Origin of the sequence: Klebsiella sp. GN_Kp190 (assembly GCF_040061795.1) — a bacterium.
Classification (GTDB): Bacteria; Pseudomonadota; Gammaproteobacteria; order Enterobacterales; family Enterobacteriaceae; genus Klebsiella; species Klebsiella michiganensis.
This window is the reverse complement of sequence record NZ_JBEAFN010000005.1, coordinates 227898-341329: the sequence shown is the minus strand read 5'-3', so window position 1 is coordinate 341329 and position 113432 is coordinate 227898. Positions and strand designations below refer to the sequence as shown.

The following is a 113432-nucleotide window of genomic DNA, read 5'->3' as shown; positions in this document are numbered from 1 at the left end:
TTTTTTCATTTCTCACTTCTCCAGTTAAATCCGTGCGCAAAAACGGGCATGCGCCATCGGCTGATGAGGTGAGTGTATGCTTTTAACTTATTGAGTAGATGAGATAATTCTGCAATCCTTGCCGGAAAGACGCGCGAATAATCCTGGATTTACCACCAGCCCAATTGCGTACCCGCCACGGCAACGATGGCGACAATAAGCATAATTATGGTGCTTTTTTTCATTACGCTCCGCCTGGTGCCGCATAGCCGCCGACAAAAAACCAGCCCAGAAAAACCACGGCGACGATAAAAATAGCCACCGGAAATAGAATACCCAGTCTCATTATTGAGCCCCTGTAAGTGCGAGTCGTGTCGACTATGATACGGGATTTCACCGTAGATTAGTCAATATGAAAAAAACGCCCCTGACGGCGAGACTGCTTATCCTGATACATCGCCTCATCTGCGGCGCGCAGCGCCAGTTCAACGTCGATCTGCCAGGGGTCGGCTTCAATCACCCCAAAACTGGCGCCGGGGTAGTTAATCCGGTGTTCGCCAAGGAAATAGATCCCCGCCAGCGCTTGACGTAACGCGGCGATATACTCCTGCTGGTCGGCTGAATCGGGACCCGTACCGACAATTAAAAACTCATCGCCGCCGAGACGACCTACAATATCGCCGCTGCGCACGCGGGCGGCCAGGCGTTCTCCGATCTGAATCAAAAAGCTGTCGCCGCACGGGTGGCCGAATCGATCGTTGATTGCTTTGAAATCATCGAGATCGATAAAAATCAGCAGCACGCTGCGCTGCTGTTCCCGGGCCTGCGAAAACTGTGCGGCAAGATGCTTAAACAGCGAGCGGCGATTCGGCAAACCCGTAAGCTCGTCGGTATACGAATGCATCTCCAGCGCGACGTTAGCCGCCCGAAGCTGCTGTACCAGCGTCTCTTTCTCAACGTAATGGGAGATGAGGTTGGCAAACAGATTCATCACCTGCTCACCCTCAATGTTATAGGGCTGTCTTGCCCGGCTGGTGGCGCACAGCGTGCCGAATAATGAGCCGTCGGTCAGGCGCACGGGAATGCTGAAAAAGGTGGCGATCCCCAAATCCTGGGCGGCGAGACACGAACGCCAGCGCTCGGCAACATCGTTGCTAAAAATGCAGCGGTCGTCCAGCGCGCGTTTGCACAGCGAGTCGTTCCACGGGACGGAGAACCCTTCGGGGATCTGCATTTCGCTGCTGTTGTGCGCGTACATAATATGCTGGCGCTGCGCGTCGAAGTCGATACGAGTCAGGTAGGTAGATTCCATTCGGGTAACCAGCTCCAGCATCTCAAGCAGCTGTCGCACCAGGGTTTCGAGGGAGTGTTCATTAGCGAGCGTTTGCGACACGCGAGCGAGAATAAAATCGGACATGAGAAATACGGCTCCCGAATGCTAATCGTCACTACCAGCAAATGATGCTAAAAAACAATCAGCGCAGAATTAACAGAGATACACAAAATTTAACACATCTGGGGGGAGAATACCTGCATCCGCGGCGGGAAAAAAAGCCCCGTCGGGGGCGACGGGGAAAACTCATTGATTATGGAATGATCTGTTCTCTGGTCAATTCGAGAACAGGGCTACTCTACGATGCAAAAGTGCAGCTAAAATGGAGAAACCGTGGAGATTCAGGGTGAAAGACCGTTTTAATCGATTAAGGAGGGGAAATGAAGGGGATGATAGTCATGCTGCCTCTGGCGCTTGCCGGATGCGCGCAGACTCAGCCGGCGCCGCAAGCACACCCGATCGGGATGGCTAACCCGGCTTCGGTATACTGCCAGCAGCTGGGAGGGAAACAGGTTCCTGTCCAAAGCCCGCAGGGCGTGCGCACCGAGTGCAAGCTACCCAGTGGTGAAACGTTAGATGAATGGGCGCTCTGGCGGCGCGATCATCCGGCTAAGTCATAGCGCTTTCAGCCAGTCAGCCAGCACCTGGGCATGGTTTTGCCGGGTGTTTTTCGCCGCGTAGAGCAGCGTCAGCGGCTGCTGCCTGGCAAGCGCGGCCAGGCGCTCGCCTTCATCGCGGTGGGCTTCCAGCTCCTGACGATAGCGCTGGCTAAAGTGGGCAAAATCAAGCGTCTCGCCGTGAAAAGCCTTACGCAAATCAGTCGATGGCGCCAGGATTTTGCACCACTCATCGTAATTCAGCGCCTCTTTTTTTATTCCGCGCGGCCACAGGCGGTCTACCAGTATCCGGTAGCCGTCGCTCGCTTCCTGCGGGTCATAAACCCGTTTACATTGAATCATCGTCACTCTCCCTCCGTTCCATCCAGGCAAGCAGCTGCGGCAACTGCTGCTCGGAAAATACCGTTATCCCGTATTCGCGAAGCAGGGCGGCGGCAACGCCGGCACCGGGTTTGCGCTGTCCGTTAAAGGTACCATCATAGATAAACTGACTGCCGCAGGTTGGGCTGCCGTCGGTGAGCAATGCTGCGGTACAGCCTTCCTCCTGCGCTGCTTTTAGCGCCAGCCAGGCGGCCAGCTGATAGCGCGCAGTGACGTCCTGGCCGTCACTTTCAATAATTTTCGCACGGTTTTTCATGACATCCGCTCCCTGCGCGCCAAGGATTTCCGCCGGTAGCCTGGGGATGGGCAATCCGGCAGCCAGCTCCGGGCAGTGGGTGACCAGCCGCCCCTCGCTCTGCCAGCGAGACAGCGCGTTAGCCAGCCGGGCTTTGTGGCTGCCGTTATAGCGAACCTGAAAGCCCATCAGGCAGGCGCTAACCAAAATTTTGTCCTTCATCATTCATCCATAGCGATTTGTCTGCCCTATACCATAGCGCCAGTCAGACTAAATTACCCGCGTTCAGAAGCAGACAAAATAAGGATTGTGTTCTGCCGTTGAGATCGCTAACCTGAGGCTCCTTGTGTTGCCTGATATTCGCTCTGACATAAGGATCCTGCTATGAACTCCCCCCTGCGTATTGCCCTGGTTGGTGATTACAACCCTGATGTAGTTGCCCATAAAGCGATTCCCCTGGCAATTGATGATGCCGCCGCCGTACTGGAGCTGCCGCTGCGTTATGACTGGCTGGCCACCAGCGAAATAAAGTCCGCTGACGATCTCGCTGATTACGATGCTATCTGGGTGGTTCCCGCCAGCCCCTATAAAAACGCCGAAGGCGCGTTTATCGCTATACGCCACGCGCGGGAAAACAGCATTCCGTTCCTTGGCACCTGCGGAGGATTCCAGCACGCGATTATCGAATACGCGCGCAACGTTATGGGCTGGCGGGATGCCGCACATGCGGAAACCGATACCGAAGGCCGGATGGTTATCGCGCCGCTTAGCTGCTCGCTGGTAGAAAAGTCGGACAACATTGAACTGCGGGCCAATACGCTGATCTCTCGCGCCTATGGCCGCGACAGTATTGAAGAGGGTTACCACTGCAGCTACGGGATTGCCGACGATTTTGCCCGCGAGCTGGAGCAGGGCGACCTGCGGGTTACGGGCTGGGATGATGACGGTGAGATTCGGGCAGTAGAACTGGTGACGCATCCGTTCTTTGTCGCCACGCTATTTCAGCACGAGCGCAATGCGCTGGAAGGCAGACCTGCGCCGCTGGTTCACGCGTTTTTACGCGCGGCAAGTCAGTGAGCGAACGCCCGGCGGCGGTTGCCGGGCGTCGATATCGCTAGCCGTTGATCTCCCGATCGCGACCGGCCAGCGCGCCAAATACCGCCATCGCAACGGAAATCAGCGCCACGGCGATCAGCGGGATATGCCAGTCGCCGTTGGCATCATGAATTTTTCCCATCACCGGAGGCCCACAGGCGGCCAGCAGATAGCCCACCGCCTGCGCCATTCCCGACAGCGCGGCGGCCTGGTGCGCCGAGCTGGCGCGCAGCCCGATAAAGGTCAATCCCAGAATCATGGTCGCGCCGGAACCGAAGCCAAAGATAAGCGTCCACAGCACCGCCTGAGCGGGTAAAAACCATAAACCGAGCGCGCTGACTGCGCACATCAGGGCGACCAGAACCGCAATGCCGCGCTGATCTTTCAACCGATGCAGTATTAACGGGATCGCCAGCCCCGGCGCCGCGGTGGCGAGCTGGAGCAGCCCGTGCAGGGAGCCCGCCTGCGCTTCGCTGTAGCCTATGCTTTGCAAAATGGCGGGCAGCCAGCCGATGATGACGTAGTAGACCAGCGAGTTAATCCCGAGAAACAGCGTCACCTGCCAGGCCAGCGCCGAGCGCCAGATCCCGCGGTTGTGGATGGCGCCCGACCCCGTCAGCGGCGCGGTGACTTGCCTGCGCGCCTGCGGTAGCCAGATAAACAGCGCCAGCAGCGGAAATGCCATCAGCATCAACAGCGCGCCGCGCCAGCCCAGTCCGGCGAGCGCCAGCGGAACGACCATTGCCGAACCCAGCGCCGCCGCGCCCCCCATGGTGAGAGAGTAAGCGCCGGTCATTTTGGCGACGTGCTGCGAGAAGTCACGTTTGATCAGTCCGGGCAGCAGAACGTTTCCCAGGGCGATGCCGCAGCCGATAATCGCGGTTCCGATAAACAGCAGCGAGACGAAGGGCAGGGAGCGCAGACCCACGCCGAGGCAAATCAGGATCATCGCCAGCAGCAGGCTACGTTCAATGCCGAATCGGCGGGCGACACCCGCCGCCAGCGGCGAGACCAGGCCAAAGGCCAGCAGCGGCAGGGTGGTTAACAGACCGGTTTGCGCGGTGGTGAGGCCATATTCGCTGCGAATGGCATCAAGCAGCGGCGCGGCGCCGGTAAAGGTGACCCGCAAGGTGGTGGCGATAAGCAGAATACCGGTAATCAATAGCAGATTACGGCGGCTGGCAGAAGGTGAAACAGAATTCATGGCTATCTCAAACAAGAATACGTGGCGCTTACCATAGCCTGTTTGCCGCCTGTTTAAATCAAGCTAAAATGACAGATTATCGCTAAAATCGGACAATATCATGATCGGACTCGGCCTGGACGGCTACGACCCGGACAGCGGCCATGAAGCGGCGGCGGCTTTTCGTATTCAGGTGGTCGCGGACGAGCAGTACATTCCGCGCCATCATCACCGTAAAGGTCAACTCATCCTGGCGCTACACGGGGCGCTGACCTGCGAAGTGGAGAACGCGATGTGGATGGTGCCCCCGCAGTACGCGGTGTGGGTACCGGGACAGGTGCCGCACAGCAATCGCGCGACGCCGGAGGCGCAGGTCTGCTTTTTATTTATTGAACCCCACGCGGCGCCGATGCCGGATTTCTGCTGCACGCTAAAGATTTCGCCGCTGGTGCGCGAGCTTATCCTCGTTATGGCCGAGCGCGGCAGGGCCGAACTCGCTAAACCGGCAATGAACCGCCTGGTGCAGGTGCTGTTCGATGAACTCCCGCAGCAGCCGCAGGAGCACCTGCAGCTCCCGGTCTCCGGGCATCCAAAAATTCGTCAGATGGTGGACATGATGGCCGTCGACCCGGCCCGCTGGCAAACGCTGGCGCAGTGGGCGGCGGAGTTTGCCATGAGCGAACGCAATCTGGCGCGGCTGGTGGTGCGTGAGACGGGCTTAAGCTTTCGCCGCTGGCGACATCAGCTGCAGCTGATCCTCTCCCTGCAGATGCTGATCCGCGGGCAGACGGTACAGCAGACGGCGCAGAGCCTGGGCTATGACTCGACCACCGCCTTTATTACCATGTTTAAAAAGGGCCTCGGGCAAACCCCGGGGCGCTATCTTGCCAGCCTGGCTACGACTTCCCAATAAACAGCGAAATGATCCCGGCGGCGATCAGCGGGCCGACCGGGACGCCGCGGAAGAGGGCGACGCCGAGCACGGTGCCGACCAGCAGTCCGGCTACCAGCTGCGGCTGCGAGCCCATCAGCGCCACGCCGCGCCCGCCGAGCCAGGAAACAAAAACCCCCACGGCAATCGCCAGCAACGATTTCCAGTTCACGAAGGAGTGCAGCAGCGTAGAGGGCGGTAGCGTGCCGCTGGCAATGGGCGCCATCACGCCGATGGTGAGAATAATAATACCGATGGTCAGCCCTTGCTTTTCAATCCACGGAAAGAAGGCGTTGAGCGGGGTGACGCGGACGATAATTAATACCAGGATTGAAATAGCTACGGTGGTGTTATGGCTAATAAAGCCGAGCGCCGCCAGGCCCAGCAGTATTAACAGGGTGGTGTCGAGCATGTGCAGAGGTCCTTGCCAGAATATAAAAAAGAACAGCCCGTTTACTCTACGCATAATCGCGTAAGTAAACAGGTTTTTTATCGCAGACTCGCGATTTGAGGCATCTGCACGATCGATTTTCCCCCGCGGTACAATGCGCGCCCTGGCGCAGGAGAGGGAACAATCAGGCTTCGCGATGAAACGCGATCAGTTCCGGACGGGCAATACGCAGATAGTCGGCGGTATCAAGGATGATGGACTTATCAAGCTGCCCGGCGTTGAAGGCGATTTCCGGGAAGCGCTCAAACAGCAGCGGGTCGGCGACCAGGCGTAAAGAGGGGTGGAAGCTGAAAGGGGGAATGGCGCCAAAGACGCAGGCGGTCAGGGCGTCAACTTCCGCCGGACTGGCCAGAGAGGCTTTGCTGCCGCCGACGTATTCGGCCAGCCGGGCTAAATCCGCCTGTAGATCGGCGGCAAGGATAGCCAGAACGTGCTGATTAACCCCATGTCCTTTAATTTTACATACCAGCGCTTTTGCTCCCTGACCCAGCGCGGTGCCGCGGATCTTCGACACGGCTTCACACTTTCCGACGGCTTCATGTTCCACGACCCGGTAACGGGCGTGGTCGCGGTTAAGCAGCGCCAACAGCTGCTGATAAATACTCACTTTTACTGGCGCGTTCATGTCGTTTTTTTCCTTAAAAATAAAACCTCAAGATTAATCCTCTCGCCCCGGGTAAGCGTGTTTTTTTTGCTTTTTATTTTCGTACAGCCGGGCATCCGCGATTTTCATGACGTCGGCCAGGCTATCCCCCGGCGCCATGCTGCAGGCCCCCCATGAGAAATTAACGCGCTGGTTAATGTCAATTTCCTTCAGGTGCTGGCGAATACGCTCGGGTATATTTTTCGCCTCCTGTTCCTCATAATCGATCAGTATCAGGAAGAACTCATCGCCGCCCAGCCGGATGCCGTAATCGCTTTTACGTATGGCGGCGGAAATGGACTGGGCTAGCAGCACGATGGCGCGGTCGCCTTCATCGTGCCCCCAGGTGTCATTAAGGTATTTTAGCCGGTCGCAGTCCAGCGCCATAAACACGATATTCACACCTTGCTCGGTGAGCTTTTGCATACGCGATTCCAGCAGCGCGGAGAGAATTTTTCGGTTGTACAGACCGGTTAAAGAATCACTAATGTTTTCTTTAAAAACGTCGGTATACAGGCGAAAGTGCATGCGTACCAGGTGCAGCAGAACGCCGGTAGATATCAGGTAAAACAAAAATAGCTTCCAGGAGCTAAGCAGAAAATAGGACATATCCAGCGACAGCGAAATGTGCAGGTTTTCCGCCACCTGCTGGCTATGGTGGGCGTAGCTGAAAAAATGCGTGTTGCTGCGGTGAACGCGGATTTCAGACGTTGAGTCCGAGTCCGTTAAGGTGATGTCGAGATAGCGCCAGACCAGGGGGCGGTCGGTGGTATAGAGCAGCTTCTCAATATCGTGACGAGTGACGTCCACCATCACAATGCCCTTCAGCCGATCCCGATGATAGACCGGGGTTAAGAACGACAAAATATTCTGTCCGGTTAGCGCGTCAGCATAGATACTGGAAATTAGCGTACGCCCGCGAAGTAAACCGTTAAGACTGAACTGAGTGATGCCCAGTTTACTGTCGTGAAGAAAGTTCCAGTTATCAACGGGGCTGCTATCTATCTCAATCGGCGAATAGAAATACGCGTATCTATTGTCTAAATCGAGGTAATAGCGGAAGCGTTTATCGGATTTGAAGGTTGCCGAATTCAGCGCGGCGATAATATCGCTTTGGGCTATCGCGGCATCAAAAGCCTGCAGCGCCGGGAGATCGTTAATCCACGGCTCGCACGAAGGCTGGGTGGTGCTGAGCGTACCGTGAAGCCCGGGGAAGGTATGCCCGGCGATATTGAGCCCGTATACGTTGCCATTGGTCTGCACGCCAGCGCAGGCCTGTTGGGCCTTTTCGGCAGTGGGATGCGTATCCAGCTTTCGCGAGACCTGGGAGATAACCAGCTGATTTTGATATTTATCGTACAGAAAGGCGGATTCGCCCTTCTCGACGATGTAGCGCATGTATTCCGACATATCCCGATGGCTGGCGACTAATTCATACACCAGAAATGAAGATGTCAGGACAACCACCCCCGCAGAAATGAAATGACGGAGTAATTTATTCTGTAATTTCATGATGATAATTTCGCCAGCACAATTAAGACAATTCTACCATGTGCGGCGCAGGGACGCCACGTTCGGTGGCAGGCAGACTGTTTATCTATCCAGTGCCGGAATCGGGCACCACCGCGCGGCAATGAAAATAAATAGTTTATTAAATATGAGGGCGCTAATGAATATTGCTGTCGTAAATATCCTGCAAAATCCATTTTTCACTCATTTTATCCTCAATGAAATATGCTGCAATGATGCTGCTATGGCTATCCTGGTGCAGCTAAAAATGAAATAATGTTAATTATCAAGCGAACTTTTCTTATTTTTACCAGTCCTTAGCAGGGTTACAGGCAGTACTATTGAAAGCGGCAATGAGGTTATCATGATGGAAAACGCAGCGGTGCAGGGAACCCCTCGAAAGTTTAAAAAAATAAGGGCGCTAAACAGGCGGCGAAATTATTTTTTTAAGAAAATACGCAATGACCTGCGAGTCTATATCGCTAAAGCGTTCTGGGATAGTCCCGCGCGCCGCGAAGCTGATTTAACCTCCGCGAAAACGGTGCTGTTAATGCGTAATGAAGGTGCGATCGGCGATGTAGTTGTTGATTCAGCGCTGGTTAAATGCCTTCACGAGGCGGGAATGACCGTTGACTTTCTGTTGACCAAATCCAATAGTCAGGTCATGCGGTATAATCCTCGCATTCGCCATATCTATGAGGCCGAGAATGTCGACTCGGCGGATTATTTGCACAAATTTACCCATAACGTTCCTCAGTCAGTTATTACTGAGCTTGCGAATAATAAGTACGATATTGTAATCGACCCGTCGTTGTTTGATATTCCGGTACACAGGATGCTGCTGTTACGACAGATAAAGCCCAGAGCGGTACTGGGTTTCAATAAGTGGCCTTCTATTAAACACTACAGCAAGTCTTTTGATTTTGACTGTGAAAACTGGCACGTCAGTAAGACATTTTCTTTTATCGCTGATTATCTGCAGCTGGATAAAAAATCTCTGCAATCTTATGATCTGCATATACCACAGGATATCTGCCAGCAGGTTCGTGATTATCTGGCGGCGCTCAACGGGCGTAACGTGGTGATTAATATTTTTGCCGGGCATCAGGACCGCAGTATGTCGCAGGCGCAGCTGGCAACGCTTCTGGTCAGACTGTGTGAGGATTATCCGGACGTCAATATCATATTGCTCGATCATCGCAATGAAATCCGGATCCCCCTGCCGGAGAAGGTCTGCGTGAATCCGTTTAAAACGCTGCACCACTGCATGGCGCTTATCGCCGAGGCCGACTTAGTTATCTCGCCGGATACCTCGGTGGTCCATATGGCGGCGGCGTGGAAAAAACCGCTTATCGCGGTCTACAAAGATGTGCGGATGAATAATCGACTCTGGGCTCCGGGGTACGACAACGCGCGGCAGATTATCGTTAAATGCGGCAAGGTATACCAGCTGGAGAGCTTGCCCGACCTGATAATGTCGGAGATTGATCCCGTCACCCTGCAACAGGCGCGAGCCGGGTAAGGTGGGGTAAAAAAACAGCCAGCGTCTGTGCTGGCTGTCCGGAAAGGCTTAACCGTCCGCTTTTGAGGTTTGCTTATGAAACAGTTCACGGAACACCGGATAAATATCTTCCGGGTCGCGAATATGCTGCATAGCAAAGTTTTCGAAGGTTGACTGCAGGTGTTCATATTCCCGCCACAGCGTCTGATGCGCGCGCCGGGTTATCTCGATATAGCTATAGTAGCGCACCACGGGCAGGATTTTCTTCGCCAGCAGTTCGTGACACAGCGGTGAATCGTCCGCCCAGTTATCGCCATCCGAAGCCTGCGCGGCGTAGATATTCCACTGCGCCGGGTCATAGCGCTCTTTGACCACTTCATCCATCAGCTTCAGGGCGCTGGAGACAATGGTGCCGCCGGTTTCCTGCGAATAAAAGAATTCGTGTTCGTCGACCTCTTTCGCCTGCGTATGGTGGCGGATATAAACCACATCAACGTTTTTATAGGTCCGGCTGAGGAACAGATACAGCAGGATGTAAAAGCGTTTTGCCATGTCCTTTGTCGCCTGGTCCATGGAGCCGGAAACGTCCATCAGGCAGAACATCACCGCCTGACTTGACGGTTCTGGCCGTTTTTCGTAGTTCTTGTAACGCAGATCGAAAGTGTCAATGAACGGCACGCGGTCAATTTTCGCCCGCAGTTCGGCTATCTCTTTACGCAGCCGCTCTTCTTCCAGCAGCTGCGCCGGTTCGCTTTTGCTAATGGTGTCCAGGTCTTCTTCCAGCGCGTGCAGTTCCCGGCGTTTACCGGCGGTCATCGCCGTGCGGCGCGCCAGCGAGTTTTGCAGCGAGCGAACGACGCTGATGTTAGCGGGCACACCGTTAGCGGTATAGCCCGCGCGATGGGTTTTATATTCCGTCAGCTGACGCTGCTGGTTTTTTTTCAGGTTCGGCAGGGCGAGATCTTCAAAGAGCAGATCGAGATATTCGTCTTTCGAAATCTGAAAAACAAACTCATCCTGGCCTTCGCCGTCGGCGCTGGCCTGGCCCTGACCGCTGCCTCCACCGCCTCCGCCGCCCTGAGGGCGCTCAATGCGGTCATTCTGTACGAAGTGATCGTTACCCGGGTGTACGCGATTGCGCAGGCCGCCGCGCCCCTGATGAAACATCGGTTCGTTAATATCGTCCGTTGGGATGGAGACGGACTCTCCGCTCTGAATATCGGTCACCGAGCGCTTGTTTATGGCCTCGGAGATCGACTGTTTTATCTGCGCTTTATAGCGGCGCAGAAAGCGCTGCCGGTTGACGGCGCTTTTATTTTTCCCGTTCAGGCGTCGGTCTATGAACCAGGTCATATGCCCTCCTGTACTGCATTTGCCAACTTATGCCCCGGCCATTCAGGCGCCGAAATATGCCTGGCGCTGAATGTCATTGGGTCTTCGCAGTTATTATTAGCCCGGCAGCCGCTGCCTGCCGGGCTGGTCTATCAGGATGATTTACGTACCCGCAGATACCATTCGCACAGCAGGCGAACCTGCTTGCGGGTATAGCCTTTCTCCATCATGCGGTCGACAAAGTCATCGTGTTTTTTCTGCTCATCGGTTGACGTTTTGGTGTTGAAGGAAATCACCGGCAACAGCTCTTCGGTATTGGAGAACATTTTCTTCTCGATAACCGTGCGCAGTTTCTCGTAGCTGGTCCAGTTTGGATTACGCCCGCTGTTGTGCGCTCTGGCGCGCAGCACGAAGTTGACTATTTCATTACGGAAGTCTTTCGGGTTGCTGATCCCGGCGGGCTTCTCGATTTTCTCCAGTTCCGCATTCAGCGACTCGCGGTCAAACAGCTGGCCGGTATCCGGGTCGCGATACTCCTGATCCTGAATCCAGAAGTCAGCGTAGGTGACATAACGGTCAAAAATGTTCTGCCCGTACTCCGAGTAGGATTCAAGGTAGGCGGTCTGGATCTCTTTCCCGATAAACTCGGCGTATTTCGGGATCAGATAGCCTTTGAGGAACTCAAGGTAACGCTCTGACTGCTCCTGCGGGAACTGCTCGCGCTCGATCTGCTGCTCGAGGACGTAGAACAGATGCACCGGGTTGGCGGCGACTTCGGCATGGTCAAAGTTAAATACCCGCGACAGGATTTTGAACGCGAAGCGGGTAGACAGGCCGTTCATCCCTTCATCAACGCCGGCATAATCGCGATACTCCTGATAGGATTTCGCTTTCGGGTCGGTGTCTTTCAGGCTTTCGCCGTCATAGACGCGCATTTTTGAATAAATACTCGAGTTTTCCGGCTCTTTCAGGCGCGACAGAATGGAGAAGCGCGACAGCGTTTCCAGCGTGCCCGGCGCGCACGGCGCATGGGTCAGCTCGCTGTTGTTAAGCAGTTTTTCATAGATACGGATCTCTTCCGAGATACGCAGGCAATAAGGCACCTTGACGATATACACGCGGTCGAGGAAGGCCTCATTGTTTTTGTTATTACGGAAGGTCACCCATTCCGATTCGTTGGAGTGGGCGAGGATAATCCCGTTGAACGGCAGGGCGGAGATCCCTTCGGTACCGTTATAGTTGCCTTCCTGCGTCGCGGTCAGCAGCGGATGCAGCACCTTGATAGGCGCTTTAAACATCTCGACGAACTCCATCAGCCCCTGGTTGGCGCGGCACAGAGCGCCGGAGTAGCCGTAGGCATCCGGGTCATTCTGCGCGTAGTGTTCCAGTTTACGGATATCGACTTTACCGACCAGCGCCGAGATGTCCTGGTTGTTTTCGTCACCGGGCTCGGTTTTGGCGATGGCAATCTGCGCCAGGATTGACGGCCACACTTTCACCACGCGGAATTTCGTGATGTCGCCGCCGAATTCATGCAGACGCTTGGCCGCCCACGGCGACATAATCGTCCCCAGATAGCGGTTTGGAATGCCGTACTCTTTTTCGAGGATTTGCGCATCCTCCTGCGGGTTAAACAGACACAGCGGATGGTCGTTGACCGGGCTGCGCTCACCGTTTGCGCTGAGCACATAGATAGGGACGCGCTGCATCAAGGACTTCAGGCGTTCGGCAAGCGATGATTTACCGCCGCCCACGGGGCCCAGCAGATACAGAATCTGTTTCTTCTCTTCCAGCCCCTGAGCGGCGTGTTTTAAGTAAGAAACAATTTGCTCAATGGCATCTTCCATACCGTAAAACTCTTCAAAGGCCGGGTAGCGCGCGACGACCCGGTTTGAAAAGAGACGGGATAGCCTGGGTTCGAGGGCCGTATCGACCATGACCGGCTCACCGATGGCCATCAGCAATCTTTCTGCTGCGTTAGCATAAGCACTGCGATCTTGCCGACAGATGGTAAGAAACTCCTGCAGTGTGAACTCTTCGTCCTTGGCAGCTTCATAGCGCTGGCGATAGTGATCGAATATATTCATGGCATGCCGTCCTTTCGTTTTTAGCACAGGTTGAGAGCCGTTCATATGAATAGTGGGAGCCCCCGGAAGAGGTAAGCTGCACAGCGCTCTCTGAATCTCCAGCAACCCTTATGCCAGGTTGGCGAAGTCTCGGGATAACGTGCCCCGCATTTACTTCTTCTAAATTAAAGCGTAGATGCATTTGGAAAACTTGCATGGCGCAGAAAATCAATTTCAATGACTTATCAACAACTCATCCGGAAAAGCAGCGTCTCATTCGCACTTCGGGTTTCGCCGCGTCATGACGCTGTCATTCAGCTGTCAGCAGGTGGTCATCTGATGATGAGAATCTGGTGAATTCAGTGTAATGACTGGTAAAGAATTTGAGGCATGACGTATACAACGTTAAACTGCCTGCGCTAATAATTTGACAACAGGAATATGGATCGTGACTAAAATCAAACTTCTGGCACTTGGTGTGTTGATTGCGACTTCAGCATCCGCCGTACACGCTGAAGGGAAGTTCACTTTAGGGGCGGGTGTAGGCGTCGTTGAACATCCGTACAAGCAATATGATGCTGATGTTTACCCGGTGCCGGTGATTAATTACGAGAGCGATAACTTCTGGTTCCGCGGCCTGGGCGGTGGCCTCTACCTGTGGAATGATACCAACGATAAGCTCTCCGTGACCGCCTACTGGTCGCCGATGTACTTTAAGCCAGGCGACAGCGATAGCGAGCAGATGCGCCGTCTGGATAAACGTAAGTCCACGGTGATGGCAGGGCTTTCCTACGAACACTATACGCAGTACGGTTTCCTGCGCACCGCGCTGTCGGGGGACACCCTCGATAACAGCAATGGTATCGTGTGGGATCTGGCCTGGCTGTATCGCTATACCAACGGCAACCTGACGCTTACGCCGGGTATTGGCGTGGAGTGGAACAGCGACAACCAGAACGAGTACTACTACGGTGTTTCGAAGCATGAATCGAATCGCAGCGGCATGCGCAGCTACGATCCGGACAGCAGTTGGAACCCGTACCTTGAGCTGTCGGCTAACTATCGTTTCCTCGGCGACTGGAGCGTATACGGCGTGGCGCGCTATACCCGCCTGTCTGACGAAATTACCGATAGCCCGATGGTGGACAAATCCTGGAGCGGGCTGATTTCAACCGGGATCACTTACTCCTTCTGATAGTGCATTATTACAGTGCAATTTGTGCATCAAAACAGGGCGTAAAGCCCTGTTTTGCATTACGGTGGTGCAATTAAACACAGGAGCATGTCATGGCAGAAAGGACCATCCGTTTTGGCGAGCATTCAGCGGTTCCGCTCATAGGGCAGGGGACCTGGTTCATGGGCGAAAACCCGGCTCTGCGCGCGCAGGAGTCTGCTGCACTACGCGCGGGCATCGATCTTGGCCTGACGGTGATCGATACGGCGGAAATGTACGCCGACGGCGGCGCCGAAGAAGTTGTCGGCGAAGCCATTCGCGGGCAGCGCGAGCGCGTGGTGCTGGTGTCTAAAGTCTATCCGTGGAATGCTGGCGGTCGCAAAATAGCCAGCGCCTGCGAGGAGAGCCTGCGCCGCCTCAATACCGACTATCTGGATCTCTACCTGCTGCACTGGCGTGGGGACTATTCATTGCAGGAGACGGTTGCGGGTATGGACGCGCTCGTTGCGCAGGGAAAAATTCGCCGCTGGGGCGTATCAAACCTCGATTACGATGATATGCAGGAACTCTGGCAGGCGGACGGCGGCGAACAGTGCGCGACCAATCAGGTGCTCTACCATCTGGCCTCCCGCGGTATTGAACATGACCTGCTGCCGTGGTGCCAGCAGCAGCGGCTGCCGGTGATGGCATATTGTCCGCTGGCTCAGGCCGGTCGACTGCGCAATGGACTTTTAAATCATTCCGTTGTGAAAAATATTGCGCAGGAGCGGGGCGTAACCGCGGCGCAGATTCTGCTGGCGTGGGTGATTAGCCACCGGGGCGTAATGGCGATCCCGAAAGCGTCAAGCATTGAGCATGTCAGGCAAAATGCCGCGGTGCTGGATATTGTGCTGAACGATGAGGAGCTTGCGCTTCTGGATAACGCCTACCCGGCGCCAGCCAGAAAAACGCCGCTGGATATGGTCTGAACAAGCGTTAAAGAAAAGCCCCGACTTCGCGGGGCTTCAGCTGCCATCCGGCAGATATGGCGCACACGCGGTTAACCCGTGGGCCAACCTTTCTGGCGTTAGCGTTTCACCACGCGAAGGGTTTGCGTCAGGCGCGAAGGTTTCTCTTCGCTGGCCTTCTGCGTTTCGGTCACGCAGCAGGTTTCTACACAAACGAAGGTCTTGTAACCATCATCCGGCATGTCGCCCATGCTGACGGAAAGCGCCGGGCCCGGGTTCCAGGCCACTACGTTGCTGTTGTGATGATGCGTAACGTCGATGTTGCGGTTCAGCGCATCGTCATGAATCACGCTGCAGGTTTCGGCATTCAGATAGACGCGGTCGGTACGATCGGGAAAAGTCTCTGTGCCGTTGCTTAATACGCCTTCTTCCGCATTTTTCACTTTATCAATATAACGGTCGCCCAGACCGCTGACTTTCACTGCCGCAATGTCGCCGACGTTGAAATAGGTATGCAGGGCTGACGTGGTTTCAAATTCGCCGTGCGCCTCCAGCTCAATTTCGCAGGTTTTGCCCAGCTTAAAGCGCGCCAGCAGGGTGAACTCGTGCGGCCAGTACTGGCGGGTGGCGTCGCTGCTTTTCAGTGCAAAGGTCAGCACCACGCCGTTGTCGTCTTCATCGTGCCCTTTCAGGGCCCACGGCAGGTTGCGGGCGAAGCCGTGGGAGGGCAGACCCTGCTGAGCAGAAGGACCAAACCACGGCCAGCAAATCGGCACGCCGCCGCGCAGGGCAACGCCGTTTTTAAATGGGGTGTTGCCGCTGAGCCACAGGACTTCTTCTTCGCCAGCGGGCTTCCAGGAGAGCAGGTGAGCGCCCTGGAAAGCCACGGACGCTTTCACCTGCGGATGGTCAACGACGATCAGCTCCAGGTCATCAAGCTGGCGGCGGGAAAGTACAGGGGTAAGCTGTTCGATAACCGGGAGGGCAAAAATTTTATTAATCATTACGCAATCCTTTATCTTTAGACAAAAAAAAGAGCGACCGAAGTCGCTCTTACAGATTACTGTCTCATCTCAACTTATTTGGAGATGTGAGCAATCAGGTCCAGAACCTTGTTGGAGTAACCAGTTTCGTTATCGTACCAGGAAACCAGTTTCACAAAGTTGTCGTTCAGAGCGATACCCGCTTTGGCGTCGAATACGGAAGTGCAGATTTCACCGTTGAAATCGGTGGATACCACGTCGTCTTCGGTGTAGCCCAGAACGCCTTTCATTGCGCCTTCGGAAGCAGCTTTGATTGCTTTCTTAATTTCTTCATAAGAAGCAGCTTTTTCCAGACGAACGGTCAGGTCAACAACGGATACGTTCGGAGTCGGAACGCGGAACGCCATACCGGTCAGTTTGCCATTCAGTTCTGGCAGAACTTTACCTACAGCTTTAGCAGCGCCGGTAGAGGACGGGATGATGTTCTGAGCTGCGCCGCGGCCGCCGCGCCAGTCTTTGTGAGACGGGCCATCAACGGTTTTCTGAGTCGCGGTGGTTGCGTGAACGGTAGTCATCAGACCTTCGATGATGCCGAAGTTGTCGTTGATAACTTTTGCCAGCGGAGCCAGGCAGTTGGTGGTGCAGGATGCGTTGGAAACGATGTCCTGGCCTTCGTATTTGTCAAAGTTAGCGCCTTTAACAAACATCGGAGTGTTGTCTTTGGACGGGCCAGTCAGTACGACTTTTTTCGCGCCAGCGGTGATGTGTTTACGAGCGGTTTCGTCGGTCAGGAAGATACCGGTTGCTTCAGCAACAACGTCAACACCCACTTCGTCCCACTTCAGGTTAGCCGGGTCACGCTCAGCGGTAACACGGATTTTTTTACCGTTAACGATCAGATGACCGTCTTTCACTTCAACGGTACCGTTGAAACGGCCGTGAGTGGAGTCATACTTCAGCATGTAAGCCATGTAGTCAGCGTCTAACAGGTCGTTGATTGCAACGATCTCGATGTCAGAACGTTCCTGAGCAGCACGGAAAACAATGCGACCGATACGGCCAAAACCGTTGATACCTACTTTGATAGTCATATATTCCACCAGCTATTTGTTAGTGAATAAAAGGTTGCCTGTAAAATTACAAAAACCTTACGCAGCGTCAAGCGGAATCGTGTCAATCATTGCGACAAATCAATCCAGAGCATGCCTTTGCGCGGTCGATTTATCCCACTTTCCCTTTGAGCCCAATTCCATATGGGGGCTGCGCCCGGAATTTTAAAGGTCACTGAAGATAAAAATGTGATATTCATCACAATTGTGTGGCTGCCTTTTGGCGTCGCCTAAGTTTAGAACAAAAGTGCACGCTTCATTGTTAATATTTTGTTAGAATTGACGTGAAAAGTTGTCCTTTCACAGCGAGAAGCAAGCCAATGTCGAATAAACCCTCTTCGGACGAGCTCAAAAAAAATTTGAGCGAGATGCAGTTTTACGTGACGCAGAATCACGGTACTGAACCGCCGTTCACCGGGCGGTTGCTCCACAACAAACGCGATGGCGTCTACCACTGCCTGGTGTGCGATGCCGCGCTGTTTCACTCGCAAACCAAGTATGATTCCGGCTGCGGCTGGCCAAGCTTTTATGAGCCCGTCAGCGATGACGCTATCCGCTACCTTAATGATTACTCCCACGGTATGCAGCGCACGGAAATTCGCTGCGGAAACTGCGATGCTCACCTTGGGCACGTATTCCCGGATGGTCCACAGCCCACCGGAGAGCGTTTTTGTGTTAATTCGGCCTCATTAAGCTTCACCAATGATGAAAACGGTGAGCAAATTAAGGGTTGAAAAAACGATTCAGCAAATTATTCCAAACGGGGTTGGCGGAAGATGGAAATTGAGCGGATTATTGACGGTATGACGCCGGAAGTTTATCAGCGCCTGGCGACGGCGGTTGAGCTGGGTAAATGGCCGGACGGCGTGGCGTTGACTGACGAACAGAAAGAGAACTGTCTGCAGCTGGTGATGCTCTGGCAGGCGCGATACAACGTTGACGCGCAGCATATGACCATCGATACCAACGGGCAGATGGTGATGAAGAGTAAACAGCAGCTGAAAGTTGACTTCGGCATTACGCCGCAGCCTATCGCGACCTTTAAATCCTGAGGCTGAAAAGGCCTGCGTCAGCCCGGCTAACTGCGCGCCGGGCTCTGAGGCATCACAACGTTACTTCTTGTTCATCATCGCTTTAAGATCGGCGAAGGGGTTATATTTCGCTTCGCCGACGCTTTTCTGCGCATCTTCGCCAGCAACCACCGTCGAGCCATACAGATCGGCTTCGGTGTATTTTGAGTGCTCATGATCGTGACAGTACAGGCACAGCATCTCCCAGTTGCTACCATCTTCCGGGTTATTGGAGTGGTCGTGGTCAATATGGTGTACCGTCAGTTCACGCAGGTTTGAATAGACAAACTCTCGCGAGCAGCGTCCGCAGACCCAGGGGAAGAGCTTCAGCGCTTTTTCGCGGTAACCGACTTCCAGACGGGCGTAGTTTTTCGGGATATAAGCCATAATACCCATGCCTTTTGTTGCAAATGAAAAGCTGCGCCGGAGCCGGCGCAGCGGAATGGGGTTATCATAACCTATTGTGCTGGCGCTGACACCGCGCAGATCAGCGTTTGATCCCCAATGACTCGGCCAGCTGTTTCGCTAACTGATTCTGGTCATCGGCGCCGTACTCCCAGAACATCGCGCCACCCAGCCCCTTGCTCTTGATGTAGTCAGCTTTGATGGCCACCGAGCGCGGGTTCTCATACGAAAGCGCAAAGAGGGCTTGACCGTCGGCGGACTGCACCGACAGCCACGGTACCTTCGCTTCATCATCCCAATGCTGAGTAAAGCGCTTCTGCGGATCGTTGATTAACTTCGCCACGATATCGTTATATTTCACATAGGTATCTTTGGTCAGATCGACGCCCAGCGATTCGAACAGTTCAATCTGTTGAGCCGCAAAGTAGGGGCGGGTGGCCGGGTTTTTCTGCGCGTCCGGCTTGCTCCAGTCAATACCCGGCTCGACGGCGCGTTTGGGTATCCGGCCATAGAAACCAATCCCCAGGTTCATCTGGCTCGCCTTTAGACCGGCGGCAAGGTAGTTGTTCACTATAAAGTCCGCGCTGTACTTATCCGCTTCGGCGACCGTCGGCCAGCGGGTTGAATCATACAGGTTGGAATTGAAGTACTGGGTACCGTAGGCCAGGTCGTAGGTCATCAGGTTGATGTAGTCGAGCGATGGTGCAATGGCTTTGACGTCCACCCAGCTTTTTGGGCTCTCCGCGTTGGCGCCTACGGCGATGGTCACCAGTTTTTTATTACCGACCGCCGCGCGCAGCTCTTTCAGCAGGGCGGTAAAATTATCGCGATCGGCCGGTTGGCTGGCGACCAGCCCCCACGCGCCGTTGACCGGATACTCCCAGTCCAGATCGATCCCATCGAGACCGTATTTTTCAATAATCGCCTGAGCGGACTGAATAAACACCGCCCGGGTTTCCTTCGTCGCCGCCGCGCCGGAGAATCCGCGCGCTCCCCAGCCGCCGACGGAAAGCAAGACTTTCAGGTTCGGGTTCTGCTGGCGCAAGCGGGGGATTTTCTGTAAATCAGCCTGCACTTTCGGCGACAGCCAAATTTGATGCAGCTTGCTCGGATCTTTCAGGGCGGTGTTGGTTTCGTCTTTTTCATCGTTGTAAACCAGACCAAACGAGTAGTTGAGATGGGTAATCTGGCGTACGTCCAGTTTATCAATATCGCCGCCTGGACCGGCAGTGACGTCGCCGCCGCCGTTAAAGTAGCCGACGGACATCAGTGAGTTAGCGGAAACAACGCTCGCGCAGAGCAGGGGTAAAGCTGCCAGTAAAGGCAAAAGTTTCATAGCGGATCCTCTTTGACTTAAAAGTGACATTGAAAAGCAAACACGCCACGGAAATGGCGTGGCGAAAAAAACAGCTCGTGCAGCCTAGCATCTTCCGCTGCGCAAAAATGCGAAGCGGTTCACGGCTGCATTAGCGAAGCGGTAGTGAGACGACGTCCTTTTCTTCACTTCAATCATCTCCCTCGACGAATTTTACCGTATTTGTGATCTGAGTTGTGAAATGCAGATCAATATCTGTGTTTTAAAGATTTAATATTGACCTCAAAGATTCTGTGGTTAAGTATGGCCTTCACTGATGCAAAATCATTAAACAAAGGAAAACGCAATGAAAGCACTGGCAAGATTTGGTAAGGCCTTTGGCGGCTATAAGATGATTGATGTTCCGGAGCCGGCGTGCGGACCGGATGACGTGGTGATTGAAATCAAAGCCGCCGCCATCTGCGGCGCGGATATGAAACACTACAACGTGGACAGCGGCTCCGATGAATTTAACTCCATTCGCGGTCACGAATTTGCCGGTGCAATTGTCCGGGTTGGCGAAAAGGTCAAGGACTGGAAGGTCGGCCAGCGGGTGGTTTCTGACAACAGCGGGCACGTCTGCGGCGTGTGTCCGGCCTGCGAACAGGGCGATTTTCTGTGTTGTACAGAAAAAGTGAATTTAGGCCTGGACAACAATACCTGGGGCGGCGGATTTTCGAAATACTGCCTGGTGCCGGGGGAGATCCTCAAAATTCATCGCCACGCGCTGTGGGAAATCCCGCCGGGCGTTGATTACGAAGAAGCTGCGGTGCTGGATCCTATCTGTAATGCCTATAAATCGCTCGCCCAACAATCCAGGTTTCTTCCCGGTCAGGACGTGGTGGTTTTCGGTACCGGTCCATTAGGGCTATTTGCCGTACAGATGGCGCGCATTATGGGGGCCGTTAATATTGTGATGGTCGGTCTGGAAGAGGACGTCGCGGTGCGTTTCCCTGTTGCCAAAGCGCTCGGGGCAACGGCGGTCGTCAACGGTTCATCCGAAGATGTGGTCGCCCGCTGCCAGGCAATCTGCGGTAAAGATAATCTGGGGCTGGTTATCGAATGTTCCGGCGCCAATATCGCTCTCAAACAATCCATCGAAATGCTGCGCCCCAACGGTGAAGTGGTGCGCGTGGGTATGGGCTTCAAACCGCTGGACTTCTCCATCAACGATATCACCGCGTGGAACAAAAGCATCATCGGGCATATGGCCTATGACTCTACGTCCTGGCGCAACGCCATTCGCCTGCTCGCCAGCGGCGCTATCAAAGTCAAACCAATGATCACGCACCGCATTGGCCTGTCGCAATGGCGCGAAGGGTTTGACGCCATGGTCGATAAAACCGCCATCAAAGTCATCATGACTTACGACTTTGATGAATAACCCCCGTGATAAAAGGAACGTTATCCGATGGAACAGATAGCAAAACCGCACTGCGGCGCCAGGCTGGATCGCCTGCCTGACTGCCGCTGGCACTCTTCAATGTTTGCCATGGTCGCTTTCGGATTACTGGTCTGCTGGAGTAATGCCGTTGGTGGATTAATTCTCGCGCAGTTAAAAGAGCTCGGCTGGACCGACAATTCGACTACCGCCACGTTCTCCGCCATTACCACGGCAGGTATGTTTCTCGGCGCGCTCGGCGGCGGCATCATCGGCGATAAAATTGGGCGTAAAAACGCGTTTATTTTGTATGAAGCGATTCATATTATCGCCATGGTCATTGGGGCGTTTTCCCCGAATATGAGCTTCCTTATTGCCTGTCGTTTTGTCATGGGCGTGGGATTAGGCGCGCTGCTGGTAACCTTATTTGCCGGTTTCACCGAATATATGCCCGGCAGAAATCGCGGAACCTGGTCCAGTCGGGTCTCGTTTATCGGTAACTGGTCTTATCCGCTCTGTTCGCTAATCGCGATGGCATTAACGCCGCTAATTAGCGCGGAATGGAACTGGCGCGTGCAGCTGTTGATCCCGGCCGCGTTGTCGCTGATAGCTACCGTGATTGCCTGGCGCAGTTTCCCTGAATCCCCCCGCTGGCTGGAGTCGCGCGGGCGCTATGCGGAAGCTGAGGAGATAATGCGGGCCATTGAAGGGCGGGTGGCTCGGCAGACGGGCAAGCCGCTGCCGCCGGTAGTTATCGATGATGACGGCAAACCGCCGCGCGCCGTTCCTTATTCGGCCTTATTAACGGGCGCATTGCTGAAACGGGTTATTTTAGGCTCCTTCGTGCTGATAGCCATGAACGTCGTCCAGTACACCTTAATTAACTGGCTACCGACGATATTTATGACCCAGGGTATTAATCTGAAAGACTCAATTGTCTTAAATACCATGAGTATGTTCGGCGCGCCGTTCGGAATTTTTATCGCCATGCTGGTGATGGATAAAATTCCCAGAAAGACGATGGGTGTAGGCCTGTTAGTGTTAATTGCCGCGCTGGGATATATCTATTCGCTGCAAACCAGCATGCTGCTGATTACGTTAATTGGCTTCTTCCTGATTACGTTTGTCTATATGTACGTCTGTTACGCCTCGGCGGTTTATGTTCCGGAAATATGGCCGACTGAAGCGAAGCTTCGCGGGTCGGGTCTCGCGAACGCGGTGGGGCGAATCAGCGGTATCGCCGCGCCTTATGCGGTGGCGGTACTGCTTAACGGCTATGGCGTAACTGGTGTGTTTGTGCTGCTGGGGGCCGTCTCTATTATTGTCGCTATCGCTATTGCAACCATCGGAATTGAAACCAAAGGCGTCTCTGTCGAAAGTCTCGGTATTGATGCAGTTACCAGCAAATAATATTGACGGGAAATAAAATGAAAAATTCAAAAGCGATATTAAAAACACCGGGCACGATGAAAATTATCGCTGCCGATATCCCGGTACCCAAAGAACATGAAGTGCTGATCAAAATTGAATACGTCGGAATTTGCGGTTCAGATGTCCACGGTTTTGAGTCGGGGCCCTTTATTCCGCCGAAAGACCCTAATCAGGAAATTGGTCTGGGACACGAATGCGCCGGTACGGTGGTGGCCGTAGGCAAAAGCGTGAGCAAATTTAAGCCGGGCGACCGGGTGAATATTGAACCCGGCGTGCCGTGCGGCCACTGCCGCTACTGCCTGGAAGGAAAATACAATATCTGTCCCGACGTCGACTTTATGGCCACGCAGCCAAATTATCGCGGCGCGCTAACCCACTATTTATGCCATCCGGAGAGCTTCACTTACAAACTGCCCGATAACATGGACACCCTTGAAGGCGCTTTGGTGGAGCCTGCGGCGGTTGGCATGCATGCCGCAATGCTGGCGAACGTCAAGCCGGGCAAGAAAATCGTCATACTTGGCGCAGGCTGTATTGGCTTAATGACCCTGCAGGCATGCCTTTGCCTGGGGGCAAGCGACATCGCGGTGGTTGATGTGCTGGAAAAACGCCTTGCCATGGCCGAACAGCTCGGAGCCAAAGTCGTTATCAACGGCGCGAAAGAGGACACCGTTGGGCGTTGCCAGCAGTTCTCCGGCGATATGGGGGCCGATGTTGTTTTTGAAACGGCCGGGTCTGCCATCACCGTTAAGCAGGCTCCTTACCTGGTGATGCGCGGAGGAAAAATCATGATCGTCGGTACGGTTCCCGGTGATTCAGCCATCAATTTCCTCAAAATTAACCGTGAGGTCTCGATTCAGACCGTCTTCCGCTATGCCAACCGCTATCCGGTCACCATAGAAGCGATCTCCTCCGGGCGTTTCGATGTGAAATCGATGGTGACGCATATTTATGATTTTGAGGATGTTCAGCGCGCGTTTGATGAATCCGTTAATAACAAACGCGAGATTATTAAAGGTGTTATTAAAGTTAACCATTAATGTATTGCAAAGGGAGAAACAACCATGCTGGCAGATATTAAATATTGGGAAATTGATGCCCAGAATAAACATTATGCGATTGCCCACTTTAACGTGTGGAATGCGGAAATGCTGATGGGAGTTATTGATGCAGCGGAAGAGGCTAAGTCGCCGGTGATTATCTCTTTCGGTACCGGATTTGTGGGCAATACCTCGTTTGAAGATTTTTCGCATATGATGGTTTCGATGGCCAAAAAGGCGTCGGTTCCGGTGATTGCTCACTGGGACCACGGGCGCAGCATGGAGATAATCCACAACGCCTGGGTCCACGGCATGAATTCGCTGATGCGCGACGCTTCAGCCTTTGATTTTGAAGAGAACATTCGCCTGACCAAAGAGGCGGTGGATTTCTTCCATCCGCTGGGTATTCCGGTTGAGGCGGAGCTGGGGCATGTGGGGAATGAAACGGTCTACGAAGAAGCGCTGGCGGACTATCACTATACCGACCCGGATCAGGCGGCGGAGTTCGTCGAGCGTACCGGATGCGATTCGCTGGCGGTGGCGATTGGCAACCAGCACGGCGTCTATACCTCAGAACCGAAATTGAATTTTGATGTAGTGAAACGCGTGCGCGAGGCGGTATCCGTTCCGCTGGTGCTACACGGCGCGTCCGGCATTAGCGACGCGGATATTAAGCAGGCCATTTCGTTAGGTATTTCGAAGATTAACATCCATACCGAACTGTGCCAGGCGGCGATGGCGGCGGTACAGGAGAACCACAATCAGCCGTTCCTGCACGTAGAACGTAAAGTTCGCAAAGCGGTGAAAGCGCGCGCGCTGGAGAAGATCAAACTGTTTGGTTCTGACGGGAAAGCGGAATGACAATATGGATAATATCGAGGTTATTTGTCTGGGTGCGGCTATCGTAGATATTCCTCTGCAGCCGGTGAGTAAAAATATCTTTGATGTCGACTCTTATCCGTTAGAACGCATCGCCATGACCACCGGGGGAGATGCCATTAATGAGGCCACTATTATTTCCCGACTCGGTCACCGAACAGCATTAATTAGCCGGATAGGGAACGACGCAGCAGGACATTTTATTCTTGAACACTGCCGCCGGGAGAATATTGATATCCATAGCCTGAAGCAGGATAGCGAAATCGATACCTCAATTAACGTGGGCTTAGTCACCGCCGATGGCGAGCGTACTTTTGTGACTAACCGCAACGGGAGCCTGTGGAAGCTGAATATTAACGATGTTGATTTTGACCGCTTCTCTCAGGCAACGCTGCTGTCGCTGGCGAGCATTTTTAATAGCCCGCTGCTCGACGGCAAAGCGTTAACGGAGATCTTCATTCAGGCCAAAGCGCATGGGTTAATTATTTGCGCCGATATGATTAAGCCGCGGCTTAACGAAACCCTTGAGGATATTCGTGAGGCGCTGAGCTACGTCGATTATCTGTTTCCCAATTTTGCCGAGGCAAAACTGCTCACCGGCAAAGAGACGCTGGATGAGATTGCCGACTGTTTCCTGAGCTGCGGCGTAAAAACGGTCGTCATCAAGACCGGTAAGAGAGGCTGCTTTATTAAGCGTGCCGATATGAAAATGGAGGTTCCGGCGGTTTCTGGCATTACCGCCATCGACACCATTGGCGCGGGCGACAATTTTGCCTCGGGATTTATCTCCGCGCTGCTGGAAGGCAAGCCGCTGCGCGACTGCGCGCTGTTTGCTAACGCAACGGCCGCGATCTCGGTGCTTAGCGTAGGCGCCACCACGGGCGTGAAGAACAGAAAGCTGGTTGAACAACTTCTCGACGAATACGAAGGGTAATAGCAGCAGATGAAAATGATTCCTTTAGGCAGTACGGATATGACGCTTTCCCGCATGGGATTAGGCACATGGGCCATTGGCGGCGGCCCGGCATGGAACGGCGATCTCGACCTGCAGATATGTATCGATACCATTGTTGAGGCGCATCGCTGTGGGATCAATCTGATTGATACCGCGCCGGGCTACAACTTCGGCAACAGCGAAGTGATTGTCGGCCAGGCGCTTAAACAGCTTCCGCGCCGTGAAGTCGTCGTCGAAACCAAATGCGGTATCGTCTGGGAGCGGACGGGTAGCCTGTTTAACAAGGTCGGCGATCGCCAGCTGTACAAAAACCTGACGCCCGAGTCGATTCGCGAAGAGGTGGAGGCCAGCCTGCAAAGGCTGGGTATCGACACCATTGATATCTATATGACCCACTGGCAGTCGGTGGAGCCCTGCTTTACGCCAATTGCGGAGACCGTCGCCACGCTGAACGCGCTAAAGAAAGAGGGCAAGATTCGCGCCATCGGCGCGGCGAACGTCGATGTCGGGCATATCAGGGAGTACCTCAAACACGGCGAGCTGGATATCGTGCAGGCCAAGTACAGCATTCTTGACCGGGCGCTGGAAGCCGAGCTGCTGCCGCTCTGTCAGCAGAACGGTATTGTGGTGCAGGTCTACTCGCCGCTTGAACAGGGGCTACTGACCGGCACTATCGGCCGTGATTATGTTCCCGGCGGCGCGCGTGCTAATAAGGTCTGGTTCCAGCGGGAAAATATGCTGCGCGTGATTGATATGCTTGAGCAGTGGCAGCCGCTGTGCGAAAAATACCGCTGCACCATCCCCGCGCTGGCGCTGGCGTGGATTTTAAAGCAAAGCGATTTAATCACCTTACTCAGCGGCGCCACGGCGCCCGAACAGGTGCGTGAAAATATTGCCGCGCTGACCATCGCTTTGACGGATGATGATTCATTATTGATGAGACGAATGGCGGAAGCGGTGGAGACAAAATAAGAGCGGCATCATTGACCTCTGTTTCTGTGTAAAAGAATATTGGAATCTGCTATTCGGATATGTTATTTTGAAAACAAACATGTCCTGGCAGAGGCCAGGGGGTTATTACTTTGCGGGAAACAGAGGTGTTATCGTGGCGGCAAAAGACAGGATTCAGGCCATTAAGCAAATGGTGACTAACGATAAGAAAGTGGCGGTTTCTAATTTAAGCGCAATTTTTCAGGTCACTGAGGAAACCATACGCCGCGATCTGGAAAAGCTCGAAGATGAAGGTTTTTTGACCCGAACGTACGGCGGCGCGGTATTAAATACCAGTGCTTTATCCGACAATATTCATTTTTATAAACGGGCAAAGTCTCATTTTGAAGAGAAGCAAATTATTGCCCGTAATGCCTTGCCGTTTATTAAAAATAAAACCACCATGGCTGCCGATTCCAGCAGTACGGCGATGGAGTTATTAAAGCTGCTAAAGGAGAGAAACGATCTCACGCTGTTAACCAACTCGGCGGAAGCATTTCATGAGCTGGCGCAGTCGGAAATAAACGTTGTTTCTACCGGCGGAGAACTGAATAAGAACACGCTGTCGCTGCAGGGGCGAATCACCAAGGAAATTATCAGTCGTTATCATGTAGATATTATGGTAATGAGCTGCAAAGGCCTCGATATGCAGAGCGGGGCGCTTGACTCGAACGAAGCGGAAGCGGAAATCAAGAAAACCATGATTCGCCAGGCAGCCGAAGTAGCTCTGCTGGTCGATCACTCCAAATTCGATCGTAAAGCGTTCGTCCAGCTGGTGGATTTTAGCCATATTAATTACCTTATCACTAATAAGGCGCCGGGTGCACAGTGGATTGCATTCTGTAAAGAAAATAATATTCAACTGGTTTATTAACTTCGCCGTTGGTGGTGTCGATATTGTTTTCGTTTGCACTTGGGTAATGCCATAAAAATTTAATGATGACGGACGGCGCGGCAAAAGTGACCCTGCCGCCAACGCCATACTTTATAATTTAGCTGAATTTGAGGCATCCAGATGGAACAATGTGACCCTATCGGCGCAAGATTAGACCGCTTACCCTTGTCGCGATTTCATTTTCGTATTTTTGGCATTATTAGTTTTAGTTTATTAATCACCGGTTTCCTCAGCTATTCCGGTAACGTGGTGCTGGCAAAATTAGTCAGCAACGGCTGGTCAAATAATTATCTCAATGCGGCATTTACCTCGGCGCTGATGTTTGGCTACTTTATCGGCTCGCTGACCGGCGGTTTTATTGGGGACTATCTCGGACGACGCAAAGCTTTTCGCGTCAATTTACTGATCGTCGGGATCTCTGCCTGTGCGGCAACCTTTGTGCCCAATATATACTGGCTTATCTTATTCCGCTGTCTGATGGGCTGCGGGATGGGCGCGCTGATTATGGTGGGCTATGCCTCATTTACCGAATTTATTCCGCCCGCGGTACGCGGCAAATGGTCCGCCCGACTGTCGTTTGTCGGCAACTGGTCGCCCATGCTGTCGGCGGCCATCGGCGTTGTAGTGATCGCTTTTTTAAGCTGGCGGATGATGTTTCTGCTCGGCGGTGCGGCTATGCTGTTGGCCTGGTATCTGTCGGGGATGTATTTTATTGAATCCCCACGCTGGCTGGCCGGCAAGGGACAACGACATGCGGCTGAAGAACACCTCCGGCAGGTGGAGTCGCAAATCGAGAAAGAGAAAAACATCACATTACCGTCCTGGCAGAGTACTGCCCCGGTTGCGGAGCCGTGCGCGGAAAGCGGCTCTTTCTGGCTGCTGTTTAAAGGTCAGATGCTGCGGCGAACGCTGGTGGCGATCACGGTACTGATCGCCATGAACATTTCGCTCTATACCATCACGGTGTGGATCCCAACGATTTTCGTCAATTCGGGGATCGACGTGACGAAATCTATCTTGATGACCGCGATAATGATGGTTGGGGCACCGGTGGGGATATTTATCGCCGCGCTGATTATCGACCGTTTTCCGCGGCGATTATTTGGCTCATTTCTACTGATAATTATTGCGGTGCTCGGCTACTTCTATTCGATTCAAACCGCAGAGTGGGCCATCTTAAGCTATGGTCTGGTGATGATATTTTTCCTGTACATGTACGTCTGCTTTGCTTCAGCGGTATATGTGCCGGAGCTGTGGCCAACGCATCTCCGTCTGCGCGGTTCAGGTTTTGTTAACGCGGTAGGCAGAATTGTCGCCGTATTTACCCCTTACGGCGTCGCTATCCTGCTGACCCGCTACGGCGCGATTACCGTATTTATGGTTCTTGGTTTATTGCTGGCGCTTTGCGCGCTGATTCTGTTTTGTTTTGGCATCGAAACGCGCAACGCGTCGCTGGAAGAGATTTCCGCTCTGGCCTGAGATAACGCGCCGACAGGACAATGCCTGTCGGCGTATTTCATGCGTGGGTTTCCAGCCAGTCGTCAAGGGTATAGAGAGTTGCGCCCGCGGCGGCCATCTCCATAAACGCCAGATTGCTATCCTGCGGCTGAATATTCACCCCGCGGCAGCCGTCGGTAATCACGTTGACGGTGTAGCCCAGATTGAGGGCGTCAAGCACGGTAAACTTGACGCAGTAGTCGGTGGCGAGCCCCAGCACCGTTAGCTCGCTAATGCCGCGCTCGCGCAGCCATGCATCGAGCTGCGTTTTCTGCCGGTGGCCGTTGTCGAAAAAGGCGCTGTAGCTGTCAATGGCCGGATTTTCCCCTTTGTGGAACACGGCGGCAATATCCTGCTGTTTGAGCAGCGGATGCAGCGCCGCGCCTTCGCTATTCTGCACGCAGTGATCCGGCCAGAACGTCTGCGCCAGGCCATCAAGCTCACCCTGGGCATAGGGTTCGACCTGATGCTGACTGGCAAAGCTGCCGTGGTTCGCCGGGTGCCAGTCCTGGCTGGCAACTACCGTTTCTCCCCGCGCCAGGCTCCAGTCTATAAGCTGGTTGGCGACGTCCACCGTGCTGTCGCCCTGCGGGACGGCTAGCGCGCCGCCGGCGCAGAAATCATTTTGTAAATCGACCAGTAGCAGCGCGCGCTGGGTCATGTGCTTCTCCTTACTCATCGGGTGTCAGTTCGCCGCGCAGATTCTCCTGCATGGCGTGACGGATAGCCGCCACGTCCAGATCCTGGCTCAGCAAATAGTGTAGCTTGGTCAGCGTGGCCTCGACGGTCATATCAAATCCGCTAATCACGCCAGCCTGCGCCAGCGCGTTGCCGGTGGCGTAGCCGCCCATGTTGACCTTGCCGGACATACACTGGGTCAAATTAATCACCACGATACCGCGCTGGCTGGCTTCGGCCAGGACCTGAATAAACTCGCCGTTCTGCGGCGCGTTACCGACGCCATAGGAGCGCAGGATCAGCGCTTTGACCGGCTGGCGCAGGAAGTTGCGCACCACGTCGGCGGAAATGCCGGGATAAATCGTCACCACGCCAATCGGCTGCGGCGTGATAGGGTGCACCACCAGCTCGCCGCTGCCGTGCGGCGCGGGAGGCGTGCCGAGCCGGCGAATATGGATACCGGCTTCCAGCAGCGGCGCCAGGTTGGGCGAGGCGAAGGCGTTAAAGCCGTCGGCATGGGCCTTCGTCGTGCGGTTGCCGCGGTAGAGGCGATTATTGAAGAACAGCGACACTTCGTTAATCGGATAGTTGGCGGCGACGTACAGCGCGTTGAGCAGGTTAATCTGGCCATCAGAGCGCAGTTCGGCAAGCGGGATTTGTGACCCTGTCACAATGACCGGTTTTCCCAGATTCTCCAGCATGAAGGAGAGCGCAGAGGCGGTAAACGCCATGGTGTCCGTGCCGTGGAGGATCACGAAACCATCGTACTGGTCATAATGGTCGCGAATATCGTCGGCGATATGCTGCCAGTCTTCCGGCGTCATATCGGAAGAGTCCATTAACGGGGCGTATTCATGAATGGTGAAGTCCGGCATCTCCGGGCGGTGAAACTCGGGCATCAACGCCAGCTGGCGCTGTAAATGGCCGGAAACGGGGATATAGCCGTGTTCAGAACGCTGCATACCAATGGTGCCGCCGGTATAGGCAACGTAAATAGATTTCTTCTGCATAGCATCGCTTAGGTTAAACGTAGACAGGCGCAGTATAGAGGGGCGGAAGAAAAAATAAAGTAAATGCCGCCCCACGGGATGGGGCGGCAGAGGATTAACGAATATTGGCGCAGGTTAAGCAGAACGCGTAGCGGTTTTGCGGATCGTTGAATGCCGCCAGCTTATCGCTCTCGGTTTTCACCGCATTGGCCGCCGCGGCGACCGGTGCGGGCAGATACGCCTGGACCGCTGCCGGCAGCGCCGCGCGAACGGAACCCGTCAGGCTATCCACCACCATCGAAAAGAAGGTCGGTTCTTCCTGATAGTAGTTGATATGCCACTGTTTCAGCTTCGCCAGCTCGGCGGCTTTTGCCACCGCGTCGTCAAAGTCGCCAAGGCTATCGACCAGGCCGTTCGCTTTTGCATCTTCACCGGTCCAGACGTGGCCCTGAGCGATTTGGTCAATTTTCTCCGGCGTGCTCTTACGCGCGTTCGCCACCAGGGTGATAAAACGCTTGTAGCCGTTTTCGATGCTGAGCTGCATCAGCTGTTGCACTTCCGGAGGCAGCGCTTTGGTGGTTGAGACATCAGCCAGCGGCGAGGTGGCCACGCCGTCGGTATGGACGCCAATTGAGCCGAGGGTATCTTCGACGGTATTGATCACCCCAAAGATACCGATAGAGCCGGTAAGGGTGCTGGGGTTGGCGACGATATAATCCGCCGGGGTGGAGATCCAGTAGCCGCCGGAGGCTGCCATGCCGCCCATTGAGACCACCACCGGTTTACCGGCCGCTTTTGCCGCCGCCAGCTCTTCGCGAATCATCTCGGAGGCGCTGACGCTGCCGCCCGGGCTGTTAACCCGCAGCACGATCGCTTTCACTTTCGGATCGAGGCGCGCGTCGCGGATCTGCGCGGCGGTGGTGTCGCCGCCGACGTTACCCGGCGTTTCTTCGCCATCCATAATCGCGCCGTTAGCAAAGATAACCGCTATTGCGGAACCCTGGTCGGCAGGCGTTTTCAGCGTGTAATCGTAGTAGCTGATTGCGCTGTAGTTGTTGTCCTCCTTACTCCAGCCAAACTGTTTAGTCAGCGCTTTTTCCACCTCGGTAGAGGTGCCCAGCGCATCAACCAGCTTGTTATCCAGCGCGTATTTTGCCGTGTCGCCATCGACTTTACGCAGGCCGTCAATCACGCCCTGAGCGCCGGGGAACAGCTGCTGAGCGGTGATCTGGCGGTTGGCGGCAATGGTATTGAGATAGTTTTGCCACAGCTCGCCAATCCAGCGGCTGTCCGCCTCGCGCGCCGCCGGGGACATATCATCGCGGATAAACGGCTCTACCGCTGACTTATAGGTGCCGACGCGGAAAACGTGGGTCGACACTTTGAGCTTGTCGAGCAGCGATTTGTAGTACAGGCCGTTGGTCGCGAAGCCGTGCAGGTCCACTTCGCCCTGCGGCGAGAGCCAGATCTTATTGGCGAAGCTGGCCAGATAGTACTGACCCTGGCTGTAGCTGCTGCCGATGGCATATACCGGCTTGCCGCTATCGCGGAATTCGCGCAGCGCTTTACCGATATACTGCATCGACGGCTGATCGCCGCCGGCAAAGTCCTTCAGATCCAGCACGATACCGGTGATATTGCGGTCGTCTTTCGCCTGGCGAATTGTCTGCACAATGTCGAACAGCGAGTTTTCCTGCAGGCGATCGGAACTGGCGCCAAACAGCTGGCGGCCAATCACGCCAAGCTTGCTGCTGGCCGAGGGTTTATCGACCACCACGCCGGTGATATCCAGCAGCAGCGCGCCGCGGGTAGCGTGCTCTGTCGTTGTACTGCTGAACTGGGCCCAGATGCCGACGCAGGCCAGCACCAGCACCAGGAAAACCACGTTCAGTGCGAGCTGGCGAATGAAATTGAGCACGCGCCATGTCCATTTAAAAAATCCGGCGAGCAGTCGCCAAAGAGTTCGCATGTATTCTCCCTAACCATAATCAAAAATGGGCGAGCCGCAGGGGCTGCCGCGTCTGGCTATCCTAATGAGAGTGCCGTCGGTTGTCAGCAGGAATCACCCGTTGGGCTGTAACAAAATCCTTGCGCATGTTAATTTTATGAAAAATCACATCACAGGAGTTATACAGATGGATGCTCTCGAACTACTGGTTAATCGCCGCAGCGCTTCACGTCTGACCGACCCGGCTCCGGCGGGCGAACAGCTGGAAAACATCCTTCGCGCTGGCCTGCGCGCGCCGGACCACGGGACGCTGCAGCCGTGGCGCTTCTTCATTATTGCCGATGAAGGGCGCGAGCGCTTCAGCCAGCTGCTGGAAAAAGGCGCGGTGGCGGCAGGGGGAGATGAAAAAGCGATTGAAAAAGCGCGCAGCGCGCCGTTTCGCGCGCCGCTGATCATTGCGGTGGTGGCGCACTGTGAAGATCATCCGAAGGTGCCAAAGTGGGAGCAAGAGATGTCGGCGGGCTGTGCGGTGATGGCCATGCAGATGGCGGCCGTGGCGCAGGGGTTTAACGGCATCTGGCGCAGCGGCGCGTTAACCGAAAGCCCGGTTGTACGCGAAGGGTTTGCCTGCCGCGAGCAGGATAAGATCGTGGGCTTTCTCTATCTGGGGACCCCGCAGCTCAAAGCGTCAACCACCATCGCTTTGCCGGATACCGCGCCGTTCGTGACGCGCTTCTGAGTCCGTTCTCGTTATGCCGGGCGGGCCCGGCTCACCGCCTCCTCGGGGGAAGTAGCCCGGCTAAGCGCAGCGCGAGCCGGGTGGAAGCAGTGTCAGTGTATCAGACTTGACACCTTTCCCGGAGGCGGTGCTGGCGCACCAGTCCGGACTACCAAACCGCGGACGGCTGGGAACCCGTAGCCGAGGCAGAGCGTTTCAGACGCCGCCTCCGGGCATTCAACGGCGACGATGTTACTTCTGTCGTTTCGCGAATTCGTCTTTCGCTTTCTGAAGCTGCTGCTGGAAGGCCGGATTGGTATGCAGCGTGGCGACGACCGCCGAACCGACGATACGCGCCGCGTCTACGTCGCTCTGCCAGTGATAGCCGCAGATCACCCGGCTCTCGCCGAGCTCAAAGCCGCGCTTAAGGATTTCATTTTGCCGCTGGGGATTAATCTCCGCCAGCACCAGCGCGGTGGCCCAGCCGATAGAGGTGTGGCCGGAGGGGTAGGAGCCGTTTTTCGACAGCGTATCCTGTTCCTTGGTGTTACAGGTGGCGACGCCATAAAACGCAAATGGGCGAATGCGCATGTACTTCTCCTTCGCTCCTCGCGTCGCCAGGTCGCCGGCATCTTCAATCATGTTGGTGAGCAGCTTGTGCAGCTCCGGCGCATCTTTGGCGGTAATGGGCGAGCCGAAGGCGCCGGAGAAGGCGTTGGCGACGCCGCCGCCGCTCAGGTTGGCGTCTTCAACCGCCAGCTTACCGCGCTCGGTGCCGCGCAGCAGACGGCCTTTCTCATACATCGCCTGATCGTTTAAAAACGCGATACTGCCCACTTCCGGCGGCGGCGGCAGCAGCCTCAGGCTGTCGATGGCCTGGGCGTTGGTCAGGTAGTAGAGATCGGGTTTTGTGGTGACGTCGTTACCGGCGGGAACCAGGGCGAAAGCGTTAAGGGAGAAGAGACTGGCCAGGCAAACGGCGAGAACACGCTTTTTCATGAAAACTTCCTTACGTTGTTATATGTCCAGAGAAAACAGAATTTATGCTTGTCATATTTCTGTCATTTTTTAGTAAAGGGTAAAATCACGTTGAAAAAGCGGGGCCGCATCGCAAAATCGGTTTTTTGTCTGCTTAATGAGCAACCATACGCGATTTCGGACTGTCGCACTTACCACTCCGCCATTTGGGCGCTACCATATCGGGATTGCAATGACAGGAGATGTCCATGAGCGAGCAAGCCATTCGTTTAACGCAATACAGCCACGGAGCCGGTTGCGGGTGTAAAATTTCCCCTAAGGTGCTGGAAACTATCCTGCAAAGCGACCAGGCCAAATTTATCGACCCGAATCTGCTGGTGGGCAACGAAACCAGCGATGATGCCGCGGTCTACGATCTCGGTAACGGCACGTCGATCGTCAGTACTACCGATTTTTTTATGCCGATCGTCGACAACCCGTTCGACTTTGGGCGCATTGCGGCGACCAACGCCATCAGCGATATTTTCGCCATGGGCGGTAAGCCGATTATGGCGATCGCTATTCTCGGCTGGCCCATTAATACCCTGGCGCCGGAAATTGCCCGTCAGGTGGTTGAGGGCGGACGCTTTGCCTGCCAGCAGGCGGGGATCGCGCTTGCCGGCGGCCACTCCATTGACGCTCCGGAACCCATCTTCGGGCTTGCCGTGACCGGCGTCGTCCCGACCGAGCGGGTGAAGAAAAACAGCACCGCGCAGGCCGGCTGCAAGCTGTATCTCACTAAACCGCTGGGTATTGGCGTGCTGACCACCGCGGAGAAAAAGTCGCTGCTGAAGCCTGAGCACCAGGGGCTGGCGACGGAAACCATGTGTCAGATGAATCTCGTTGGCTCGGCGTTTGCTAATATCGACGGCGTGAAAGCGATGACCGACGTCACCGGTTTCGGGCTTCTGGGCCACCTGAGCGAAGTGTGCCGCGGCGCGGGCGTACAGGCGCAGCTTACCTATGCGGATATCCCGAAATTGCCCGGCGTCGAAGCCTACATCGCGGCGGGCGCGGTGCCGGGCGGTACCGGGCGTAACTTTGCCAGCTACGGCCATTTGATGGGCGACATGCCGCCAGCGTGGCGCGATCTGCTGTGCGATCCGCAAACCTCCGGCGGTCTGCTGCTGGCGGTAACGCCAGAAGCCGAGGCTGAGGTGCAGGCAGCCGCCGCTGAGTTTGGTATCACGCTTACCGCTATCGGCGAGCTGGTTACCGCCCGCGGCGGACGCCCAATGATCGAGATCCGTTGATTTCATGCGGCTGTTTATTGCAGAAAAACCGAGTCTCGGTCGCGCCATCGCCGATGTGCTGCCAAAACCGCATCGCAAAGGCGACGGCTACATTGAGTGCGGTAACGGGCAGGTGGTCACGTGGTGCATCGGCCACCTGCTGGAGCAGGCCCAGCCCGACGTCTACGATGCGCGCTATGCGCGCTGGAACCTGCTCGACTTGCCTATCGTGCCGGAAAAGTGGCAGCTCCAGCCTAAACCGTCGGTGACCAAACAGCTTAACGTGATTAAGCGTCTGCTCGGCGATGCGCAGGAAGTCATTCATGCGGGTGACCCGGACAGAGAGGGGCAACTGCTGGTGGATGAGGTACTTGACTACCTGCAGCTGGCGCCGGAAAAGCGTCAGCAGGTGCAGCGCTGTCTGATTAACGATCTTAACCCGCAGGCGGTGGAGCGGGCGATTAACCGCCTGCGCGCCAACAGCGAATTTGTTCCGCTGTGCGTCTCCGCGCTGGCCCGCGCCCGCGCCGACTGGCTATACGGGATCAATATGACCCGCGCGTACACCATCCTTGGCCGTAACGCGGGTTACCAGGGGGTACTCTCGGTCGGGCGCGTGCAAACGCCGGTGCTTGGCCTGGTGGTACGCCGCGATGAAGAGATTGAAAACTTCGTCGCTAAAGACTTCTTCGACGTCAAGGCGCATATCGTCACCCCAAAGGATGAGCGTTTTGTCGCCACCTGGGTGCCCAGCGAGGCCTGCGAACCGTACCAGGATGAAGAGGGGCGACTGCTGCATCGCTCGCTTGCCGAGCACGTCGTCAAGCGCATTGAGGGGCAGCCGGCGACGGTCACCGCTTATAACGATAAGCGGGACTCTGAGCCAGCGCCGCTGCCGTTTTCCCTCTCGGCGCTGCAGATTGAAGCCGCGAAGCGCTTCGGCTTTAGCGCGCAGAACGTGCTGGATATCTGCCAGAAGCTGTACGAAACCCATAAGCTGATTACCTATCCGCGTTCGGATAGCCGCTATCTGCCGGAGGAGCATTTTGCCGGGCGCCATGCGGTGCTGAACGCGATCGGCGTGCACGCGGCGGATCTGCTGCCGCAGCCGGTGGTGGATCCGGAGATCCGTAACCGCTGCTGGGATGATAAAAAGGTCGATGCCCACCACGCGATTATTCCGACCGCCCGCAGTTCGCAGGTAAAACTCAGCGACAACGAAGAAAAGGTTTACGGCCTGATTGCCCGCCAGTATCTGATGCAGTTCTGCCCGGATGCGGTGTTCCGCAAATGCCAGATCGATCTCGATATCGCCAACGGCAAGTTCGTTGCCAAAGCGCGTTTTCTGGCGGAAGCGGGCTGGCGAACCCTGCTGGGCAATAAAGAGCGCGATGAAGAGAACGACGGCATGCCGCTGCCGGTGGTGGCAAAGGATGACGAGCTGCTATGCGAAAAAGGCGAAGTGGTGGAGCGTCAGACCCAGCCGCCGCGTCATTTTACCGATGCGACGCTGCTATCGGCGATGACCGGTATTGCCCGCTTTGTGCAGGATAAAGACCTGAAGAAGATCCTGCGCGCAACGGACGGCCTCGGTACGGAGGCAACCCGCGCCGGGATTATCGAACTGTTGTTCAAACGCGGCTTCTTAACCAAGAAAGGGCGCTATATCCACTCCACCGACGCCGGGAAGGCTCTGTTCCACTCTTTGCCTGAAATGGCGACGCGCCCGGATATGACCGCCCACTGGGAATCGATTCTGACGCAAATCAGCGAGAAACAGTGCCGCTATCAGGACTTTATGCAGCCGCTGGTCGGTACCCTGTTCCAGCTTATCGACCAGGCCAGGAGCACGCCGGTACGCCGCTTCCGCGGAATTGTGGCCCCGGGCGACGGCAAGAAGAGCTTTAGCAAGGGGAAAGGCAGAGCCAAAGCGAAAGATAAAAAAAGCGCCGCCGGCCCTGCGGCGGAAAGCCCGCAATAAAAAACCCCGGGAAACCGGGGTTTTTCAATTATGCTCCGAACCCATATACAGGGGTTCATTCAGCGAGTGGACTTAAATAACACCCTGCGCCAGCATTGCGTCGGCGACCTTCACGAAACCGGCGATATTCGCGCCGCGTACGTAGTTGGTCTGCTTCGCTTCACCGCCGTACTCAACGCAGGCGTGGTGGATATCCAGCATGATATGGTGCAGACGAGCGTCCACTTTCTCCGCTTTCCAGCCCATACGCGCGGCGTTCTGCGCCATTTCCAGTCCTGAAGTGGCGACGCCGCCGGCGTTGGCCGCTTTACCCGGCGCGAACAGCACGCCCGCTTCGAGGAACAGATCGGTCGCCGCGATAGTGGTTGGCATGTTGGCGCCTTCCGCGACGGCCTTCACGCCGTTGGCAATCAGCTGGCGGGCAGCGTCGACGTCCAGCTCGTTCTGCGTGGCGCACGGCAGAGCGATATCCACCGGCACGGACCACGGCTGCTTACCTTCAAGGTAGGTCAGGCCGAACTCGCGCGCGTAATCCGCCACGCGGCCGTGGCTGCGCTCTTTAATGTCGATCAGGCGCGCCAGTTTTTCTTTGGTAAAGCCAGACTCGTCAACCACGGTACCGTTGGAGTCGGAAGCCGTAATCACCCGCGCGCCGAGCTCCATGGCTTTCTCAATCGCGTACTGCGCCACGTTGCCCGACCCGGACACCGCGACGCGAGCCCCTTCAAAGCCCAAACCGTGGCGCTTAAGCATCGCTTCGGTGAAGTAAATCAGTCCGTAACCGGTGGCTTCCGGACGAATCAGGCTGCCGCCGAAGGAGAGGCCTTTACCGGTGAAGACGCAGGCGCTGTTGTTGGAGAGCTTACGCATCATTCCGGCCATAAAGCCCACTTCACGACCGCCCACGCCGATATCACCGGCCGGCACGTCGGTATCCGGACCGAGGTGGCGATACAGCTCAGTCATCAGCGACTGGCAGAAACGCATCACTTCGCCATCGCTTTTTCCTTTAGGATCGAAGTCGCTGCCGCCTTTACCGCCGCCCATAGGCAGGGTGGTGAGGGCGTTTTTGAAGGTTTGTTCAAAGCCGAGGAATTTCAGAATCGACAGGTTTACAGAGGGATGGAAACGCATACCGCCCTTATACGGGCCGATGGCGGAGTTGAACTGCACGCGCCAGGCGCGGTTAACCTGAACCTGATTGCGGTCATCAACCCAAACGACGCGGAACTGGATAGCACGCTCCGGTTCAACCAGACGTTCCAGCAAATTCATCTGACGATAGCGCGGATTTTCCTCAAGGAATGGCCACAGGGTGGTCATCACCTCGCGGACCGCCTGAGCAAATTCAGTTTGATTTGGATCGCGCTGTTGAACGCGGGCGAGAAAACCTTCCAGAGTGCACGTCTGATCCATAGATATAAGTTCCCCTTATGGTTGTGGTTGCGTCTATTTATTATGATTCGGCCCTTGAAAAAGCCGATTTTCCGACTATACCATCGGAAATCGTTAGTTAAGCAAGGAAAAATTGTTCAGAAAGCAAAATTTATAATCAGGCGGTGGTCATAATCAAAAACGATGACAACCACCCGATAAAATTAGCGGGAATGGAGAGCGGCGCGCTGGGCGATAAAGGCTTCGAGCAGGGGAATATCGGCTGGCGCAAGAGGGAAGGTTAACGCCTCCTGCGGTGAACACCAGCGCAGCTGGCTGTGGTAGCGGGCGATGGGTTCGCCGTTAAAATGCGGAACCCACCAGGCGTGAAGATGTATCAGGCGGGCGGACACTTCGCGCTGGTGGCTGGCGATGTAGCATTCCGGCCGGGCGTCGATCGCCAGCTCCTCCTGGAGCTCGCGCGCCAGCGCCTGGGCCTGGGTTTCGCCGGGTTCTACTTTACCGCCGGCCAGCTCCCACATTCCCGGCTGATCCGCGTGGGGCGGCCGCTGCGCCAGCAGAATTTGCCCGTTGCGTTCGATAATGGCGGCAACAACATCAAGGGTTTTTAGCATGTGAATCATCGTTCTGTACGGGATAATGGCCTATTATCACCGTCCTTGTCCCCGTCAAACAACCCTGAATTCGCTGGAGAGACTTTGTGCTTGACCGTCATTTGCATCCCCGCCTGAAACCTGTCCTCAACGCCGCCGTCGCCCTGCTGGATCGTCCGGCTATCTCTCCCGATGGCCTGACGCTCTTTGGCTTTGCGATTGGCGTGCTGGCGCTGCCGTTTTTAGCCCTGGGCTGGTATCCGGCGGCGCTGGCGGCGATCGTGCTCAACCGACTGCTGGATGGCCTGGACGGCGCGCTGGCCCGGCGACGCGGATTAACCGATGCGGGCGGTTTTCTCGATATTTCGCTCGATTTCCTGTTTTACGCCCTGGTGCCGTTTGGCTTTATTCTTGCCGATCCGGCGCACAACGCGCTGGCGGGCGGCTGGCTGCTGTTCGCGTTTATCGGCACCGGCAGCAGCTTTCTCGCCTTTGCCGCGCTGGCGGCTAAGCATCAAATCGATAATCCGGGCTACGCCCACAAATCGTTTTATTATCTCGGCGGGCTGACGGAAGGGACGGAAACTATCGCGCTGTTTGTGCTGAGCTGCCTGTTCCCGGCGTGGTTTGCGTGGCTGGCGTGGATGTTTGGCGCACTGTGCTGGCTGACGACCTTTACGCGGGTGTGGAGCGGATACCTTACCCTGAAGCAGGTAAGAGATTGATGGGCGGGTTTTTCCCGGCTCGGGCTGCGCTTAGCCGGGCTACGGGGCCGCAGTCGTCAGCGGTCCGGTGCGTCAGCGCCGTCTTCGGGAATGCGCCGGGAAGGAGGCTTCCCGGCGGTGCATATGGCCAACAGGCGAATTACATACTGCTTTCCGGGCCGCGTTCCCCGCGCGAGACCGGGTTTTTCGGGTTGCTGCTCCACTCGTACCAGCCGCCGTCGTAGACCGAGACGTTGTTCCAGCCCATCGCCCGGGCGTACATAAAGGTTTCTGAGGCGCGCCAGCCGGTACCGCAGTAAAAAGAGACCTGCTGGTTCGGCAGAATATTCCATGATTTCCACATCGCGGCGATATCATCTGCGCTACGCATGGTGCCGTCCGGATTATGGAAATCCTCCATATGGGTGGAGTCGCTTCCGGCATGGCCCCAGCGGGCCCCGGCAATCTCCCCCATCGGCTTGATATAGCTGTAGCCGCTGGTGGTGCCGATAAACTCCGGCCAGGAACGAATGCTTACCAGCGAGGCGTCCTGACGGTGCAGCAGGGCGCGAGCCTGCTCGGTATTGAGCATCAGCTGCGGCTGACCCGGGATCGGCGCGCCGAACTCCGGCTCGGGCTTCTGCTTCGGCGGCGTTCCGCGCTCGACCGGCAGCCCGGCGTCGGACCAGGTTTTCCAGCCGCCGTCGAGCAGGCGCACATCCTTCACCCCGGCGTAGAGCATGATCTGCGCCACGCGGGCGGCGGCATACACGTCGCGACCGTACAAAATCACCGTGGTGTCATGGCGAATACCGTGTTTTGCCAGCATCGCTTTAAGCTGCGCGTCGGAGACTTTGTTCCATAGCGGCTCGCTCTCCACCTCGTTGGTATCGATATACCCGGCGCCCGGAATATGGCTCAGCAGATAAAACTTCGGCGCGCCCCAGGCGGCCTCGAACACCTTCCATTGCCCGGCAGGCGCGGCGGTGACCGGTTTACCCTGCTGGAGGTCGTGCAGCCACTGCGGATACACCAGCTGTTCAAAATGCGGCAGCTTCTGCAGGCGGTCCGCCTGGCTCAGGGCGTCGCCGAGCGAGCTGAGGTGAGTGAAACCAGCCGCCTTAAGGCGCGCCGCGACTTTCGCGTTGTCGTCGGCGTTGCCGTACAGCGCAATCGGCGTAGAGGCCTGCAGATTGTGCAGCTTAGCCCAGGCGCTCAGCTGTTCATCGTTCAGCGAGCCAAGCCAGCTGGCGGCGAGGTTGAGCGCCTGCGGTTCATGGCCCTGAGGGCCGTCGGCGCCTTGCGGCCAACCGTTATAGAAAGCGCTAAGGCGCGTGTCAATAGCGACGCCGTTGTGCTGTTGCAGCGTGGAAAGCGTTAGCGTTGGCATGGTGTCAGCGGCGGAGGTGGAAGCAGCAGCAAGCCCCATCAGCAGGGCGAGTGCGGTCAATTGAGAAACACGTTTCATCGAAATGCCCGGCAGTAGAAAATTGAGCGGCAATTCTCCGCGAACAACGCGGAGAATTCTTTGCGATAGCGCAGGCTTTCATTGCCAGAGCCCCATATGCAAACAGCGTCCGCCGGCGGGCGTATCCTGGTCATCATGCGTGACCAGCACCGCGGGGATCGCCTGCCGCGCCAGTTCGTTGAACACCCAGCGGCGAAAATCGGCGCGCAGCGCAACGTCGAGGCGGTTAAACGGCTCATCCAGCAGCAGCGCCCGCGGTCGGGCCAGCAGGGCGCGCAGCAGGCTGACCCGCGCCCGCTGGCCGCCGGAAAGGGTGGCCGGATCGCGCGTATAAAACCCCGCCAGACCGGCGCGCTCCAGCGCCTGTTCGACCTGGGCTTTGCGCTGGGGGCCGCGGACGTCAGCGGCAAGCGCCAGCAGTAAATTTTGCCCGACGCTGAAGTGGTCGAACAGCAGCGCGTCCTGGAACAGGATGCCGATGCGCCGTCGCTCGGTGGGTAAACTGTCGCAGCGCTGGTTATCCAGCCACAGCTCGCCGGCGGCGCGAAAATTCTCCGCCAGCGCGCCGACCATCCAGGCGAACAGAGTTGATTTACCGCTGCCCGAGGGGCCCATCAGGGTCAGTATCTCGCCGGGAGCAACGGAAAAGTCGACGTTGCGCAGCAGCGGCTCTCCGTTGAGGCTGAGAGTCAGGTTTTTGACGATCAACATTAGCGTAATCCTTGTCGATAGCGGCCGGTCAGCCAGGCCAGCAGCGCGGTGGCGGCAAAAAACAGCGCCGGCAGCAGTAGCTGCCATAGCGCCTGCGCGGCCAGAGTGGACGTCTCGCCGCCGCTGCTCAGCGCGACGGCTTCGCTGGTGAGCGTCGGGAACCGTCCGCCCCCCAGCCATAACGTCGGCAGATATTGCGCGATGCTTACCGAAAAGCCCACCGCCAGCGCGGTCAGCAGAGGACGCGTCAGGGCGGGTAAGGTAACCAGCCAGAAGATGCGGCCTCGTTGCCAGCCGAGGGTGCGGGCGAGCAGCTCCATGCGCGGGTCGCGAGCGCGCCACGCGGGACGCAGAATAAACAGCATCCACGGCGCGACCCACAGCAGGTGCCCCCATAAAACGGCGATCCACTCACCGTCCAGCCACGTATACAGCGCCAGCTGATATTGGCCGTCTACCAGCGGCAGCGCCGGTAAAATCAGCGGCAGCCAGATCCATCCGTCGAAACGGGAGGGGCCAGACGCCAGCCACAGCAGGCAGATAACCGCGCCGAGCGACGCTGAGCAGAGTCCAAGCCACAGGCTGTTGCCGACGCTATCGCTGACCGGCTGGCTATTCTGCGCCGCCGCGGCAAGCAGCAGGGCGCAGGCCACGCCGCACAGCGGCAGAAGAAGGGCGAAGCTTTTCCCGGCGAGCGCCCGCGGCTGCGGGTGGCGGATCCCCTGAACCTGCGGGATCCGCCGTCGCCAGAGACGCCAGACTCCCCACGCCGCCAGCGCCATGATGGCCAGCGTCAGCAGCAGTACCAGGCTGGCGAGGGCGCCTTTCGCTTGCTGGATCTCATCGCCCTGGCTTAACCATTGCCAGGCCAGCACCGCCAGCGTCGGCGGGTTACCCGGGCCAATCACCAGCGCGACGTCGACCGCCGAAAGGCTCCAGGCGGCGGTGGCCAGCAGCTCTATCGACAGCGCCGGAAGCAGCGTGGGCAAGACTAACCATTTCAGGCACTGCCAGCGTCCGTAGCCGAGGCTTTTTAATACCGTCGCCTGTCCGGCCAGGCGTTTCTCGCCTAACAGGCCATAAACCACCCACAGCAGAAACGCGCTCTCTTTGAGCGCCATCGTCAGGCCCAGTCCAATGCCGTAGCGGTCAACCGGCGGGGTAAAAAAGGGCAACAGGCGCGGGAGCCAGCCGCCATCGGCGAAGAGCAGCAGGGCTGCGGTGGCGAAGGCCACGTGAGGTACCGCCAGCAGCAGAGGGAGCCTTGCGGCCAGCCGCCGCCAGCCGCCCGACGGCCAGAGTGCGGCCACGACGGTGAGCGTGATGATCAGCGCGCCGCCAACCGATAGCAGGGTTGAGACGAGAGCCGCCGCCAGCGCCTGGCTGAATTGCGGGTCGGCAAACAGCGACAGCCAGCGCGCGCGGCGGAGCGCCGGAAGCGCCATCAGCGCAGCGGCCGGCAGCAGCGGCAGATAGATCAGCGCGACGGCGGCCCAGGCCAGCAGCCTTAGTGCGTGCCGTAGCGGCGCAGCCATTCCTGCTCCAGCGCGTCAACCCAGGCCGCGTGCGGTTCACCCAGCATCGGCGGCATATTCTGCGGCACAACGGCGTTAAAGGCCTGCCGCTCAGTCTCGGTTAATTTCGCCGGATCCAGCACGCTGGGGTCGCCCCACACCGTCGGGTCGGCCTTGCGCAGCTGGGCCTGCGGCGAGAGCAGGAAATTCGCGACCACTTTCGCCCCCGCCGTCGCCCGGGCATTGGACGGGATCGCCACAAAGTGGACGTTGCCAAGCATCCCCTCGCGGAAGCCGAAACCGTAGCTGTCTTTCGGCAGCTCGCCGCTGACCGCTTTTTGCTGCGCGTGCAGCGGGTTAAAGGTGATGGACAGCCTGAGGGTCCCATTTTTAAGCATGGCATCCATGCGGGCGGGCGAAGCCGGGAAGTCGCGGCCCTGGCGCCACAGCAGAGGGTGAAGCCGATCAAGATAGTGCCACAGCGGCGCGGTCACGGCGGCGAAGGTGGCCTCCTCAGGCGGCTGGCGTAGCGCGTCGGGCCGCGGAGTCAGCGTCAGCAGCAGCTGTTCAAGAAACGCGGTACCGGTAAAATCCGGCGGACGCGGGTAGGTGACGCTGCCGGGATGCGCGGCGGCGAAAGCCAGCAGCGCCTGCGGAGTGGTGGGCCCGTCGGGCGTTTGTGAGCGGCGGGCGATAAAAGTGAGCTGCGCGCCGCCCCACGGCGACTCGGCGCCGTCGGTGGGGATAGAGAAATCCTCGCGCACCGGCTTTTGCGTATCGACAAAGCGCCAGTTGGGCAGGGTTTCCGCCCACCGGGTTTGCAGCAGCCTGGCGTTTTTCAGGGTGCGGAAGTTTTCGCCGTTGACCCACAGCAGATCGATGGAACCGCCTTTACTGCGTCCGGCGCGGGCTTCGGTCTGGATGCGCTTCACCGCGTCGGCGGCATCCGCAATATGCACGATGCGCAGGTCGATAGCGTAGTCGCGCTTTACCTCACCGCTGACCCAGTCGAGATAGCGGTTCACCGCCGGATCGCCGCCCCAGGCGTTAAACCACACCGTCTGGCCGCGGGCTTCTTGTTGTAGGGATTGCCAGCCGGCGCTGGCGGCCAGCGGGGAGAGCAACAGCAAAGCGAAGACCAGCACACTGCGCATAACCACTCCTTATGGTTTTGAATCGGTTGGGATCCGGCACAATCCCTGGGCGGGGATCGCCATGGCCGAATTAAAGCGCGCCGACAGGTTTTGTAAACCGATCAGCGCCGTGAGTTCGGTGAGCGCGCGGGCGTCAAACTGGCCTGCCAGCCTGTCGCGCAGCGCATCGTCGACCACCGGCGGCGTCATGCTGGCCGCCTCGGCATACTCCAGCGCCAGCCGCTCGCGGTCGCTGAACAGCGCGCTGTTCCGCCATTCGGCGACCGCCAGCAGCTTAGCGCTGCCGCCGCTGCGTTCCGCCAGCTTCATATTGGTGATATCAATGCAAAACTCGCACAGGCACAGCTGCGCGACGCGGGCGCTGACCAGCGATCTCAGCACCGGATCGAGGGGCGAACGCTTGCGTTCCAGATAGCCGACGAACATCGACACCAGGTAAAACACCAGCGGAATACGGCCCCACCAGCGGATAGGGCTGAGCACCTCGCCGTAGTGGCGACGATGCAGCCAGGCCTGCGGGCGAAGAATCAGCGGAATAGACTTCAGAGGGGGTAAGCTCATCGTGAACGCCTCTTTTGTTGTTCAAGATAGAGCGCTTTCGCGACGACCACCACAATCGCCAGCGCAAACAGGATCAATAAACCGGTCACCAGCCAGAATGTGCCGCCGGTCAGCAGGCTGCCGGTCCACGAATAGACTATCGTCGCGGGCAGCTGGCCGAGACCGGTGGCCAGCATAAAGTGGCGAAAGCGCATTGACGTCAGCCCGGCGGCGTAGCTCACCGGGTCGAAGGGAACGAAAGGGAGCAGACGGCAGATTAATATGGTGTGTTTGCCGTAGCGGGTAAAAAAGCCATCCATACTCTGCAGTACGCTCTTGCCGGTGAGCTTTTCCACCGCGTCGCGGCCGAGCGCTCTGGCGATAAAAAAGCACAGCGCCGCGCCGGCCATCGCGCTCACCCACGACAGCGCGCCGCCCCAGAAGGCGCCGAACAGGGAAGCGTTAGCGAAGGTGATCAGGAAGGCGGGAAGCGGGGCGATAATCGCCTGCAAAATCATCAGGGCGAAGGAGACCAGCGCCGCCTGCGGGCCCCAGGAGTCGATAAAGCGTTCAATAGCCTGCTGATCGAGCGTGGCAAAAGCGGCGAGGCTGCGCTGCATAAACTCATTGACGCCGGGTATCAGCCACCATGCCAGCAGAAGCGCAAACAGCGTAATGCCGATGGCTATCCGGTAGCGCGCGTTGCTATTTTTCATCGTGAGCCTGTATCCGTAATGTCTCGATTCGCCGATAGCGGGCATATCTTTTCGCCGCCTGAATCAGGACAAATAAAGCCAGCCCCGCGAGGGTCAGCTTCAGTATAAACAGGGGGGTGATACCCTCGCGGATAAGCTCGCTGGCCATCAGCGTATAGATAAATATGCCGGGCAAGGTGGTGAGGGCGGAAATAAAGGTAAACGTCCAGAATGGAATCGCCGTCAGGCCATAGGCGTAGTTCTGTACATTATAGGGAAACAGCGGGATGAGCCGGGTCAGAATTAAAAAATCGGTGCCGCTACGGGCGATGCCTTTTTCAATGGCCTGAAAAATCGCCGTCTGCCCGACGTATTTAAGCAGCAGCTCGCGGCCCAGCCAGCGGGCGAACAGAAACGACGCGGAGGAGGCGAGCGTCGCCGCCAGCAGCGATAGCAAGGTTCCCGCCAGCGGACCGAAAATCACCCCGCCGGCAATCACTAAAAGAGTGCCCGGTAGCAAAAACAGAGTGGCGACGATAAACAGCAGAATATAGAGCGTATAGCCGAAGGCGCCGCTCTGGCGGATCATTTCGCGCAGACGATCAAAATGGGTAACCAGCCCGGCAAAACCCGATTGCTGAATAATACAGGCGACAATGCTCAATATCACCACAACAAAAAGCAGCTTATATTCTGCTTTATGACGGCTTCTTTTGCATTGGGTTCTCCTGTATGGCGCGGGCGGTCTGAAGTGCGCGCGACAGTATAATAGTTTGCCGCCGTTCACAATCTCTGACGGCGGCTTTTTTGATATGGCTCAGGCTCTCCGGACGGGAGAGCCTGACGGAGGGAATATTTAGACTTTAAAGGTCGCCCATACCGGCGCGTGGTCGGACGGCTTTTCCATTGCGCGAATTTCGTAGTCGATGCCGGTTTCGATGCAGCGCTGCGCCAGCGGGGTGCTTGCCAGCAGCAGATCGATACGCAGCCCGCGGTTATCGTCAAAGCCCTTAGAGCGATAGTCGAACCACGAGAAGTGTTCGTTATCCTGCGGATTCGCATGGCGGTAAGTATCCACCAGGCCCCAGCTCAGCAGGCGCTCCATCCATTCGCGCTCTTCCGGCAGGAAGGAACATTTGCCGGTACGCAGCCAGCGCTTGCGGTTCTCTTCACCGATGCCGATATCGAGATCGGTCGGGCTGATATTCATGTCGCCCATGATCAGTACCGGATTCTCTTTATTCAGTTCGGTATCAAGGTAGTTTTGCAGGTTCTGATAAAACGCCGCCTTCGCCGGGAATTTGGTTTCATGATCGCGACTTTCGCCCTGCGGGAAATAGCCGTTAATCACCGTCACGTTGCCAAACGGGGAAGGGATTTCCGCCATGATGATGCGGCGCTGGGCCTCTTCACCATCGTTTGGGAAACCGCGACGCACGGAGATCGGCGTCTCTTTGGTCAGCAGCGCGACGCCGTAATGGCCTTTCTGCCCGTGATAAAAGACGTTATAGCCCAGCTTTGCCACCTCTTCGAGAGGAAACATATCGTCGTGAACTTTGGTTTCCTGTAGGCCGATGACGTCGGGCTGGTGTTTATCGATGATGGCGGCCAGCTGATGCGGGCGGGCACGCAGGCCGTTGATATTAAAAGAGACAAATTTCATAGTCGCTGCCACTGTGCAAGGTGAATAGTGCAGGGATGGTAGCAGAAATTCGCCGGGCTGGCTGCGCAAAGGCGCTTTATTCTGCCGATTGCAGCGGTTGGTAGCCTGTTTGCACAAACTGTGCACCATTCTGGAACGCGCTGCGCCAAAAAAGGGCGATTATTGCCGATAAATTTCGTCAAGGATCACAATTACAGAATTATATCTTACCCCTGCATAACCTTTCTTTTTATTCCACTGCAAAAGCCTCTTTTAGTATTTTTATTCACTTTTTATGCATTTTATGTGAATAACGGTCTTTCGTAACTTATTGATATTTCGTTGACGACCTCGATTTATGCATTTTTACCTCTGGCTGGCACGAACCGTGCAATCTACATTTACAGCGTAATAACCATATTCATTAACATTATTTAAACTTTTTATTTACCGGAAGAGGTCGATATGTCTCAGTCAATTACGCGTAGCAACTTTGATGAATGGATGATGCCTGTATACGCGCCAGCGGCTTTTATTCCGGTACGCGGCGAGGGGGCACGCCTGTGGGATCAGCAGGGAAAAGAGTATATCGATTTTGCCGGCGGCATTGCGGTGAACGCCCTCGGTCACGCTCATCCTCGGCTGGTTAAAGCGCTGACCGCGCAGGCGGAAAAGTTCTGGCATACCGGTAACGGCTATACCAATGAGCCGGTATTGCGTCTGGCTAAGCAGCTGATTGACGCCACTTTTGCCGACCGGGTCTTTTTCTGTAACTCCGGGGCCGAAGCCAACGAAGCGGCGCTAAAACTGGCGCGCAAATATGCCCACGATCGTTTCGGCAGTGAGAAAAGCGGCATCGTGGCGTTCAAGAATGCCTTCCACGGCCGCACGCTGTTTACCGTTTCCGCTGGCGGCCAGCCGGCCTATTCGCAGGATTTTGCGCCGCTGCCGCCGCAGATTCAGCACGCCATCTATAACGACCTCGATTCGGCAAAGGCGCTGATCGACGACAATACCTGCGCGGTGATCGTTGAACCGATGCAGGGTGAAGGCGGCGTAGTGCCTGCGAATGCGGACTTCCTGCGCGGCCTGCGTGAGCTGTGCGATGCGCACAACGCGCTGCTGATTTTCGACGAAGTCCAGACCGGCGTCGGCCGTACCGGGGAGCTGTACGCCTATATGCACTACGGCGTGACGCCGGACGTGCTTTCCACCGCGAAAGCGCTGGGCGGCGGTTTCCCGATCGGCGCGCTGCTGGCATCGGAGCGCTGCGCCAGCGTGATGACCGTCGGCACCCACGGCACGACCTACGGCGGCAACCCGCTGGCCTGCGCGGTGGCGGGAGAAGTGTTTGCCATCGTCAACACTCGCGAAGTGCTCAGCGGCGTTAAGCAGCGCCATCAATGGTTCTGCGAACGGCTCAACGCGATTAACGCGCGTTACGGCCTGTTTAAAGAGATTCGCGGCCTGGGGCTGCTTATCGGCTGCGTGCTGAAGGATGAATATGCCGGCAAGGCGAAGACCATCAGTAATGAGGCGGCGGAAGAGGGGCTGATGATGCTGATCGCCGGCGCCAACGTGGTGCGTTTCGCTCCGGCGCTGATTATCAGCGAAGAAGAGATCAACGCCGGGCTGGATCGCTTCGAACTGGCCTGCAAACGCTTTCTCGCGGGGGTCTCATCATGATGGTGATCCGTCCTGTAGAAAAAGGCGATCTGCCGGGGCTAATGACCCTGGCGGGCGAGACCGGCGGCGGCCTGACGTCGCTGCCGGCCGATGAAGCCACGCTGGCCGCGCGCATTGAACGTTCGCAGATGACCTGGCGCGGCGAGCTGCCGAAAAGCGAGCAGGGTTATGTGTTCGTTCTTGAGGACTGCGCCAGCGGCGCGGTAGCGGGAATTTGCGCCATTGAGGTGGCCGTGGGGCTTAACGACCCCTGGTACAACTATCGCGTCGGTACCCAGGTGCACGCATCGAAAGAGCTTAACGTCTACAACGCCCTGCCGACGCTGTTTCTCAGTAACGACCATACCGGCAGCAGCGAACTGTGTACGCTGTTCCTGGACCCAAAATGGCGTAAAGAGGGCAACGGCTATTTGCTGTCGAAATCGCGTTTTCTGTTTATGGCCGCCTTTCGCGAACGCTTCAACGATAAGGTCGTGGCGGAAATGCGCGGCGTCATTGACGAACACGGCTACTCGCCGTTCTGGGAGAGTCTCGGGAAACGCTTCTTCGCGATGGAGTTCTCCCGCGCCGACTACCTGTGCGGCACCGGGCAGAAGGCGTTCATCGCCGCGCTGATGCCGAAGCACCCGCTGTATATCGACTTTTTAAGCGACGAAGCGCGAGCGGTCATCGGCGAGGTCCATCCGCAAACCGCGCCGGCACGCGCGGTGCTGGAGAAAGAGGGATTTCGCTATCTCAACTACGTCGATATCTTCGACGGCGGCCCGACGCTGGAGTGCGAAATTGACCGGGTGCGGGCCATTCGCAAAAGCCGGCTGGTCACCGTCGTCGAAGGCCAGCCCGCGCCGGGCGAGTGGCCGGCCTGTCTGGTTGCTAATGAGCAGTACCAGCAGTTTCGCGCCATGCTGGTTCACGCCGACCCGGAGAGCGACCGCCTGGTGCTAAGCGCGCGCGAGCTGGATGCCCTGAAATGCCACCCCGGCGACCAGATTCGCCTGGTTCGTCTGTGCCCTGAGGAGAAAAAATCATGAGTTTATGGATTAACGGCGACTGGCAAAGCGGTCGCGGCCCGGCCCGTAGTAAACATAACCCGGTAAGCCAGGCGCTGCTGTGGCAGGGCAACGATGCCGATGCCGGGCAGGTGGCGCTGGCGGTCACCGCGGCGCGCGCGGCGTTTCCCGCGTGGGCGCGTCAGCCGTTTGCCGCCCGGAAAGCGATAGCGGAAAAATTTGCTTCGTTACTGGAAGCAAATAAAGGCGAATTAACCCGGATTATCGCCCAGGAGACCGGCAAACCGCGCTGGGAAGCGGCAACGGAAATTACCGCGATGATCAACAAAATCGCCATTTCGGTGAACGCGTATCATAGCCGTACGGGGGAAGCACAGACCGCGATGGCGGACGGAGAGGCGACGCTTCGCCATCGGCCGCACGGCGTGCTGGCGGTCTTTGGCCCCTACAATTTTCCCGGACATTTGCCTAACGGGCATATCGTTCCGGCGCTGCTGGCGGGAAATACCGTGGTATTCAAACCCAGCGAGCTGACGCCTCAAAGCGGAGAGGCGGTGGTGAAGCTATGGGCCGAAGCCGGCCTGCCGCCGGGCGTGCTTAACCTGCTCCAGGGCGGGCGGGAAACCGGCGAAGCGCTGAGCGGCCAGGCGGACATCGACGGCCTGCTATTTACCGGCAGCTCTGCGACGGGTTTTCAACTTCATCGCCAGCTTGCCGGGCAGCCGGAAAAAATTCTCGCTCTTGAGATGGGCGGCAACAACCCGCTGATCGTCGATGACCCACAGGATATCGACGCCGCGGTCCATCTGACCATTCAGTCGGCGTTTATTACTGCCGGACAGCGCTGTACCTGCGCGCGCCGGCTGCTGGTAAAACGCGGCGAGGCCGGCGATGCGTTTCTTCAGCGGCTTGTGACGGTGTCACAAACGCTGATTCCCGACGCGTGGGACGCTGAACCTCAGCCGTTCCTCGGCGGGTTAATTTCAGCGCAGGCCGCGCAAAAGGTACATCAGGCCTGGCTGGCCCACGTGGCCAGCGGCGGAAAAACCCTGCTGGAGCCGCGCCTGCTGCAGGCCGGAACCTCGCTGCTGACGCCGGGTATTATCGAGATGAGCGCGGTGGCGCAGGTGGCCGACGAAGAGGTCTTCGGGCCGCTGCTCTGCGTCTGGCGCTATGACCATTTCGATGAGGCGATTGCCCTCGCTAACGCGACCCGTTTCGGGCTTTCCTGCGGGCTGATCTCCGCCGAACGCGACAAATTCGACCAACTGCTGCTGGAGGCGCGGGCCGGGATCGTTAACTGGAACAAACCCTTAACCGGCGCCGCCAGCACCGCGCCGTTCGGCGGTACCGGCGCTTCCGGTAACCACCGGCCGGGGGCGTGGTACGCCGCAGACTATTGCGCCTGGCCGATGGCCAGTCTCGAATCACCGGAGCTGGCGCTGCCGGCAACCCTCAGCCCCGGGCTGAATTTCCGTAAGGAGACATCACAATGAAAGCCCGGGAAGTGAACTTTGACGGGCTGCCGGGCCTGACCCACCACTATGCGGGTTTATCTTTCGGCAACGAAGCCTCGACGAAGCACCGCTATCGGGTGTCGAACCCGCAGCTGGCGGCAAAGCAGGGGCTGAAAAAAATGAAAGCGCTGGCGGATGCGGGCTATCCGCAGGCGCTGATCCCGCCGCAGGAGCGGCCAAACATTCCGCTGTTGCGGCAGATCGGTTTTAGCGGTAGCGATGAGCAGGTGCTGGAAAAGGCGGCGCGCCAGGCGCCGGAACTGCTCTCGGCGGTCAGCTCCGCGTCATCGATGTGGGTGGCTAACGCCGCCACGGTCTCCCCCTCGGCCGATTCGCTGGATGGCCGGGTGCATCTGACCGTCGCCAACCTGAACGATAAATTCCATCGCGCCAGCGAAGCGCCGACCACCGAAGCGCTGCTGCGGGCGATTTTCCCCGATGAGCAGCGGTTTGCCGTACACGGCGCGCTGCCCCAGGTATCGCTGTTCGGCGATGAAGGGGCGGCAAACCACAACCGCCTCGGCGGCGACTACGGCGCGCCCGGCGTGCAGCTGTTTATTTACGGCCGCCAGCAGGGGGGCGAAGATAATCCGCTGCGCTACCCGGCGCGGCAGACGCTCGAGGCCAGCCAGGCCGTCGCCCGCCTGAATCAGGTCAATCCCCGGCAGGTGATTTTCGCCCGGCAAAATCCGGCGGTGATTGATAAAGGCGTGTTTCATAACGATGTGATTGCGGTAAGCAATCAGCAGGTGCTGTTTTGCCACGAGCAGGCGTTTGTTGACCAGCCGCAGCTCCTGCAGCAGCTGGCGCAGCAGGTCTCCGGCTTTACGCCGCTGGTGGTGCCGGCGAGTCAGGTTTCGGTTGAAGAGGCGGTAGCGACCTATCTGTTCAACAGCCAGCTGCTGAGCAAAGAAGAAGGCGGGATGCGGCTGATTTTGCCGCTGGAAGCGCAGGAACACCCGGGCGTCTGGCGCTACCTGAACCGGCTGGTGGAGGGCGATAACCCCATCGATGAGCTACAGGTTTACGATCTGCGCGAAAGCATGGCCAACGGCGGCGGCCCTGCCTGCCTGAGGCTGCGGGTGGTGCTGACGGAGGACGAGCGACAGGCGGTGAATCCGGCGGTCATGATGAACGATACGCTGTTCGCCACCCTTGATGACTGGGTAGACCGCTACTATCGCGATCGCCTGACCCAGGTTGATCTCGCGGATCCGCAACTGCTGCGCGAAGGCCGCGAGGCGCTCGACCGCTTAACGCAAATCCTGCGCCTGGGCTCAGTGTATCCGTTTCAGCAATAAGGAGGCGTCGTGGACGACTTTCTGGCTCTTACTCTGGCGGGGCGTCTGCCCCACCATTTCCACGGTCAAACCGCGCATTTCCGCTGGCACTGGATTGACTGCGGTATTCTGCAGCTCATTCCTCATGAACCCTGCGATCGGTCATTGGTTTTGTCATCCGGGCTTCACGGCAATGAAACCGCGCCGGTCGAAATCACCGATTTACTGCTGCGGCAGCTGTTTCGTGGGGAAATACCGCTCCGCTGGCGGCTGCTGGCGATCTTTGGTAACCCTCCGGCGCTGCGGGCCAACAAGCGCTATATGCACAGCGATATCAACCGGATGTTCGGCGAGCGATGGCGCGCTTTTAGCGCCAGCGATGAAACCGTTCGCGCCCGGCAGCTGGAGCATGCGCTGGCGCGATTTTATGCCGGGACGCCCGGCGAGCGCTGGCACCTGGATTTACATACCGCCATACGCGGTTCGCTGCATACCCGCTTTGGTGTCCTGCCGGCGCGGGATACGCCGTGGGATGAAGCGTTTTTGCGCTGGTTAGGGGCGGCAGGGCTGGAGGCGCTGGTGTTTCATCAGCAGCCTGGGGGGACTTTTACCCATTTCAGCTGCGAACGCTTCGGCGCGCGCTCCTGCACGCTGGAGCTCGGCAAGGCGCTACCTTTTGGCGAAAACGATCTGCGCTTGTTCGCGACGACTCAACGCGCGCTGTCGCTGCTGCTGGCGGGAGAAGTGGCGGCGGAAGAGGCGCACGCGCCGCTGCGCTACAGGGTGGTACAGCAAATTACCCGCAGCAGCGACAGTTTCCGGCTGCATATGTCGGCGCAGACGCTGAACTTTACGCCGTTTGCCGCCGGGACGCTGCTTGCTGAGGATGGCGATACCCGCTACATAGTGGAAAGGGAGCAAGAGTACGTTTTGTTTCCCAACCCCAGCGTCGCCTTCGGCCAGCGCGCCGGGCTCATGCTGGAGCGCTTCCGGTGAATCCGTCGCCCGTCCGGGCGGCGGCATTTATTTCAGCGTTTATTTTTCCGCAGCCATCTTATTTTTTCGTGCTCTGTCCATTGATTGCAGATTATTCCTGGTTAAATGCTTTGTTTTTAATCTCCGCTGATTTATAATCTTCATAATTTCCCATTAAAACAGTTGCTTATTTATTTTTTATTGCATTTATCCCCTCATTTTCCTTATTTTCTCCATAATTGGCGAGAAAATGTTTTTTACACTTTCAATGTTTTACGCTTGCTCTGATTAATTGACGATAAACGTCGTAAAGTTAATCTCGTCAACACGGCAACGCGCCGTAAGAATAACGCAAAGTAAGGATTGAACTATGAAGAAGATTACTGCACTGTTTGTTGCCTCTACTCTGGCTCTGGGCGCGGCTAACCTGGCCCACGCGGCTGACGCTACTGCAACCCCAACCGATAACGCGCCGATGATGCATCATAAGCGCGGACCTGCGGGCCCACATGAAATGATGTTTAAAGGGCTGAACCTGACCGATGCGCAGAAAACGCAAATCCGCGACATTATGAAGAGCCAGCGCGACAACATGAAGCGTCCGTCCCTGGATGAGCGCCGCGCGATGCATGAGCTGGTAGCCAGCGATACCTTCGATAAGGCAAAAGCGGAAGCGCAGATTGATAAGATGGAAGCCCAGCATAAAGAGATGGCGCTGGCTCGTCTGGAAACCCAGAATAAGATTTACAACATTCTGACGCCGGAACAGAAAAAGCAGTTCAATGCCAATTTTGAGAAGCATCTGACAGATCGTAAAGCGCCGGAAGGTAAAATGCCTGCACCTGCTGAATAACTCAGCGCGCTGACTTAAGACCGCCGGTCTTGCCCAATAACGCCAACAGGCTTTGGGCAGGACCGGCGGTTTTTCTTTATCTGTAGCGACAAGCTGATTTACCCGGCAGGGACGAATGTGCCAGTATGAGTGCCATCGCCACGGACTCTGGTGTCCTGGTCTAAAGCCTACTCTGCTCATGGATCTTGCATATGGAAATGTATATCGGCCTCGCCGTCCTCGTTGTCGTCCTCATCTGGGTCGTGATGACCTATAACCGCTTTATCTCCCTGCGACGTTTCAAGGACGAAGCCTGGAGCGGCATTGCCGTACAGCTTAAGCGTCGCCACGACCTGGCGCCGAATCTACTGAGCCTGGTGAAACGCTATGCGCAGCATGAAAAAGAACTGCTGGAAGAGATCTCCCGCCAGCGCGGCGAACTGGTCGGCAGCACCCGACAGATCGCCGACAGCGAACGCCAGTACTCTGGTACGCTAGGGCGCGTTTTCGCGCTTGGCGAAGCGTACCCGGAACTTAAAGCCAGCGAAAACTACCTTGCCTTACAGCAATCTCTCAGCGAAATAGAAGAGCAGCTGCAGATGGCTCGCCGCTACTTCAACGGTACGGTGCGCGATTTCAATATCCTGGTCGAGTCTTTCCCCAGCCTGCTGCTGGCGCGACTGTTTAATTTTCAAACGGAAGTTTTCTTCGAGCTGGACTCACCAGAAGAAGCTAAATCACCGCGAATGGCGTGATTAAATGGCGAATTTACTTTTTCGGGGGCTGCGTACCCTCGTCCTGCTGCTGCTTCTGAACATCAGCGCGGCTTTTGCCGCCGGCGACATGATCATCATCAAGGATGCTTCCCAGCTTCCCGCTGACGCTATTCCAGCGTATGAACATATCCTCTCTTTCGATGCCCGGGCGCGCTTTAACCCGGACGGTAGCATGGAGATGCGGGAAAATATCAAAGTACTTTCTCTGGGCAGGCAGATTCGGCGGGGGATTTTCCGTACGCTGCCCCTGACCTGGAACCGCCAGGACGGCAAGATCTTTCGCGTGTATTACGCGATTGAGTCGGTGTTGCGCGATGGCGTGCCTGAGCCGTTTAGCCTTGATGAAGCGGAAAAAAACCTGACGGTACGCATAGGCAGCGGCGAACGGGTCCTGAAACCAGGGATCTATAACTACGAGATTCGCTATCAAATCAGCAACCATTTCAGCCGCTTCCCCGAATGGGATGAGCTTTACTGGAACGTGACGGGCAATGACTGGGCGTGGCCTATCAGCAAGGCCAGCTTTCGTCTTGAACTGCCGGACGCCGCCGGAAATCTCAACGCCGACGCTAAGGACGCCAGAGTGCGATCGCTTGATGTTTATACCGGCGTCGCAGGGGCGAAAGAACACAACGCGCAGGTGCTTCCTGACGGTAGCGTACGCACCCTGCGGCCTCTGGCGCGGGGGGAGGGGCTGACCGTTGTCTATACCTGGCCTCGGTCGATCCTTGCCGACGCTCCGGCGCCGGAGGCCGCTTTGCCGCTGGTGCATCTCCTTATCCCCACCCTAAAAACCAGCGTGGTCTGGCTACCTCTGCTGCTGATGGCCGCTTATTACCTGATGTGGTGGCGAAAAAACGTCACCAAAGCCGGACTAAAAATGCCGCCGGTCGTTGCGCTTTATTCGCCGCCTCCCGGCATGTCTCCCGGCTACCTGCGTTTTATCACCCGGCGTAAATATGATGATGTGGCTTTTAGTAGCGATTTATTAGCGCTGGTGGCTAAACGCGGAATGGCGGTCAGCGGGGACAGTCAACACACCCCTAACCCGTGGCTTGCGAACGCCGGCGTAAAACAGCGGCTGACCCGTTTGCCCGTCGAGGGAAACCGGCAATTAAACTATGATGACAGGCAGCTATTAAGTACGCTCTTTAAAGGTAAACAAAAAAATATCGATCTCAGCAAGGCCCATCAGCGATCGATGCAGACAGCGCGTGAAGAGCAGGAAAAGCGTTGTGAAGCGCAGCGGGATAAATTATTTCGCAAATGGGGGCAGCCGCTGCGGCGCTGCATCTACATTGCGCTGTTGGTGCCGGTAGCCTGCGGTCTTTGGGTTAATACGGAGGCCGCGCTGCTGACGATACCGGCCGCGGTTTTTATGCTGATTGGCGGAGCGATGCTCGCCTGTTTGCTGCGCTTTATATGCCGCCCGCGGGAAATGTGGCGTGCCTGGGGGCCGGTGCCGCTCTTTTTTTTGGCGATCTTCGGCCCCTTCGCGACGCTGGGAGGCGGGATTTTTCTCTTTGGTATACTGCCCATCACCCAGCTTCCGTCAGGATACATTGGCGCGCTTATTGCCGCGCTGGTGCTGTGCGTTTTCGTTGCCTGGAAAACGCCTCGCTATACGCAGCGCGGGCTTGATGAACTGGCTATCGCGAAAGGATTGATGCGCTATCTGGGCACCGCCGAAAAGCATCGTTATCAGATTATCTATCCGCCCGAGCAGATGATTTCCCATTTTGAAGCGCTGCTGCCGGTTGCCCTGGCGCTTGGCGTAGGGAAAACATGGGCAAATACCTTTGCCCACTACCTGAGTAGTACAGGCGCCGTGTCGCATGCGTTTGCCGGCGCCGACTGGGGAAGCGTCCACCACTTCAGCGAAGCCTGCCGAACCGCCTCTATGTCAACGCCGGATAGCGGTTCAGGGAGCGGTTCATCATCAGGTTCAGGTTACAGCGGCTCCGGTTCCTCCGGAGGCGGTTCATCCGGAGGCGGCTCGGGCGGCGGCGGCGGGGGCGGCTGGTAATTGCCCCGATAGCGCATCGGGGCTGACATTCGCCTCACAGAGGATGGAGCTTATAGCGGCCGCTGAGCAACGGCTTACACAATATTTTATAACCGTCATGGTCAAATTTGGCCGACAGGCGCGTGAGTGATGACGCCTGCGACAGAGACTCTACCGCGCCAAGCCAAAGCCAGTTTTGAATAATGTGGTATTGGGTCATATCCTCGCTGCTCTCTTCCAGCGCGATCGCCCCGGCCCAGGGCCAGCATACCAGCTGCATCTTTTGCATATTGTCGACCAGACGCTGCTGGTGTGTTTCAACGCTCTCTTTTCCGCAACAGGCGCCCGCGCAGCGGCCGAGCGCCGAACGAAAGCAGGCCCGCCCGCGGTTGAGCGGCTCGAGGCCCATTAATCCGTAGCACAGGCGATGCTCGTCGGCAATTTTTTGCAGCGCCTGCAGCGCCGCGCGGCGGTTGGCAAAAAGACCATAGAGATCGCTTTGCAGGGAAAAATCCAGCTCGCTGGCGTACACCACCTGCGGACGGGCGTCAGCCAGGCGTAATGAACATAGCTGTCGGTTTTGCCGCAGACGCTTATTGAATAGCGGCTGCTGTTCTTTAATGAGCTGTGCCTCTAATAAGAGTGCGCCCAGCTCTCCCGCCGTTCGTTGCCAGGTAATGCGCCGGGACTGGCGCAGCATCGCCGCTTCGTCGGGCGTGCGCAGATGCGACAACACCCGGCTGCGGATATTCACGCTTTTCCCGATATAGAGCGGTAGGGTATCGCTTTCGCCGTGGAACAGATACACCCCCGGCTGCCTGGGCAAAGCCTCAAGCCACGGTCGCAGATGTTCGGGATACTCATAAATTGCCGCCGCTTCAAATTCGAGACGCGGGGCGGATTGCCTTCTTGCCACTTTTGCTCCTGGTGCTGGTTATTTATCCAGTATAGCAGTCGAAGGAAGAGGCGAAAAGGATAAAAAATCGCCCCGAACCGGGTCGGGGCGGAGGGGGAGAGGCGAATTACTTTTTCCAGAAGTCGTCGAAGACCGTAATCGGCGGTCGGCGTTTATGCTCGGTTTTCAAATACCAGCCTTCAATCGTTTTCGCAATTTTCTCATCCAGCGCTTTGCCTTCCAGATAATCATCGATATTTTCGTAGGTCACGCCCAGCGCCACTTCGTCCGGCAGGGAGGGGCGGTCGTCCTCAAGATCGGCGGTCGGCAGCTTTTTATACAGATGCTCCGGGCAGCCTAGCTGGGCCAGCAGCTGTTTGCCCTGGCGTTTGTTAAGGCGAAAGATAGGGTTAATATCCGTACCGCCATCACCGTATTTGGTGAAGAATCCGGTAATGGCTTCCGCCGCATGGTCGGTACCCACCACGACGCCGTGGGTCATTCCGGCGATGCTGTACTGCGCCTTCATGCGCTCGCGGGCTTTTTCGTTACCGCGAACAAAGTCGCTAAGTTCAATCCCGGCCTCGCGCAGCGCCTGTTCGCTGGCCAGCACGGCGCCTTTGATATTGACCGTTAATACGCGATCCGGCTGAATAAAAGCGATAGCGTCCTGGCAGTCCTGCTCATCCGCCTGCACGCCGTAGGGCAGGCGCACGGCAATAAACTGCAGGCTGCTGTCACCGGTTTCGGCACGCAGCTCGTTGATGGCTAACTGACACAATTTACCGGTTAGCGTTGAATCCTGGCCGCCGCTGATGCCGAGGACCAGTGATTTAATAAAAGGGTATCTCTGAAGATAGGCCTTCAAAAAGTCTACGCTGCGGCGTATCTCGGCTTCGACATCGATCTGGGGTTTTGCGCCCAGCGCCTGAATAATCTCTTGTTGTAGCGTCATTGCGCCCTCCGGGAAGTGAATCTGTTTGCCAATCAGCAGTGGTTTAACCTACCTCTTTGCCGGTAAAACGACAAGGATCACAATTTTGAGTGAAGCAAAAGCAGGCAACCTCAACAAGAGGGGATTTATTATTGGAAAGCTCTTAATTTCGCTTCATTTCCACCTTCGGCTTGAAAAATAACGATATTTATTCCAGGCTTATTAACACGCCAAAAAAAAGAGGATGGTATATGAACAAGCATTTTGCAGGATTTCTGGGCGCAGCAGCAGTATTGACCCTGCTGGCAGGGTGTACGGCCTACGACCGTACGAAAGATCAGTTTACTCAACCCGTGGTTAAAGACGTTAAGAAAGGCATGACCCGCGCGCAGGTTGCGCAAATTGCCGGTAAGCCTTCATCAGAAGTCACCATGATCCACGCGCGCGGTACCTGCCAGACATATATCCTGGGTCAACGCGATGGTAAAATTGAAACCTACTTCGTTGCGCTGGATGAAACCGGCCGCGTGATGAATTCTGGTTATCAGACCTGCGCCGAGTACGATACCGACCCACGCAACAGTAAGTAACGCCCCGCCATAGTGCTGATTCCTACGAAAGCCCGACCATTGGTCGGGTTTTTTTATGAGTTCTGATGCTTATTTAATTGCGCGAATTATTTGAGGGAAATGTGAAGGCAGTCAAAACGCGAGGTCAATGAGAGACAATTCTGTTCAAGGAGGAATTATCCTGCTGTCGATCGATGCCGTATACTCAATGCATAAACAATACTAATTCAAAGAAACATCTCTTACCGCCTCTCAGGCATCAATGATGCAGAGAGGACCGGGTCACACAAATTGAGGAAGCGTTCATGGAAAAGAAACATATCTACCTGTTCTGTTCTGCTGGGATGTCGACATCACTGCTGGTATCGAAAATGCGTGCCCAGGCCGAGAAGTATGAAGTGCCGGTGATTATTGAAGCATTTCCGGAGACCTTAGCCGGTGAAAAAGGACCTGATGCGGATGTCGTATTATTAGGCCCACAAATTTCCTATATGCTGCCGGACATTCAGCGTTTACTGCCAAATAAACCCGTAGAAGTCATTGATTCTGTTCTGTACGGTAAGATCGATGGTTTAGGTGTTCTGAAAGCGGCCGTTGCGGCCATTAAGAAAGCTGCTGCACAATAATTTTATTTTAAAACTCGACATATTTCGGATAGCAGCGGTTAGAATTTCGTGAGGGTGTGTTTTAGCTGCTCGCTGTCCGAAATACCCAGAGTTTATTTTCCCGTCAAAGAGTAATTTCATCTATCATTGCCGCAGTGACTATATTGCGGCCTTAAAGGGTATTTATTATGAGTAAAGTGATTGACTCGCTTGAAAAGGTACTCCTGCCTTTTGCCGTCAAAATAGGAAGGCAGCCCCACGTCAATGCAATTAAAAACGGCTTTATTAAGTTAATGCCATTGACGCTAGCCGGGGCGATGTTTGTTTTAATTAACAACGTATTTTTGAGCTTTGGCGACGGCTCATTCTTTTATTCAATGGGCATCCGTCTGGATGCGTCTACAATAGAAACGCTTAACGGTTTTAAAGCTATCGGCGGTAACGTTTATAACGGTACGCTTGGCATTATGTCGCTCATGGCGCCTTTCTTTATTGGCTCCGCTTTAGCTGAGGAGCGGAGAGTAGACCCGATGGCCGCCGGTTTACTGGCCGTTGCGGCATTTATGACCGTCACGCCTTATAGCGTCGGTGAAGCCTACGCCGTGGGCGCAAACTGGTTAGGCGGCGCCAATATCATTTCTGGTATTGTCATCGGGCTGGTCGTTGCCGAGATGTTCACCTTTATCGTGCATCGCAACTGGGTGATTACGCTGCCGTCCAGCGTGCCGGCTTCGGTTTCCCGTTCATTCTCTGCGGTCATCCCGGCCTTTATCATCCTCTCGATTATGGGGATTATCTCCTGGGCGTTGACCCACTGGGGGACCAACTTCCACCAGATCATCATGGACACTATCTCCACGCCGCTGGCTTCAATGGGCGCCGTCGTAGGCTGGGCATACGTCATTTTCACCTCGCTGCTGTGGTTCTTCGGCGTACACGGGTCGCTGGCGCTGTCAGCGCTGGATAGCGGAATCATGACGCCGTGGGCGCTGGAAAACATTGCAACCTACCAGCAGTACGGTTCCGTCGAGGCCGCGCTGGCCGCGGGTAAGAGCTTCCATATGTGGGCCAAGCCGATGCTGGATTCCTACATCTTCCTTGGCGGTACCGGCGCGACTCTGGGCTTAATCATCGCCATCTTTATCGCTTCACGTCGTGAGGATCATCGTCAGGTGGCGAAACTGGCGCTGCCGTCAGGCATCTTCCAGATTAACGAGCCAATCCTGTTCGGTCTGCCGATCATTATGAACCCGGTGATGTTTATCCCCTTCATTCTGATTCAGCCTCTGCTGGCGGCTATCACCATGACGGCTTATACCCTGGGCATCATCCCGCCGATTACCAATATCGCGCCGTGGACCATGCCGACCGGTTTAGGCGCCTTCTTTAACACCAACGGTAGCGTAGCCGCTCTGCTGCTGGCCCTGTTCAACCTTGCCGTGTCCACCCTGGTCTATCTGCCGTTTGTGGTGATTTCCAACAAAGCGCAGGGCGTCATTGAGCAGGAAGAGAGCGAAGAAGATATCGCTAACGCACTGAAATTCTAATATTGAGCCGGTACGGGAGATTTCCCGTACCGTCCTGGAAATAAGGGAGTCATTATGTTTGATCTGGATAACATCGCAGCAGAAGAGACCGCGGTAAACGACCTCGAAGAGGTGGTGATGGGGCTGATTATCAACTCCGGTCAAGCGCGCAGCCTGGCTTATGCCGCGCTGAAGCAGGCAAAGCAGGGAGATTTCGAGGCGGCGAAAACGATGATGGAACAGTCGCGCATGGCGCTGAGCGAAGCGCACCTTGTGCAGACGCAGCTGATTGAGAGCGATGAGGGTGAAGGCAAAATGAAGGTGAGCCTGGTGCTGGTTCATGCGCAGGATCATCTAATGACCTCAATGCTGGCTCGTGAGCTGGTTGCCGAATTGATTGAGCTGCACGAGAAGGTACAATAGGTCATCGACACGATGAGGCAGCCAAAGATGATGACCACTGAAATCAGTACCGCCCGGGAGCAACAACTCTTTAACGGCAAGAACTTTCATGTGGTCATCTATAACAAAACGGAGAGCGTAAGCGGGCTTCACCAGCATGATTATTACGAGTACACCATTGTTTTAACCGGGCGCTATTATCAGGTTATTAATGGCAAGCGGGTGCTGCTGGAGCGCGGGGATTTTGTCTTCATCCCAATGGGGTCGCATCACCAGAGTTTTTATGAATTTGGTGCGACGCGCATTCTTAACGTTGGCATCAGCAAAAGTTTCTTTGAGAAACACTATCTGCCGCTGCTGCCGTTTGGTCTGGTCGCCTCACAGGTCTATGCCGTTAAAAGTACTTTTCTCAGTTATATTGAGTCGGTTATTGCATCACTGAATTTTCGCGAAACTGAATTCGACGAATTTATCGAGCTGGTGTCTTTTTACACCCTGAATCGTTTGCGGCATTATCGTGAAGAACCTACGGAAGACGTTATTCCGCAATGGTTAAAAAATACCGTTGAGGGTATGCACGATAAGCTTAAATTTGGCGAGGGGGCGCTGGAAAATATGGTCGAGCTTTCCGGGAAAACTCAGGAATACTTAACCCGGGCCACCCAGCGTTATTATGCCAAAACGCCGATGCAGATGATTAACGATATTCGCATCAACTTCGCCAAAAAACAGCTGGAGATAACCAACTACTCGGTGACCGATATCGCCTATGAGTCGGGGTACAGTAGCCCAAGTCTGTTTATTAAAACATTCAAGAAGCTGACTTCTTTTACCCCCAGCAGCTATCGGAAACACCTCACCAGTATTAATTAACCGGGCGCGGAATAGTCCGCGCGGTCTAAATATTCAAATTAACTGTCCGTATTTAAACGGAGAGCGGGTGCCGCATACGCGCTATCCGCAAGGGAGAAAAAGATGAGCCAGAAATTGAAGGTAGTGACTATCGGCGGCGGCAGCAGCTATACCCCGGAATTACTGGAAGGATTCCTGAAGCGTTATCATGAACTGCCGATTAGCGAACTGTGGCTGGTGGACGTCGCGGAAGGGCAGGAAAAGCTCGATATTATCCATGCGCTGTGCCAGCGCATGGTGGAAAAAGCCGGCGTCCCGATGAAAGTCTACAAGACCCTCGATCGCCGCGCGGCGCTGGAAGGCGCAGATTTCGTCACTACTCAGCTGCGCGTCGGCCAGCTTAAGGCGCGCGAAAAGGACGAGCGTATTCCGCTGAGCCACGGCTATTTAGGCCAGGAAACCAACGGCGCGGGCGGACTGTTTAAAGGTCTGCGCACCATTCCGGTCATTTTTGACATTGTGAAAGATGTGCAGGAAGTCTGTCCGAACGCCTGGGTGATTAACTTTACCAACCCGGCGGGCATGGTGACCGAGGCGGTTTATCGTCATACCGGCTTTAAGCGCTTTATCGGCGTGTGCAATATTCCTATCGGCATGAAGATGTTTATCACCGATGTGCTGAAGCTGAGCCCGAGCGATGAGCTCAATATCGATCTGTTTGGTCTGAACCATCTGGTGTTCGTGCGGGATGTGCTGGTCAACGGCGTTTCGCGCTTTGACGAGCTGCTTGACGGCGTGGCGTCGGGTCGATTGAGCGCAAACTCGGTGAAAAATATCTTTGATTTGCCGTTTAGCGAAGGGCTGCTCCGTTCGCTGCGCCTGATCCCTTGTTCCTATCTGCTCTACTACTTTAAGCCAAAAGAGATGCTGGCGATTGAAATGGGCGAATACTACAAAGGCGGCGCGCGCGCGCAGGTGGTTCAGAAGGTTGAGAAACAGCTATTTGAGCTGTACAAAGATCCGGATCTGAACGTTAAGCCGAAAGAACTGGAACAGCGCGGTGGGGCGTATTATTCCGACGCGGCCTGTGAAGTGATTAACGCCATTTATAATGACAAGCAGGCCGAGCATTACGTGAACGTGCCGCATCATGGTCACGTGGATAACATCCCGGCCGACTGGGCGGTCGAGATGACCTGTACGCTGGGTCGCGACGGTGCGAAACCGACGCCGCGCATCACGCATTTCGACGAAAAAGTGCTGGGGCTGATTTACACCATTAAAGGCTTTGAAGTCGCGGCCAGCGAAGCGGCAATCAGCGGTAAACTGGATGACGTGCTGCTGGCGCTTAACCTGAGCCCGCTGATCCACTCCGATCGTGACGCCGAACAGCTGGCGCGTGAGATGATCCTTGCGCACGAGCAGTGGCTGCCAAACTTTGCGGCGACTATCGAAAAACTGAAACAGTAACGGGAGCGGCTTATGGAACGCGTGTTAATCGTCAATGCCGATGACTTTGGCCTCAGCAAAGGGCAAAACTACGGCATTATCGAAGCCTGCAAGAACGGTCTGGTCACCTCCACGACGGCGCTGGTCAACGGCGCGGCGATCGGCCACGCTGCCCAGCTTAGCCGCTGCGTCCCTGAGCTGGCGGTGGGGATGCACTTTGTCCTGACGCTGGGCGAACCGCTGTCGGCGATGCCGGGCTTAACCCGCGAAGGTCGTCTCGGTAAGTGGATTTGGCAGATGGCGGAAGAGGATAGCCTGCCGCTGGATGAGATCGCGCACGAGCTGGAGTGCCAGTACCGGCGCTTCGTCGAGCTGTTTGGCCATGAGCCGACGCATATCGACAGCCATCACCATGTGCATATGATTGCGCAGATTTACCCCATCGTCGCGGCCTTTGCGCGCGAGAAGGGGGTGGCGCTGCGGATCGATCGGCAACTGGCGACGCTGTCAGGTTTAGCGCAGGATGCGGCGCGCAGCAGCGACGGGTTTACCAGCGAGTTTTACGGGGAAGGGGTTTCGGAAGCGCTGTTTCTGCAAACCCTGGATGCCTCTATCCAGCGTTATGAGCGATCGCTGGAGGTGATGTGCCACCCGGCGTTCGTTGATAACACGATTATGGGTAGCGCCTATTGCTACCCGCGCCTGACCGAACTGGACGTGCTCACCGCCGAGTCGCTGAAGTATGCGATTGCCGAGCGCGGCTACCGGCTCGGCACCTATCGCGATGTGTAAGTAAAGAGAAGTGAGAAGCCCGGCAGAAATGCCGGGCTTTTTTTACGCCGGGATCGCGGAGATTTTGGCGCTTCTCGACCACACCCGATGCGCCGCCATCAGGGTAATCAGCGCATCCACCGACGCATTATCGATGGCGTCCGTCTCAACGATGCCTTCTTCCCCCTGACTGGCAACCTGCAGCGGCGCTTTGCACTGCCGGGCATCGCCTGCCAGCAGAATCGGCTTCAGGTGTTTATAGGCTTCCAGCAGGTAGTAATGGAAATCACCGTTGTTGCTCAGGCTTTGCAGATCGCCGCCGGGAACAATGACCGCGTCCACGGTAAGCGATGGCGACCCGGCAAAGGTCCCGGCCACCGGCAGCTCGGTGCCGTCATCGGCCTGCACTTTCCCCATTCGGGAATAGAGTAATTTGGCATGCACCCCGTGCGCTTTGAGCGCCTTGAGCAGCGTCAGGAGCTCTTTGGCGACCGGACGATCGTTAAGCAGTACCGCTACCACACGGCCTTTTACGTCACCGCTGGGAATAGCGTACAGGCTTAACGTAGGATCCTTTTTCAGACCGTTAACATCCGGCGGCGGCGTGATGCTGCGCTGTTCGTCGGTGAGCTCAATACCCAGATTTTTACCCACCGCCTGAGCCAGCTGCAGGTCGATATGCGCCAGCTGATCGACCACCCGCTCGCGGATCCACTCCCTGACGACCTTGCTCAGCTCGAAGCTGAATCCGTCGATAATATGCTGCTGCTCAATAGGCGTCTGGCTACGCCAGAACAGCAGGGGCTGCGAGTAATATTCGCCAAACGACGGACTGCGCTGGCGAATTTTTTCCCCGTCAACCCGCTCGGCATAGGATTCAAAGCCGCCGCGTTTAGCGGCCGGCGGCGTCTCCCGCGGCCAGTTATCGTTGATGGAGTTAGGTTCATAGTTTGCCGGGTTGGTATCAATATCCATCCGGTGCATGCCGTCGCGCTGGAAATTATGGTACGGGCAGGTGGGTTTATTGATCGGGATTTCATGGAAATTCGGCCCGCCGAGGCGGCTGATCTGCGTATCGGTATAGGAGAAAAGTCGGCCCTGCAGCAGCGGATCGTTGCTGAAGTCTATCCCCGGAACGATATGCCCTGGATGGAAGGCCGCCTGTTCGTTTTCGGCAAAGAAGTTGTCCGGGTTGCGATTGAGGACCATCTTACCGACGCGCTGCACCGGGACCAGCGCTTCCGGAATCAGCTTGGTGGGATCCAGCAGATCGAAATCAAAAGCAAACTCGTCCTCTTCCGGGATCAGCTGTAAGCCCAGCTCGTACTCAGGATAATCGCCGGCTTCAATCGCTTCCCATAAATCACGGCGGTGGAAATCGGGATCGCGACCGGTCAGCTTTTGCGACTCGTCCCATACCAGGGAGGCTTTGCCCGCGACCGGCTTCCAGTGAAAACGTACGAAGGTGGCTTTACCTTCCGCGTTAATCAGGCGGAAGGTGTGGATGCCGAACCCTTCCATCGTGCGGTAGCTGCGGGGCAGTCCGCGGTCGGACATCGCCCACATCACGTTATGCAGCGTTTCGGGCTGCAGTGAGACGTAATCCCAGAACGTGTCGTGCGCGCTTTGCCCCTGCGGGACGGCCCAGTGCGGCTCGGGTTTGACCGCGTGGACGAAATCAGGGAACTTGATCGCGTCCTGAATAAAAAAGATCGGCGTGTTGTTGCCGACCAGGTCAAAGATGCCCTCGTCGGTATAAAACTTGGTGGCAAAGCCGCGGATGTCGCGCACCGTATCGGCGGAGCCTGCGCCGCCCTGAACGGTGGAAAACCGGACGAAGACCGGCGTTTTTTTCTGCGGATCGCAGAGGAAAGCCGCTTTGGTGATATCGCTTAAGTCGCTGTACGCCTGGAAATAGCCGTGCGCAGCGGAGCCGCGGGCATGGACGATCCTCTCAGGAATGCGCTCGTGGTCAAAATGGGTGATTTTTTCGCGCAGGATAAAATCTTCCAGCAGCGTGGGGCCGCGTTTGCCCGCGCGCAGCGAGTTCTGGTCGTCTGCGATGCGTACGCCCTGATTGGTGGTAAGCGCAAAATCCTCGCCGCCTTTACGCTGTTTTTCAAGGGCATCGAGCTTTTCGCTGTGCGTATCCGGGGCTTTCATACTGCCCGGGGCGGTCGGCTCTTCACCTGGGGCGGTGGGATGCGGCGTGGGCCGCCAGTTCTGATCTTCGGGGGCTAAGGCATCCAGACCTGGTTTTGCTTCCCGGTCGTCGTGAACCGGTGATTGATGGGGTTGCGGGTTATGGTGTTTATCAGACATTGCTCGCTCCTGCTTTCATTGCTGAAAATGGTCGTTGCTAAACCAAAACCCTTCTAATTGTAGAACATCATTTCAAGAATATATTTTTATAAGAGTTTTACTACTAAAGGGCCGCAAGCTGGGGGCGACGAAAGGGGGCTTTTTCGGCTATGATAGGGGTTTCTGTTTCCCGCTGTGTTTAGTGAATCTATTTGTGATGAAACCACTTCGCCAACAAAATCGTCAGGTCATTAGCTACGTGCCGCGAGTCGAGCCTGCGCCGCCGGAACACGCCGTCAAAATGGATGGTTTTCGCGACGTCTGGGTTTTGCGGGGTAAATATGTTGCTTTTGTGCTAATAGACGAACATTTTCGTCGCTCCCCTCCGTTTAACGTGCCGGAAGCGGCGCAGCGCTGGGCGACGCAAATGAGGCAGGAAGGTGAAATCGACGCCTGAATGTGCCGGGCACAATAAAAAAACCGCTGAAAATCAGCGGTTTTTTGTTTTTAATAACCTGAAGTGCGGGCCCGCTTAGCGGTGCGCGAGCTCCGCGTCTTCTTCGCTATCGAGAATAGCTTTATCGGTTTGACGCAGCCACTGGCTGGTCAGGGTACCGGCGGTCATGGAACCGCTTACGTTCAGCGCGGTACGGCCCATATCAATCAGCGGCTCAACCGAGATCAGCAGCGCCACCAGCGTGACCGGCAGGCCCATCGCCGGCAGGACGATCAGGGCGGCAAAGGTCGCGCCGCCGCCCACGCCAGCGACCCCGGCGGAACTGACGGTCACGATGCCCACCAGCGTCGCAATCCACAGCGGATCGAGCGGGTTAATACCGACGGTAGGGGCGACCATCACGGCGAGCATCGCCGGATAGAGGCCCGCGCAGCCGTTCTGCCCGATCGTGGCGCCGAACGATGCGGAGAAGCTGGCGATAGACTCCGGCACGCCCAGACGACGCGTTTGCGCTTCCACGTTCAGCGGAATAGACGCCGCGCTGGAGCGGCTGGTAAAGGCGAAGGTCAATACCGGCCAGACTTTACGGAAGTACTTCAGAGGACTCACGCCGTTGACCGCAAGCAGCAGACCGTGCACCACGAACATGATGCCCAGACCAATATAGGAGGCGATAACGAAGCTGCCGAGCTTGATGATGTCCTGCAGGTTAGAGCCCGCGACTACCTTGGTCATCAGCGCCAGCACGCCGTACGGCGTTAACTGCATCACCAGGCGCACCAGCTTCATTACCCAACTCTGCAGCGTGTCGATGGCGGTGAGTACGCGCTGGCCTTTGGCGACGTCATCTTTCAGCAATTTCAGCGCCGCGACGCCGAGGAACGCGGCGAAGATAACCACGCTGATAATCGACGTTGGGTTCGCGCCGGTCAGATCGGCAAACGGGTTTTTCGGTACGAAAGAGAGGATCAGCTGCGGGACGCTCAGGTCCGCGACTTTACCGGCGTAATTGCTCTGAATGGCGTTGAGGCGGGCGGTCTCCGCGCTGCCCTGAACAAGCCCTTCGGCGGTCAGGCCAAACATATTAGTGACCAGCACCCCGACCAGCGCCGCAATCAGCGTGGTGAACAGCAGGGTTCCAATACTGAGGAAGCTGATTTTACCCAGCTGCGAGGCATTATGCAGACGGGCGACCGCGCTCAGAATGGAGGCGAAAACCAGCGGCATGACGATCATTTGCAGCAGTTGAACATAGCCGTTACCGACGATATTGAACCACTGGATAGAATCCTTCAGCACCGGGCTGTCGGAACCATAGATAAGCTGTAGCGCCAGGCCGAAGACAACGCCGATCGCCAGACCGACCAGCACTTTTTTAGCGAGGCTCCACTGTTTATGGCGGGTTTGGGCCAGCGCCAACAGTAAAACCGCGAACACGACTACGTTCGCTATTAATGGAAAGTTCATCCCCGTTCTCCTGATATCTTTTATTACCGGGCTGGTCAATAACCAGCTCTTATGACGGCAAGGGTAGCAGAAGGCGTTATTCGTTACTTATATTCAAATGGAATTGATTATAACCAATTGAATAATTCGCTGGTTTATCGTCCAGCCTGGTGGCTAATTAAGCGATTAAAGGTGGTTTGCAAAGAATTAATCATGTCCGATGACCAGCGAATGGCGCTGTTTTCGGCAACGTTTTGCGGCATCCATACGGCATAGATAAACAGCGCCATACACAGCGCGCGCTCCAGCTGGTTACCCTTGCGCGGTGCAAGCAGGGGCAGGCGAAAACGCCAGCGGCAGGGCCAGAGCAGCGGAACGCCTGCCGGGGTGAGCATGTCGGCGAGAATATGGCTAAGGTAGCCAAGAACCAGGCCCTGAACCGCATCTGCCGGCACTATCCAGCTTTCCGGTACTTTCAATGAGAAAATCGCGACCGCGCCAAAGACTACCAGCAGGCTATGGGTGAAGCCGCGATGGCCAAAGGCGCGCGCTATCGGTTTTGATATCCAGCTTAATCGCTGACCGAGAAACGACTTAGGGTGATCGATATCCGGCAGCAGACAGGTCAGGATGGCGGAAGGAACGATGTGCCACCAGTCGCCCTGAGCCAGCACGGGGGTCAATTCCGCGTTTTTCGCAAATACCGCACAGGCGATAGAGAAGAGGAGGTGGCCTTCCGCCGTCATGATAAACACCCTAAACTGTCAATTCATACAGTATAGGGTTTTTATACAGTGTGCGGAAGAGGTGACGGTGTAACTCTTTGTCACAAAAACATCAGCGTGCCAGCCAGCCGCCATCTACCGCCAGCGTAAAGCCGCTAATGTAATCCGCCGCCCGGGAGGCGAGAAAAACGACCGGCCCCTGCAGGTCATCCGGCACGCCCCAGCGCCCGGCCGGAATACGATCGAGAATCGCTTTGCTGCGCTCGGCGTCTTCACGCAGCTGCTGAGTATTGTTGGTAGCCATGTATCCCGGGGCAATGGCGTTAACGTTGATGCGATGCCCCGCCCATTCGTTGGCCATCAGGCGGGTAATGCCCAGTACGCCGCTTTTTGACGCGGTGTAGGAGGGTACCCGAATCCCCCCCTGAAAGGAGAGCATTGAGGCAATATTAACAATTTTCCCGCCGTCGCCCTGCGCGATGAACTGCCTGGCGACCGCCTGTGAAAGAAAGAACACCGACTTCAGATTCAGGTTAATCACCTCGTCCCAGTCTTTTTCGCTAAAGGAGAGCGCATCGGCGCGGCGGATGGTTCCCGCATTGTTGACCAGAATATCTACCCGGCCCATGGCGGCCACGGCCCGATCGACAATGGTTTCAATCTCATCCTGCCGGCTCAAATCGGCCTGAATAGCGGTAAAGCGTCGGCCCAGCGCCTGAACCTTCTCTGCGGTTTCATGGGGGATCCGGCGATTCACGCCGACGATATCGCACCCGGCCTGCGCAAGGCCCAACGTCATTCCCTGGCCCAGCCCGGTATCACAACCCGTCACGATAGCGACCTTGCCCGTAAGGTCAAAGGCGTTCAGTACCATATGCACCTCTGTATGCTGATTTCACGCGTTAAATAACGCCGTTGAGACAAGCATAGAGGGCGGGAGAAGAAAAAACAAATAAAAATGAAACGCTGTTTTAATTTTGTGATGATGAGACGGTGCCGCTATCTCATCATCAGCGGCAGGATTAACCGAGCAGGTCGCTCAGGGTGAGGGATTCAAGGGTGGCAAGCTTCACGTCCGCCAGCACGAAGCGCGGATCGCGGCTGTTTTCCGCTTCCGGTACGACGATAGATCGCATTCGGGCCGCTTTGCTGGCAATCATGCCGTTAACCGAGTCTTCCAGCGCCACGCAGTGCATCGGGCTGACGCCGAGTCTGGCGGCGCAGTCCAGATAGACCTGCGGGTGCGGTTTGCTGAACGGCAGCCCTTCGGCGGAAGCGAGGGCGTCAAATTGATCGCGCAGTTCAAACATGGTGAGGACTTTTTCCAGCATCCGCAGCGGCGAAGCCGACGCCAGGCCGATTTTCAACCCCTGGGCTTTGCACATCGCCACCGCTTCCCGCGCACCGGGGAGGAGCGGACGCGCTTCTTCCACCAGCTGGATGGCGCGGTTGATGATCCGCGCGGTGACTTCGGCACGATCCGGGCCTTTCCACGGCTGCTGGGCAAACCACAGATCGACGACTAAATCGATGCGCAGCCCCAGGATATCGGGCATTTCATGGCGGCGGCTGATATCCACCCCGAGGCTTGCCATCACCTCCAGCTCCGCTTTATCCCACAGCGGCTCAGAATCAATCAGTAAACCATCCATATCAAAAATCGCGGCGTGAATCTGGCGCCTGGCTGACATAAGTCCCTCTCCTGTAGCGTAAGTAGATAACGAATCGGCACTCATGGTATATCATACCGCGCATTATTGGGCGAAATTCGCCGACGAAGGTAGACTTAGGGTAGACAGGCGTCTTAACAAGGGGAACCCATGACGTATCAACAAGCTGGACGCGTTGCAGTACTTAAACGTATTTTGGGGTGGGTGGTATTTATCCCGGCGGTTATCTCGACGCTGATCTCCGTGCTGAAGTTTATGTACGAGCACAGTGAGAAAAAACCGGGCATTGACGCGGTGATGATGGACTTTGCTCATGTGATGATTGAGATGATGCGTTTCAATACGCCGTTCCTGAATTTCTTCTGGTACAACTCGCCGCTGCCGGACTTTAAGCACGGTATGAATATCGGCTTCTGGGTTATCTATATTCTGGTGTTCGTCGGCATGGCGCTACAGGCCTCCGGAGCGCGGATGGGGCGCCAGGCGAAGTTTCTGCGCGAGGGCGTTGAGGATCAGCTGATTCTGGAGCAGGCGAAAGGGGCCGAAGGGCTGACGCGCGAACAAATCTCTGAACGCGTTGTGGTGCCGCGCCATACCATCCTGGTGCAGTATTTTCCGCTATACGTCCTGCCGGTAATTATTATTGTGCTGGGCTACTTCTTCTTCTCTTTACTCGGCTTTCTGTAAAAGACCGGCCCGGAAGCGCCGGGCCGGCAGAATTACTGGGCGGGAAGGGCGCGCGGTTTACCCTCATTATCTACCGCGACGTAGATAAACAGCGCTTCGGTTGCTTTGTAGCGCTGGCCGATGGGTTCAGACGACACCTTCTTGACCCACACTTCCATATTGATGGTTATCGACGTATTGCCGCGCTTCACGCAGCTGGCGTAGCAGCACACCACGTCGCCGACCGCGACCGGGCGTAAAAAAGTCATGCCGTCGACGCGCACGGTCACGACGCGACCGTGGGCAATCTCTTTGGCCATAATCGCCCCGCCAATATCCATCTGCGACATCAGCCAGCCGCCGAAAATATCGCCGTTAGCGTTGGTGTCCGCCGGCATCGCCAGGGTGCGTAATACCAATTCGCCCTTCGGCGTAAGATCTGTTGTTGTCATTCTATACTCTGTACTAGTCAAAGATGATCAGGCGGATGCTACTATGAAAATGACGCTGAGAGAATAGGGAATACGCCCGCGATAGCGGGCGTGAGGGGTTAGAAGGAGATCGTGACGCCAGCGTAATAGGCGCGACCCGGTTCGTTATAGGTCGAAGCCCCTTCGTTTTCACGATAAATTTGCTTATCGAACAGGTTACTGATCCCGGCGTTCAGGCGCAGGTCTTTCATTAGCTGATAGTTGCCGCCGATACCAACCACGGAATAGGAGCCCACTTCATTGGTGGCCAGTACGCCGTTTTCAGTACGAATTTCCGCATATTCCCGCGGTTTCTGCCGACCGTACAAAGTCCAGTTGACGTTCGCCGAAAACTTGCTGGTCACCTGCCAGTCGAGCAGGGTATTGATGGTGTATTTCGGAATAACGGACAGCGGGTTTCCGGTATCTTTGTTTTCCGATTTGATCATATAAGTGGCATTGGTGCGCCAGCTGAGCGTATCGGCAATGACCGGAACCAGCAGCGTGCCTTCAAGGCCTTCGACGACCGCTTTCCCGCCGTTCTCCCACTGCAGGATATTCGCCCCGGTAGCGGTATTACCCAGTATCTCGGTGCCGGAGACGATCTTGTTTTTGTAGTCGTTGCGGAACCAGGTGACGCCGGCGTTATAACCGTTCAGGTTAAACTCAAGGCCAATCTCCTTATTGATGCTGATTTCCGGATCGAGGTCCGGGTTACCCAAAAGATAGCAGTTGCCATCGGCAATACTTATCGGGCAGCCGTTGCCCCGCGTAGAAAGAAGATACCCCTCGCTGGACTGATACAGGTTCGGCGCTTTAAATACCCGGGCGATGCCCGCTTTGACCTTAAACATATCGCCCAGATCCTGTGACAGGTTCAGGCTCGGGCTCCAGTTGCTGCCGAAGTCGTTATGATAGTCGAAGCGCAGACCCGGGATAATATTGGTGCCCGGCGTCGCTTCGATATTGTCTTCCAGATAAATACCGGTCAGGGTGGCGCTGTTTTTAGGGCTGCGTTGTGAAGGATCGCCCGAAATCCCGGGGAGAGCATCCGTGGTGGTGGTGGCCTGCATGGATGCCGGATCGTTTAGCTCATCGCGATTCCATTCCATGCCCAGAGTCAGGGTCTGTTCAGCGAGCCAGTTGAAGGGGAGATTCACCTCTGCGGTTGAGCGCCACGACTCCAGGCGGCTGGTGTCATAGACATCGCTGTTGATCATCCCTTCAACGCGGCCGGTGGTGCCCTCCTGCAGGCGGGTATTGTTGGTTTTTTCGTAGTAGACGCCCGCCTTCGACTGGCCCCAGTCCCAGATCCCGTTGTAGGTCAGGCCCCAGGTCTGCCGATATAGCCGGTTGGTTTCCTGACCGTACAGCGTATCCACCAGGCCATTTGGGCTCATATTGCTGTTGCTGTACTGCGTATCGCCGGCATAAATATTGCCCTGGCGGCTATAGGCGTAGCTAAAATCCAGGATCTGCTGCGGCGTAACTTTCCACGACAGCAGGGCGTTAATATCTTTGTTGCGTACCCCTTCGCGGCCCGCCGCGTAAGAGCCATTTTGCGCGCGGTTAATATCCCAGGCATCGGGCTCCGTTTTGTTAATGTTGCCGTACAAACGCATGGTCAGGGCATCTCCCGCCAGCGGTCCGTTGAGGCTGAAGTTAGCCCGGTTGGTGGCGCCTTCTTTATTATTTTCCGGCTGATTGGTATAGAGCGAAAGCGAGCCGTGCCAGTCGTTGGTGGGGCGTTTGGTGATGATATTGACAACGCCGCCCGCGGCGCCTGAGCCGTAGCGCGCTGCGGCAGGGCCGCGCAGAACTTCAATGCGTTCCACCATTTCCGGCGGTACCCAGTTGCTGTCGCCGCGGGTATCGCGCTCGCCGCGCCAGCTATAGCGCACTGAATTGCGGGAGGTGACGGGCACGCCGTCGATAAGAATCAGCGTGTTTTCCGGTCCCATTCCGCGAATGTCGATCTGACGGTTGTTGCCGCGGCTGCCGCTGGCGCTGTTGCCGGTCAGGTTGACGCCGGGCATTTTACGGATGATTTCTGAGAGATCGTTAACCGGGGGATCTTTAGCAATATCTTCCGCAGTGATGATCGAGACGCCCGGCTGCTGCTTCAGCGCCTCTTCGGCGGTGCCATGAACCACCATGGTCTCCGTATCCTGTTCCACCTCTTCGGCGAAGACCCCTGGGCTGAGTAAGCCTGCAATGGCCAGGGCCAGGGGCGTTGCTATGTGATTTTTCTGCGTTCTCATTATAAATATCCATATCAAATCATGAAAAAATTGAGATCGAGAATATCAATGATAATCATTATCGTTTCAATAAAGAGACGCTAATCTCCATTAAATCCTCACAATTGCCGCAACTTTCCGGCATGTGGTAGATATCATGAAGAAACCGGCGAGCCTGAACCCTCCGGTTTCCGGGCACGTTCGTCAGGAGGTGGGGGTTTCGTTGTCGGTTTTTTGACGGCGTGTTTGCGATTGGTACCACGCCGGGAGCTCAGCCAGTCTGATGCCGGTCGGGACATAGCTTTGTTTCAGGCAGGCTATGCGCTGGGAACGATAAATACCGGTATAGCCCGAGACCAGCCATGCCACCACGCAGGCCAGCGCCGCGTAAACACCGATTTCCGCGCCAAATAGCTCAATCGCCATCAGCGTCGAGGCGATGGGGGTATTCGCCGCGCCGGCAAAGACGGCGACAAAACCTATCCCGGCCAGAAAACCTGGCGGCATATGCAGCAGCGGCGCCAGCGCATTGCCCAGCGTCGCGCCGACGTAAAACAGCGGGGTGACTTCGCCCCCTTTAAATCCGCTGCCTAAAGAGACAACGGTGAAGATCAGTTTGCCGAAGCAGTCCCACGGCGCCAGCGGATGCTGGAAAGCGTCCACTATCACCGGTATGCCCAGGCCAATATAGCGCTCTCCGTGCAGCAGCCAGACGGCGCCGGCAATCGCCAGTCCGCCAATAAACGGCCGCAGCGGCGCGTAGTGAATCCGTTTTTTCATCAAGGCGCCGACCGCATGCGTGCTGTCGGCGAAAATGCGCGCCGCGAGGCCAAAGCAGCAGCCGGCGATAATGATGGCCAGCAGCGTCCAGAGCGCCAGCGTGGGAAAGCCGGTAATAAAGTAGTGCGTATGCTGCACGCCCCACATGATGCCGACCCGATCGGCGATAATCGCGGCAAACAGACAGGGAAGAATGGCGTTGTAGTCCATCCGGCCGATAGCCAGGACCTCGAGCCCGAATAGCGCTCCGGCGAGCGGGGTACCGAAAACCGAAGAGAAACCGGCGCTGATCCCGGCCATCAGTATCATTCGCCGTGCATCGTCGTTAAGGCGGAAAAGGGCCGTAAAACGGTCGGCGATCGAGGCCCCCATCTGCACCGCCGTGCCTTCACGCCCGACGGAGGCGCCAAACAGATGAGAAACAACGGTGCCGAAAAAAACCAGCGGCGCCATGCGCAAGGGAATGATGCGCTGAGGGTCGTGAATCTCTTCCAGAATCAGGTTATTGCCGGCCTCCACGCGGGTGCCGTAGCGCAGGTAGATCCAGCCGACGGCAAAACCGGCCAACGGCAGGAGCCCGATAAGCCAGAGGTCAGCTTCACGCGTTGCCGTGGCCCACTGCAGTGAGAAAAGAAAAAACGCCGATGCCGTACCCGCCAGCACCGCGATGATAAAGGCGAGGAGCAGCCATTTTCCGAGGAAGAAAAGCAGAGAGAGTGATGAAAAGCGGTTTGCACGCATCGTCAGTTCCTTAGAAGATTAACCTTCCCGGACGCGGTGCCTGCAATTCAGATATGCCTGCCCATTCCCGGTCCGGGAATAAAAAGCAGGCATCATTAGCCACATGGCGGTTCAAGGAGGAATGCCATCTCCTGTGAGAAATAGCTTACATTACGAATCGTTTCAGCTGAAGCGATTTATGCGGAGAGGGGAAAAGCGAAGAACGCGGCACGCCGTCCGGCGTGCCGTGGGAAAGCCAGCTTAGTGGTTGTCGTCCTGCGGCATATGGCGATAGATATACACGCCGCTCAGCAGGGTGAATACCAGCGTCAGGGCGGTTAAACCAAAGACCTTGAAGTTGACCCAGATATTCTGCGGCAGCCAGAAAGCGATATAGATATTCGCCAGTCCGCAAAGGATGAAAAACACCGCCCAGGCCAGATTCAGACGCGACCACACCTGCTGCGGCAGCGTCAGCTCTTTACCCAGCATGCGCTGGATCAGCGGCTTCTTCATCACCCACTGGCTAAACAGCAGCGCGCTGGCAAACAGCACGTAGATAACCGTCACCTTCCATTTAATAAACTCATCGTTATGGAAGAAGATGGTTAAGCCGCCAAATACGGCCACCAGCACAAAGGTAATCAGCGCCATTTTCTCGACTTTACGATAGCGCACCCAGCTGTAAATCAGCACGATGGCGGTAGCGATAATCAGCGCGGTCGTCGCGGCGTAGATATCATAAAGCTTGTAGAATGCGAAGAAGACTACCAGCGGTAAAAAATCCAGAAACTGCTTCATACATCGATTCCGTCGTTCAGGTTGGGGCAGGGAGCACCCGCCCTGGATTAGGTTAGTTACGAATGAGCATATACAAGCGAAATAAATAGATCAGCAACAATGCGGAGATAAGATTGCTGAGGGTATTTATTACCACCGCGCCAACGTTTGGCGTCAGGACCGCGAAGCTGGAGGCAAACAGCAGCAGCAGCGTTTTCGCCAGCAGCCAGCCGATAATGGCCGGCGCCACCAGACGTACGTTGGCCCAGGCCAGACGCATACTGCTACGCATGGCGCTGAAAATCCCCATTTTATCCTGCACCAGCATAACCGGTGCGAAAGAGAGCACGATAGCCAGCAGGACGCCCGGCACCACCACCAGCATCATTCCCATCTGCACGATAAACGTCGTCAGCAGGATCAGCAGCAGCAGCTTTGGCAGCACCGGCGCAGAAGCGCCGATCGCACGCAGGGCGCTGACTCGCTGGCCGGCGGAGACCATCTGAATCATGAGCAGAACGCCGCCGGCAAGAATGGCGTTACCTACCAGCCCTGAGAAGGTAGAGGCCGCAGACGCGCGCAGCAGGATTTGCTGCTGCTCCGGCGTCATGCTCTGGACCAGTTCAAACAGCCCGCCGCTACCCGCCAGGCTATCGCCCTGGCTCAGTATTGACAGCTGCTCTTCACTGGGTGAAAAGGCATGGCCAAGTACTACCGTAATGAACGCGCATAGCAGCGCAATCAGCAGGATAGTAACGAACTGATTGCGGAAAAAGTTCCCGGTGTCACGGTAGACGGACTTCGCCGTGATAGACATGCATTCTCCTTGAGTATTGCAGGTGTTAACTAGCCGGCGATTGTACCGCAAATCGCGGCTGGGTAGCAGTCTCTGCTCCTGCACGCTAAGTATATCTTTGTAAATAGAAGAGGAAATCAGCGACGCGCTGCCTTGAGTGTCATAAAGCAAGAAATTTGATACGACACGCTTCTCACTGATTGTATTGAGAAAGTGAAAATTAATCTGGATCAATAAATGTTAAATTTGCCCACTTAATGTGATCTATGTTGGATCAAACATACTTCAATGTAGGTATATTCTGGCGCTGAATAACCATAATGAGGAAGTGGGTATGAAAAAGTTAGCAGCGGCGGTTGTTATTCTGAGCAGTCTTTCCGGCAGCAGCGTCTGGGCGCATGAAGCTGGTGAATTTTTTATTCGCGCGGGTTCGGCAACGGTCAGACCGACCGAAGGCGCGGGCGGCACGTTAGGCAGCCTGGGGGGCTTTAACGTCAGCAATAATACGCAACTGGGTTTGACGTTCACCTATATGGCAACGGATAACATCGGCGTTGAACTGCTGGCCGCCACGCCGTTCCGCCATAAAGTCGGGACCGCGGCAACCGGCAATATTGCGACCGTTCACCATTTACCGCCGACGCTCATGGCGCAGTGGTATTTTGGCGACTCCAGCAGCAAGCTGCGTCCATACATTGGCGCGGGTATCAACTACACGACCTTCTTCGATGAGAGCGTGAACGATACGGGTAAAAAGACCGGCATATCCGATCTGAGCCTGAAAGACTCCTGGGGGGCGGCAGGACAGGTGGGGATGGACTATCTGATTAACCGCGACTGGCTGATTAACATGTCGGTGTGGTACATGGATATCGACACCACCGCCAACTATAAGCTGGCGGGCGCGCAGCAGCACGACAGTATCCGTCTGGATCCGTGGGTGTTTATGTTCTCTGCCGGATACCGGTTCTAAAGTCTCAGGTAAAGCTGGTCGCAATGACCAGCTTTATTGCACGTCCCGACGCGAAGTCCGCTGCCGCGATTGCCGATGCGTCATTTGCCGCAAGCACTCCGCGGAACGTCCGCGTCAACCGCTACTCATTACCCCATTTATTCAGGAATTCCGCGATATCATCGATGCGCTGCCGATCGATGCCCGCTTGTATGGCCATCTCTCCCTGCGCCTCCTCGCTGATTTCTTCGTTATTCATCAGCCGCGTAATCAGCAGTTGAAAATAGCGCGCCAGGGGCTCACGTTCTGACTCGCTGACGGGCTCGGCGGACTCCGTCGAATACTCATCCGCAATGTCGTAATATTTCAGTGGTACTTCCTCGTGCATAAATCGCTCCCGGTTGACGTTGTGCCTGTATTTTCTGGCTTGAATAATATCACCCCTGCCTGGCTTTAGCTCAGGAACGCCCAGAAAAACGTATGACTAGCCCACGCCATGCGCAACGGGTCCAGAAACTCTCCATCATCGGGGCGTAATAGCGTAAAAAGCGAAAATTGACTGCCATGAACCCGTCTGCAGGCCATTAATACGCATAGACTTATCACCACGGCACGCGATATCCGCGATAATCCAGATACTCTAATCCGGGACGATTTTGTTTTTCCAGCAGCACGTTCACCAGCGAGGGGATGGTCTCCGCCATGGTGAGCGGGGCGCTCTCGCCGCCAAGGGCCGTGCGGATCCACCCCGGCGCCATGACCACCATCGGATGCGATACGCTGGCAGGGCGGGCGGCAAAGCTGCGCATAAACATATTCAGCGCGGCTTTGCTCCCGCGATACAGCTCGCGCTGCCCGCCGGTATTATTGCTCAAACTGCCTTGTCCTGAAGACATAACGCCAATCAGCCCCTGCGGCAACACCAGCGCCTGCATATTTTCTATGACCCGCATCGGCGCGAGCGCGTTAGTCAGCATGACGTGAATAAACTCTTCCGTCGCGATCTCGCCGATGGTTTGTGTGGGATCGCGGTTGGTGGTGCCCGCGTTGACGAACAGCATATCCAGCGCGCTATCGGCAAGCGCATTGCGCAGCGCCGCGATCCCGTCGCTATCACAAATATCCAGCGCCTCAATGCGCACCCGTCCAGCATAAGCCTCGGCCAGGTGGTGCAGCGGCGTCGTTTGTGAGAGATCGCGTACGGTGCCGATGACCTGCCAGCCATGCAGCAGAAACTGTTCAGCCATGGCGTGCCCAAGCCCGCGTGACGCGCCTGCGATCAGTACTGTTTTAGGGGAAGCGACCATGGGCATAACTCCTGAGCAAATACATGATGGGGTAAATATAGGCTGATGCTGTAGCAGGCGGAAGGCGCAGCATTTGCAATAATAAAGTGCATCAGACGCCTTATCCTGGAGTGGAGAAAAGATGAACGATCCTGATTTCAATTTACTGGCGGCGCTGGATGTACTGTTGAGCGAGAAAAGCGTTGCCGGGGCGGCTAAACGGCTTAAGCTCAGCGCTTCGGCGATGAGCCGCACGCTGACGCGCCTACGGCAGGTCACCGGCGACCCGCTACTGGTCAGAGCCGGGCGAAACATGGTGCTGACTCCGCACGCAGAAAGTCTGCAGGCGCGGGCAAAAAACGTTGTCTCCGAGATGCGCGCGGTGCTCAACGCTTCGCCTGCGCCGCTGAGTTTATCGACCCTCGAGAAGCGATTTACTTTGCGTACCAATGAGGGATTTATAGACGCTTTTGGCCCGGCGCTGGTGAACGCCGCCGCGCGGGAAGCACCGGGCGTGACGCTGGAGTTTGTCGCTAAGCCGGAGAAAGATGCCCGATTTTTACGCGAGGGGCGGGTGGACCTGGAAATTGGCGTACTGAAAAATATGGGGCCGGAGATCCGCCTGCAGGCGCTGTTTCGCGATCGTTTTGTCGTCGCGCTGGCCAAAAACCATCCGCTGGCCGCCTTTGCCGACATGTCGCGGGAACAATTTGTTTCCGTGGGGCACGTCATTACCTCCCGTCGCGGGTTGATACGCGGGCCGGTTGATGACGCGCTGGCGGCGTGTGGCATGCGCCGCAGGATTGCCGCGGTGGTGCCTGGTTTTTCCGCCGCGCTGGCCGTGGCCCGGGATTCTCAGCTCATCGCCGTTGTCCCGGCCTCCTGCCTGCAGAGCGCGGCGGGAAAAGAGATGGTCGCTTTTCCTCTCCCGGTGAGTACGCCGGAGATAACGGTGTCACAAATGTGGCATCCTCGCCACGAGCATGAATTGGCACATCGCTGGCTAAGGCAGCTGGTGCGCAGAGTGTGTCGACAACCATAAAAAAAGCCCGCACAAGTGCGGGCAAAAATACTGGAAGCAATGTGAGCAATGTCGTACCGAATACCTGAGCTGTTTGCTCAACTATTCAGTAATGAGAAAGATAATATTTCTCATTTAAGATATCAACCCCAACTTTTGTGCAGAAGCGATTTTTTTAATCGACGACAAAGACGGTGCGTTTCTGGCTGTCGTCCTGCGGCCACGCCGTGGCGACCTCGCGAAGCGGCCGGGGAGTCGTGGCGATAGTCAATCCGCCGGCGACGGCGGCCTGCAGCATCTCCCCGGTGGCGGCCAGCAGCTGGGGCACAGAAAGGCTGCCAATTCCGCTGCCCATCAGCTGCAGCGGCGAGGAGCGTAGCACCGCGCCATTGAGAGAGATATCGGCGGCGGAAAGGGAACCGACCTGAATAAAACGTACCGGCGCATTTCCTGGGCTGTGTTTTGCCAGCGCTGGCAGCAAAAGTTCGGCGCTACGTCCCCACAGATAATCGACGACGACATCAATCTGCTGCGCCGCCAGCCCGGCAAACTGCGTCCGTAAGTCCGCCTCATCCTGACTTAAGTTAACGGTTTCATCAGCGCCGAGGGCGGCCAGCTTCTCCACGTTTCGCCCGCAGGCGATCACTTTTCTGGCGCCGAGAAAACGGGCGATTTGTACCGCCAGCTGCCCGGCGCTGCCGGTGGCGCCGTTGATCAGTACTGTTTCCCCGGCTTTCATCCCGGCGCGTTTGACCAGCGCCGCCCAGGCCGACATCCCCGGATTAGCCATTGCCGCGGCGGTGATATCGTCCAGCGCATCCGGCAGCGGCAGACAGTGGTTTAAGGCGACGGGAGCCCGTTGCGCCATGCTGCCCCAGGGCGCGACGGGGAAGGCGAAATAGACGCGCTCTCCGCCGGGTAAGATACCGGTGCCGTCGATACCCGGGACAAAAGGCAGGCGGCCATCGAAACTATAATGCTTACCGGAGGCCCGGCCTTTCACTACATGACTGATGGCGGCGGCCCGAACCTCGACTAACGCCTGATGCTCACCGGGCTGCGGATCGCGAAAATCGGACCACACCGGACCCTGCTGCAGGTCAAAAACCACGGCTGCTTTCATTGTCTTCTCCCCCTGTGGGATAGTTATGTGTAAAATGCACGTATCTGATAACGGCACTATACCCGGTTAACTAATATATGCAAGATGCACATAATAATTACGACATCACCGGCTTTCACGGCGCGCTGCTCGATATCATCAGCGTGATGAACCAGCCAATGCGCGACGAGCAGATACTGCAGGCGGCTGGGGTCCAGCTCGATCGGATCCTCTTCCCGCTGCTGGTGGCAATAGGGCGCAGGGGACCCGTTGGGGTCGTTGAACTGGCGGATAGCCTCGGTCGCGATTACACCACCGTCAGCAGGCAGGTGAAGAAGCTGGAAGCGCAGCAGCTGGTACTTAAGCAGCCCAATGCAAAAGATCGCCGGATTAGCGAGGTGACGCTCAGCGAAGCGGGGCAGGCGATGATCGATCGTATCGCGGGAGCAAGAACGCGGCTGATGAATGAGGTGCTGGCCGGATGGACGCAAGAAGAGGTGATGGCGCTGTTTCGCCTGACGCGTAAATACGCCGACAGCTTACAGCTGAAATAACCGCCCGGCCCGGGGCCGGACGGCAGGCACGTTAAGCCGCTTTAGTGGCGGCTTTCAGGCTTCGGGCGAAAGCCTTGAGTTCCGCCAGCATGGCCTGCGGGTCGTTCACGTTCCGCTCGATGATTTTGACGATGGCGGAGCCGGAAATCGCGCCGGCCGCGCCGGCCTCAATCGCGGAGGTAACCTGCTCCGGCGCCGAGATGCCAAAGCCCTGCAGCGGCGGTGCGGCGTGGTACTCGGCCAGCTTTTCAATCAGATGATGCAGCGGCAGCGCGGCGCGGTTTTCCGCGCCGGTCACGCCCGCCCGCGACAGCAGGTAGGTATAACCGCGACCGTAAGAGGCTATCTGGCGCAGCAGATCGTCATCGGCATTGGGCGGGCAGATGAAAATCGGCGCGATATTGTGGCGCAGCGCGGCCTGGCGGAACGGCGCGGACTCTTCCACGGGGACATCGGCAACCAGCACGGAATCGACGCCCGCGCGTTCGCACGCGGCGTAGAATTCATCGATGCCGGGGCTGAACACCAGGTTGGCGTACATCAGCAGGCCGATAGGAATGGTAGGGTGTTTCTGGCGAATCGCCGTCAGCATTTCGAAGCACTGCGCGGGGGTCACCCCGGCGGCAAAAGCGCGCAGGGTGGCGTCCTGAATGGTCGGGCCATCCGCCAGCGGGTCGGAGAAAGGAATACCCAGCTCCAGCGCGTCGGCACCGGCTTCAATCAGCGTATCGATAATTTTCAGCGACTGTTCCGGATTCGGATCGCCGAGGGTGACGAAGGGAACAAACGCGCCTTCCCGGCGATCTTTCAGTTGTGCAAACAGCGTCTCGTAACGTTCCATCAGATTTCCCCTCGCGCTTTTAAAATATCATGTACGGTGAAGATGTCTTTATCGCCGCGGCCGGAGAGGTTAACCACCAGCAGCTGCTCTTTTTCCGGGTTTTCACGCATCATTTTCAGCGCGTGCGCCAGGGCGTGGGAGGATTCCAGCGCCGGGATAATCCCTTCATGGCGTGATAGCTCTTTAAAGGCCTCCAGCGCTTCGTCATCGGTAATCGACACGTAATCGGCGCGGCCAATGCTGTTTAAATAAGCATGCTGCGGACCCACTGACGGGAAATCCAGCCCGGCGGAGATGGAGTAGGACTCCTCAATCTGGCCTTCTTCGGTTTGCATCATCGGCGATTTCATACCGAAATAGATGCCCACACGACCGTGCTTAAGCGGCGCGCCGTGCTCGCCGGACTCAATACCGTGACCTGCCGGCTCCACGCCAATCAGGCCAACAGCGGTTTCGTCGATAAAATCGGCGAACATGCCGATGGCGTTCGATCCGCCGCCGACGCAGGCGATAACCGCATCAGGCAGGCGACCTTCTTTCTCGAGGATCTGCGCTTTGGTCTCTTCGCCAATCATGCGCTGGAATTCACGCACGATGGTCGGGAACGGGTGCGGACCCGCGGCGGTGCCGAGCATATAGTGGGCTTTTTCGTAGCTGCCGGACCAGTCGCGCAGGGCCTCGTTGCAGGCATCTTTCAGCGTAGAAGAGCCGCTATGAACCGGGATCACTTCCGCCCCCATCAGGCGCATGCGGAAAACGTTCGGCGACTGGCGTTCGATATCCTTCGCGCCCATGTAGATGCGGCACTTCAGGCCGAGCAGGGCGCTGGCGAGGGCTGAGGCCACGCCGTGCTGACCGGCGCCGGTTTCGGCGATAATTTCCGTTTTGCCCATCCGTTTCGCCAGCAGAGCCTGGCCGAGCACCTGGTTAGTTTTATGCGCGCCGCCGTGCAGCAGGTCTTCACGTTTCAGATACAGCGTCGTGCGGGTGCCTTCAGTGAGGTTGCGGCATTTGGTCAGCGCCGTCGGACGACCGGCGTAGTTTTTCAGCAGGTCGGTAAATTCGGCCTGGAATGCCGGATCTTTTTGCGCGCTGACGAACGCGTCTTCCAGCTGGCGCAGGGCGGGCATCAGGATCTGCGGAACGTACATTCCGCCGAATTCGCCAAAGTAGGGGTTCAGTAAAGTACTCATTGTTGCTCCTTAATATGCGCGCAGCGTTTGAAACACAGAGGACAGCTTGTCGGCATCTTTAATACCCGGCTGCGACTCTACGCCTGAATTAAAATCGAGTCCGGCACAGCCGCTTTTGGCGGCTTCTACGCAGTTATCGGCGCCGAGGCCGCCTGCCAGCATGACGTTATGCAGGTCCTGGCCCTGCAGCAGGGACCAGTCGAAACGCTGGCCGGTGCCACCCTGACCGTTGTCGAGAACGTATTTATCGACATGGCGCAGATCGCGCGGCGGTAGCGTTTCACCTACGCTGAGGGCTTTCCAGATTTGCACCTTCGGCGGAAGTTCGGCGCGCAGGGTATCAATATAGGTCTGGTCTTCGCTGCCGTGCAGCTGTACGGCGGCTAAGTCGAGGTTTTCCGCCCGGGCGATCACTTCCGCCACCGGGGTATTGCGGAATACGCCGACATAACTCAGAGGCGCGCTGGCGATCACCGCTTGCGCCTGCGCCTCGTTCACCGCGCGCGGCGACGTCGGGACAAAAATCAGGCCGCCGTAGACCGCGCCGGATTCATACGCCACCTGGGCATCCTGGGGGCGGGTCAGGCCGCAGACCTTATTCTCGCCGAGCAGCACGCGCTTCACGGCGGCGTTGAGATCGGCGTGCTCCATCAGCGCTGAGCCAATCAGGAAACCGTTGGCGAAGTGGCTCAGTTCGCGCACTTCCGCGTAGGTATGGATGCCGGACTCGCTGATCACCGTGACATCGTGACCGAGCTTAGGCGCCAGGGTACGGGTACGGTTGAGATCAATCGACATATCGCGCAGATCGCGGTTGTTGATGCCGACCACTTTCGCCTTCAGCGCAATCGCGCGCTCCAGCTCCTCTTCATTACTCACTTCGGTCAGCACGCCCATGTTCAGGCTGTGCGCGACGGCGGAGAGCTGGCGATACTGCTCATCATCCAGCACTGAAAGCATCAGCAGACAGGCGTCGGCCTGGTAGTAGCGCGCCAGGTAAATCTGATAAGGATCGATGGTGAAGTCCTTACAGAGAATCGGCTGCGGCGCGACCTTACTGACCATCGGCAGGAAATCGAAGCTGCCCTGGAAATATTTCTCGTCGCACAGCACCGAGATAGCCGAGGCGTAGTGCTTGTAGACGCCGGCGATGGCCGCCGGATCAAAATCTTCGCGAATCAGGCCTTTTGATGGCGAGGCCTTTTTGCACTCGAGAATAAACGCGGTGCGGGTTCCGGCGAGGGCATCGTAAAAATTGCGCTGCGTCGGTACCACTTCATTTTGAAAACTGGCTAACGGTTGTTGTTGTTTGCGGGCTTCTACCCAAATCGCTTTGTCGGCCACGATTTTTGCTAAAACGGTCTGCATTTTTTACCCTCTTGCCGCTAATGCGGTCACTCTGTCATAGGCCGCTCCGCTATGCAGCACATCGATGACTTGCTGCGCGTTGGCCTTCAGGTCTTCGTGTCCATGTAAACGCATCAACATGGCGACGTTGGCGGCAACGGCGGCTTCGTGAGCGGCTTCACCTTTACCTTGTAGCAAGCGCGTAAGAATGTCACGGTTTTCTTCCGGCGTGCCGCCTGCCAGCTGCTCCTGATGGTAAGGCGTCAGGCCAAAGTCGGCGGCGGTGAGCTGGTAGCTCTTGATTTCGCCATGGTTCAGTTCCGCGACCACCGTCGGCGCGTGCAGCGACACTTCATCCATACCGCCGCTATGCACCACCGCAGCGCGCTGGTAGCCCAGCACGCGCAGGGTTTCCGCAATCGGCAGCACCAGTTCTGGGCTATAGACGCCAATCAGCGCCAGCGGCGGATGAGCCGGGTTGATCAGCGGCCCAAGCACGTTAAACAGGGTGCGGGTTTTAAGCTGCTGACGGACCGGCATCGCGTGGCGGAAACCGGTGTGGTACTTCGGTGCGAACAGGAAGCAAACGCCCAGTTCATCCAGCGCCTGGCGAGATTTATCGGCATTCATATCCAGGTTGATACCGAACGCCGCCAGCAGGTCGGAGGAACCGGATTTACTCGATACGCTGCGGTTGCCGTGCTTCGCGACCTTCAGGCCGCAGGCGGCGGCCACAAACGCGCTGGCGGTCGAAATATTGATACTGTTGCTGCCGTCGCCGCCGGTACCGACGATATCGGCAAACGGATAATCCGGACGCGGGAACGGCGCGGCGTTTTCCAGCAGCGCGGTGGCGGCGCCGGCGATTTCCTGCGGATGCTCACCGCGTACTTTCATACTCACCAGCGCGGCGGCCAGCTGCTCGGGTTTGACTTCACCGCGAACCACCGCAGAGAACAGCTGATGGCTCTCCTGCTGGCTCAGGGTTTCGGCCTGGTACAGTTTTTCCAGAATCGGCTGGAGGGTGTTGGTCTGCTCCAGCTTCTGCAGCGCCCAGGCCAGGGTTTGCTCCAGCAGGCGTGCCCCCTGGGTGGTCAGAATTGACTCAGGGTGGAACTGGAAGCCGCAAACGCGATCCGCGTCGTGACGCACCGCCATCACCATACCGTTGAAGTGGGCGTTGATGGTGAGTCCGGCCGGGATATTGCTGCCCACCAGCGAGTGATAGCGGGCGACCGGCAGCGGATTGCTCAGTCCGGCAAACATCGCCTGGCCATCGTGCTCAATGCTTGACGCCTTCCCGTGAAGAATTTCACCGGCCTGACCGACGTAGCCGCCATAGGCTTCGACAATCGCCTGATGGCCGAGGCAGATACCGATAATCGGCAGCTTGCCGCGCATGCGGGTCAGCAACTCCGGCATGCAGCCCGCTTCGCTCGGCGTCCCCGGCCCCGGAGAAAGCATCAGTACCGGGTTTTTCATGGTGCCGATGCGCTCAATCAGCGCCTGCGCCGGGACGGAGTTGCGGTAAATCACCACGTTATGGCCGTTCGAACGCAGCTGGTCTGCCAGGTTATAGGTAAAAGAGTCGATATTATCGAGCAGCAGGATGTCGGCCATTAGAAAATCTCCTTCGCGTGGTGGGCCTGGGCGATAGCGCGCAGCACCGCGCGAGCTTTATTACGGGTTTCATCCGCTTCTGACTGGGGAACGGAGTCGAGCACGATACCGGCGCCGGCCTGCACCGTGGCGACGCCATCCTGCACGTAGGCGGAACGGATCACGATGCAGGTATCGAGGTCGCCGTGGGCGGTAAAGTAGCCCACCGCGCCGCCGTAGCTGCCGCGGCGTTTGCCTTCAGCGGCGGCGATTAGCTGCATGGCGCGCACTTTCGGCGCCCCGCTGAGGGTGCCCATATTCATACAGGCACGGTAGGCATGCAGCACGTCAAGATCGCGGCGCAGCTCGCCAACCACGCGGGAGACGAGGTGCATCACAAAGGAGTAGCGGTCGACTTTGGTCAGGTCGGCGACGTAGCGGCTACCCGGCGTACAGATGCGCGCGAGGTCGTTACGCGCAAGGTCGACCAGCATCAGATGCTCGGAGAGCTCTTTATGGTCGGTGCGCATCTCCAGCTCAATGCGGCTGTCGAGATCGCGATCCAGCGAACCATCCGCGCGGCGGCCGCGCGGGCGGGTACCGGCAATGGGATAGATTTCAATCTGGCGATTGGTGGCATCGTACTTGAGAGAACTCTCCGGCGACGCGCCGAAGAGGGTGAAATCGTTGTCCTGCATAAAGAACATGTACGGGCTCGGGTTGCTCTTCTTCAGCACATCATAAGCGGCCAGCGGCGACGGGCAGGGCAGCGAGAAGCGGCGTGACGGCACGACCTGAAAAATCTCGCCCGCGCGGATGGCGCGCTGCATTTTACGCACGACGGCGCCGTACTCTTCGTCGCTCTGATCGCAGTCGCAGCTCATTTCGGCAACCGTGGTCACCGGCAGCGGCGCCGGCGGCTCGTTTAGCTGCTGACGAAGCTGAGCGAGCCGCTGTAGCAGACGCTGTTTTTCGCTTTCCAGCGGCGTGAACAGGCTCGCCTGGATACGGGTATTTTTGGTCTGATGGTCGATAACCAGCAGCGTTTCCGCCAGATAGAAGCAGTAATCCGGGCAGGCGGTGTCGCTCTCCAGCGGCGGCAGGTCTTCAAAGCCAGCGACCAGGTCATAGGCGAACAGGCCGCCGAAGAACATCGCTTCGCGCTCCTCCTGCGGGACGGTTATCAGATCCTGCAGCAGGCGAAAAGCGTCGAATACCGAGAGTGAACACAGGCGGGCATCTTCATCCAACAGCGCGCTGACCGGCGGGAAGGTTAATACCCGGCTATTTGGCTGACGCTGGTTATCGATGCCGGATGGCAGCGCGCTATCCAGCAGTTCGAGTAACGCCGTACCGTTGGCGGAAAATGCGTGAATAGTGACAGTGTCACCTAGCGCGGTAATGCGCAGCGCGCTATCCACCAGCAGCAGGCTCTTTAAATCATCCTTACTGTCGATATCCGCGGATTCCAGCAGCAGGGTGGCTGGACGCGCGCCGCATAGCTGGTGGAACAGCGCCGTGGGGTTTTCCCGATAGATGGCGTCGCTGGTGAGAAGCTCGAGTGCCGGTTTTGATGTTTGCATTATTGTTGTCGCCTGTTCGCTATAATAATTTGTCCAATAAAAAGCCCGCTCATTGGCGGGCCGGGTATCTGTATGCTGAGTGCAAAACGCGATCACGCCGCCCGATAACAGGAGGTGCGCCACCAGCCGTGCAGAGTGATGAATTGCGTTTTCATTGTTGATACCCCTTCATGTGAACTTGCGTACTAGTTAACTAGTCCGAGAGATTAAAGTCAACCCCTGTTTGCAGATTTTCTCTATCAGTCGGTATGATGATGCGCTTATTACTATCCTTAATCACTTAAGCTGCAGAACCACAATCAATCTGCCTGTGACTTAAAGTATGACGGGTACCGGTTCATGTCCAGCAGGAGTCATCTTGAGCAACACCAATTACGCAGTGATTTACGACCTGCACAGCCATACCATCGCCTCTGACGGGCGTCTGACTCCAGAAGAACTTGTCCATCGCGCCCACCAGATGCGCGTCGGCACCCTGGCGATTACCGACCACGATACCGTGGCGGCAATTCCCGCGGCTCAGCGTGAAATTGAACGTGCCGGTTTACCGTTGGCGCTGATTACCGGGGTGGAAATTTCCACTCTGTGGGAAAATCATGAAATTCATATTGTCGGGCTGAATATCGATATCGACCATCCGGCGATGACCGCGCTGCTTGATGAACAGAAAGCGCGTCGCCAGATGCGGGGTCAGCAGATCGCCGAGCGGCTGGAAAAAGCGCGGATCCCGGGCGCCTGGGAAGGGGCGCTGAAGCTGGCGGACGGCGGTGCGGTGACGCGCGGCCATTTTGCCCGTTTTCTGGTGGAGGCCGGCTATGCCAACAATATGGCTGACGTATTTAAGAAGTATCTGGCGCGCGGGAAAACCGGTTACGTTCCGCCTCAGTGGTGTACAATAAAACAAGCGATTGATGTCATTCATCATTCTGGCGGTAAAGCGGTCATTGCCCATCCCGGGCGCTACGATCTCTCCGCCAAGTGGTTAAAACGGCTGTTGGCCCATTTTAGCGAGCAGGGGGGCGATGCGATGGAGGTGGCGCAGTGTCAGCAGGCGCCTCACGAGCGCGCACAGCTTGCCGCTTACGCCGTGCAGTATGGCCTGGATGCCTCGCAGGGGTCTGATTTTCATCAGCCCTGCCCGTGGATCGAACTGGGCCGCAAACTTTGGCTACCCGCGGGCGTGGAAGGGATCTGGCGCAGTTGGGAAGTGGCCGTAGAACAAAATTGAGAGGGAAGTATGAGCCAGTTTTTTTATATTCATCCGGAAAATCCACAGGCGCGGTTAATTAACCAGGCGGTGGACATTGTGCGTAAAGGCGGGGTCATCGTCTATCCGACCGACTCCGGCTACGCGTTAGGCTGCAAAATTGAAGATAAAGGCGCGATGGAGCGGATTTGCCGGATCCGTAATCTGCCAAACGGCCACAACTTCACCCTGATGTGCCGCGATTTGTCCGAACTGTCGACCTATTCATTCGTTGATAACGTGGCCTTTCGTCTGATTAAAAACAATACCCCGGGTAACTACACGTTTATCCTCAAGGGCACCAAAGAAGTTCCGCGCCGTCTGCTGCAGGATAAGCGTAAGACCATCGGTATGCGCGTGCCGTCCAACCCGATTGCGCAAATGCTGCTGGAAACGTTGGGCGAGCCGATGCTCTCCACTTCGTTGATGCTGCCGGGAAGCGACTTTACCGAATCCGACCCGGAAGAGATCAAAGATCGTCTGGAGAAGCAGGTTGACCTGATTATTCACGGCGGCTATCTGGGCCAGCAGCCGACCACGGTTATCGACCTCACTGAAGATGCGCCGGTTGTGGTGCGTGAAGGCGTGGGGGACGTAACGCCGTTCCTGTAATGACGTCTGTTTCCATGGAAGGAATCGTCATGTAATGAATACCCGCTCGCCGCTTTTATTTGCCGCCGTTCAACGCGGCGCAATGCCGCGCGCCTTTTGATGGTTCATCCTCTGCAAAAGACCCTATTGTGCTACCTGGCTTCCATCAGCGCGCCATGCGCCCGGACGGAGGTGCGCGGTAAGTTGTGCTATGCTCGTAACGCAAAGAAGCATTCATCTTAAAGTTCGTGTACCATGTTCGCCCACGCGAGAAGGCGTGTCTCTGTTATGTCTGCTGTAGCAACATAGATAACGGCACGCGCTGATGCAAAAAAATTTTACAGAACAGGGTGTTAGGTTTCATTTTGCCTCGCGCCCTGTTTTTCGAAGTATACCAGACGCCTGGGAAGGCGACACCTTAAGGAAGCTCAATGAGCGAGAAATTACAAAAAGTGCTGGCCCGCGCTGGCCACGGCTCCCGCCGTGAAATCGAAGCCAAAATCGAAGCTGGCCGCGTCAGCGTCGATGGCAAAATCGCCACCCTTGGCGATCGCGTTGAAATTGTCCCGGGTTTAAAAATTCGCATCGACGGTCATCTGATTTCGGTGAAAGAGTCTGCGGAACAGATTTGTCGCGTGCTGGCTTACTACAAGCCGGAAGGCGAACTCTGTACCCGTAACGACCCGGAAGGGCGACCGACGGTGTTCGATCGTCTGCCAAAGCTGCGCGGCGCGCGCTGGATTGCCGTCGGTCGTCTTGACGTCAACACCTGCGGCCTGCTGCTGTTTACCACCGACGGTGAACTGGCGAACCGCCTGATGCACCCGAGCCGCGAAGTGGAACGTGAATACGCGGTGCGCGTATTTGGCCAGATAGATGATGACAAGCTGCGCCAGCTCTCTCGCGGCGTGCAGCTGGAAGACGGCCCGGCGGCGTTCAAAACCATCAAGTTTACCGGTGGCGAAGGGATTAACCAGTGGTACAACGTCACGCTGACCGAAGGCCGTAACCGCGAAGTTCGCCGCCTGTGGGAAGCCGTTGGCGTACAGGTCAGCCGCCTGATCCGCGTGCGCTACGGCGATATTCTGCTGCCGAAAGGCCTGCCGCGCGGCGGCTACACCGAGCTGGACCTGGCGCAAACCAACTACCTGCGCGAACTGGTTGAGCTTACGCCGGAAACCACCTCTAAGGTCGCCGTCGAAAAAGATCGCCGTCGCATGAAGGCGAATCAGATTCGCCGCGCGGTTAAGCGCCACAGCCAGGTGAGCAATAATAATAACAACCGTCGTTCCAGCAGCCGTAATAACGGTAACGGTTAATTATTCCAGTTCCGGCGGTCACCGCCGGAATTCCCCCTCCTGTGACTCCTTTCACACTTCTGCATAAAGACAAAAAACAGGAAATGCCCGGACAAATAACGCAAAGCGGTGCGCCAGGCGACGCCATATACTGAGGCCACTGATTACATTAACAGGTAGCCTAAAATGGAAACAGCAGGAAAACTTTCGGCAAGCTATGTGGTTATCGGCGTTAAAGAAAAAATAGGGTATGGTTTTGGCGATTTCGCCTCTAATTTATCCTTCGGCTTCGTTTCTCTGTTTTTACTTTTTTTCTATACCAATATTTACGGCATTAGCGCCGTACAGGCGAGCCTGATCTTTGTTATTGCCCGCGTGGTTGATGCGGCCTTTAATATTCTGATTGGTTTTGCCATCGATAAAACCCACAGCCGCTACGGTAAGCTTCGACCCTGGTTGTTGTATGGTTCAATTCCGCTCGGCTTCTTAACGGTGCTCTGCTTTGTGCCTTTCGGCGGTGAGGCCAAATTCTACTTCGCACTGATTTCCTATACTATTTATTGCCTGGCCTATACGGCGGTAAATACGCCTTATTCGGCGCTGACCAACCGTTTAACCCAGCATGAAGCCTCCCGTTCATCGCTGTCGGTATACCGGTTTGTCCTGGCGATTGTTGGCTATCTGATTGTGTCCACTACCGCGGACAGGCTGATTTCCCCGTTTAGCGATAAACAGCTGGGGTACGTCTTCGCCGTCTCTTGCTTTGCGCTGCTGGCGACGTTTTTGTTCCTTGCCTGCTTCGGGATGACCAAAGAGCGCGTTGGTGAAGAAGAGGAAGAGACTCCGGCGCCAACGCTGCGGGAAATGTTGAAGGCGGTGGCAGGCAACGCGCCGCTAATTAACCTCTCCATGTTCACCGTCTTTTTTTATATTGCCTATACCGTGTGGATGGCGATCGCTATTTACTTTATCAAATATATCATTGGTAGCGAAGGTTTTACTTCCACCTTCTTTATGATTCAGTCGGCGGCTTATATTGTCGGTACCGTTATTTCGGAAAAAATCATTGCGTTGATAGGTAAAAAGAAAATGACGCTGGTGGCGCTGTTGATCGGCATTGCGGGCGTACTGATGCAATATTTTATCGCTGGCGACAATATCTGGCTGATCATGACCGGCGTGTGTCTGTACAGTATTACGCTGGGGATGGGCTTTGTTTCAATGTGGTCAATGATTGCCGATACCGTGGAATATGCCGAGTGGCACCATGGGGTGCGCACCGAAGGCGCAATTTACGGTTTCTTTAATTTCATCACCAAAATAGCGATGGCCATCGGCGGCGGCTGCGCGGGCTGGATGCTGGACTATTACCACTATGACGCGGGCAACATTACCGCCAGCGCGATTAACGGCATTAACGTACTGATGACGCTATTTCCCGGCGCGATGTTTGCGCTCAGCGCACTGTTTGTCGCCTGCTATTCGCTGGATGAAAAAACCTATCGCGATATTGTGCAAAAAATCAGCCTGCGCAAACAGAACGCGCTTTAACCTCAGGGAGCCAGAGAGATGAATAACGATTTTAACACCACCCTCGCCGCGATGAGCGCGGAAGAAAAAGTGGCGCTGCTGACCGGCAGCGGCCTGTGGCGGACGGCCTCGCTGCCGCAGCACGGTATCGAAGATATCATTATGACCGACGGCACCTACGGCGTGCGCTACAGCAGCGCGCAGATTGATGGCCGGGAAAAGTGGAGTATGGATGATTTTATCTCGGTCATTACCCAAACCGCAGATAAGGCCAGCGCGGAAGAGCCCGCCGCGAAAGGGGGGAGCGAGGCGCTATTCAGCACTTCGCTACCGGCGACCTGCTTTCCTAATGGTTCCAGCCTGGCCTGCAGCTGGGACGTGGAGCTGGTGCATCAGATGGGGGAAGCGCTGGGGCGGGAGTGTCAGCAAATGGGCGTCGGGATCCTGCTCGGGCCGGGGATTAACATTCGCCGTACGCCGCTGGCCGGGCGAGGCTATGAATATTACGCCGAAGACCCGGTGGTCAGCGGCGATATTGCCGCTGCGCTGATCAACGGCCTGCAGCAGGAGGGGGTTGGCGCCAGCCTGAAACACTTTGCGGCGAACAACTCGGAGTACCGCCGCACGGAAATGGATTCGATTATTGAAGAACGGGCGCTGCGGGAAATCTATCTGGCGGGTTTCCAGCGCGCGATTGCGAAATCCCGGCCGTGGACGGTGATGTCTTCCTACAATCGTCTTAACGGCGTGCAAACCTCCCAGGATCCGTTTTTGCTCACTCAGGTTTTGCGCGATGAGTGGGGATATGAAGGGCTGGTGATGTCCGACTGGTACGGTATTAAAGATCGCCCCGCATCGCTGATGGCGGGTAACGATCTGGCGATGCCCGAAACCCGCCGCGATAAACAAACTCTGCTGGCGGCGATTGTAACCGGAGAGGTGCCGATGGAGGTGGTGGACCGCGCCTGTCTCCGCATGCTGGAACTGCTCGACAAGATCCAGCGCCATCGCCGCCCGCAAACGCGAGCCGATTTTACGGCGCACCACGCGCTGGCGCAGCGGCTTGCCGGTGAATCCATTGTCTTGCTGAAAAATGAAGATAATCTGCTGCCGCTGCGTCCGGAGAGAACGCCGCGCGTTGCGGTGCTGGGTAAACCGGCTCAGGAGCCGGTGATCCAGGGGTCCGGATGCGCGACCACGGTGCCGTATCTGCTCGATCGGCCGCTGGATGAAATTTTTGACCTCGCCGGCGACGACTTCAGCGTCTCCTGGGCCGTGGGCGCGCCGGACGATCTGCGCTGCGATGAACAGGCGCTGGCGCAGGCCTGCCGCGTCGCGCAGGAGGCCGACGTGGCGGTGATCTTCGTCAGCACCGCCGTAGGTGAAGATGGCGAAAACGGCGATCGTCAGGATCTGCATATTCTGCCGGTGCACGAACGGTTAATTCGCGAAGTGGCGACGGTCCAGCCGAATATCGTGGTGGTGCTGGCGAATAGCGATGCGGTGGTGATGCCGTGGCTCGGCGAGTGCAAAGCGCTGCTGGAAACGTTCTTTGCCGGGCAAGGGATGGGGCGCGCGGTGGCGGAAATCCTCTTCGGCCAGCGTAACCCCTGCGGCAAACTGACGGTAACGGTACCTAATTCCCTGGAGGAAACGCCGGCCTGGCTGCACTATCCGGGCGAAAATCTGCGTCATCATTACGGAGAAGGGCTTTTTGTCGGCTATCGCTATTATGATAAACGTCGTATGACGCCGCAGTTTCCGTTTGGCTTTGGCTTAAGCTATACCCGGTTTGCGTACGATAATATCGCGCTGTCAGCCCGCCGTGCAGGTGCAGGCGAGACGCTTACCGTGTCGTTCGACCTGACCAACTGCGGAGAGTATGCGGGCAAAGAGATCGTCCAGCTGTACGTTAGCGCGCCGAAGGGGGAGCTGATTCGCGAAGTGCAGTCATTAAAAGCGTTCAGCAAAGTGGCGCTGGCCGCCGGAGAGACCCGTCGCGTGAGCCTGCAGCTGCCCATTGGCGAGCTGGCCTGCTATCATCCGGGCCTGGGTGATTGGGTCGTGACGCCGGGTATCTGGCAGGTTCGCGTCGGCGCCTCATCCCGGGATCTGCCGTTGATCGCGGAGATTGAGGTAGATTGTCCGCAGCGGTATGTCCCGCTGCGCGATGATAACTCTCTACAACAGCTGATCCAGCAGCCGGAGGCCTTTGCCCGCGTAGTGAAGCTGATTGCCGATAAGAGCCAGATGCCGGCGGAGCAGGTGCGTGAAAAACTGATTCGCCTGGCGCCGGATCTGTTCTGCGGGCTGCTGATTGCGCTGACCGAATTCCTGGCGCTGGATATCGAACGCGACGAGCTTAACGCCGTGCTGGCCGGCGCTCATCATTGCCAATGACAGGAGAGTGCGCATGTTTCCTTTTTCAGTGACTCACCCTCGCTCGGTCACCCAGAGCGGACGACAAACGGCGAACAGCGGCTACGAGCTGATTGCCTTTGACGCGGAGAAGCTGAACGTGTTTGCCGCGGAGGTTCGCTACTGCGAGCCTCACTGGCATCCGGCTCCGGAGCTGATTACCGTGCTGGCGGGGCGATTTACCCTCGTCGTCGGCCAGCAAAGCCTGGAGCTGGCACAGGGAGACATGCTGTATATCAATGCCGAAGAGGTCCATTCGCTGAGCGCCGAGGAGGCGGGCAGCCAGCTGCTCACCGTACAGTTTTCCCCCGGCCTGTTTGATGAACTTCATCCCTCGCCGCAGCTGGACTGGAGTACCTGTGGACGACCTTACTCTCCGGCAGACAGCAAGGTACGCCAGCGGCTGGCGAAGCTACTGGAACAGCTGATCGATAACCACGCGCCGTTTCAGCGTATCGCGGCGATTTATCTGCTGCTGGATGCAGTCGTCTCCGCCGGAAAGCCGACGCGGCGCGCCGAAAGCTCGCTGCGCGACGAGGCGATGATCAAAAAAGGCATTGATTTTATCAATCAACACTTTGATCAGCCGCTGACGCTGAGCGAGGTCGCCTGCCATAGCGGGATGAGCTACTCCTGGTTCTCGCGGCTGTTCAAAAAGGTGAGCCGGTATAATTTTAAAGAGTATCTGACGCTGGTGCGGCTAAATAAAGCCCGCACCCTGCTGCGCGATACCCGCACCCCGATCACGGAGATTAGCCACAGCTGCGGCTTTCAGGAACACAAGTATCTGATCGCCGCCTTTAATAAATACTGCGGCGTCACGCCAACCGAATACCGCAAGCGCTTCGTCTCGCGGCAAAATATGCGCGAAAGCGAACTGGCGCTGGGGGAGGATTGCCTGTGCCTGCCGCTGAATCATGCGCTGCTCGAGCGGCTGGCGGCTAGTAGTCGATCCCCATCTGCGCTTTGATTCCGGCGTCAAAGGCGTGCTTCACCGGGCGCAGCTCGCTGACGGTATCGGCCAGTTCGGTAATCTCACGGTGGCAGCCGCGGCCGGTAATAATCACCGTCTGGTGCGCCGGGCGGTTGCGCAGCGCGGTAAGCACCTCTTCCAGCGGCAGGTAATCATAAGCCACCATGTAGGTTAGCTCGTCCAGCAAAACGAGGTCGAGGCTTTCATCAGCCAGCATGCGGCGCCCGTGCTCCCAGACCGCGAGGCAGGCGGCGGTGTCGCTTTCGCGATCCTGCGTATTCCAGGTAAAACCGGTCGCCATCACCTGAAACTCAACGCCGTGCGGCTCAAGCAGGTTGCGCTCGCCGTTTGGCCAGGTACCTTTAATAAACTGCACGACGGCGGCTTTTTTACCGTGCCCGACGGCGCGGGTGACGGTGCCAAAAGCGGCGGTGGTTTTGCCTTTACCGTTGCCGGTAAAGACGATCACGATGCCGCGCTCTTCCTGCGCGGCGGCGACGCGAGCGTCAACTTTATCTTTTACCCGCTGCTGGCGTTCGCGGTGGCGTTCATCACTCATTGTGCGATTCCTGGTTTACGGCCCGGCTGGGCGTCAAAGGTCATTCCCGTTTTGCGACGACTGTCGTCGCCCATCAGCCACAGGTAAACCGGCATGATATCAGCGGGGGTTTTCAATTTTTGCGGATCTTCCGTCGGGAACGCATTGGCGCGCATTTTGGTGCGCGTGCCGCCTGGGTTAATGCAGTTGACCCGCAGATGGCGGTTCTGATACTCCTCGGCCAGCACCTGCATCATGCCCTCGGTGGCGAATTTCGACGCGGCGTACGCGCCCCAGTTCGCGCGTCCCTGGCGGCCGACGCTGGAAGAGGTAAAGACCAGCGAACCCGATTCGGATTTAAGTAATAAAGGAAGCAGCGCCTGGGTGAGCATAAAGGTGCCGTTCACGTTCACCTGCATCACCTGCTGCCATACTTCCGGCTTTTGTTGATCCATCGGGCACACGTCGCCCAACAGACCCGCGTTGTGCAGCACCCCGTCAAGGCGCGGGTAGTGGATGGCTATTTTCTGCGCCAGCTGCTGGCACTCCTGCGGCGTGCAGGTTAACAGGTCGAGAGTAAACCAGCGGGCGGGAATGCCGCCCGCCTGCTGTATTTCGTGCGCGACGCTGCGCAGCTTTGCTTCATTGCGGCCGACCAGGATAACGCTGGCGCTATAGCGGGAATAGGTCAGGGCGGCTTCACGGCCAATGCCGTCGCTGGCGCCGGTAACCAGGATGATGCGGTCCTGTAACAGGTGACGTTGCGGTTGATAGTGCACGGCGACTCCTCGGGCGATCTGCTGACGATCGCGCTTGCTGTTCGGTATCTCACTTTTGCGCTTTATGCCTGAAAGCGCCCGCTATTGCAATCGGCGAAGCGGAAACTCTTCGCGGAATTAATATCTTGCAACGATTTCATCGTCGCTGAAAAAAACAGGAAGGCGCCTCGCGTGCGACACAAAGCACAAAGACTTCTCGCCGACGGCTGATGTACACTGTGCGCCAACGTCAGCGGTTTACACAAGGTGAAAACGTGGAATTACTTGCTCAATATGGCCTGTTTTTGGCCAAAATCGCGACCATCGTTGTCGCAATTGCGGTTATCGTCGCCATTATTGTTAACCTGACTCAGCGCAAAAAACAGCGCGGCGAGCTGCGGGTCACCAATCTTAGCGAGCAATATAAGGAGATGAAGGAAGAGCTGGCGGTTTCGTTGCTCGATGGGCCGCAGCAGAAGCTGTGGCATAAAGCGCAAAAGAAAAAGCTCAAGCAGGAAGCAAAGGCGTCAAAGGCGCGGGCGAAGCTCGGCACACCAGAGCCGGACGTCAAGCCGCGCGTTTGGGTGCTGGATTTTAAAGGCAGTATGGATGCCCATGAAGTCAGCAGCCTGCGCGAAGAAATCACCGCCGTTCTGGCGGCGGCAAAAGCGCGCGACCAGGTCGTCATTCGCCTTGAAAGCCCAGGCGGCGTGGTTCACGGTTACGGCCTGGCGGCTTCACAGCTGCAGCGCCTGCGCGACAAGCAGATCCCGCTAACGGTCGCGGTCGATAAAGTCGCGGCCAGCGGCGGCTATATGATGGCCTGCGTGGCGAACAGAATCGTCAGTGCACCCTTTGCTATCCTGGGCTCTATTGGCGTTGTGGCGCAAATTCCCAACATCAATCGCTTCCTGAAAAATAAAGATATCGACATTGAGCTGCATACGGCCGGGCAGTACAAACGCACCCTGACGATGCTGGGTGAAAATACCGAAGAAGGGCGGCAGAAATTTCGCGAAGACCTCAACGATACTCATCGGCTATTCAAAGATTTTGTCCACCAGATGCGCCCCGGGCTGGATATCGAGCAGGTAGCGACGGGTGAACACTGGTACGGCGTTCAGGCGCTGGAAAAAGGCCTTGTGGACGCGGTGGAAACCAGCGATGAACTTCTGCTGGGGCTGATGGATAAGCACGAGGTTATCAGCGTGCGCTATCAGCAGCGTAAGAAAATGCTCGAGCGGTTTACCGGCAGCGCGGCGGAAAGCGCCGATAAACTTCTGCTGCGCTGGTGGCAGCGCGGGCAAAAGCCGCTGATGTAAACAAACAACGCGAGGCTTCGGCCTCGCGTTGTTGTCATGGCCCTGCAGGCAGCGGTTAATCCGCCAGGTGGTACTTATCAGACAGCTCGTGTGCGAGGTATTTAAACATATTAAATACCGCCGTACTCTTCGCCGTTGGCAGACCCTGCTCGTCAAGATAGAACTCGCCGCTGAACACCAGCACGCCGTTACGCTGAACGACGTCGGTGGCCTCGATCCCGGCTAACGTATCTTCATGTTCGCGAATGAGTTTGTTGGCTTTTTCCAGAAGCGTCTGGCGATCGATGGGTTGGGTTGTACCTTGCATAAATGCCTCCTGTGTTTCTTCGCGGCTAGTCTACGCCGCGCGGCGGCGAGGGGCAAATTTTCCATTGATCTTGCAGGGGTAATCGCAGAAGCCTAATAAACATCAGTTTAGTGGCGGGATTTGCTTTTGCATGCTAATAAAGTTGCGTAACGAATTTTATCAGGTACAGTGTGACGCTTTCAGCGATCTGGCAACAGATTTGCTTGACATTCGGCCAAAAATTATTCGTGCTATGTCGCCTGGCGAGAAAAAGCCAGCAAACTCAGCTATCTGGTTTTATGGATGCGAAACCGGTGCAAGGGGTTGATATCCATCGATAACGACGCAACATAGGTTGTGACGTGTCGCCAGTGGATGGTGAATCAATGTGCGATGTATTCCTGGATGAATCAAATTAGGTAAAGGTGAATATGGGTAAAGCTCTCGTTATCGTTGAGTCCCCGGCAAAAGCCAAAACGATCAATAAGTATCTGGGTAATGACTACGTGGTTAAGTCCAGCGTCGGTCATATCCGCGATTTGCCGACCAGTGGCTCAGCTTCCAAAAAGAGCGCCGACTCTACCTCCACCAAAGGGGCTAAAAAGCCTAAGAAGGATGAACGCGGCGCTCTGGTCAACCGTATGGGCGTGGACCCGTGGCATGACTGGAATGCGCACTATGAAATACTCCCGGGTAAAGAAAAGGTCGTTTCTGAACTCAAACAGTTGGCGGAAAAAGCTGACCACATCTATCTCGCAACCGACCTTGACCGCGAAGGGGAAGCCATCGCATGGCACCTGCGGGAAGTTATCGGCGGTGATGAACAGCGCTATAGCCGCGTGGTGTTCAACGAGATCACGAAGAATGCGATTCGTCAGGCTTTCGAAAAGCCGGGCGAACTGAATATTGACCGTGTCAACGCTCAGCAGGCGCGCCGTTTTATGGATCGCGTGGTGGGCTACATGGTCTCTCCACTGCTGTGGAAAAAAATTGCCCGCGGTCTGTCAGCAGGCCGCGTCCAGTCGGTTGCGGTGCGTCTGGTGGTCGAGCGCGAGCGCGAAATTAAAGCGTTCGTTCCGGAAGAGTACTGGGAAGTTGACGCCAGCACCACGACCCCTGGCGGCGATGCGTTACCGCTGCAGGTCACGCATAACGGCGATAAGCCGTTCCGTCCGGTAAACCGTGATGAAACCATGGCGGCGGTCGCGCTGCTTGAGAAAGCCAGCTACAGCGTGCTGGAGCGTGAAGATAAGCCGACCAGCAGCAAGCCGGGCGCGCCGTTTATCACCTCCACGCTGCAGCAGGCCGCCAGCACGCGTCTTGGCTTCGGCGTGAAGAAAACCATGATGATGGCGCAGCGTCTCTACGAAGCGGGCCACATTACCTATATGCGTACCGACTCGACGAACCTGAGCCAGGACGCGCTGAGCATGGTGCGCGGCTACATTGGCGACAACTTCGGTAAGAAATATCTGCCGGAGAGCGCGAATCAGTACGCCAGCAAAGAAAACTCGCAGGAAGCGCACGAGGCGATTCGTCCATCCGACGTCAACGTGCTGGCCGAAACGTTAAAAGATATGGAATCTGATGCGCAGAAACTGTATCAGCTGATCTGGCGCCAGTTTGTCGCCTGTCAGATGACGCCTGCGCAGTACGACTCCACCACGCTGACGGTGAAAGCCGGCGATTTCAAACTGAAAGCCCGCGGCCGTACGCTGCGCTTTGACGGCTGGACCAAAGTAATGCCAGCCCTGCGTAAAGGCGATGAAGACCGTACGTTACCGATGGTCAATAAGGGCGACAGCCTGAGCCTGGTCGAGCTGACCCCTGCGCAGCACTTTACCAAGCCGCCGGCGCGTTTTAGCGAAGCTTCGCTGGTTAAAGAGCTGGAAAAACGCGGCATCGGTCGTCCGTCCACCTATGCGTCGATCATTTCGACCATTCAGGATCGCGGCTACGTGCGGGTGGAAAACCGCCGCTTCTATGCGGAAAAGATGGGCGAAATCGTCACCGATCGTCTGGAAGAGAACTTCCGCGATCTGATGAACTATGATTTCACCGCGCAGATGGAAGACCGCCTCGACCAGGTGGCTAACCATCAGGCCGAGTGGAAGCAGGTCCTCGACAGCTTCTTCGGAGACTTTACCTCGCAGCTGCAGACGGCAGAGAAAGATCCGGAAGAGGGCGGCATGCAGCCGAACCCAATGGTGCTGACCACCATCGACTGCCCAACCTGCGGGCGCAAGATGGGGATCCGTACCGCCAGCACCGGCGTATTCCTCGGCTGCTCGGGCTACGCGCTGTCGCCAAAAGAGCGCTGTAAAACCACCATTAACCTGGTGCCGGAAAACGAAGTGCTCAACGTGCTGGAAGGCGATGACGCTGAAACCAACGCGCTGCGCGCTAAACGCCGCTGTAAAAAATGCGGCACGGCGATGGACAGCTACCTCATCGATCCGAAGCGCAAGCTGCACGTCTGCGGTAATAACCCGACCTGCGATGGCTACGAGATCGAAGAGGGCGAGTTCCGCATCAAGGGCTATGACGGCCCGATCGTTGAGTGTGAAAAATGTGGCTCCGAAATGCACCTGAAGATGGGGCGTTTTGGTAAGTATATGGCCTGCACCAACGACGAGTGTAAAAACACCCGTAAGATCCTGCGTAACGGGGAAGTGGCGCCGCCGAAAGAAGATCCGGTGCCGCTGCCGGAGCTGCCGTGCGAGAAATCGGACGCTTACTTTGTTCTGCGCGATGGCGCGGCGGGCGTCTTCCTGGCTGCCAACACCTTCCCGAAATCGCGCGAAACCCGCGCGCCGCTCGTGGAAGAGCTGTACCGCTTCCGCGACCGTCTGGCGGAGAAGCTGCGCTATCTGGCCGATGCGCCGCAGCAGGATCCGGAAGGCAACAAAACGATGGTGCGTTTTAGCCGTAAAACTAAGCAGCAGTACGTTGCCTCAGAGAAAGATGGCAAAGCCACCGGCTGGTCAGCTTTCTATATAGATGGCAAATGGACTGAAGCAAAGAAGTAACTGCTATCATCTGATAAAAGGGCCGCGTCGCGGCCCTTTTTTGACATCACATGTTGTTGATATCCAAGATATTACTCTGTTCCTCCTCTCGCCTTATAACCGCCTTATTATTTTTTGTTAGTATCTATACACTGTAGATATAAATGATATAGTGGTTATAGCTAATCCCTTTTTTATTATCTTATCGTCTTATACATCACCGTCATCAGGATACGTTGTGGCGCCAACACGGCGAGTCGCAGGGAGGTTCGGGCTAGCCCGTCCACCGCCAAGTGACCTGAGCGTAAAATGTATTAAGCGGGTTTATTTTACGTGCTATCGGATATCAGCCATGAAACTACAGCAGCTCCGCTATATCGTTGAGGTTGTTAACCATAATCTGAACGTCTCCTCCACGGCCGAAGGCCTGTACACCTCACAGCCGGGCATCAGCAAGCAGGTTCGCATGCTGGAGGATGAGCTGGGAATTCAGATTTTCGCCCGCAGCGGCAAACATTTGACCCAGGTCACGCCCGCAGGCCAGGAGATCATACGCATCGCTCGCGAGGTCCTGTCGAAGGTCGATGCGATCAAATCGGTAGCGGGTGAGCATACCTGGCCTGATAAGGGGTCGCTGTACGTAGCAACTACCCACACCCAGGCCCGCTACGCGCTACCGGGCGTTATCAAAGGCTTTATCGAACGCTATCCCCGCGTCTCCTTGCACATGCATCAGGGGTCGCCAACGCAAATCGCCGAGGCGGTGTCGAAAGGCAATGCTGACTTCGCTATCGCGACCGAAGCGCTTCATCTTTATGATGATTTGGTGATGCTGCCGTGCTACCACTGGAACCGCTCCGTGGTCGTCACGCCAGAGCATCCGCTGGCGTCGCGAGAGTCGGTATCGATTGAGGAGCTGGCGCAGTATCCGCTGGTGACTTATACCTTCGGCTTCACCGGCCGCTCCGAGCTGGATACCGCCTTTAATCGCGCCGGCTTAACGCCGCGCATCGTTTTCACCGCCACCGACGCCGATGTGATTAAAACCTACGTGCGTCTGGGCCTTGGGGTAGGGGTAATTGCCAGTATGGCGGTGGATCCGGTTTCCGACCCGGACCTGGTGAAGCTGGACGCCAATGGTATTTTCAGCCACAGCACCACGAAAATAGGTTTCCGTCGCAGTACCTTCTTGCGAAGCTATATGTATGATTTTATTCAGCGATTTGCGCCGCATCTGACCCGGGATGTGGTCGATACTGCCGTTGCTTTGCGCTCAAATGAAGATATTGAAGCGATGTTCAAAGATATTAAATTACCGGAAAAATAACCACAGAAAAAATAATGGCATCCTCTCGGGGATGCCAAAGCCTATAATGGCCTGAAATGGAATATCTAAACCTCGTCTGAATCACAATTTTCGTTAACTCCTCGTACCACATTTGCAAATATACCTGCCGCGATCAAATTAATGATGAAAGATATCTGCTGAAAAGCGAATTCACTGGATTAATAGTCAATCCATAATTAAGATTTATCTGTGGTTAGTAATTCTTAGCGATTGGTGGTGAAAAAATGATTAGTGATATCGATTATATGAAGTTTGCGATGTCACAGGAACGTGACAAGACTGAGATAGATCCAGTTTTGAGAAGTAAGGCCTGGAGCGCCGTTATCCTTGGGCTTGCGATGTTCTGGAGCGTCATTGCTCTGGTTGTCTGCAACGTTTGGTTACTAAGCTAGAGCACCTTCCAGTCACAGCGGTTATGTCAGTTTTATGACAAGTGAATTATTGAGAATTATTTCTATCTGATAAAATAGCGGTAATAAGGAGGATATAATTTTTCCCTTTTTAGACTCGCTCGATAAATTTTCTCTATTGGACTAATCGCCAGAATAATGGCGATTAGTCTTTCTTTGTACTCGTGTACTAATACGACGCGCTCGCCGACGCAAACCTGACTTCTTCAATCCCTCTCAATATATCCGCCCTCATTATTCAAATTTCCTGTCTTAATGCGTTACGCCTATTTTAGCAATTTGGGTTGTTATCAAAATGTTACATCAAAGATGTGTTATCTTTAATAATGACCCTGAGGAGGATCAGGGGATGCTATCCCTAAGGTAAAGGAGGAGCTATGTCGTCAACCCTACGAGCAGCCAGTAAGGATACGCTCCAGGTTAAAGATAAAACCTGGCATTACTACAGCTTACCGCTGGCCGCTAAACAACTGGGCGATCTCTCGCGCTTGCCCAAATCGCTCAAAGTGCTACTGGAAAACCTGCTGCGCTGGCAGGACGGCGATTCCGTGACCGCCGAAGATATTCATGCCCTGGCCGGATGGCTGAAGCATGCCCATGCCGACAGGGAGATTGCCTACCGTCCGGCGCGCGTCCTGATGCAGGACTTTACCGGGGTTCCTGCCGTGGTGGACCTGGCGGCGATGCGCGAAGCGGTCAAACGCCTGGGCGGCGATACCGCCAAAGTGAACCCGCTTTCGCCCGTCGACCTGGTGATTGACCACTCGGTCACCGTAGACCGTTTTGGTGACGATGATGCTTTTGAAGAGAACGTCCGGCTTGAGATGGAGCGCAACCATGAGCGCTACGTCTTTTTGCGCTGGGGGCAGCAGGCATTCAGCCGCTTCAGCGTAGTACCGCCGGGTACCGGTATTTGCCACCAGGTAAACCTCGAATACCTTGGCCGGGCGGTGTGGAGCGAACAGCAAAACGGCGAGTGGGTGGCTTTCCCCGACACCCTGGTCGGCACCGATTCCCATACCACGATGATTAACGGTTTAGGCGTTCTGGGCTGGGGCGTCGGCGGTATCGAAGCGGAAGCCGCCATGCTCGGTCAGCCGGTTTCCATGCTGATCCCGGACGTTGTTGGCTTCAAGCTGAGCGGCAAGCTGCGTGAAGGCATTACCGCGACGGACCTGGTCCTGACGGTCACCCAAATGCTGCGTAAACACGGCGTTGTGGGTAAGTTTGTTGAATTCTACGGCGATGGCCTCGATTCTCTGCCGCTGGCGGACCGCGCGACGATTGCCAATATGTCCCCGGAGTATGGCGCGACCTGCGGCTTTTTCCCGATCGATGCGGTAACGCTTGACTATATGCGCCTGACCGGCCGCAGCGAAGAGCAGGTGGCACTGGTAGAAGCCTATGCGAAAGCGCAGGGCATGTGGCGTCAGCCCGGAGATGAACCGGTATTCACCAGCACGCTGGCGCTGGATATGGGAACCGTTGAAGCCAGCCTGGCCGGCCCGAAACGCCCGCAGGACCGCGTAGCGCTCGGCGATGTGCCCCAGGCCTTTGCCGCCAGCACCGAGCTGGAAGTTAATCACGCGCAGAAAGATAAACGGCCAATCGACTACACGCTGAACGGACAGCAGTATTCGCTGCCTGACGGCGCGGTGGTGATTGCCGCCATTACCTCCTGTACTAACACGTCGAACCCCAGCGTCCTGATGGCCGCCGGCTTGCTGGCCAAAAAAGCCGTTGAGCGGGGGCTGAAACCGCAGCCGTGGGTTAAAGCGTCGCTGGCTCCCGGGTCGAAGGTCGTTTCCGACTATCTGGCCCACGCAAAGCTGACGCCGTATCTTGATGAACTGGGCTTCAATCTGGTCGGCTATGGCTGTACCACCTGTATCGGTAACTCCGGACCACTGCCGGACCCGATCGAGCGCGCAATCAAGCAGGGCGATCTGACCGTCGGGGCTGTGCTCTCCGGGAACCGCAACTTTGAAGGACGTATTCATCCGCTGGTCAAAACCAACTGGCTGGCGTCGCCGCCGCTGGTGGTCGCCTACGCCCTGGCGGGGAATATGAATCTCGATCTGACCCGTGAGCCGTTAGGGACGGGTAAAGATGGTCAGCCGGTGTATCTGAAGGATATCTGGCCGAGCGGCATCGAAGTCGCGCAGGCGGTTGAGCAAGTCTCAACGGAGATGTTCCGTAAAGAGTACGCCGAAGTGTTTGAAGGGACAGCCGAGTGGAAGGCGATTAAAGTGGATCGCTCTGATACCTACGACTGGCAGGATGATTCCACCTACATTCGCCTGTCGCCGTTCTTTGATGAGATGGGCGTTGAGCCTAAACCGGTAGAGGATATTCACGGCGCGCGCATTCTGGCCATGTTGGGCGACTCGGTTACCACCGACCATATCTCCCCGGCGGGCAGCATTAAAGCCGACAGCCCCGCGGGCCGTTATCTGCAAAATCACGGCGTCGAACGCATTGATTTTAACTCCTACGGCTCCCGTCGCGGCAACCATGAGGTGATGATGCGCGGGACGTTTGCCAATATTCGTATTCGTAACGAAATGGTCCCCGGCGTGGAAGGGGGGATGACCCGTCATCTTCCGGATAGTCAACCTATCGCTATTTACGATGCCGCTATGCTCTACAAAGCGGAGGGCACGCCGCTGGCGGTGATCGCAGGCAAAGAGTACGGTTCCGGCTCCAGCCGCGACTGGGCGGCTAAAGGACCGCGTTTGCTCGGCGTCAGGGTGGTGATTGCCGAGTCTTTCGAGCGTATCCACCGCTCCAACCTGATTGGAATGGGGATTTTACCGCTGGAATTCCCGCAGGGGGTGACGCGTAAAACGCTGGGACTGAACGGCGAGGAGCGGATAGATATCAGCAACCTGCAGGCTCTGCAGCCCGGTATGACGGTGCCGGTCACGCTGACGCGCGCGGATGGTCGGCAGGAAGTGATTGAGTGCCGCTGCCGCATCGATACCGCGACTGAGCTGACCTACTATCAGAACGACGGTATTTTGCACTATGTGATCCGCAATATGCTGTAAACCCGCGTCTGATATAAAAAGGGCCAGCACAGGCTGGCCCTTCATTTTTCATCGGAATTACTTGCTCAGCAGGTGCCCCATTTTGGCAGCCTTAGTATCCAGATAGTGGGCATTTTTCGGGTTGCGTCCCACGATCAGCGGCACGCGTTCCACAATGTTAATTCCCGCTTCAGTCAGAATTTCGACCTTCTTCGGGTTGTTGGTCAACAGGCGTACCTGGTCGACGTTGAGCAGCTTAAACATATCTGCGCACAGCGTGAAGTCGCGTTCATCGGCGGCAAAACCCAGCTGATGGTTGGCTTCCACGGTGTCATAGCCTTGATCCTGTAACGCGTAGGCGCGGATTTTGTTCAGCAGACCGATATTGCGCCCTTCCTGGCGGTGATACAGCAGAATGCCGCGCCCCTCTTCGGCAATATGCGACAACGCCGCTTCCAGTTGAAATCCGCAATCACAGCGCAGGCTAAAAAGGGCGTCGCCCGTTAAACACTCAGAGTGTACGCGAGCCAGAACCGGGGATTGCCCCGAAATATCGCCAAATACCAGCGCGACGTGATCCTGCCCGGTTGCCAGTTCTTCAAAACCCACCATGAGAAAATCGCCCCATGGGGTTGGCAGTTTGGCTTCTGCCACACGTTTAAGCTGCATGTGATTCTCCAGATTCTATCAGCACCTGACTGTGCTTCTGTTTGCCGCTATTTTGCCACAATGGCGCGACGTTCTCCTAATTGCGTAGGGTTAGCTGCGCGCAAAGCGCACAAACGAACTACTTTCCGTTATGATATTGAGGTTAATGAATAAGGAGACGAGATGCTGTTGATTGCCAGACGAACCGCCGTTGGCGCGGCCCTGTTATTAATCATGCCTGCTGCGATCTGGATTTCGGGCTGGAAATGGCATCCCGGGCTGTCGGCAGGGACGATGAAGCTGCTGTACTGGGTGACCGAAACGGTGACGCAGCCATGGGGCATCATTACGCACGTTATCTTATGCGCCTGGTTTCTGTGGTGCCTGCGTTTTCGTCTGCGAGCGGCGATAATGCTGTTTCTCATTCTGGCCGCAGCGATACTGGTTGGGCAGGGAATGAAGACGTGGATTAAAAGCCGCGTCCAGGAGCCTCGTCCCTTTGTCATCTGGCTGGAGCAGACGCAGCAGGTGCCGGTCACGCAATTCTACGCGTTGAAACGCAAAGAACGCGCTAAACTGGTGCATGAGCAGCTGGCGCAAGAGCAGCAAATCCCCGGATTTTTGCGCAAGCACTGGCAAAAAGAGACCGGCTTCGCTTTCCCATCTGGCCATACGATGTTCGCTGCCAGCTGGGCGCTGCTCGGCGTTGGTTTGCTGTGGCCGCGGCGTCGCTGGGTCACCCTGGCGCTGCTGCTAACGTGGGCGACGGCGGTGATGGGCAGCCGCCTGGCGCTGGGCATGCACTGGCCGCAGGATCTGATCGTCGCAACGCTGATTTCCTGGCTACTGGTGACCCTGGCGACCTGGCTTGCCCAGCGGTTCTGCGGCCCGCTATCGCCGCCGGGAGAAGAGGCGCAGGATATTAAAAAAAGGGCGGCAGCGCCGGAATAATGTTGATATTACCCCTGTCAGGCCGCATATCCTGTACTGGTGTCATGCATTTCCATTTCACCGCTGCGGCGAAAATGGTACTTTATAGGGCTGAACGCGGGATTTTTTCGCGCAACCCACAGAACGGGAAGTCATGTGAAATATTTTCTTATTTTCTTACTGGTGTTAGCCATCTTCGTCATTTCAGTGACGCTGGGCGCGCAGAATGACCAGGTGGTCACGTTCAACTATCTCCTCGCGCAGGGTGAGTTCCGTATTTCGACGCTGCTGGCCGTGCTTTTTGCTGCCGGTTTTGCTATCGGCTGGCTGATCTGCGGTCTTTTCTGGCTGCGCGTTCGCGTCTCTTTGGCGCGCGCTGAGCGTAAAATTAAGCGTCTGGAGCATCAGATCGCGCCAGCCAGCGCTACGCCTGCGGAAGCCGGTGTTCCTGCGGTGAAGGAATAATCATTTATGCTGGAGTTGTTGTTTCTGCTTTTGCCCGTTGCCGCAGCGTATGGCTGGTACATGGGGCGCAGAAGTGCACAACAGTCCAAACAGGACGATGCGAGCCGTCTGTCGCGTGACTACGTTACAGGGGTCAACTTCCTGCTGAGCAATCAGCAGGATAAAGCCGTCGATCTGTTCCTCGATATGCTGAAAGAGGATACCGGCACCGTCGAAGCCCATCTGACGCTGGGCAACCTGTTCCGCTCGCGCGGTGAAGTTGACCGCGCTATCCGCATCCACCAGAGCTTAATGGAAAGCGCCTCGCTGACTTACGACCAGCGCCTGCTGGCGGTTCAGCAGCTGGGGCGCGATTATATGGCCGCCGGGCTCTACGATCGGGCGGAGGGGATGTTCAAACAGCTGGTGGATGAAACGGATTTTCGCCTGAGCGCCCTGCAGCAGCTGCTGCAAATTTATCAGGCAACCAGCGACTGGCAGTCGGCGATAGAAGTGGCCGAGCGTCTGGTTAAGCTGGGGAAAGAGAAACATCGCGGCGAAATCGCCAATTTCTGGTGTGAATTGGCGCTGCAGCAAATGGCGGGCAACGATCTGGATAAGGCGATGGCGCTGCTGAAAAAAGGCGCCGCGGCAGATCGCAACAGCGCTCGCGTCTCCATCATGATGGGTCGGGTATGGATGGAGAAGGGCGACTATGCCAAAGCGGTAGAGAGCCTGGAGCGGGTGATTGAGCAGGATAAAGAACTGGTGGGTGAAACCCTGGAGATGCTGCAAACCTGTTACCAGCAGTTAGGGAAAACCGACGAGTGGGAAGCATTTTTGCGCCGCTGCGCGGAGGAAAATACCGGCGCTACGGCCGATCTGATGCTGGCGCAGATCCTCGAACAGCGGGAAGGGGTTGACGCCGCGCAAAACTACGTGACTCGCCAGCTGGAGCGTCATCCGACGATGCGCGTTTTCCATAAGCTAATTGATTACCACATCAATGAAGCCGAAGAGGGGCGCGCGAAGGAGAGCCTGGGCGTGCTGCGCCACATGGTGGGCGAGCAGGTCCGCAGCAAGCCGCGCTACCGCTGCCAGAAATGCGGCTTTACCGCCCATACGCTGTACTGGCACTGTCCATCCTGCCGGTCGTGGTCAACCATTAAGCCCATTCGCGGACTCGACGGGCAGTAATTTTAAAAAAAAGCCGCACTTTAGTTACAACATACTTATGGATTATTATGTCCGTCTCCTCCGGCTACGGCTATTAAGACGTCCGGCAGGGAGGGAAATGCAGCCTGTTATTTTCGGCTTATCGCAGGTAGAATGCTGCCCGTTTACCTTTTTTGCGCCGAACCGGCGCTCATCAACAATTAAGGTCCGGTCATGACGTCTACTGCAACATCTTCTTCCCGCGTTGTCACATCCTCTCCCATCGTCGTTGCTCTCGATTATGATAACCGTGATAAAGCGCTGGCGTTTGTCGACCGTATCGACCCGCGCGACTGCCGGCTCAAGGTTGGTAAAGAGATGTTTACCCTGCTGGGGCCGCAGTTTGTTCGCGACCTGCACCAGCGCGGTTTTGAGATTTTCCTCGATCTAAAATTTCACGATATCCCGAATACCACGGCGCGTGCGGTCGCCGCAGCGGCAGAGCTTGGCGTCTGGATGGTTAACGTTCATGCCTCCGGCGG

Annotated in this window: 108 protein-coding genes, 1 riboswitch and 1 other annotated feature (2 of these 110 cut by a window edge); of the genes, 55 read left to right on the top strand and 53 right to left on the bottom strand. The window is 56.5% G+C overall.

The annotated features are described in order from the left end of the window. The 3 genes from ABLU67_RS03620 to ABLU67_RS03610 form a co-directional block, all read right to left on the bottom strand. Positions 1-9, bottom strand: partial view of a hypothetical protein gene (locus ABLU67_RS03620; RefSeq protein WP_086074258.1) — the start only. Its footprint begins 117 nt before the window's first position; the window shows 9 of its 126 coding nt (coding positions 1-9); its start codon is at positions 7-9; its stop codon lies beyond the left edge, outside the window. Positions 10-223: 214 nt separating this feature from the next. After that, positions 224-325 carry a YoaK family small membrane protein gene (locus ABLU67_RS03615; RefSeq protein ID WP_004101234.1) on the bottom strand — a complete coding sequence of 34 codons (102 nt, stop codon included), beginning with the start codon at positions 323-325 and terminating at the stop codon, positions 224-226. A gap of 57 nt (positions 326-382) precedes the next feature. Continuing rightward, on the bottom strand, positions 383-1396 hold the full coding sequence (locus tag ABLU67_RS03610) for a sensor domain-containing diguanylate cyclase (RefSeq protein WP_014228938.1): 1014 nt from the start codon (positions 1394-1396) through the stop codon (positions 383-385). A 296-nt stretch (positions 1397-1692) separates the two neighbouring features. Between ABLU67_RS03610 and ABLU67_RS03605 the strand changes: the two genes are divergently transcribed. After that, positions 1693-1932: a DUF333 domain-containing protein gene (locus ABLU67_RS03605; protein ID WP_048261679.1), complete on the top strand. Its 240-nt coding sequence runs from the start codon at positions 1693-1695 to the stop codon at positions 1930-1932. Here the strand turns inward: ABLU67_RS03605 and ABLU67_RS03600 are convergent. Then, complete coding sequence (locus ABLU67_RS03600; protein WP_014228940.1) at positions 1927-2271, bottom strand: DUF488 domain-containing protein; 345 nt, start codon at positions 2269-2271, stop codon at positions 1927-1929. The genes ABLU67_RS03605 and ABLU67_RS03600 overlap by 6 nt on opposite strands. Beyond that, positions 2258-2767 (bottom strand): DUF523 domain-containing protein, encoded by a 510-nt coding sequence (locus tag ABLU67_RS03595; RefSeq protein WP_103814031.1) that lies wholly within the window; start codon positions 2765-2767, stop codon positions 2258-2260. Before ABLU67_RS03595 ends, ABLU67_RS03600 begins: the two co-directional genes overlap by 14 nt. Positions 2768-2929: 162 nt before the next feature. Here ABLU67_RS03595 and ABLU67_RS03590 point away from each other — a divergent pair, with 162 nt between their 5' ends. Beyond that, positions 2930-3622: a CTP synthase gene (locus ABLU67_RS03590; RefSeq protein WP_032749536.1), complete on the top strand. Its 693-nt coding sequence runs from the start codon at positions 2930-2932 to the stop codon at positions 3620-3622. Between the two features lie 37 nt (positions 3623-3659). On the opposite strand, the gene ABLU67_RS03585 is transcribed toward ABLU67_RS03590, so the two are convergent. Further along, positions 3660-4844, bottom strand: coding sequence for a CynX/NimT family MFS transporter (locus tag ABLU67_RS03585; protein ID WP_064358723.1), 1185 nt, complete (start codon positions 4842-4844; stop codon positions 3660-3662). 97 nt (positions 4845-4941) lie between these two features. Between ABLU67_RS03585 and ABLU67_RS03580 the strand changes: the two genes are divergently transcribed. After that, positions 4942-5736, top strand: coding sequence for a helix-turn-helix transcriptional regulator (locus ABLU67_RS03580; protein ID WP_162557342.1), 795 nt, complete (start codon positions 4942-4944; stop codon positions 5734-5736). Here the strand turns inward: ABLU67_RS03580 and ABLU67_RS03575 are convergent. The 3 genes from ABLU67_RS03575 to dgcJ all read right to left on the bottom strand — a co-directional run bounded on the left by ABLU67_RS03575 (position 5720) and on the right by dgcJ (position 8360). Then, on the bottom strand, positions 5720-6166 hold the full coding sequence (locus ABLU67_RS03575) for a DUF441 domain-containing protein (RefSeq protein WP_004138309.1): 447 nt from the start codon (positions 6164-6166) through the stop codon (positions 5720-5722). The genes ABLU67_RS03580 and ABLU67_RS03575 overlap by 17 nt on opposite strands. 163 nt (positions 6167-6329) lie before the next feature. Next, positions 6330-6830 (bottom strand): YbaK/prolyl-tRNA synthetase associated domain-containing protein, encoded by a 501-nt coding sequence (locus tag ABLU67_RS03570; protein WP_224384740.1) that lies wholly within the window; start codon positions 6828-6830, stop codon positions 6330-6332. Positions 6831-6863: 33 nt separating this feature from the next. Further along, a complete protein-coding gene (gene dgcJ, locus ABLU67_RS03565) occupies positions 6864-8360 on the bottom strand; it encodes a diguanylate cyclase DgcJ (protein ID WP_348852165.1) in 1497 nt (498 codons plus the stop codon). Positions 8361-8721: 361 nt separating this feature from the next. On the opposite strand from dgcJ, the gene ABLU67_RS03560 reads away from it, so the two are divergent. Continuing rightward, complete coding sequence (locus ABLU67_RS03560; RefSeq protein WP_064377939.1) at positions 8722-9879, top strand: glycosyltransferase family 9 protein; 1158 nt, start codon at positions 8722-8724, stop codon at positions 9877-9879. 48 nt (positions 9880-9927) lie between these two features. Here the strand turns inward: ABLU67_RS03560 and ABLU67_RS03555 are convergent, their stop codons facing one another. Further along, a complete protein-coding gene (locus ABLU67_RS03555; RefSeq protein ID WP_004138302.1) occupies positions 9928-11211 on the bottom strand; it encodes a YeaH/YhbH family protein in 1284 nt (427 codons plus the stop codon). 131 nt (positions 11212-11342) lie between these two features. After that, complete coding sequence (gene yeaG / locus ABLU67_RS03550) at positions 11343-13277, bottom strand: protein kinase YeaG (protein WP_004121478.1); 1935 nt, start codon at positions 13275-13277, stop codon at positions 11343-11345. 427 nt (positions 13278-13704) lie between these two features. Between yeaG and ABLU67_RS03545 the strand changes: the two genes are divergently transcribed. Together ABLU67_RS03545 and ABLU67_RS03540 are read left to right on the top strand one after the other, a co-directional pair. Next, the gene (locus ABLU67_RS03545; protein ID WP_004850021.1) at positions 13705-14451 is read left to right on the top strand and encodes a MipA/OmpV family protein; all 747 of its coding nucleotides are present in this window, start codon (positions 13705-13707) and stop codon (positions 14449-14451) included. 92 nt (positions 14452-14543) lie between these two features. After that, complete coding sequence (locus tag ABLU67_RS03540; protein WP_049082148.1) at positions 14544-15398, top strand: aldo/keto reductase; 855 nt, start codon at positions 14544-14546, stop codon at positions 15396-15398. A gap of 98 nt (positions 15399-15496) precedes the next feature. Here ABLU67_RS03540 and ABLU67_RS03535 read toward each other — a convergent pair whose 3' ends face one another. Together ABLU67_RS03535 and gapA are read right to left on the bottom strand one after the other, a co-directional pair. After that, entirely contained in the window at positions 15497-16381 is an 885-nt protein-coding gene (locus ABLU67_RS03535; RefSeq protein ID WP_014838178.1) for a D-hexose-6-phosphate mutarotase, read from the bottom strand. Positions 16382-16455: 74 nt separating this feature from the next. Beyond that, positions 16456-17451 carry a glyceraldehyde-3-phosphate dehydrogenase gene (gapA, locus tag ABLU67_RS03530; RefSeq protein ID WP_004138295.1) on the bottom strand — a complete coding sequence of 332 codons (996 nt, stop codon included), beginning with the start codon at positions 17449-17451 and terminating at the stop codon, positions 16456-16458. A 338-nt stretch (positions 17452-17789) separates the two neighbouring features. On the opposite strand from gapA, the gene msrB reads away from it, so the two are divergent. Further along, on the top strand, positions 17790-18203 hold the full coding sequence (gene msrB / locus ABLU67_RS03525; RefSeq protein ID WP_004121465.1) for a peptide-methionine (R)-S-oxide reductase MsrB: 414 nt from the start codon (positions 17790-17792) through the stop codon (positions 18201-18203). A gap of 42 nt (positions 18204-18245) precedes the next feature. Beyond that, positions 18246-18521 (top strand): YeaC family protein, encoded by a 276-nt coding sequence (locus ABLU67_RS03520; RefSeq protein WP_004850031.1) that lies wholly within the window; start codon positions 18246-18248, stop codon positions 18519-18521. 60 nt (positions 18522-18581) lie between these two features. Here the strand turns inward: ABLU67_RS03520 and yajD are convergent, their stop codons facing one another. Both yajD and ABLU67_RS03510 read right to left on the bottom strand, forming a co-directional pair. Beyond that, a complete protein-coding gene (gene yajD, locus ABLU67_RS03515) occupies positions 18582-18926 on the bottom strand; it encodes an HNH nuclease YajD (protein WP_004138290.1) in 345 nt (114 codons plus the stop codon). Positions 18927-19026: 100 nt separating this feature from the next. Next, on the bottom strand, positions 19027-20280 hold the full coding sequence (locus ABLU67_RS03510; protein WP_064358726.1) for a glycoside hydrolase family 18 protein: 1254 nt from the start codon (positions 20278-20280) through the stop codon (positions 19027-19029). 325 nt (positions 20281-20605) lie between these two features. Between ABLU67_RS03510 and ABLU67_RS03505 the strand changes: the two genes are divergently transcribed. From ABLU67_RS03505 to ABLU67_RS03470, 8 genes are all read left to right on the top strand, one after another. Beyond that, positions 20606-21682 (top strand): zinc-binding dehydrogenase, encoded by a 1077-nt coding sequence (locus ABLU67_RS03505; protein ID WP_032749518.1) that lies wholly within the window; start codon positions 20606-20608, stop codon positions 21680-21682. 27 nt (positions 21683-21709) lie between these two features. After that, the gene (locus ABLU67_RS03500; RefSeq protein ID WP_064405363.1) at positions 21710-23089 is read left to right on the top strand and encodes an MFS transporter; all 1380 of its coding nucleotides are present in this window, start codon (positions 21710-21712) and stop codon (positions 23087-23089) included. A gap of 17 nt (positions 23090-23106) precedes the next feature. Then, positions 23107-24150 (top strand): NAD(P)-dependent alcohol dehydrogenase, encoded by a 1044-nt coding sequence (locus ABLU67_RS03495; protein ID WP_064405365.1) that lies wholly within the window; start codon positions 23107-23109, stop codon positions 24148-24150. A 24-nt stretch (positions 24151-24174) separates the two neighbouring features. Next, positions 24175-25011, top strand: coding sequence for a ketose-bisphosphate aldolase (locus ABLU67_RS03490; protein ID WP_348852164.1), 837 nt, complete (start codon positions 24175-24177; stop codon positions 25009-25011). Between the two features lie 4 nt (positions 25012-25015). Further along, positions 25016-25963 carry a sugar kinase gene (locus tag ABLU67_RS03485; RefSeq protein WP_032749515.1) on the top strand — a complete coding sequence of 316 codons (948 nt, stop codon included), beginning with the start codon at positions 25016-25018 and terminating at the stop codon, positions 25961-25963. Positions 25964-25972: 9 nt separating this feature from the next. Continuing rightward, complete coding sequence (locus tag ABLU67_RS03480; RefSeq protein WP_032749514.1) at positions 25973-26956, top strand: aldo/keto reductase; 984 nt, start codon at positions 25973-25975, stop codon at positions 26954-26956. A 133-nt stretch (positions 26957-27089) separates the two neighbouring features. Next, the gene (locus tag ABLU67_RS03475) at positions 27090-27848 is read left to right on the top strand and encodes a DeoR/GlpR family DNA-binding transcription regulator (RefSeq protein WP_014228959.1); all 759 of its coding nucleotides are present in this window, start codon (positions 27090-27092) and stop codon (positions 27846-27848) included. 141 nt (positions 27849-27989) lie between these two features. Beyond that, positions 27990-29348, top strand: coding sequence for an MFS transporter (locus ABLU67_RS03470; RefSeq protein ID WP_064405371.1), 1359 nt, complete (start codon positions 27990-27992; stop codon positions 29346-29348). A gap of 37 nt (positions 29349-29385) precedes the next feature. On the opposite strand, the gene pncA is transcribed toward ABLU67_RS03470, so the two are convergent. From pncA to sppA, 3 genes are all read right to left on the bottom strand, one after another. Beyond that, positions 29386-30027: a bifunctional nicotinamidase/pyrazinamidase gene (pncA, locus tag ABLU67_RS03465; protein WP_064407215.1), complete on the bottom strand. Its 642-nt coding sequence runs from the start codon at positions 30025-30027 to the stop codon at positions 29386-29388. Between the two features lie 10 nt (positions 30028-30037). Next, on the bottom strand, positions 30038-31054 hold the full coding sequence (ansA, locus tag ABLU67_RS03460) for an asparaginase (RefSeq protein ID WP_004850037.1): 1017 nt from the start codon (positions 31052-31054) through the stop codon (positions 30038-30040). Between the two features lie 94 nt (positions 31055-31148). After that, positions 31149-33002 carry a signal peptide peptidase SppA gene (gene sppA / locus ABLU67_RS03455; protein ID WP_014228962.1) on the bottom strand — a complete coding sequence of 618 codons (1854 nt, stop codon included), beginning with the start codon at positions 33000-33002 and terminating at the stop codon, positions 31149-31151. 166 nt (positions 33003-33168) lie between these two features. Here sppA and ABLU67_RS03450 point away from each other — a divergent pair, with 166 nt between their 5' ends. Continuing rightward, positions 33169-33720, top strand: a complete 552-nt coding sequence (locus tag ABLU67_RS03450; RefSeq protein WP_038424334.1) for an NAD(P)H nitroreductase — start codon at positions 33169-33171, stop codon at positions 33718-33720. Between the two features lie 231 nt (positions 33721-33951). Here ABLU67_RS03450 and phoC read toward each other — a convergent pair whose 3' ends face one another. Then, positions 33952-34698, bottom strand: a complete 747-nt coding sequence (gene phoC, locus ABLU67_RS03445; RefSeq protein ID WP_224384742.1) for an acid phosphatase PhoC — start codon at positions 34696-34698, stop codon at positions 33952-33954. Positions 34699-34925: 227 nt separating this feature from the next. Here phoC and selD point away from each other — a divergent pair, with 227 nt between their 5' ends. Next, positions 34926-35969: a selenide, water dikinase SelD gene (selD, locus tag ABLU67_RS03440; RefSeq protein WP_014228965.1), complete on the top strand. Its 1044-nt coding sequence runs from the start codon at positions 34926-34928 to the stop codon at positions 35967-35969. 4 nt (positions 35970-35973) lie between these two features. Next, positions 35974-37929 carry a DNA topoisomerase III gene (locus ABLU67_RS03435; protein ID WP_014228966.1) on the top strand — a complete coding sequence of 652 codons (1956 nt, stop codon included), beginning with the start codon at positions 35974-35976 and terminating at the stop codon, positions 37927-37929. Positions 37930-38001: 72 nt separating this feature from the next. Here the strand turns inward: ABLU67_RS03435 and gdhA are convergent, their stop codons facing one another. Together gdhA and ABLU67_RS03425 are read right to left on the bottom strand one after the other, a co-directional pair. Further along, the gene (gdhA, locus tag ABLU67_RS03430) at positions 38002-39345 is read right to left on the bottom strand and encodes an NADP-specific glutamate dehydrogenase (protein ID WP_014838187.1); all 1344 of its coding nucleotides are present in this window, start codon (positions 39343-39345) and stop codon (positions 38002-38004) included. A gap of 182 nt (positions 39346-39527) precedes the next feature. Continuing rightward, a complete protein-coding gene (locus ABLU67_RS03425; RefSeq protein ID WP_009653472.1) occupies positions 39528-39938 on the bottom strand; it encodes a pyrimidine (deoxy)nucleoside triphosphate diphosphatase in 411 nt (136 codons plus the stop codon). Between the two features lie 86 nt (positions 39939-40024). Here ABLU67_RS03425 and ABLU67_RS03420 point away from each other — a divergent pair, with 86 nt between their 5' ends. Continuing rightward, positions 40025-40642 carry a CDP-alcohol phosphatidyltransferase family protein gene (locus tag ABLU67_RS03420; RefSeq protein ID WP_046878586.1) on the top strand — a complete coding sequence of 206 codons (618 nt, stop codon included), beginning with the start codon at positions 40025-40027 and terminating at the stop codon, positions 40640-40642. Positions 40643-40781: 139 nt separating this feature from the next. Here the strand turns inward: ABLU67_RS03420 and ABLU67_RS03415 are convergent, their stop codons facing one another. The 8 genes from ABLU67_RS03415 to xthA all read right to left on the bottom strand — a co-directional run bounded on the left by ABLU67_RS03415 (position 40782) and on the right by xthA (position 48366). Continuing rightward, the gene (locus ABLU67_RS03415) at positions 40782-42089 is read right to left on the bottom strand and encodes a rhodanese-like domain-containing protein (protein WP_224293003.1); all 1308 of its coding nucleotides are present in this window, start codon (positions 42087-42089) and stop codon (positions 40782-40784) included. A gap of 78 nt (positions 42090-42167) precedes the next feature. Continuing rightward, positions 42168-42800, bottom strand: coding sequence for an ATP-binding cassette domain-containing protein (locus ABLU67_RS03410; RefSeq protein ID WP_014228970.1), 633 nt, complete (start codon positions 42798-42800; stop codon positions 42168-42170). Further along, positions 42800-44335 carry an ABC transporter permease subunit gene (locus ABLU67_RS03405; RefSeq protein ID WP_348852163.1) on the bottom strand — a complete coding sequence of 512 codons (1536 nt, stop codon included), beginning with the start codon at positions 44333-44335 and terminating at the stop codon, positions 42800-42802. The genes ABLU67_RS03410 and ABLU67_RS03405 overlap by 1 nt, the downstream gene beginning before the upstream one ends. Beyond that, positions 44308-45468: an ABC transporter substrate-binding protein gene (locus tag ABLU67_RS03400; RefSeq protein WP_032692750.1), complete on the bottom strand. Its 1161-nt coding sequence runs from the start codon at positions 45466-45468 to the stop codon at positions 44308-44310. The genes ABLU67_RS03405 and ABLU67_RS03400 overlap by 28 nt, the downstream gene beginning before the upstream one ends. A 9-nt stretch (positions 45469-45477) precedes the next feature. Continuing rightward, on the bottom strand, positions 45478-46029 hold the full coding sequence (locus ABLU67_RS03395; RefSeq protein WP_042944930.1) for a carboxymuconolactone decarboxylase family protein: 552 nt from the start codon (positions 46027-46029) through the stop codon (positions 45478-45480). Further along, entirely contained in the window at positions 46026-46724 is a 699-nt protein-coding gene (locus ABLU67_RS03390; RefSeq protein ID WP_348852162.1) for a TVP38/TMEM64 family protein, read from the bottom strand. Before ABLU67_RS03390 ends, ABLU67_RS03395 begins: the two co-directional genes overlap by 4 nt. Further along, positions 46714-47376, bottom strand: a complete 663-nt coding sequence (locus ABLU67_RS03385; protein WP_348852161.1) for a TVP38/TMEM64 family protein — start codon at positions 47374-47376, stop codon at positions 46714-46716. Before ABLU67_RS03385 ends, ABLU67_RS03390 begins: the two co-directional genes overlap by 11 nt. Before the next feature lie 183 nt (positions 47377-47559). Next, positions 47560-48366 (bottom strand): exodeoxyribonuclease III, encoded by an 807-nt coding sequence (gene xthA, locus ABLU67_RS03380; protein ID WP_014228976.1) that lies wholly within the window; start codon positions 48364-48366, stop codon positions 47560-47562. A gap of 444 nt (positions 48367-48810) precedes the next feature. Here xthA and ABLU67_RS03375 point away from each other — a divergent pair, with 444 nt between their 5' ends. The 8 genes from ABLU67_RS03375 (at position 48811) to ABLU67_RS03340 (ending at position 58447) form a co-directional block, all read left to right on the top strand. Continuing rightward, positions 48811-50031: an aspartate aminotransferase family protein gene (locus tag ABLU67_RS03375; protein ID WP_348852160.1), complete on the top strand. Its 1221-nt coding sequence runs from the start codon at positions 48811-48813 to the stop codon at positions 50029-50031. Then, the gene (gene astA, locus ABLU67_RS03370; protein ID WP_014228978.1) at positions 50028-51062 is read left to right on the top strand and encodes an arginine N-succinyltransferase; all 1035 of its coding nucleotides are present in this window, start codon (positions 50028-50030) and stop codon (positions 51060-51062) included. Before ABLU67_RS03375 ends, astA begins: the two co-directional genes overlap by 4 nt. Beyond that, positions 51059-52537 carry a succinylglutamate-semialdehyde dehydrogenase gene (gene astD / locus ABLU67_RS03365; RefSeq protein WP_047724036.1) on the top strand — a complete coding sequence of 493 codons (1479 nt, stop codon included), beginning with the start codon at positions 51059-51061 and terminating at the stop codon, positions 52535-52537. The genes astA and astD overlap by 4 nt, the downstream gene beginning before the upstream one ends. Continuing rightward, entirely contained in the window at positions 52534-53859 is a 1326-nt protein-coding gene (astB, locus tag ABLU67_RS03360) for an N-succinylarginine dihydrolase (protein ID WP_348852159.1), read from the top strand. Before astD ends, astB begins: the two co-directional genes overlap by 4 nt. 9 nt (positions 53860-53868) lie before the next feature. Further along, positions 53869-54834: a succinylglutamate desuccinylase gene (gene astE / locus ABLU67_RS03355; protein WP_014228980.1), complete on the top strand. Its 966-nt coding sequence runs from the start codon at positions 53869-53871 to the stop codon at positions 54832-54834. Positions 54835-55183: 349 nt separating this feature from the next. Beyond that, the gene (gene spy / locus ABLU67_RS03350) at positions 55184-55666 is read left to right on the top strand and encodes an ATP-independent periplasmic protein-refolding chaperone Spy (RefSeq protein WP_014228981.1); all 483 of its coding nucleotides are present in this window, start codon (positions 55184-55186) and stop codon (positions 55664-55666) included. A 191-nt stretch (positions 55667-55857) separates the two neighbouring features. Then, on the top strand, positions 55858-56400 hold the full coding sequence (locus ABLU67_RS03345) for a LemA family protein (protein WP_014228982.1): 543 nt from the start codon (positions 55858-55860) through the stop codon (positions 56398-56400). A 4-nt stretch (positions 56401-56404) separates the two neighbouring features. Then, on the top strand, positions 56405-58447 hold the full coding sequence (locus ABLU67_RS03340; protein ID WP_348852158.1) for a DUF2207 domain-containing protein: 2043 nt from the start codon (positions 56405-56407) through the stop codon (positions 58445-58447). 34 nt (positions 58448-58481) lie between these two features. On the opposite strand, the gene cho is transcribed toward ABLU67_RS03340, so the two are convergent. Both cho and nadE read right to left on the bottom strand, forming a co-directional pair. Beyond that, positions 58482-59342, bottom strand: coding sequence for an excinuclease Cho (cho, locus tag ABLU67_RS03335; protein WP_032749480.1), 861 nt, complete (start codon positions 59340-59342; stop codon positions 58482-58484). Positions 59343-59448: 106 nt separating this feature from the next. Beyond that, a complete protein-coding gene (nadE, locus tag ABLU67_RS03330; protein ID WP_004850083.1) occupies positions 59449-60276 on the bottom strand; it encodes an ammonia-dependent NAD(+) synthetase in 828 nt (275 codons plus the stop codon). Positions 60277-60506: 230 nt separating this feature from the next. Between nadE and osmE the strand changes: the two genes are divergently transcribed. The 7 genes from osmE to chbG all read left to right on the top strand — a co-directional run bounded on the left by osmE (position 60507) and on the right by chbG (position 66450). Further along, complete coding sequence (osmE, locus tag ABLU67_RS03325; protein WP_004850085.1) at positions 60507-60845, top strand: osmotically-inducible lipoprotein OsmE; 339 nt, start codon at positions 60507-60509, stop codon at positions 60843-60845. A gap of 284 nt (positions 60846-61129) precedes the next feature. Next, positions 61130-61450, top strand: coding sequence for a PTS N,N'-diacetylchitobiose transporter subunit IIB (chbB, locus tag ABLU67_RS03320; RefSeq protein WP_004101340.1), 321 nt, complete (start codon positions 61130-61132; stop codon positions 61448-61450). 167 nt (positions 61451-61617) lie between these two features. Further along, positions 61618-62976, top strand: coding sequence for a PTS N,N'-diacetylchitobiose transporter subunit IIC (gene chbC / locus ABLU67_RS03315; protein WP_004850089.1), 1359 nt, complete (start codon positions 61618-61620; stop codon positions 62974-62976). Positions 62977-63030: 54 nt separating this feature from the next. Further along, positions 63031-63378, top strand: a complete 348-nt coding sequence (gene chbA, locus ABLU67_RS03310; protein WP_004850090.1) for a PTS N,N'-diacetylchitobiose transporter subunit IIA — start codon at positions 63031-63033, stop codon at positions 63376-63378. A 12-nt stretch (positions 63379-63390) separates the two neighbouring features. Next, positions 63391-64230, top strand: a complete 840-nt coding sequence (chbR, locus tag ABLU67_RS03305; RefSeq protein ID WP_071532282.1) for a transcriptional regulator ChbR — start codon at positions 63391-63393, stop codon at positions 64228-64230. Between the two features lie 102 nt (positions 64231-64332). Next, entirely contained in the window at positions 64333-65679 is a 1347-nt protein-coding gene (locus ABLU67_RS03300) for a 6-phospho-beta-glucosidase (protein ID WP_009653470.1), read from the top strand. 12 nt (positions 65680-65691) lie between these two features. Beyond that, positions 65692-66450 (top strand): chitin disaccharide deacetylase, encoded by a 759-nt coding sequence (gene chbG / locus ABLU67_RS03295; RefSeq protein WP_109240966.1) that lies wholly within the window; start codon positions 65692-65694, stop codon positions 66448-66450. Between the two features lie 42 nt (positions 66451-66492). On the opposite strand, the gene katE is transcribed toward chbG, so the two are convergent. Further along, positions 66493-68751: a catalase HPII gene (gene katE, locus ABLU67_RS03290; RefSeq protein ID WP_025106972.1), complete on the bottom strand. Its 2259-nt coding sequence runs from the start codon at positions 68749-68751 to the stop codon at positions 66493-66495. Between the two features lie 181 nt (positions 68752-68932). On the opposite strand from katE, the gene cedA reads away from it, so the two are divergent. Next, entirely contained in the window at positions 68933-69187 is a 255-nt protein-coding gene (gene cedA / locus ABLU67_RS03285; protein ID WP_071532283.1) for a cell division activator CedA, read from the top strand. 75 nt (positions 69188-69262) lie between these two features. Here cedA and ABLU67_RS03280 read toward each other — a convergent pair whose 3' ends face one another. The 4 genes from ABLU67_RS03280 to hxpB form a co-directional block, all read right to left on the bottom strand. Next, entirely contained in the window at positions 69263-70654 is a 1392-nt protein-coding gene (locus tag ABLU67_RS03280) for an L-cystine transporter (protein ID WP_014228987.1), read from the bottom strand. A 134-nt stretch (positions 70655-70788) separates the two neighbouring features. Next, positions 70789-71379: a metal-dependent hydrolase gene (locus ABLU67_RS03275; RefSeq protein ID WP_004850102.1), complete on the bottom strand. Its 591-nt coding sequence runs from the start codon at positions 71377-71379 to the stop codon at positions 70789-70791. 91 nt (positions 71380-71470) lie between these two features. Beyond that, positions 71471-72232: a 2-dehydro-3-deoxy-D-gluconate 5-dehydrogenase KduD gene (gene kduD / locus ABLU67_RS03270; protein WP_102802803.1), complete on the bottom strand. Its 762-nt coding sequence runs from the start codon at positions 72230-72232 to the stop codon at positions 71471-71473. A gap of 148 nt (positions 72233-72380) precedes the next feature. Next, a complete protein-coding gene (gene hxpB / locus ABLU67_RS03265) occupies positions 72381-73049 on the bottom strand; it encodes a hexitol phosphatase HxpB (protein ID WP_025106974.1) in 669 nt (222 codons plus the stop codon). A 129-nt stretch (positions 73050-73178) separates the two neighbouring features. On the opposite strand from hxpB, the gene ABLU67_RS03260 reads away from it, so the two are divergent. Further along, a complete protein-coding gene (locus ABLU67_RS03260; RefSeq protein WP_009653426.1) occupies positions 73179-73715 on the top strand; it encodes a YniB family protein in 537 nt (178 codons plus the stop codon). 32 nt (positions 73716-73747) lie between these two features. On the opposite strand, the gene yciA is transcribed toward ABLU67_RS03260, so the two are convergent. The 5 genes from yciA to ABLU67_RS03235 form a co-directional block, all read right to left on the bottom strand. Continuing rightward, entirely contained in the window at positions 73748-74146 is a 399-nt protein-coding gene (gene yciA, locus ABLU67_RS03255) for an acyl-CoA thioester hydrolase YciA (RefSeq protein WP_004850109.1), read from the bottom strand. 98 nt (positions 74147-74244) lie between these two features. Next, positions 74245-76425 carry a TonB-dependent siderophore receptor gene (locus ABLU67_RS03250; protein WP_064358739.1) on the bottom strand — a complete coding sequence of 727 codons (2181 nt, stop codon included), beginning with the start codon at positions 76423-76425 and terminating at the stop codon, positions 74245-74247. A gap of 183 nt (positions 76426-76608) precedes the next feature. Beyond that, positions 76609-77925, bottom strand: a complete 1317-nt coding sequence (locus ABLU67_RS03245; RefSeq protein ID WP_348852157.1) for a voltage-gated chloride channel family protein — start codon at positions 77923-77925, stop codon at positions 76609-76611. 79 nt (positions 77926-78004) lie between these two features. After that, positions 78005-78066, bottom strand: a riboswitch (Fluoride riboswitch). Positions 78067-78165: 99 nt separating this feature from the next. Then, positions 78166-78705, bottom strand: a complete 540-nt coding sequence (locus ABLU67_RS03240; protein WP_004101360.1) for a septation protein A — start codon at positions 78703-78705, stop codon at positions 78166-78168. A gap of 52 nt (positions 78706-78757) precedes the next feature. Next, positions 78758-79501, bottom strand: a complete 744-nt coding sequence (locus ABLU67_RS03235; RefSeq protein ID WP_004850117.1) for a YciC family protein — start codon at positions 79499-79501, stop codon at positions 78758-78760. Positions 79502-79814: 313 nt separating this feature from the next. Between ABLU67_RS03235 and ompW the strand changes: the two genes are divergently transcribed. After that, entirely contained in the window at positions 79815-80453 is a 639-nt protein-coding gene (gene ompW, locus ABLU67_RS03230) for an outer membrane protein OmpW (RefSeq protein WP_004121296.1), read from the top strand. Positions 80454-80574: 121 nt separating this feature from the next. Here ompW and ABLU67_RS03225 read toward each other — a convergent pair whose 3' ends face one another. Together ABLU67_RS03225 and ABLU67_RS03220 are read right to left on the bottom strand one after the other, a co-directional pair. After that, positions 80575-80820 (bottom strand): YmjA family protein, encoded by a 246-nt coding sequence (locus ABLU67_RS03225; protein WP_032692737.1) that lies wholly within the window; start codon positions 80818-80820, stop codon positions 80575-80577. Between the two features lie 214 nt (positions 80821-81034). After that, positions 81035-81739: an SDR family NAD(P)-dependent oxidoreductase gene (locus ABLU67_RS03220; protein WP_224384744.1), complete on the bottom strand. Its 705-nt coding sequence runs from the start codon at positions 81737-81739 to the stop codon at positions 81035-81037. Between the two features lie 121 nt (positions 81740-81860). On the opposite strand from ABLU67_RS03220, the gene ABLU67_RS03215 reads away from it, so the two are divergent. Beyond that, entirely contained in the window at positions 81861-82760 is a 900-nt protein-coding gene (locus tag ABLU67_RS03215; protein ID WP_047724019.1) for a LysR family transcriptional regulator, read from the top strand. Between the two features lie 154 nt (positions 82761-82914). Here the strand turns inward: ABLU67_RS03215 and ABLU67_RS03210 are convergent, their stop codons facing one another. Further along, complete coding sequence (locus ABLU67_RS03210) at positions 82915-83862, bottom strand: zinc-binding alcohol dehydrogenase family protein (protein WP_046878277.1); 948 nt, start codon at positions 83860-83862, stop codon at positions 82915-82917. A gap of 77 nt (positions 83863-83939) precedes the next feature. On the opposite strand from ABLU67_RS03210, the gene ABLU67_RS03205 reads away from it, so the two are divergent. Beyond that, a complete protein-coding gene (locus ABLU67_RS03205; RefSeq protein WP_014838208.1) occupies positions 83940-84395 on the top strand; it encodes a MarR family winged helix-turn-helix transcriptional regulator in 456 nt (151 codons plus the stop codon). 31 nt (positions 84396-84426) lie between these two features. Here the strand turns inward: ABLU67_RS03205 and trpA are convergent, their stop codons facing one another. Genes trpA through ABLU67_RS03180 form a run of 5 tightly spaced genes read right to left on the bottom strand, consistent with a single transcriptional unit; the run spans position 84427 to position 90958 of the window. Beyond that, entirely contained in the window at positions 84427-85236 is an 810-nt protein-coding gene (trpA, locus tag ABLU67_RS03200; RefSeq protein WP_064380548.1) for a tryptophan synthase subunit alpha, read from the bottom strand. Further along, positions 85236-86429: a tryptophan synthase subunit beta gene (trpB, locus tag ABLU67_RS03195; protein ID WP_004850131.1), complete on the bottom strand. Its 1194-nt coding sequence runs from the start codon at positions 86427-86429 to the stop codon at positions 85236-85238. Before trpB ends, trpA begins: the two co-directional genes overlap by 1 nt. 9 nt (positions 86430-86438) lie before the next feature. Beyond that, positions 86439-87797, bottom strand: coding sequence for a bifunctional indole-3-glycerol-phosphate synthase TrpC/phosphoribosylanthranilate isomerase TrpF (trpCF, locus tag ABLU67_RS03190; protein ID WP_025106981.1), 1359 nt, complete (start codon positions 87795-87797; stop codon positions 86439-86441). 3 nt (positions 87798-87800) lie between these two features. Further along, the gene (gene trpD, locus ABLU67_RS03185) at positions 87801-89396 is read right to left on the bottom strand and encodes a bifunctional anthranilate synthase glutamate amidotransferase component TrpG/anthranilate phosphoribosyltransferase TrpD (RefSeq protein WP_004850135.1); all 1596 of its coding nucleotides are present in this window, start codon (positions 89394-89396) and stop codon (positions 87801-87803) included. After that, positions 89396-90958 carry an anthranilate synthase component 1 gene (locus tag ABLU67_RS03180; protein ID WP_014838210.1) on the bottom strand — a complete coding sequence of 521 codons (1563 nt, stop codon included), beginning with the start codon at positions 90956-90958 and terminating at the stop codon, positions 89396-89398. Before ABLU67_RS03180 ends, trpD begins: the two co-directional genes overlap by 1 nt. A 35-nt stretch (positions 90959-90993) precedes the next feature. Beyond that, positions 90994-91089 (bottom strand) — a sequence feature (Trp leader region). A 227-nt stretch (positions 91090-91316) separates the two neighbouring features. Between ABLU67_RS03180 and rnm the strand changes: the two genes are divergently transcribed. The 6 genes from rnm to ABLU67_RS03150 all read left to right on the top strand — a co-directional run bounded on the left by rnm (position 91317) and on the right by ABLU67_RS03150 (position 99011). After that, positions 91317-92186 (top strand): RNase AM, encoded by an 870-nt coding sequence (gene rnm / locus ABLU67_RS03175; RefSeq protein WP_032749459.1) that lies wholly within the window; start codon positions 91317-91319, stop codon positions 92184-92186. Between the two features lie 9 nt (positions 92187-92195). Next, positions 92196-92816, top strand: a complete 621-nt coding sequence (locus ABLU67_RS03170) for an L-threonylcarbamoyladenylate synthase (RefSeq protein ID WP_004850139.1) — start codon at positions 92196-92198, stop codon at positions 92814-92816. A gap of 410 nt (positions 92817-93226) precedes the next feature. Further along, on the top strand, positions 93227-94114 hold the full coding sequence (rluB, locus tag ABLU67_RS03165; RefSeq protein ID WP_004121268.1) for a 23S rRNA pseudouridine(2605) synthase RluB: 888 nt from the start codon (positions 93227-93229) through the stop codon (positions 94112-94114). Between the two features lie 165 nt (positions 94115-94279). Then, positions 94280-95644 (top strand): glycoside-pentoside-hexuronide (GPH):cation symporter, encoded by a 1365-nt coding sequence (locus ABLU67_RS03160; RefSeq protein WP_014229008.1) that lies wholly within the window; start codon positions 94280-94282, stop codon positions 95642-95644. Between the two features lie 18 nt (positions 95645-95662). Continuing rightward, the gene (locus tag ABLU67_RS03155) at positions 95663-98023 is read left to right on the top strand and encodes a glycoside hydrolase family 3 C-terminal domain-containing protein (RefSeq protein ID WP_348852156.1); all 2361 of its coding nucleotides are present in this window, start codon (positions 95663-95665) and stop codon (positions 98021-98023) included. 13 nt (positions 98024-98036) lie between these two features. Then, a complete protein-coding gene (locus ABLU67_RS03150; RefSeq protein ID WP_348852155.1) occupies positions 98037-99011 on the top strand; it encodes an AraC family transcriptional regulator in 975 nt (324 codons plus the stop codon). On the opposite strand, the gene cobO is transcribed toward ABLU67_RS03150, so the two are convergent. Both cobO and ABLU67_RS03140 read right to left on the bottom strand, forming a co-directional pair. Next, positions 98983-99573, bottom strand: coding sequence for a cob(I)yrinic acid a,c-diamide adenosyltransferase (gene cobO / locus ABLU67_RS03145; RefSeq protein WP_004850148.1), 591 nt, complete (start codon positions 99571-99573; stop codon positions 98983-98985). The genes ABLU67_RS03150 and cobO overlap by 29 nt on opposite strands. Next, positions 99570-100331: a YciK family oxidoreductase gene (locus ABLU67_RS03140; RefSeq protein WP_046878272.1), complete on the bottom strand. Its 762-nt coding sequence runs from the start codon at positions 100329-100331 to the stop codon at positions 99570-99572. Before ABLU67_RS03140 ends, cobO begins: the two co-directional genes overlap by 4 nt. Before the next feature lie 254 nt (positions 100332-100585). Between ABLU67_RS03140 and sohB the strand changes: the two genes are divergently transcribed. Continuing rightward, on the top strand, positions 100586-101632 hold the full coding sequence (sohB, locus tag ABLU67_RS03135; protein ID WP_004850151.1) for a protease SohB: 1047 nt from the start codon (positions 100586-100588) through the stop codon (positions 101630-101632). A gap of 55 nt (positions 101633-101687) precedes the next feature. Here the strand turns inward: sohB and ABLU67_RS03130 are convergent, their stop codons facing one another. After that, positions 101688-101939 (bottom strand): YciN family protein, encoded by a 252-nt coding sequence (locus ABLU67_RS03130; RefSeq protein WP_004101388.1) that lies wholly within the window; start codon positions 101937-101939, stop codon positions 101688-101690. A gap of 410 nt (positions 101940-102349) precedes the next feature. Here ABLU67_RS03130 and topA point away from each other — a divergent pair, with 410 nt between their 5' ends. From topA to acnA, 4 genes are all read left to right on the top strand, one after another. Further along, a complete protein-coding gene (gene topA / locus ABLU67_RS03125) occupies positions 102350-104947 on the top strand; it encodes a type I DNA topoisomerase (RefSeq protein WP_014229012.1) in 2598 nt (865 codons plus the stop codon). 331 nt (positions 104948-105278) lie between these two features. Next, positions 105279-106253, top strand: a complete 975-nt coding sequence (gene cysB, locus ABLU67_RS03120; RefSeq protein ID WP_004121248.1) for an HTH-type transcriptional regulator CysB — start codon at positions 105279-105281, stop codon at positions 106251-106253. A 245-nt stretch (positions 106254-106498) separates the two neighbouring features. Next, positions 106499-106666, top strand: a complete 168-nt coding sequence (locus ABLU67_RS03115; RefSeq protein WP_004121247.1) for a YmiA family putative membrane protein — start codon at positions 106499-106501, stop codon at positions 106664-106666. A gap of 395 nt (positions 106667-107061) precedes the next feature. Continuing rightward, positions 107062-109734: an aconitate hydratase AcnA gene (gene acnA / locus ABLU67_RS03110; RefSeq protein WP_049070223.1), complete on the top strand. Its 2673-nt coding sequence runs from the start codon at positions 107062-107064 to the stop codon at positions 109732-109734. 57 nt (positions 109735-109791) lie between these two features. Here acnA and ribA read toward each other — a convergent pair whose 3' ends face one another. Beyond that, a complete protein-coding gene (ribA, locus tag ABLU67_RS03105) occupies positions 109792-110382 on the bottom strand; it encodes a GTP cyclohydrolase II (RefSeq protein WP_004121245.1) in 591 nt (196 codons plus the stop codon). Positions 110383-110544: 162 nt separating this feature from the next. Here ribA and pgpB point away from each other — a divergent pair, with 162 nt between their 5' ends. From pgpB to pyrF, 4 genes are all read left to right on the top strand, one after another. Beyond that, positions 110545-111312 carry a phosphatidylglycerophosphatase B gene (pgpB, locus tag ABLU67_RS03100; RefSeq protein WP_004850159.1) on the top strand — a complete coding sequence of 256 codons (768 nt, stop codon included), beginning with the start codon at positions 110545-110547 and terminating at the stop codon, positions 111310-111312. 135 nt (positions 111313-111447) lie between these two features. Further along, positions 111448-111756, top strand: a complete 309-nt coding sequence (locus tag ABLU67_RS03095; protein ID WP_014229014.1) for a LapA family protein — start codon at positions 111448-111450, stop codon at positions 111754-111756. Positions 111757-111762: 6 nt separating this feature from the next. Further along, positions 111763-112932 (top strand): lipopolysaccharide assembly protein LapB, encoded by a 1170-nt coding sequence (gene lapB, locus ABLU67_RS03090; RefSeq protein ID WP_004850164.1) that lies wholly within the window; start codon positions 111763-111765, stop codon positions 112930-112932. Between the two features lie 192 nt (positions 112933-113124). Continuing rightward, a protein-coding gene (gene pyrF, locus ABLU67_RS03085) for an orotidine-5'-phosphate decarboxylase (RefSeq protein ID WP_014229016.1) crosses the window boundary here: on the top strand, positions 113125-113432 show its beginning. The gene runs 430 nt beyond the window's last position; 308 of the gene's 738 nt are visible here — the first part of the coding sequence; the start codon lies at positions 113125-113127; the stop codon falls past the right edge of the window.

What these genes read in the sequence shown, in the direction of transcription:
- ABLU67_RS03480 (WP_032749514.1), top strand. Translation starts at nt 25,973, where the DNA reads ATGAAAATGATTCCTTTAGGCAGTACGGATATGACGCTTTCCCGCATG.
- ABLU67_RS03425 (WP_009653472.1), bottom strand. Translation starts at nt 39,938, where the DNA reads ATGCTAAAAACCCTTGATGTTGTTGCCGCCATTATCGAACGCAACGGG.
- ABLU67_RS03400 (WP_032692750.1), bottom strand. Translation starts at nt 45,468, where the DNA reads ATGCGCAGTGTGCTGGTCTTCGCTTTGCTGTTGCTCTCCCCGCTGGCC.
- selD (WP_014228965.1), top strand. Translation starts at nt 34,926, where the DNA reads ATGAGCGAGCAAGCCATTCGTTTAACGCAATACAGCCACGGAGCCGGT.
- astD (WP_047724036.1), top strand. Translation starts at nt 51,059, where the DNA reads ATGAGTTTATGGATTAACGGCGACTGGCAAAGCGGTCGCGGCCCGGCC.
- ABLU67_RS03405 (WP_348852163.1), bottom strand. Translation starts at nt 44,335, where the DNA reads ATGGCTGCGCCGCTACGGCACGCACTAAGGCTGCTGGCCTGGGCCGCC.
- ABLU67_RS03225 (WP_032692737.1), bottom strand. Translation starts at nt 80,820, where the DNA reads ATGCACGAGGAAGTACCACTGAAATATTACGACATTGCGGATGAGTAT.
- ABLU67_RS03340 (WP_348852158.1), top strand. Translation starts at nt 56,405, where the DNA reads ATGGCGAATTTACTTTTTCGGGGGCTGCGTACCCTCGTCCTGCTGCTG.
- dgcJ (WP_348852165.1), bottom strand. Translation starts at nt 8,360, where the DNA reads ATGAAATTACAGAATAAATTACTCCGTCATTTCATTTCTGCGGGGGTG.
- yciA (WP_004850109.1), bottom strand. Translation starts at nt 74,146, where the DNA reads ATGACAACAACAGATCTTACGCCGAAGGGCGAATTGGTATTACGCACC.
- chbR (WP_071532282.1), top strand. Translation starts at nt 63,391, where the DNA reads ATGAGGCAGCCAAAGATGATGACCACTGAAATCAGTACCGCCCGGGAG.
- ABLU67_RS03615 (WP_004101234.1), bottom strand. Translation starts at nt 325, where the DNA reads ATGAGACTGGGTATTCTATTTCCGGTGGCTATTTTTATCGTCGCCGTG.
- astA (WP_014228978.1), top strand. Translation starts at nt 50,028, where the DNA reads ATGATGGTGATCCGTCCTGTAGAAAAAGGCGATCTGCCGGGGCTAATG.
- ribA (WP_004121245.1), bottom strand. Translation starts at nt 110,382, where the DNA reads ATGCAGCTTAAACGTGTGGCAGAAGCCAAACTGCCAACCCCATGGGGC.
- yajD (WP_004138290.1), bottom strand. Translation starts at nt 18,926, where the DNA reads ATGGCTTATATCCCGAAAAACTACGCCCGTCTGGAAGTCGGTTACCGC.
- msrB (WP_004121465.1), top strand. Translation starts at nt 17,790, where the DNA reads ATGTCGAATAAACCCTCTTCGGACGAGCTCAAAAAAAATTTGAGCGAG.
- ABLU67_RS03435 (WP_014228966.1), top strand. Translation starts at nt 35,974, where the DNA reads ATGCGGCTGTTTATTGCAGAAAAACCGAGTCTCGGTCGCGCCATCGCC.
- ABLU67_RS03505 (WP_032749518.1), top strand. Translation starts at nt 20,606, where the DNA reads ATGAAAGCACTGGCAAGATTTGGTAAGGCCTTTGGCGGCTATAAGATG.
- yeaG (WP_004121478.1), bottom strand. Translation starts at nt 13,277, where the DNA reads ATGAATATATTCGATCACTATCGCCAGCGCTATGAAGCTGCCAAGGAC.
- ABLU67_RS03150 (WP_348852155.1), top strand. Translation starts at nt 98,037, where the DNA reads ATGTTTCCTTTTTCAGTGACTCACCCTCGCTCGGTCACCCAGAGCGGA.
- ABLU67_RS03250 (WP_064358739.1), bottom strand. Translation starts at nt 76,425, where the DNA reads ATGAGAACGCAGAAAAATCACATAGCAACGCCCCTGGCCCTGGCCATT.
- ABLU67_RS03570 (WP_224384740.1), bottom strand. Translation starts at nt 6,830, where the DNA reads ATGAACGCGCCAGTAAAAGTGAGTATTTATCAGCAGCTGTTGGCGCTG.
- ABLU67_RS03300 (WP_009653470.1), top strand. Translation starts at nt 64,333, where the DNA reads ATGAGCCAGAAATTGAAGGTAGTGACTATCGGCGGCGGCAGCAGCTAT.
- ABLU67_RS03210 (WP_046878277.1), bottom strand. Translation starts at nt 83,862, where the DNA reads ATGAAAGCAGCCGTGGTTTTTGACCTGCAGCAGGGTCCGGTGTGGTCC.
- ABLU67_RS03115 (WP_004121247.1), top strand. Translation starts at nt 106,499, where the DNA reads ATGATTAGTGATATCGATTATATGAAGTTTGCGATGTCACAGGAACGT.
- ABLU67_RS03180 (WP_014838210.1), bottom strand. Translation starts at nt 90,958, where the DNA reads ATGCAAACATCAAAACCGGCACTCGAGCTTCTCACCAGCGACGCCATC.
- ABLU67_RS03485 (WP_032749515.1), top strand. Translation starts at nt 25,016, where the DNA reads ATGGATAATATCGAGGTTATTTGTCTGGGTGCGGCTATCGTAGATATT.
- chbG (WP_109240966.1), top strand. Translation starts at nt 65,692, where the DNA reads ATGGAACGCGTGTTAATCGTCAATGCCGATGACTTTGGCCTCAGCAAA.
- pgpB (WP_004850159.1), top strand. Translation starts at nt 110,545, where the DNA reads ATGCTGTTGATTGCCAGACGAACCGCCGTTGGCGCGGCCCTGTTATTA.
- ABLU67_RS03585 (WP_064358723.1), bottom strand. Translation starts at nt 4,844, where the DNA reads ATGAATTCTGTTTCACCTTCTGCCAGCCGCCGTAATCTGCTATTGATT.
- chbC (WP_004850089.1), top strand. Translation starts at nt 61,618, where the DNA reads ATGAGTAAAGTGATTGACTCGCTTGAAAAGGTACTCCTGCCTTTTGCC.
- ABLU67_RS03345 (WP_014228982.1), top strand. Translation starts at nt 55,858, where the DNA reads ATGGAAATGTATATCGGCCTCGCCGTCCTCGTTGTCGTCCTCATCTGG.
- ABLU67_RS03495 (WP_064405365.1), top strand. Translation starts at nt 23,107, where the DNA reads ATGAAAAATTCAAAAGCGATATTAAAAACACCGGGCACGATGAAAATT.
- ABLU67_RS03240 (WP_004101360.1), bottom strand. Translation starts at nt 78,705, where the DNA reads ATGAAGCAGTTTCTGGATTTTTTACCGCTGGTAGTCTTCTTCGCATTC.
- ABLU67_RS03595 (WP_103814031.1), bottom strand. Translation starts at nt 2,767, where the DNA reads ATGAAGGACAAAATTTTGGTTAGCGCCTGCCTGATGGGCTTTCAGGTT.
- ABLU67_RS03535 (WP_014838178.1), bottom strand. Translation starts at nt 16,381, where the DNA reads ATGATTAATAAAATTTTTGCCCTCCCGGTTATCGAACAGCTTACCCCT.
- hxpB (WP_025106974.1), bottom strand. Translation starts at nt 73,049, where the DNA reads ATGTCAGCCAGGCGCCAGATTCACGCCGCGATTTTTGATATGGATGGT.
- ABLU67_RS03375 (WP_348852160.1), top strand. Translation starts at nt 48,811, where the DNA reads ATGTCTCAGTCAATTACGCGTAGCAACTTTGATGAATGGATGATGCCT.
- ABLU67_RS03605 (WP_048261679.1), top strand. Translation starts at nt 1,693, where the DNA reads ATGAAGGGGATGATAGTCATGCTGCCTCTGGCGCTTGCCGGATGCGCG.
- ABLU67_RS03155 (WP_348852156.1), top strand. Translation starts at nt 95,663, where the DNA reads ATGAATAACGATTTTAACACCACCCTCGCCGCGATGAGCGCGGAAGAA.
- ABLU67_RS03555 (WP_004138302.1), bottom strand. Translation starts at nt 11,211, where the DNA reads ATGACCTGGTTCATAGACCGACGCCTGAACGGGAAAAATAAAAGCGCC.
- ABLU67_RS03470 (WP_064405371.1), top strand. Translation starts at nt 27,990, where the DNA reads ATGGAACAATGTGACCCTATCGGCGCAAGATTAGACCGCTTACCCTTG.
- rluB (WP_004121268.1), top strand. Translation starts at nt 93,227, where the DNA reads ATGAGCGAGAAATTACAAAAAGTGCTGGCCCGCGCTGGCCACGGCTCC.
- sppA (WP_014228962.1), bottom strand. Translation starts at nt 33,002, where the DNA reads ATGCGAACTCTTTGGCGACTGCTCGCCGGATTTTTTAAATGGACATGG.
- ABLU67_RS03160 (WP_014229008.1), top strand. Translation starts at nt 94,280, where the DNA reads ATGGAAACAGCAGGAAAACTTTCGGCAAGCTATGTGGTTATCGGCGTT.
- trpB (WP_004850131.1), bottom strand. Translation starts at nt 86,429, where the DNA reads ATGAGTACTTTACTGAACCCCTACTTTGGCGAATTCGGCGGAATGTAC.
- ABLU67_RS03410 (WP_014228970.1), bottom strand. Translation starts at nt 42,800, where the DNA reads ATGTTGATCGTCAAAAACCTGACTCTCAGCCTCAACGGAGAGCCGCTG.
- ABLU67_RS03395 (WP_042944930.1), bottom strand. Translation starts at nt 46,029, where the DNA reads ATGAGCTTACCCCCTCTGAAGTCTATTCCGCTGATTCTTCGCCCGCAG.
- ABLU67_RS03520 (WP_004850031.1), top strand. Translation starts at nt 18,246, where the DNA reads ATGGAAATTGAGCGGATTATTGACGGTATGACGCCGGAAGTTTATCAG.
- acnA (WP_049070223.1), top strand. Translation starts at nt 107,062, where the DNA reads ATGTCGTCAACCCTACGAGCAGCCAGTAAGGATACGCTCCAGGTTAAA.
- ABLU67_RS03560 (WP_064377939.1), top strand. Translation starts at nt 8,722, where the DNA reads ATGATGGAAAACGCAGCGGTGCAGGGAACCCCTCGAAAGTTTAAAAAA.
- nadE (WP_004850083.1), bottom strand. Translation starts at nt 60,276, where the DNA reads ATGACGCTACAACAAGAGATTATTCAGGCGCTGGGCGCAAAACCCCAG.
- gdhA (WP_014838187.1), bottom strand. Translation starts at nt 39,345, where the DNA reads ATGGATCAGACGTGCACTCTGGAAGGTTTTCTCGCCCGCGTTCAACAG.
- chbB (WP_004101340.1), top strand. Translation starts at nt 61,130, where the DNA reads ATGGAAAAGAAACATATCTACCTGTTCTGTTCTGCTGGGATGTCGACA.
- katE (WP_025106972.1), bottom strand. Translation starts at nt 68,751, where the DNA reads ATGTCTGATAAACACCATAACCCGCAACCCCATCAATCACCGGTTCAC.
- ABLU67_RS03610 (WP_014228938.1), bottom strand. Translation starts at nt 1,396, where the DNA reads ATGTCCGATTTTATTCTCGCTCGCGTGTCGCAAACGCTCGCTAATGAA.
- ABLU67_RS03510 (WP_064358726.1), bottom strand. Translation starts at nt 20,280, where the DNA reads ATGAAACTTTTGCCTTTACTGGCAGCTTTACCCCTGCTCTGCGCGAGC.
- trpD (WP_004850135.1), bottom strand. Translation starts at nt 89,396, where the DNA reads ATGGCCGACATCCTGCTGCTCGATAATATCGACTCTTTTACCTATAAC.
- ABLU67_RS03415 (WP_224293003.1), bottom strand. Translation starts at nt 42,089, where the DNA reads ATGAAACGTGTTTCTCAATTGACCGCACTCGCCCTGCTGATGGGGCTT.
- kduD (WP_102802803.1), bottom strand. Translation starts at nt 72,232, where the DNA reads ATGGTACTGAACGCCTTTGACCTTACGGGCAAGGTCGCTATCGTGACG.
- chbA (WP_004850090.1), top strand. Translation starts at nt 63,031, where the DNA reads ATGTTTGATCTGGATAACATCGCAGCAGAAGAGACCGCGGTAAACGAC.
- ABLU67_RS03390 (WP_348852162.1), bottom strand. Translation starts at nt 46,724, where the DNA reads ATGAAAAATAGCAACGCGCGCTACCGGATAGCCATCGGCATTACGCTG.
- ABLU67_RS03275 (WP_004850102.1), bottom strand. Translation starts at nt 71,379, where the DNA reads ATGACGGCGGAAGGCCACCTCCTCTTCTCTATCGCCTGTGCGGTATTT.
- trpA (WP_064380548.1), bottom strand. Translation starts at nt 85,236, where the DNA reads ATGGAACGTTACGAGACGCTGTTTGCACAACTGAAAGATCGCCGGGAA.
- ABLU67_RS03235 (WP_004850117.1), bottom strand. Translation starts at nt 79,501, where the DNA reads ATGTCTATCACGGCGAAGTCCGTCTACCGTGACACCGGGAACTTTTTC.
- ABLU67_RS03220 (WP_224384744.1), bottom strand. Translation starts at nt 81,739, where the DNA reads ATGGTCGCTTCCCCTAAAACAGTACTGATCGCAGGCGCGTCACGCGGG.
- topA (WP_014229012.1), top strand. Translation starts at nt 102,350, where the DNA reads ATGGGTAAAGCTCTCGTTATCGTTGAGTCCCCGGCAAAAGCCAAAACG.
- cysB (WP_004121248.1), top strand. Translation starts at nt 105,279, where the DNA reads ATGAAACTACAGCAGCTCCGCTATATCGTTGAGGTTGTTAACCATAAT.
- ABLU67_RS03205 (WP_014838208.1), top strand. Translation starts at nt 83,940, where the DNA reads ATGCAAGATGCACATAATAATTACGACATCACCGGCTTTCACGGCGCG.
- pncA (WP_064407215.1), bottom strand. Translation starts at nt 30,027, where the DNA reads ATGACCCAGCGCGCGCTGCTACTGGTCGATTTACAAAATGATTTCTGC.
- astB (WP_348852159.1), top strand. Translation starts at nt 52,534, where the DNA reads ATGAAAGCCCGGGAAGTGAACTTTGACGGGCTGCCGGGCCTGACCCAC.
- spy (WP_014228981.1), top strand. Translation starts at nt 55,184, where the DNA reads ATGAAGAAGATTACTGCACTGTTTGTTGCCTCTACTCTGGCTCTGGGC.
- gapA (WP_004138295.1), bottom strand. Translation starts at nt 17,451, where the DNA reads ATGACTATCAAAGTAGGTATCAACGGTTTTGGCCGTATCGGTCGCATT.
- cobO (WP_004850148.1), bottom strand. Translation starts at nt 99,573, where the DNA reads ATGAGTGATGAACGCCACCGCGAACGCCAGCAGCGGGTAAAAGATAAA.
- phoC (WP_224384742.1), bottom strand. Translation starts at nt 34,698, where the DNA reads ATGAAAAAGCGTGTTCTCGCCGTTTGCCTGGCCAGTCTCTTCTCCCTT.
- ABLU67_RS03540 (WP_049082148.1), top strand. Translation starts at nt 14,544, where the DNA reads ATGGCAGAAAGGACCATCCGTTTTGGCGAGCATTCAGCGGTTCCGCTC.
- ABLU67_RS03490 (WP_348852164.1), top strand. Translation starts at nt 24,175, where the DNA reads ATGCTGGCAGATATTAAATATTGGGAAATTGATGCCCAGAATAAACAT.
- trpCF (WP_025106981.1), bottom strand. Translation starts at nt 87,797, where the DNA reads ATGCAGACCGTTTTAGCAAAAATCGTGGCCGACAAAGCGATTTGGGTA.
- lapB (WP_004850164.1), top strand. Translation starts at nt 111,763, where the DNA reads ATGCTGGAGTTGTTGTTTCTGCTTTTGCCCGTTGCCGCAGCGTATGGC.
- osmE (WP_004850085.1), top strand. Translation starts at nt 60,507, where the DNA reads ATGAACAAGCATTTTGCAGGATTTCTGGGCGCAGCAGCAGTATTGACC.
- ABLU67_RS03500 (WP_064405363.1), top strand. Translation starts at nt 21,710, where the DNA reads ATGGAACAGATAGCAAAACCGCACTGCGGCGCCAGGCTGGATCGCCTG.
- xthA (WP_014228976.1), bottom strand. Translation starts at nt 48,366, where the DNA reads ATGAAATTTGTCTCTTTTAATATCAACGGCCTGCGTGCCCGCCCGCAT.
- ABLU67_RS03280 (WP_014228987.1), bottom strand. Translation starts at nt 70,654, where the DNA reads ATGAACTTTCCATTAATAGCGAACGTAGTCGTGTTCGCGGTTTTACTG.
- ABLU67_RS03450 (WP_038424334.1), top strand. Translation starts at nt 33,169, where the DNA reads ATGGATGCTCTCGAACTACTGGTTAATCGCCGCAGCGCTTCACGTCTG.
- ABLU67_RS03215 (WP_047724019.1), top strand. Translation starts at nt 81,861, where the DNA reads ATGAACGATCCTGATTTCAATTTACTGGCGGCGCTGGATGTACTGTTG.
- ABLU67_RS03245 (WP_348852157.1), bottom strand. Translation starts at nt 77,925, where the DNA reads ATGCGTGCAAACCGCTTTTCATCACTCTCTCTGCTTTTCTTCCTCGGA.
- ompW (WP_004121296.1), top strand. Translation starts at nt 79,815, where the DNA reads ATGAAAAAGTTAGCAGCGGCGGTTGTTATTCTGAGCAGTCTTTCCGGC.
- ABLU67_RS03130 (WP_004101388.1), bottom strand. Translation starts at nt 101,939, where the DNA reads ATGCAAGGTACAACCCAACCCATCGATCGCCAGACGCTTCTGGAAAAA.
- ansA (WP_004850037.1), bottom strand. Translation starts at nt 31,054, where the DNA reads ATGCAGAAGAAATCTATTTACGTTGCCTATACCGGCGGCACCATTGGT.
- ABLU67_RS03590 (WP_032749536.1), top strand. Translation starts at nt 2,930, where the DNA reads ATGAACTCCCCCCTGCGTATTGCCCTGGTTGGTGATTACAACCCTGAT.
- ABLU67_RS03260 (WP_009653426.1), top strand. Translation starts at nt 73,179, where the DNA reads ATGACGTATCAACAAGCTGGACGCGTTGCAGTACTTAAACGTATTTTG.
- ABLU67_RS03170 (WP_004850139.1), top strand. Translation starts at nt 92,196, where the DNA reads ATGAGCCAGTTTTTTTATATTCATCCGGAAAATCCACAGGCGCGGTTA.
- ABLU67_RS03600 (WP_014228940.1), bottom strand. Translation starts at nt 2,271, where the DNA reads ATGATTCAATGTAAACGGGTTTATGACCCGCAGGAAGCGAGCGACGGC.
- ABLU67_RS03575 (WP_004138309.1), bottom strand. Translation starts at nt 6,166, where the DNA reads ATGCTCGACACCACCCTGTTAATACTGCTGGGCCTGGCGGCGCTCGGC.